This is a genomic window from Delftia sp. WSY_22, from assembly GCF_043104185.1.
GTDB classification, from domain to species: domain Bacteria; phylum Pseudomonadota; class Gammaproteobacteria; order Burkholderiales; family Burkholderiaceae_C; genus Comamonas; species Comamonas tsuruhatensis.
Window position 1 is genome coordinate 1 of record NZ_JBICKN010000040.1, and the last position, 108,652, is coordinate 108,652.

Sequence of the window (108,652 nt, forward strand, 5' to 3'; positions counted from 1 at the left end):
GGCCCCGCGCCGCTGCCCAAGGTCAACCACCGCTTCTACCATGTGCCCGCGTCCAATACGGCGGTGGGACACCTTATCCTGGAGAACGCTGCATGAGCCGGCCTTGCGTGGTACTTCTGCCGGGCCTGCTGTGCGACGAGACGGTCTGGCACGAGCAGCATGCGGCCCTGTCCTTTGCCGGTGTTGCCGAGTGCATTGTTCCGTCCTATGGCGCGGCGGCCACCATCGAAGACATGGCGCGCCTGGTGCTGGATGGCGTGGCGGCCGAGCGGTTTTCGCTGGCGGGCCATTCCATGGGCGGGCGCGTGGCCCTGGCCATTGCCGGCATGGCGCCCCAGCGTGTGGAGCGGCTGGCCTTGCTGGACACCGGCATGGACCCCATCGCCCCGGGCGAGGCCGGCGAGAGCGAACGCGCCAAGCGCATGGCGCTCTTGCAGATCGCCCGGCACAGCGGCATGCGCGAGATGGGCCTGCAATGGGCGCGCGGCATGGTGCATCCGGACCGGCTCGATACGCCGCTGTTCAGTGAGGTGCTCGACATGGTGGCGCGCTTCACGCCCGAGGTGTTCGCCGCGCAGATCAATGCCTTGCTGAACCGCCCCGATGCGGGCGATGTGCTCAGGCAGCTGCGCTGCCCGACCCTGCTGGCCTGCGGTCGCCAGGATGCCTGGAGCCCGCTGTCACGCCATGAGCGCATGCAGGCCCTGTGCCCGGGCGCCGAGCTGGTGGTGATCGAGGACAGCGGCCACATGAGCACCATGGAGCAGCCGCACCAGGTGTCGCGGGCACTGCTCGACTGGATGGGGCGCTGAGCGAGCGCTGCGCTCAGCCTAGGCCGGCGGATCGCCCACGGCCCGTCGGCAGGCCTGCATGAACAGCTCCAGGTCCTGCGATGCCGTGCTCAGCGCACGCGTGGCCAGCCCGATGCGCCTGCGTGTGGAAGGCAGGTCCACGGGCACGATGGACAACTGCCCGCCGTGGTCATCTTGCAGGGCCTGTCCGCGCGAGGCCAGGGCCAGCCGGCCCGTCTGCAGCACAAAGGCCAGCGTCATGGTCGGGCTGCTGGCGCGCAGGCTGGCGCGCGGCGGCTCCAGGCCCTGGCTGCGGAACAGCTGGACCATGGCGCGGTCGGCCGGCGTGCCGGGCAGGGGCGACACCCAGGGCCATTGCAGCAAGTCCTCCAGAACCAGCTGGCCGCAGCCCAGGCAGGCATGGCCGGCCGGTGCCACCACGACCAGGTCATCGTCGAACAGGTGCAGCTGGCGTACCTCATCGGAGGGCATGTCGGCGCGCAGGGCGCCGGCGATGGCGTCGATGTCGGCGCTCAGCAGGTGCTGCACCAGGCTCTCGTAGGTGCCGTCCACGATGCTGACCTCGATGTCCGGGTGGCTGGCGGCCAGGCTGTCGACCGCGCGCGGCATGAAGATTCCCACCGACAGCGGCAGCACGCCGACCACCACGCGCCCCCGGATCTCGCCGCGCCAGGCGGAAATATCGCTGTCCATGCCGCGCACCTCGGCCAGGGCCAGCTTGACACGGCGCAGCAGCGCTTCGCCTGACGGCGTCAGCCGCGTGCCGAAGGCCAGCTTGTAGAACAGCTGCATGCCCAGACTGGTTTCCAGCCCCTGCAGCGCCGCATGCACGGCGGGCTGCGTCAGGCCCAGCCACTGCGCGGCCAGGGATTCGCTGCCGCAGTCGGCAATGGCCATGAGGGCGCGCAGCTGGCCCGCAGGCACGGTCTCGGCAAAACGCTCGGGCAGGGGAGGGCGCCTGGCCGCCAGCGTGGCGGCGGCCTGGGCGTCGGCCGCGCCGCTGCCCAGATGCTGGAGCATGGCCTCGATGCGGGCGGCCAGCTGGCTGCCCAGCGGGGTCGGCATCATGCCGCGCGCACCGCGCATGAACAGCGGCACGCCGCAGGCCTCTTCCAGTTGCAGTACCGAACGCGCCACGGCCGGCTGAGAAAGATGCATAGCCTGGGCGGCCCGCGTGGTGCTGCCGTGGCGCACCACGCCCAGCATGGCGCGCATGGCTCGCAAATGGCCTGCCAACTCGGGAAAACGCGAGGGATTGCTGCTGGCCCAGGGGGCAAGAGAAAGGTTCATTGAAAGGTGCTTCGCGGTACGTTGGAAGAACGTGTTTTGATTGTCCCATAAGAAAAACGCATTGATGGCCGGGGCTCCGGCATTGGCCGGATCGATGCCAGCGTGGAATGCTTGGTGCCTGGATCAAGACAGCCCATCGCAGGCTGCGGATTCCGGGGAGACAAGAAACATGAACCATGAAATCGACCGGCTGCTGGCCCGCCAGGCCTGCATGGATCTGGTGCTGCGCGCTGCTGCCTTTGCGGATGCCGGTGATGCCCAGGCCCTGGCCCGGCTGTTTGACGAAGACGGCCAGCTGCAACGGCCCGGCGGCGAGGTACTGGGCGGGCGCACGGCCATCGCCGCTGCGTACTCCCGGCGTCCTGCGGGCCGCATGACCCGGCATCTGGTCACCAACACGCTGGTGGAACTGCAAGGCCCGGACCGCGCCAGCGCGCGCAGCCATGTGCTGCTGTGGTCCTGCGACGAGGCCGATACCATCACGCCGCACGGCCGCCCGGCGCAACCGCGCCAGCTCGTAGGCGAGTTCGATGACACCTTCGGCCGCAGTCCTGAAGGCCATTGGCTGATCACGCGCCGCGTGGCGCGCTTCGTCATGTACCGGGACCTCCCGGGCACCTGAAGAGCAGGGCGCCCAGCCGCTTTCTCCCATTTCCCCGTGCCCGCCACTCTCGCCTTTCCCAAGGCGCAGCGTTGCGGCGTGCCGATTCCGCAACGACAACGACAGGAGACACAAGCATGAACCGCACTCTCAAAAGCATTCCCCAACCCCCAGCCAGGCGCCCACTGCGGGTTTGTCTGGGCCGCCTCGCCCCGCTCGCCATGCTGGCAGCAGCAGGCGGCGCCCAGGCCCAGACCGCCTCATCGGTGACGCTGTACGGCCATCTGGACACCGGCATCGAGCACCTGACGAATGTGCAAGGCGGCGGATCGCTGACGCGCATGCCTGGCCTCACGGGAACGGCACCGTCGCGCTGGGGGCTGCGCGGCAGCGAGGATCTGGGCGGCGGCCTGAGCGCCGTCTTTGCGCTGGAGTCAGGCTTTGGCCCGGATGCCGGCACCTTCAACCAGGGCGGGCGGGGCTTCGGGCGCCAGGCCTGGGTGGGGCTGTCCGGAGGCTGGGGCAGTGTCTCGCTGGGGCGCAACTACACCATGCTGTACTGGGCATTGTTCGATGCCGACCTGCTCGGCCCCAACGCCTTCGGCCTGAGCAGCCTGGACAGCTACATCCCCAACACGCGCACCGACAACTCCCTGGCCTACCGGGGACGCTTCGGCGCCTGGAGCCTGGGCGCCGCCTACAGCCTGGGACGCGATGCCGTCAACGCCGGCCCCAGCCCGGCCGGCACCAACTGCGCCGGCGAATCGGCCACGGACAGGCAGGCCTGCCGCCAGTGGTCGGCCATGCTGAAGTACGACACCGCGCCCTGGGGCTTTGCCCTGGCCGTGGACGAGATGCGCGGCGGCGCCGGCGCATTTGCAGGGCTGACGCGCTCGGACCTGAAGGACCGCCGCATCATGCTCAACGGCTATGCCGCGCTGTCACCCACCATCAAGCTGGGCGCCGGCCTCATGCGCCGCGACAACGACGCGGCCCAGGCGGCCTCGGCCAGCAACGGCGCCACGCCGCGCAGCACCCTGGCATGGGGCGGCCTGTCCTGGTCCCCCAGCGCCGCCGTCGTGGTCGATGGCCAGCTGCAGCAACTGCGCTATGCCCAGGGTGGCGACCGCTCCACTTTGCTGGCCCTGCGCGCCACCTACAGGTTCTCCAAGCGCACGGCGGTCTATGCCCAGGCCGCGCGCATTGACAACGGACAGCGCCTGGCCATCTCGGTCAGCTCGGCCGCAGCCGGCGGCAGCCCGCTGGCGGGCGCATCGCAGACCGGCCTGATGCTGGGCCTGCGCCACTCGTTCTGAAACCGAGGGCAAATACAACAGGCCAGCTGGGCAAGTCGGCAATTTCCTGGCGCAGTTCGGCGAGCAGCCCGGCGTCGTCGCTGGGTGTGCGATGGCTGCGGCCATCGGCCCAGCCTCACCGCGCCCAGGCAGGTCGCGCACAGGCGAGCGCAATCCACTTTTTTCTGCGGCGTACCGCACGGCTTCCTTGAGGATTTCGTTCTCCAAGGTTGTCTTGCCGAGCACGCGCTGCAGCTTGGCTATTTCCGCGCAGACACCGACAGCGGACTCCTTGATATCCGTACATGCCGAGTTGTGGATCGGAGATGTGCTCACGCGCATAAGTAGCAATTTCCTCAAATTGATAGAAAAATTTAATTCATATTTGATTAAATTGATATCTATGATGCAGCCATCGGATCAATTTTGGCATTCAATGGCAGCATGTGGCTGCGCCGATCCGGCCAGTTCAGGGTGACGCGGGACAGCGCAGGGCAGGGGGCTGAAAAGTCGCAAGCCCCATGCTCTGCGCCAAGCCAGGTCAAGCCTGCATGGCGAACTCAACTCCATCGTCCTGGTCGAGGGCGAGAGCACAGTCGAAGGAACAACAATGAGACTCCAGATCAGACAAGCCTACAGTTTTGGTGCCGCTCTCCTGCTGGTTCTTGGCGCGGCCACCATTGGCGCAGCCATCATGAGCAACCGCAGCAGCGCTCTTGCCGACGAAACCGCCGCCAGGCGATACCAGTCCTACCTGCTGGCCGATGAGTTGCGGCAAAGCTCTGACGACCTCACCCGACTGGCGCGCACCTACGTGGCCACCGGTGACGCCAAGTGGGAGAAGCAATACATCGAGATTCTGGATATTCGCAATGGCAAGCTGCCACGGCCTCAGGCCTACGAGCGGATCTATTGGGACTTCCGGGCAGCCGATGCGCAAAACGTGCGTCCTGCAGGCGAAACGGTGCCGCTGCTTGATCTGATGAAGCGGGCCGGCTTTGCAGACAACGAACTCGCCAAGCTGGCCGAAGCCAAGGCCAACTCAGATGATCTGGTGCGCACTGAAACCATCGCCATGAACATGGTGAAGGGCCTCTATGACGACGGCAAAGGTGGGTTCACGCGCCAAGCTGAACCCGACAAGGCCAAGGCTCTGGGGATGATGCACGACTTGGCGTACCACCAGTACAAAGCCAAGATCATGAAACCCGTGGACGAGTTCCTGATCCTTCTCGATGAGCGCACGTCAGCACAGCTGGCCGCAGCCGTGGCGGCGCGGCAGCAATGGTCGAAACTTGCCATGGCCTCGACGGCATTGCTCATCGTGAGCCTGCTCGCCGGGCTACTTTATCTGCGTCGTCGCACCAGCGCCGTGCTTGGCGACGTCAGTCGTGTGGCATCGGGCATTGCGGCAGGGGAGCTTGATCAGTCGATCGATCTCGGAGTGAGGGGTGAAGAAGGTGACCTGCTGCGCACTATGGGCAGCATGCAGCAACAATTGTCTAGCGTGGTGGGCGCCATTCGCAGTGGTGCCGACAGCGTGGCGACAGCCAGCTCCGAGATTGCACAGGGCAACCAGGACCTGAGCCAGCGCACCGAAGAGCAAGCCAGTGCCCTGCAACAAACGGCCGCCACGATGGAGGAGCTGGGCACCACCACCCGCAACAACGCCGACAACGCCAAGCAGGCCAATCAACTCGCTCAGGGCGCCTCGGACGTCGCTGCGCAAGGTGGCGAGGTGGTCGGCAAGGTCGTCACCACGATGCAAGGCATCAGCGACAGCAGCCGCAAGATCGGCGACATCATCGGCGTGATCGACGGCATCGCCTTCCAGACCAACATCCTGGCGCTCAACGCAGCCGTTGAGGCGGCCCGCGCAGGGGAGCAGGGACGCGGCTTCGCTGTCGTGGCGTCTGAAGTGCGCAGCCTCGCGCAGCGCAGCGCTGAGGCTGCCAAGGAAATCAAGGCCCTGATCGGCCGTAGCGTCGAGCAGGTGGAGCAAGGCACCGTGCTGGTGGACGAGGCCGGCAAGACCATGGGCGAGATCGTCGCCTCGATCCAACGCGTGAGTGACATCGTGGCCGAGATTACCTCGGCCAGCGTCGAGCAGAGCTCCGGCATCGGGCAGGTCGGCGAGGCCGTCAGCCAGATGGACCAGGTGACGCAGCAGAACGCGGCGCTTGTGGAAGAGAGCGCTGCCGCCGCAGAGAGCCTGAAGGGCCAGGCCCAGAAACTGGTGCAGGCCGTGGCGGTGTTCAAGCTGTCGCATGAAGGACTTGGAGGCTCGACCCACGCTGCGGCCCCAGCGGCCAACGCTGCTGCCGTCGAGCGTCGCGGCCCGGACCGTGCCAAGAACATCGCCCGGCCGGCATTCAAGGCGAAGGCTGCTGCAGCCCCAGCATCGACCTCTGAGTCGAGCCGGCTCGCTATCGCACCTGCCAAGACCGGCACTGACGACTGGACGTCGTTCTGAGCGCGGCTCGCCGCGCCAGAACCCGCCCCCAATCTCCAAGGAGTCGAAGATGACCGCCATGATTGAAGAGCGCCCAACGGTAGCACCGGTTACAGCGCAGACGACAGCCGCCTCATCAACCCGGGCTGCCAAGGCAGTGGCCGCCATGCCCAACGAGTTCCTCAGCTTCCGCCTGGGTGGCGAGGAATACGGCATCGACATCCTGCGGGTACAGGAGATCCGCAGCTACGAGGCACCCACCCGCATTGCGAACGCACCGCATTTCATCAAGGGAGTGATCAACCTGCGTGGCGTGATCGTGCCCATCGTCGACCTGCGCCTGAAGCTCGGTTGCGAGTCGGCCGAGTACACCGATTTCACCGTCGTCATCGTGCTGAACGTGCGCGGACGGGTCATTGGCGTGGTGGTCGATTCGGTGTCGGACGTTCTGGCGCTGGGCGCGGACAACATCAAGCCGGCGCCCCAGATGAGTGCCTCGGTGGATGCCGGCTACATCATGGGTATGGGATGCTTCAAGAGCGGCGATGTCGAACGCATGCTGATTCTGACCGACATCGAAGCGCTCATGAGCAGCGCCGAGATGGGGTTGATGGAGGCTGCGATGCTTTGATTGATACGATGTATATTATGTTAAATCACAGTTGCGATTAACACTGTCCAAACCCAGGTAAGGCACTCTTCCTGCACCAGGCCTGCCTGTCTTCCGCCTCCTTTTTTCAGCTGTTCAACCCTCTTTCCAGGCTCTCCAGTTCCTGCCTCAACAACAACTCCGTCTCCTGCGGTTCGAACTGGCGTTGCAGCAGCGGGATGGTGAAGACGTAGCGTGCGTCGTGCACGCCGTGGGTTTCATCGCGGCGCAGGACGTAGGCCAGTTGCAGGCGGGCCAGGGATCGGCGCAAGGCCTGGGCCTGGCCGGTGGCGCCGTGGGCCTGGACCAGGGCGTCGAGCGCGGTCAGGCTGGTGTGACCTTGCTGGGCCGTGTGATACACGGCGATGCGGTCCAGGCGGCAGGCCTGTTCGTCGGTGCTCAGGCGGCCCCAGCCGACCAGGGCATCCTGTACGGGCTGGGATTCCAGCGCCTGGCGCAGGTGGCGCTCTTCGATCACGCGTTCGTCGGGCCCCAGGGCTTGCAGGCATTCCTGGCAGAGGATGGCGACCAGATTGGCCCGCCTGCCGCTGGCCTCGATCAGGCGTTCGGCCAGGGCGTCGTTGGCGTAGCCCACGCGCAGCCTGCGCAGCGGCTCGGTGGCCAGTGCCTGGCAGGCGGACGGCTCCAGGCCGCCGATGGCCAGGATGTCGCCGAAGTTGCGCAGCGGCGACTGGTAGTCGAGCAACGCTGCCGCATAGAGATCCCAGAATCCCGCCAGCATGAACCAGCAACGGCCCTCCTCGCTGAGCGCGCGCAAGGCGCTGAGCTGGGGATAGCCGTTGCGGGCCTCATCGCGGAAGAACAGGTCGGCCTCGTCGATCAGCAGGTACAGCCGCCTGCCCTGCGATGGCGACTGCAGGTGTTCGATGATGGCCTCCAGCGGTGTCTCCACGGGCAGGCCGAACTGGGTGGCCAGGCGCGGCGTAAGGCGGTGGTCGCGCAGCGAGAGGTAGTGGCAGGCAATGGACGGATGCTCCTGCAGGCGCCGTTGCACGGCCTTGAGCAGGCTGCTTTTGCCGAGCTGGCGCCCTCCCACGACCAGGTAGTTGGCCGGTTCGCGGTTGAGTATGCGCGCCAGCAGGCGCTCGCGGCCGAAGAACACGTCCTCGCGCGTCACGCCGCCGCGCGTCTGGTAGGGCGAGATGCGCGTGACCTGCAGCTGCGCGGCCAGCAGCCGCAGCAGCACCTGCGCGGGCTCGCCGCCCATCAGCCATTCGGTCTGACCGGGGCTGTCCAGCACTGCGTGCAGATTGGCGCGGTCCTCGGCATGGCGCTGCAGCAGCGGCATGGGCGACTGGGGATGCTGGGGGCTCACGATGAGCACCACGTCGCCGCCGGTCTGCAGCAGGCGCAGCTGGCGCACGAGTTCGCCCTCTTCCAGTTCTTCCAGCTGCTCTGGCAGCGCATAGACCAGGCAGCGGCCCAGGGCGATGGGCAGGTCCGGCGGCAGCGTCCATTCGAACATGCCACCGGGCACGGGCCATTCGCCCTCGGCGGTTTTGCAGGTGGCCGACAGTCGTTCGGCCAGGGCGCGCACGCGGGCGGCGGGGCTGGCGCTGGCAAGGCGCAGGGCACGCTGCCAGTCGGGCGGGCGTATGCCTGCGGCGCGCAGCACGGCGGACCGCCGGCCGGTGAGCCGCAGCAGCCGGTCCAGCTGGGGAAGATGCTGGTACGGCTTGCGGCGCAGGCGCCCGGGCTTGAGCTGCGCCGGGCCTATCAGCGGATGGCGGACCAGCCACAGCAGGGCCAGGCCGCCAAAGACCAGGGCGCAGGTCCAGATGATGTTGCGCAGCCAGCCAAAGGGTTCGTGCTCTGGCTGGCCTGGCGAGGGGCTGCAGTTCAGCGGCAGATAGCGTGGCGGGGTGGGTGGCTGGCCGCCCTGGCAGCTCCAGTCCTGGCTGGGCATGTTCAGCTGCAGCAGGACCTGGGTTCCTGAGAGCACGCCCATCTGGCTGTCGCGCACGATGTCCGCCTGCAGCACGAAGGGCCTGGGCGAACTCATGCGCACGCGGGGCTCGGCAATCTCCGGTGCCACGCTGGCGATGTCCTGCGGCCAGCTTTCATGCTGGCGCACATGCTCCATCAGGGCCAGGCGCCACAGGATGATTTCGTTCCAGACCCGCCCTGAACTTTCCGCGCCCTGCAGGCTGCCGCGGGTAACGGGGTTGTAGCGGGGCAAAAGTATGGCGGTGCCTATGAACAGCGTGAACAAGGCCAGCAGCGCGGCGCGCCAATAGGATCGGGGCAGCTGCAGAAGGCGGGCCGGGCCGCTCATGCCTGCAGCACTGCCATTGCGGCTTCGCGGGCGATGTCGCAGCGCCAGTGCAGGTGGGCGCCCTCGCCCGCTCCGCGCACCTGCAGCAGGTTGCCCCAGAACAGGCGCCGCAGCACGGCATCCTGCAGATAAGGCCGCGCACGGCCCAGCGATGCCGCATCCACCAGGCTTCGCAATTGATCGCGTGCGGCCGGCTCCTGCGCCAGGGGCAGCAGGGTCTGCCACAGGCGCGCACTGGCCACCAGATGGGCGCGCAGCAGTGGCGAGTGCACGGCAGCGATGCCCACACCCTGCTCCACCAGCCATTGCAGCGCTTCCTCGAAGAGCGCGGGATGCCCGCCCGTCAGGGCCTGCAGCGCCTCGATGACCTCGACCGGCCAGGCTGTTGCCGGCCAGCGCTGGCGCGCCATCAGGGCCAGGTCTTCCAGCGTGGGGTCGGGCCAGTGCGCCACCTGGCCGATGTTGAGCAGGGACAGGTCGCCGCTGCGGTACTTGAGGTCGGCCAGCGCCTCGCTGCCGCACAGCAGCAGGTGCAGGCGGCCGCTGTGCATTTCGCTGAGGCTGCGCAGGATGCCGGCCAGCGTCTCGCGCAGTGCGGCCGTGCCTTGCTCGAAACGGCTGACCAGGCAGAACAGGCGGCCGCCTGCCAGCAGGCGCTTTTCCAGCAGGGCCTCGAATTCATAGTCCGAGCCCACCTCGCCCAGCCCGCACTGCCGGCCCAGGGCCGCAAAGTAGTCGGCCGGGGCCGTGCTCACGCTGTACGGCGGCTGGATGTGCAGTACCGCCTCGGCGCCGTACTGGGCGCGGGCACGCAGCAGCAATTCCTGGCGGAACGGGGGCTGCCCCCAGTGCGCGGGAGACAGCAGCATGGTGATGGCATAGGGCGAGGCCTGGGCCAGCTGGGCAAAAAGCCGGTCCATGAAGCCGGCAAAAGGCTGGGCGCCAGCGGCTGGCGCCTGCAGCGGGAACTGCGTGGCAAAGCCGGCGGCGGAGAACAGGCGATTGGTCTCCGCCTCCGTCAGCCGCAGATACTGGGCGCAGGCGGCCAGCCGGTCGCGCGAGCGCGGATTGGGCAGGGAAACCCCATTCCTCCAGTTGTTGACGGCTTCCCGGCTCAGCCCGATCTCGGTGGCCACCCCCGAAGCGCTGGCACGGATGCGGCGCATGTACAGACCCAGAAGATGGCCGAAATCCTCGTGAACGCCTGCTGCCACGGCGGGGCCCTGCTCGATTGCGGTGGGCTGCATCAGCATTGGCCCTGCTCAAAAAGACGGCGCCTGATGGCGCATGTCCATCCTGCCGTGACGACGGTCGGTATCCACATCCTGTTCACCCTCTCCTGGGACTTTGCCGGATCTTGTGCAATTTGTTTCATTCTGCCGAGCGCGGATTGTCTCAGGATGCCGGGTCGCTGCCGCCCTGCCCCGCGAACTCCCGCCGCGCACTGGCCATCCGGTACAGCGGCAGTACGACCGCCAGTACCAATCCCAGGGCCAGCCAGAGCCACAGACCCTTGCCTCTGAAAGCCAGGGCGGCAACCACGGTGAACGCGACGGCCTCGCACAGTCCGCGAAAGCCTGCCCGCAGCATGAACAGGCCCGCGATGCCGTCCACCGGCGACACGCCGCTCTTGCGCAGGCTGGCCATGGTCTCCAGCAGGGCCTGCACGGACTCCTGGGCCTGGCGATCGCGCTCCTGGTCACGCTCGCGCAGTTGCCTGATGGCCATGGGCTGGGCGGGATTGCTGAGTGAGGTGCCATCGTTGCCCTCTTCCTGCCCCGGGCGCGGATAGACCTCTGCGTCGGGATCGACCAGCACCTGGCGCTCCGGGTAGCGGGCCAGCCAGGCATGGTGGCTGACCCATTGGCCGGCATCGAAGTGATAGCGCTCGCTCTCTCCCACCTGGTCATAGAAGACATGCAGCACCGCCGCCTGCAGGCCGTGCTGGAACAAGGTCTCCAGCAGCCGCCAGGGCATGCCGGCCGTGGTGCGGGTGTCAAAGCCCAGCTCCAGGTGCTGGGGATGGCCCAGGGCGCTGGCATTGGCCCAGTCGTCATCCCACAGCGCGGATCGGTCCAGGGCGGGGTCCAGCTCATGGATCCAGCGCTCGGCCTGCTCCCAGGACTGCCGGGCCAGGTACTGGCAGATCAGTTGCACGCGGCGCAGCTGCAGGGGCGTATCGAAGAACAGATAGAGGTGATGGACGTTGCTGGACATGGCGGGCCTGAGGCGTTTGCAGGAATGCCGCGATTGTTCAATTGCAGCTGCCAGCCGGCCCTCCCAGGCCTGTCCAGCACGCGGCTGGCAGGCGCTGCCGCCGGTTGACATTCTGTCCACTGCAAGAAGCGGGATGCAGGCGCTGCGGCGGCGCCCTAGACTGCGGCAATTGCCCCCAGCGCCCATGCCGCCAACCGCGCCCGCCATGCACAACCTCCGTCTTTTCGACAACGAAGCTTGCGAATCCGCCCCGCCCTGCCAATGGACGCAGATGGAGCACCAGCTCGACGAGCACGGCTGTGCCCGGTTGCCCGGCCTGCTGGACGCGCAGCAATGCCGTGACCTGGCGGCCCTCTACACCAGGGAAGACGGTTTTCGCTCCCGCATCGTCATGGCCCGCCACGGTTTCGGGCGTGGCGAATACCGGTATTTCGACTACCCCTTGCCACCTCTGCTGCAGCGGCTGCGCGAACAGCTGTATTCCCGCCTGGTGCTGGTGGCCAACCGCTGGAACCAGCGCATGGGGCTGGATGTGCGCTATCCGGACCGGCTGCAGGACTTCCTGGCGCGCTGCCACGCGCACGGCCAGTTGCGGCCCACGCCGCTGATCCTCCAATACGGCGAGGGCGACTACAACTGCCTGCACCAGGATGTCTATGGAGAGCATGTGTTTCCGCTGCAGGTGGTGTTGCTGCTGTCTCGGCCGGGGCAGGACTTTGCGGGCGGGGAATTCGTCATCACCCAGGCCGATGGCGACAGGCAACGGGCCGATGTGATGGCGTTGGACCAGGGCGATGCGCTGGTCCTGGCCGTGCGCCACCGGCCCGTGCCGGGGCGGCGCTCAGGCTACCGCCGCGCGGCCATGCGCCATGGCGTCAGCCGCGTCCGAAGCGGCCATCGCCATACCGTGGGGCTGATCTTTCATGACGCACTCTGATATGACGCACTTTGATGGACGGCCGGTATGAGCACGCTGGATCTTTTTGCCGATGAACCTCCCATGGGCATCGAACCCATTGGTCCCCAGTCCGTGGTGCTGCGCGGCCATGCCCTGCCCCATGCGGCGCCACTGCTGGCTGCGGTGGACGGCGTCATGGCCCAGGCGCCGCTGCGCCATCTGGTCACGCCGGGCGGCTTCACCATGTCGGTGGCCATGACCAACTGCGGCACGCTGGGCTGGACCAGCGACAGGCGCGGCTACCGCTACAGCGCCATCGACCCGGTCAGCGGCCAGCCCTGGCCCGCCATGCCGGCCGTGTTTGCGCAGCTGGCGGGCGAAGCGGCCGCCGCTGCGGGCTTCGAGGGCTTCGCGCCCGACGCCTGCCTGATCAACCAGTACCTGCCCGGCAGCCGCCTGTCCCTGCACCAGGACCGCGACGAGCGTGACCTTGTCGCGCCCATCGTCTCGGTGTCACTGGGCATGCCGGCCACATTTCTGTTTGGAGGGCTTGCGCGCGCGGACAAGACGGCCAGGGTGTTGTTGCAGCATGGCGACGTGGTGGTCTGGGGCGGCGTGGATCGGCTGCGCCACCACGGCGTGTTGCCGCTCAAGGACCAGCCTCACCCGCTGCTGGGCGGGCGGCGCATCAATCTCACTTTTCGCAAGGCGGGTTGAATGGAGGGGTCGAAATGGATGGGCTGAACAGCAGTGATCGCTTCGCCGGCCTGGACTGGGGCCGCATTGCCACCCAGCTCGATGCAGAGGGCCATTGCCTGCTGCCACGGCTGCTGAATGCGGATGAAAGCCGCGCCCTGGCCGGCGAGGCGGCCATGCGCAATGGCCTGCCGCCCTCCCTCTACACATGGCGCCCGGTGCTGTACCGGCACCTGCTTGCCATTGCCAATCGCTGGCGTGCCCAAATGGACATGCAGCCTGCCCTGCCCGCCTCGTTCGAGGCCTTCGGGCAGCTGGGCCGCCAGCGCGGCCAGATGCATCCGCAGTCGCACCTGCTGCATGTGGCGCAGGCGGGCCATGCCCCGCTGCGCTCATACAGCGAAGGAGCGGCGGTGTTCCCGCTGCAGCTGGTGCTGCTGCTGTCCCGGCCGGGCCAGGATTTCGAGGGCGGCGAATTCGTGATGACCGAGCAGCGCCCGCGCATGCAATCGCGCCCCATGGTGCTGCCGCTGGGCCTGGGGGATGCGGCCATCATCGCCACGGGGCCGCGCCCGGTGCGCGGTGCGGCAGGCTTTTACCGCGTGCACCTGCGCCATGCCATCAGCCGCGTTCACCGGGGCGGGCGCCTGGGGCTGGAACTGCTGCTGCACGACGCGCCGCAGGCTACCGACGCGGGCCGCTGGCTATAATGCCGCGCCTGCAAAGGCATCCGTGCATCAGGTGTCCACATGCCAGCCATGGGGATGAAACGGGAACAAGGTGACTGCCAGCAAATGCTTTTTGCGCTGCCGGCACAGGCCTTGGCTGCCCCCGCAACGGTAAACAAGTCAAGGCGTTCCATGCCTGTACCGCCAGACTCCGCAACCCTGCGGAGGGGCGATGACAGGCTGTCACTGGTTCATGGCGTGGTCTGCAACATGCAGCTTTTCGCGGGTGGATTGGGAAGACGGGGCGCTGGGCGCAAGGCATGTCCTTGCGCCGCTTGTGAGCCCGGAGACCGGCCTGCTGCGTTTCGCGCCCGCTGAGCGGGCGCTTTCTTGACTGTCTGCGGGGTGCGGATGGCAATGTCCTGCACCCTATCCTTGCACGCTGGCTGGAGAGGCGGCAGTGCCTTGCTTTCGCATCAGGCGGTCGAAGACCGATGTTCGAAATGCATTCCTCCCTTTCCTGCGTTCCCAGCACCCGTGCTGCCGATTCCCTTTGCCTTCGGCTGAGCCCGCTGGCCCTGGCCTGCGCCTTCCTGTCCGTTCCTGTGCAGGCACAGACTGTCCTGCCCGAAGTGCAGGTCACCGGCCAGGCCGAACGCATCGGCCAGCAACTGGCCCAGCCTGCGCGCTCGGCCAGCCATACCGGCGTCTCCAACCAGGAAGTGCCTGCCAGCGTGGATGGTGTTTCTGCCGAGCAGATGCAGGAGCGCGGCGACTACGCCCTGGTGGACGCCGTCACGCGCACCGTGGGCCTGACCTCCAGCAGCACGCCGGGCAACGGCGGCCTGTCCTTCAGCAGCCGTGGCTTTGCGGGCGTGAACTCCGTGGGCGTGGCCGAAGACGGCATGGTGCTGGGCGTGGCCGCCGGCACCACGGCCTATCCCGGGGACAGCTGGGGCTACGAGCGCATCGACGTGCTGCGCGGCCCGGCCTCGCTGATGTATGGCAGCGGCACCATGGGCGCCACGGTCAACGCCATCCGCAAGCAGCCCAGCCGCACCAGCTCGGCCGAGGTGCTGCTGGGCGCTGGCACGGACGACACGCTGCGCGTGGGCCTGGGCGTGACCGGCGCCCTGGGCGCCTATGCCAGCTACCGCATCGACAGCTACACCGCGCGCAGCGCGGGCGAGCGCGACTTGGACCAGTCGCGCAACGGCAAGTTCATGAGCACGCTGCGCTTGGAGCCCACGAGCGACCTGCAGATCGACCTGATTGCCGACCGCAGCGTGCAAAAGCCCAGCCGCTACTGGGGCACGCCGGGCCTGGACGGCAAGGTGGTGGAGTCGCTGCGCGACCGCAACTACAACGCCGAAGACAGCGTGCTGCGCTATGCCGACGAGCGCCTGCGCGCCAAGGTGCAATGGAAGGCCAATGACTGGTTGACGGTGCGCAACGAGCTGTACCACGTGCAGTCGGACCGCCACTGGCGCAACATCGAGGCCTACGCGCTCAACCCCGCCACTTGGACCGTGGGCCGCTCCGACTACCTGGAAATCCTGCACGACCTGGAGCAGACCGGCAATCGCCTGGGCCTGAACGTGGACCGGGGATCGCACAAGATCGCCATGGGATGGGAGGCCGCACGCATCAACCTGCGGCTGTCCAACAACTCGCCCTATGGCGGCTCGTCCACGGTCTCGGCCTGGGACCCCGTGCATGGCAGCTGGGCCAGCCCCGATGTCACCAAGGCCAAGACCGAAACCGGCGTGACCCAGCATGCGCTGTACCTGGAAGATGCCTGGCGCATCAGCAACCGCTGGCTGGCCATGGCCGGCCTGCGCCGCGATGTCTACGACTTTGCCAGCCACTCGCTGGTGGGCGGCACGGATTTCAACAAGACGCTGGCCGCCACCTCCTGGCGCCTGGGCCTGACCTATGAGCTGGCCCGCGACACCCATGTCTATGGGCAGATCAGCTCGGGCCATGATCCCGTCAACAGCCTGGTCTCGCTGAACCTGGCCAACACGGCTTACAAGCTGAGCAAGGGCCGCCAGGCCGAGATCGGCATCAAGCAGCAGGTGGCAGGCGGGCGCGGCGAATGGACGCTGGCCGTGTTCGACATCAAGAAGGACAACATCATCACGCGCGACCCCGACCGCCCGGCCATCTCCATCCAGGGCGGCAGCCAGTCCTCGCGCGGCGCCGAGGTCACCGCCGCCTTCCAGGCCACGCCCGCCCTGCGCCTGGAGGGCAACCTGTCCTATGTGGATGCCCAGTTCGACAAGCTCCTCGAGGCCGGCGGCAACCGCGCCGGCAACCGCCCGCAGAACGTGGCCAAGACCACGGCCAACCTCTGGGGCCACTACCGCGTGGGCGCCTGGCAGGCCTCGCTGGGCCTGCGCTACGTGGGTGACCGCTTTGGCAACAACGCCAATACCGTGAACCTGCCCGCCTACACCGTGGCCGACGCCGCGCTGAGCTGGCAGGTGGACCCTCGCACCACCCTGAGCCTGATCGGCCGCAACCTGGCCGACAGGGTCTATGTGGGATCGAGCTACGGCAGCCAGTTCCTGGTCGGGCAAGGCCGCCGCTTCGAGATCGCGGCGCATATCCGGTTCTGATGGCCATGGCGCGCTCCAAAAGCCTCCACGGCCTGTGCGCTGGCGCCCTGGCGGCCACCCTGCTGCTGGCCGGCTGCTCGCGCAGCGATTCCGGCACCACCAGTGAACTGCCGGCACCGGCTGCCGCACCGCAGGCGGCCGTGACCGTCAATGTCTGCGGCAGCCCCGTGACCTATGCCAGCGCACCGCTGCGCGCCGTGACCCATGACGTGAACATCACCGAGATGTTTCTCTTTCTGGGCCTGGGCGACCGGCTGGTGGGCTACAGCGGTATCACGCAGGCCAAGCAGATCGACCCGGCCTTCCAGGCCCAGCTGGCCCGCGTGCCGCGGCTGGCCGAGCGCGAGATGAACCTGGAGGCCATCCTGGGCGCCTCGGCAGATTTCGTCTTCGGCGGCTGGAGCTACGGTTTTCGCCAGGGCCAGGTCACGCCCGAGGTGCTGCAGCGCCACGGCATTGCCTCATATGTGCTGTCCGAATCGTGCATCCGCGTGGGGCCGCGCAGCCAGGTGGCGCTCGAAGACGGCCTGACCGACCTGCGCAACCTGGGCCGCATCTTCCGCATCGACGCCCATGCCGAGCAACTGGCGCAGGGGCTGGAGCGCGACCTGAAGGACCTGCGCGAGCGCATGCAGGGCGTGCGGCAGCGGCCTGCGGTCTTCGTCTACGACAGCGGCCAGGACATCCCCGTGACCGTGGGCCGCTACGGCATGCCGCAGGCCATGATCGAGGAAGCGGGCGGGCGCAACATCTTCGACGACATTCCCAGCAACTGGCCCGCAGGCAACTGGGAGGACGTGGTGCAGCGCAACCCGCAGTGGATCGTCATCATCGACTACGGCCAGCCCCATGCCCAGGGCAAGATCGACTTCCTGCTGGCCAAGCCCGAGCTGGCCGGCGTCGATGCCATTCGCGAAAAGCGGTTTTTCGTCATGACCTATGCCGAGGCCACGCCCGGCCCGCGCAATATTGCGCGGACCCGCGCCCTGGCGCAGGCCCTGCACCCCGACCGCATGCCGGCGCCCAGCCATGCGGCCAACTGACTCCCGCTGGCCCAGGCGCCCGGGCGCCGCCCGCCTCTGGTGCCTGCTGCTGTTCGCGGCCCTGTTGCTGGTGATGACGCTGGCCATCACTTGGGGACCAGTGGACATGCCTGCCGGCACGGTCTGGCGCATTGCCTGGAGCCGGCTGCTGCAGGTGCTGGGCATGCAATCGCCGCCGCTGGAGGGCATCACGCCGCAGCACCAGCAGATCGTCTGGCTGATCCGCATGCCGCGCGTGCTGCTGGCGGCCCTGGTGGGCGCGGGGCTTGCCGTGGTGGGCACCATCATGCAGGCCATGGTGCGCAATCCGCTGGCCGATCCCTATCTGCTGGGCGTGTCCTCGGGTGCGTCGGTGGGCGCCGTGGCCGTGCTGGCCTTCGGTGCGCTGGCCTCGGCCGGCATGTACGCCCTCACGGCCGGGGCCTTTGCAGGGGCGCTGGCGGCCACCGTCGCCGTCTACCTGCTGGCGCGCTCCCAGGGCCGCATCCATGCCACGCGGCTGATCCTGGGTGGCGTGGCCATCGGCTATGTGCTGGCGGGCGTGACCAGTCTGATCACCCTGTCATCGGGCCAGCGTGACCTGGCCAATGCCCTGCTGACCTGGACGCTGGGCAGCCTGGCCGGCACGCAGTGGGAGGAACTGGGCATTCCCGCCGCCGTGCTGGCTGCGGGAATGCTCTGGCTGGGGCTGCAGACGCGCCCGCTCAACGCCCTGCTGGCCGGTGATGAGGCCGCCGCCACGCTGGGCGTGGACACGGCACGGCTGCGGCGCGCACTGTTCCTGGCGGTGTCGCTGCTCACGGGCACCATGGTGGCGGTCAGCGGCGCCATCGGCTTTGTGGGGCTGATCGTGCCGCACGCCGCGCGCATGCTGGTGGGCACGGACCACCGGCGCGTGCTGCCCGTGGCCGCCCTGGCCGGCGCCCTGCTGCTGGTGCTGGTGGATCTTGTCGCGCGCACGGCCTTTGCGCCCATGGAACTGCCCGTGGGCGTGATCACCTCGCTGATCGGCGGGCCCTTCTTCGTCTGGATGCTGGTGCGCCAGCCAGTGCAGGGAGGGAGCGGCCCATGAAGCTGCAAGCCCAGGACCTGTGCTGGAGTGCCGATGCCCGGCGTGCCGACGCCCGGCGCATCGTGGACCAGGCCAGCCTTGCCCTGCACAGCGGCGAATGCGTGGGGCTCATCGGCCCCAACGGCAGCGGCAAATCCACCCTGCTGCGCATGCTCTACCGCGTGCTGCGGCCCGACGCAGGCTGCGTGCTGCTGGACCAGCGCGACATCCGGGACATGACGGCGCGCGAGTTCGCGGCCCAGGTCTCGGTCCTGGCGCAGGAGGCACCGCAGAGCTTTGACTTCACCGTGCGCGAGGCGGTGATGATGGGCCGCATCCCCCACCAGTCCCCCTGGGCGGGCGACAGCGCCGAGGACCTCGCCTGCATGCGCCAGGCGCTGGCCCAGGTGAATGCCCTGGCGCTGGAGGAGCGGCGTTTTTCCAGCCTGTCCGGCGGCGAAAAGCAACGCGTGCTCGTGGCCCGCGCGCTGGCCCAGCAACCAAGGCTGATGCTGCTGGACGAGCCCACCAACCACCTGGACATACGCCATCAGCTGGAGTTGATGGGCCTGGTGCGCAGGCTGCAGATCAGCAGCATCGTCGCCCTGCACGACCTCAACATCGCCGCCCACTACTGCGACCGTCTCTATCTCATGGAACAAGGCCGCATCGTTGCCCATGGCACACCGGCCCAGGTACTGACGCCGGCCACCATCGGCCAGGTCTACGGCGTGGCTGCCGAGGTGGACATCCATGCCGCCACCGGCCGGCTGCGCATCAGCTTCATTCCCGATGAACTCCTCTGAAACTTCCATCCCGCCCAGGCCCGACGCCGTGATCGTGCTGGGCCGCGGCGGCACGGGCGCCGCCTCGCGCCAAAGCCTGATCGAACTGGCCGATGCCTTGCGCCAGACGCTGGAGCCGGCCTGCAAGGTCGTCACATCCTTCGTGGACAAGGCCGCACCCTCGCTGCCCGAGGCGCTGCAGCAATGCCTGCCGGCGCGCTCCATCGTCGTGCTGCCCCTGTTCTCGCCCGACGAGCCTGCCCTGCTGCGCTGGCTGCACAAGCTGGCCATGCGCTGGCGCTCGCAGTTGCCGGACCAGGGCGTGCAGGTGCGGTTTGCCGACCATCTGCTGGGCGCTGCCGCCATGCCCGCGCTGCTGCTGTCGCAGATGGCCCAGGCCCTTCAGGCACCAGACATTGCCGAGACCGCAGGCGACCAATGGCAGCACGATCCCCAGGCCTGGTCCCAGGTGCCGGACCACCAGCACCATGCCCTGGTCTGCACGGGACCGCGCTGCACGGCCCTGGGCGCCGTGGCCGTCTGGCAAAGCCTGGGCGATGCCGTGCAGGCCAGCAGCGAACTGCGTGCCAGGCTGCGCCTGCTGCAGACCAGCTGCCAGTACCCCTGCAACCATGGCCCGCTGGCCATCGTCTATCCGGACGGCGTCTGGTACGGGCGGCTCACGGCCGAGAATGCCGCCGAAGTGATCGAAACCCATGTGCTCTCGCGGCAGGTCTGCGCGGAGCACCACGTGCACGGGCCAGTGGAGCTGGGGACGCAGGCTTCGTGATGTCTCAGGGCTGGGCCGCCTCCAGCTCGGCCAGCCTCACCGCCACAAAATCCCGCAACGCACGCACCAGCGGCGTGAACTGCCTGCGACTGGGTGCGACCAGGAACAGCGGCACGCACTCGGTCGCCCAGTCGGTGCACAGCGCAAGAAGGCGGCCCCGGGCCAGGTCCTCGGCCACGTCGAAATACGACTTGTAGGCAATCCCCCGCCCGGCCACGGCCCAGCGCCGCACGGCATCTCCGTCATTGGCCACATTGCGGCCGCGCACCCGCACATGGACGGGCTCAGGTACGGCAGCCCCCTGCCCTGCCGGCCAGAAGCTCCAGCGGTCGTGCACTTCCTCGCCCAGCATGAAGCACAGGCAGTCATGTCCGGCCAGGTCGTGGGGGGTGGCGGGGGCGCCACGCTGCTGCAGATAGGAGGGCGCGGCGCAGAGCACGCGGCGGTGCGTGTCCGACAGCGGCAAGGCCACCAGGCTGGAATCCTGCGGCCTGCCATAGCGAAATGCCGCGTCCACAGGCTCGCTGTAGACATTGGCCGCGCGGTCGGACAGGTGCAGGCGCAGATCCACGCCTGCGTGCTGGCTCTGGAACTCGTCCAGCCAGGGCATGAGCACATTGCGGCCCAGGTCGGAGGGGGCGGCCAGTTGCAGCGTGCCGCGCAAAGCGGCCTGGCCGCCAGCCAACTGGTCGCGCACCTGGCGCAGGCCGGCCAGCGCGGGGCGGCAGTGCTCCAGAAACAGCTCGCCCTCCTGCGTGAGCCGCAGGCTGCGCGTGGAGCGCACGAACAGGGTCACGCCCAGCTCTGCCTCCAGCCGCTTGAGCGCTGCGCTGGCCGCAGCCGGGGTCAGGTCCAGGGCGCGCGCCGTGGCCGAAAGGCTGCCGCTGTCTGCGGTGCGCACGAAGATATCCAGGTCTTGCAGGCTTTTCATGGGCGTTCGCCAGGCTTTGATTTTCAAAAACTATTTGAAGCTTAGTCCAACGAGAAGGCCATTTGTCGCGCTTGCGCCAACTGGGCGCACGGCCTGGGATGGAAGCCGGCTTCCATCCTTTGGCAGGGGGATCTTGGCGCCGCGGCAACCGTAGTATGGTTGCCGCCATGCAGCTCAAACATTTCGCCGGTGCCCTGGCTGGCAGCCTTGTGTTCGCCACAGCCACGGCAGGGGTCACCGCAGCCAAGACCCCCTCCTATCCCGATGCCGATGCCAGCGACCCCGCAAAGCTGGGCTGGATGGTGGGCTCGCCGCCACCGCCGGACCGGATGCTGCGCTTCGACGACGGCTCCTATTTCCAGTTTCCCGCCATGCGCTGGAGCGTCTCGCACTTTCGCCAGCTCATGCCCACGGTGAATGTGTCGCGCGGCCTGGCGCCTGCGGCGCCGCTGGCCCAGGCGCTGCGCGAAGACATTGACGAGTTGCGCTTCACGCCATTGGGTGCCAGCCAGCCCATGACCTGGCGCGATTCGCTCAAGGCCAACTACACCGACGGCATCGTGGTGCTGCACAAGGGCCGCGTGATCTATGAGCGCTACTTCGGCGTGCTCAAACCCGAAGGCCAGCACGGCGCCATGTCGGTGACCAAGTCCTTCGTCGGAACACTGGCGGCCATGCTGGCTGCCGAGGGGCAGCTCGACCCCTCGCGCCGCGTGTCGGAATACGTGCCCGAGTTGGCGGCCTCGGCCTTCGGCAACGCCACGGTGCGCCAACTCATGGACATGACCACGGGCATACGCTTCAGCGAAGACTATGCGGACCCCCAGGCCGAGGTCTGGGCGCACGCGGCAGCGGGCAACCCGCTGCCCAAGGCCAAGGACTACACCGGGCCGCGCAGCTACTACGAATTCCTGCAGACCGTGAAGCCCGAAGGCGTGCACGGCAAGGCCTTCGGCTACCGCACGGCCAACACCGATGCGCTGGGCTGGGTGCTGGCGCGCGTGAGCGGCCAATCGGTGGCCGATCTGCTGTCCGAGCGCATCTGGAGCCGCCTGGGCGCCGAGCAGGATGCCTACATGTCGGTGGACTCCACGGGCACGCCCTTTGCAGGCGGCGGCCTGAACCTGGGCCTGCGGGACCTGGCGCGCTTTGGCGAGATGCTGCGCAACCGGGGCCAGTTCAACGGCCAGCAGATCGTTCCCGCAGCCGCCGTGGACGACATCCGCCGTGGCGGCGATGCGGCGGCCTTTGCCAAGGCCGGCTACAAGCTGCTGCCGGGCTGGACCTACCGCAACATGTGGTGGGTCACGCACAACGCCCATGGCGCCTTCGCAGCGCGCGGCGTGCATGGCCAGACCGTCTACATCGATCCCAAGGCACAGATGGTGATTGCGCGCTTTGCCTCCCATCCGGTGGCTGGCAATGCGGCCAATGACCCGACCTCGCTGCCGGCCTACGAGGCGCTGGGCAGGCTGCTGGCGGGGGAGCGCTGAAGGGGAGCGAATTTCCCGCATAGGCTTCGGCGGCCAGGGGGCACCGCCTGCAAGAACGCGTATTGTCAAGAAAATTTGCTAACGTATGTAGCATCTTCTTGCAATAAGTAATTCTTCTATGTTCCAGTCCCTGCGTGCGCGACTCATCGCGCTCAGCGTGGCCATCGTCACCGTGGCCATGCTGGCCCTGGCCATTGCCAACTTCCTCACGGTTCAGCGCCATGTGCTGTCCACCCTCGACGACCAGAGCCGCCAGCTCGTGAACGCCCAGGCCCAGGTGCTGGGCGAATGGGTGGCGACCAAGCGCCTGCTGACGCATACGCTGGCCCAGGCCGTCGATACGCCGGACCCGCGTGCCGTGGTCCAGGCGCTGCGCGACGGCGGCGGCTTCTCGGATGCCTACTTCGGCTACACCGACAAGCGCATGTTCTTCCTCAACGAGATGGCTGCCGACTACGACGTGACGGCCCGCCCCTGGTTCAGGCAGGCGCTCAAGGAAGGCCGCCCCATCGTGACGGCGCCCTATCTGTTTGTCTCTCCACCCGAAGTGGGCGTGACCTTTGCCGAGCCCGTGGGCCCGGCCGGCAATCCCGTCGCCGTGGTCGGCACCGACGTGCTGCTGACCACGGTGGTGCGCACCGTGGGCGCCATCCGGCCCACGCCGGGCAGCTTTGCCTTCTTGGTGGATGAGGCCGGTGCCATCGTCACCCATCCCGATCCGGCACTCACGCTCAAGCCCGTCTCCGCGCTCTCGCCCCAGTTGGGTGCCGACGCCATCCAGGCCCTGCCCAAGGCGGACTCCGGCATGCGCACGGCCATCGGCGGCAAGGACTTCCTGTTCTACGGCCAGGGCGTGCCCGGCACGGACTGGCAACTGGTGGTGGCCGTGCAGCGCGACGAGGCGCTGTCCGCGCTGGGTTCGCTGCTCAAGGTGTCGGGCGCCATCGTTGCCTTTTCGCTGATCCTGGCGATTGCGCTGCTGGGCGCCGTCATTGCCCGCGTCACGCGCCGGCTGGCCGTGGTGCGCGATGCGCTGGAAGACATCGCCTCGGGTGACGGCGATCTCACGCGCCGCCTGTCGGTGCAAGGCAATGACGAACTGACGCAGATCGCACGTGCGTTCAACCACTTCACCGACAAGATCGCCTCGGTGCTGGTGCGCATCCGGGAATCGTCCGAGACCGTGCGCCATGCCTCCACCGAAATCGCCAGCGGCAACCAGGACCTGTCGGCACGCACCGAGCAGCAGGCCAGCTCGCTGGAGGAAACGGCTGCCGCCATGGAGCAGCTCACGGCCACCGTGCAGCACAACGCCGAGAATGCGCGCCAGGCGCGGCAACTGGCCAGCAGCGCCTCCGACATCGCCACGCATGGCGGCACGGTCGTGGACCAGGTGGTGCGTACCATGGGCGGCATCGAACAATCCTCGCACCGCATTGCCGACATCATTGGCGTGATCGACTCCATCGCGTTCCAGACCAATATCCTGGCGCTGAACGCCGCTGTGGAAGCAGCCCGTGCCGGTGAGCAGGGCCGCGGCTTTGCCGTGGTGGCCTCTGAAGTGCGCACGTTGGCCCAGCGCAGCGCCACGGCCGCCAAGGAAATCAAGGCGCTGATCGATGACTCCGTGGGCCAGGTCGATGCCGGCAGCCGGCTGGTGCAGGACGCAGGCGCCACCATGGGCAAGGTGGTGGAAAGCGTGCAGCGCGTGACCGCCATCGTCACCGAGATCAGCAATGCCAGCCAGGAACAGAGCACGGGCATTGCCGAGATCGGGACCGCCGTCAGCCAGATGGACCAGTCCACCCAGCAGAACGCGGCCCTGGTCGAAGAGGCCACGGCCGCCGCCCAGTCGCTGCAGCAGCAGGCCGCGCAGCTGGCGGATGTGGTGGCGGGGTTCCGGCTCCAGTCCTGACCGGGCCCAGCCAGGGGCGCAGGCCCTGACTGCTAGCCCCGCCTGTCCTTGAGGCGCGTCATGGAGCGGCGCGCCGCAGACAGGCTTGCGCGCCGGCCCATGGGCAGTCCAGCACCCGCCTCGGGCACGGCCGCACCGGCCAATCGCTGCTGCGCCTGCAGCAGGCTGCGAAGGTCCGCTGCCCGCTCCTGCGCCAGGGCGGCCGCATTCTGGGCGGTCTGCAGCTGGGAATGCAGGCTCAGCTGCTCCTCCTCGCTCTTTTCATAGCGGCTTTGCAGCTCTGCAAGGCGGGTCGCTGCCTTGCGCTCCTGCTCGGTGGCGGCCTTGCGCGCAGCCGCCAGTTCCTGGCGTGCGCGGTCCACCTCATTGAGCATGTGGCGCTCATTGCCCGCGTACTGCTCGGCCATGCGCTGGCGCTCGAGCGCGGCGGACTGCATTTCCTCGCCATGCTTTTGCTGCAACGCCTCGCGCTGGCGGGCGGCTTCGGCCAGCGCATCGCGCATTTCTTCCAGGCGTTCGTCGCGGTCCTGCAGCTGCTGCTGCATTTCATCCAGCCGGCGCGACAAGTCCTGCGACTGGGCCTGGGCCACTTGCAGGGCCTGGTCCATGGCCTCTTTCTGCGCTTGCATGGACGCCTCGCGCCGCGCCATTTGCTCCTGCTGCTCCTGCAGCTCGGCCTGCGTGGCCTGTGCCGCTTCCTCCCGGGATTGCAGGGCGGCGCGGGCGGCCTCCATGGCCTCTTCCTGGGCAGCGTCCCACAGCTGCTGCGCCAGGCGCTGAACGGGATCGGGCACCGACGACGGCAGCAGCTCGTCCTGCCCTGCCGCCACGCCCAGGCGCTGGCCCAGCGTGGCAAACCAGGTCTCCAGCATGGGGCTGACGGTATTCGGCGAGCCCCGGCCAATGTGCTGGCGCACGCGCTCGATGGTCGGCCGCAGGCCCTGGGCGATCAGGGCGTCTGCCGCGGCCCAGACATCGGCTTCCTGCACGCCACGGGTGGATGTTTTCTGCATATCGTGAACTATTTCCAAGATTACCAACGATAAGAGGTTGTTATCGTGAGTTATTTTAAATTCATGTAATACATCATATGTTAGATGTATTAAATATTACATATGAAATTTTCATACAGTATGGATGCGCACATTACACGGATTTGTGGCGCAAAAAGGCTGCTCCTGGTCGCTGGAAAGTGAACTTTGCGTCGTGCCGATCGCTGCAGGCCCGCAAGGTATTGCCCGGGCGGCGTCGGGCGACAATCCATGGATGCGCACCGGCCCTTTTTCGCTGACCTCCCGACCTCAGCCCCTGGACGACATCCAGGAAGGCAACGCCCTGCCGTCCGCCGGCCTGGAGCCTGCCGCCCGGCAGGCCGTGCGCGAGCTGATGCACGAGGGCGAATCCGCCAACACCAGAAACAGCTACCAAAGCGCCATGCGCTACTGGTCCGCCTGGCATGCGCTGCGGTTTGACCGGCAGATGCAGCTGCCGCTGGATGTGGCCTGCGTGCTGCAATTCATCATTGACCATGCCCAGCGGCAGACCGGCGCGGGCCTGGCCAGTGAAATGCCGATGCACATCGACCGCGCCCTGGTCGAGGCCGGATACAAGGCCCGCGAAGGCCCCCTGTCGCACAACACGCTGGTGCACCGCATGGCGGTGCTGTCCAAGGCCCATCAGGTGCATGGACTGGCCAACCCCTGCCAGGACGGTGCGGTGCGCGAGCTGATGTCGCGCACGCGAAAGGCCTATGCGCGGCGCGGTGAAGGCCCCGCCAAGAAGGATGCGCTGACGCGCGACTTGCTGGAGCAATTGCTGCAGACCTGCGATGACAGCCTGCGCGGCCGCCGCGACCGTGCCCTGCTGCTGTTCGCCTGGTCCAGCGGCGGGCGCCGCCGCTCGGAGGTGGCCGGGGCCGACATGCGCCACCTGCGGGCCGTGGGGCCGCAGGAATTCATCTACACGCTGGCCCACTCCAAGACCAACCAGTCCGGACGGGACGCGCCCGAGAACCACAAGCCCGTGACCGGGCGCGCGGCCCAGGCGCTGGCCGATTGGCTGCGTGCCGCCGCCATACAGGAAGGGCCGATCTTCCGGCGCATCCGCAAGGGCGGCCATGTGGGCGAGCCCCTGTCACCGGCCGCCGTGCGCGACATCGTGAAGCAGCGCTGTGCGCTGGCGGGCGTAGAGGGAGATTTCTCGGCGCATTCCCTGCGCTCGGGCTTTGTGACCGAGGCCGGGCGCCAGAACGTGCCCCTGCCCGACACCATGGCGCTGACGGGGCACAGCAGCGTCAATACGGTGCTGGGCTATTTCCGTGCGGATTCCGCGTTGAGCAACCGTGCGGCTAGGCTGCTCGATGCCGGCGACGACGATGCGGCCGCCGCCGCGCAAGGCAGCGGCCGGCCGCAGCGCTGAGCTGCCGGCTCAAAAGAGCTCAAAAGCCCCAAAAAGCCCCAAGGCTCACTCCTGTACCGAGGTCCGCGTGCCGCTCAGGCCCAGCTTGCGCAGCAGCGTGGTGTCGGCCTCCACATCGGGGTTGCCGGTCACCAGCAGCTTGTCCCCGTAGAAGATGGAATTGGCGCCGGCCATGAAGCACAGGGCCTGCACGGCGTCGCCCAGTTGCTGCCGGCCTGCCGACAGGCGTACGCGCGCCGTGGGCATGGTGATGCGCGCCACCGCGATCACGCGCACGAAGTCCAGCGGATCGACAGGCTCGCTGTCCGCCAGCGGCGTGCCGGGCACGCGCACCAGGCTGTTGATGGGCACGGATTCGGGATGGGGGTTGAGATTGGCCAGCTGGGCGATCAGGCCCGCGCGGTGCACGGGCGCCTCGCCCATGCCGATGATGCCGCCGCAGCACACGCTGATGCCTGCGCCGCGCACGGCCTTGAGCGTGTCCAGGCGGTCCTGGTACTGGCGCGTGCTGACGACGTCCTGGTAGTACTCGGGCGCGGTGTCCAGGTTGTGGTTGTAGTAGTCCAGGCCCGCTTCGCGCAGCGACTGCGCCTGGTGGGGCTGGAGCATGCCCAGCGTGGCGCAGGTCTGCATGCCCAGGCCCTTCACGGCGCCGATCAGCTCGTTCATCTTCTCGATGTCGCGGTCCTTGGGCGCGCGCCAGGCCGCGCCCATGCAAAAGCGCGTGGCGCCGGCATCCTTGGCCGCCTGGGCGGCGCGCGTGACTTCGTCCACGCTCATGAGCTTTTCTGCCTTGACGCCGGTGTCGAACTCGGCCGCCTGCGGGCAGTAGCCGCAGTTCTCGGGGCAGCCTCCGGTCTTGACCGACAGCAGCGTGGCCAGTTCGATATCGCCCGCAGGCCAGTGCTCGCGGTGCACGCTCTGGGCCTGGAACATCAGGTCCATGAAGGGCTTGTCCAGCAGTTCCTGGATGGCCTGCACGCTCCAGGCGCCTTCAAACGGCAGCGTGTCGCTTTTGGAGGGGCGTGCATGCCATTGCAGGGGGCTGCCGGCCGCAGGCTGTGCGGAGGTGGCGGAAGTCGTCGGGGTGGTGCTGCAGGCGGTCATCAAAAACTCCTCTGTGGGTCTGCTTTTTTCATTCTGATGAGCAAAAAAAGCCTTGGGAATGAAAAAGCCGGCTCCTTGGCAAAAATAGTTGCCCCGTTTTCATGGCCTGCAAAAAAAGCGAACTTCGCTTATTTTTGAGCGATGTTGGGGATGTTTTGGCAGAAGTTCTTCTCGGTGACTTCTTCTTGCCGCAAGCACGCGGCCATTGGCGGTCAACATCGCTCAATTGTCCGATGAGCGCTTCAAAAGATGCGTGGACAGGCGCGGCAACGGATTCCCAATACCTGCCAGATGCCTCTCCAAAACGACCACAATGGATGCCCGCCGTCGTCGCCACGGCGGCTTTCAGCCCTGCCGGCCTGCGGCTGAACCCGCTTCCCTCTGCTTTCGCCGCTTTTGCTCAGATTTCCCTCACATGTCCCTGCGCTCCCTGGAATTTCCTACCGATCACGGCAAACCGCTGCTGCTCTCGCGCGAACAGCAGGCCATCCTGGCGCATGAGGGGCGTTCGGCCATCGTGGCTGCGCTGGCGGGAGTGGGCAAGACCACGACGCTGGCCTGCAAGGTGGTCCAGGCCTGCCGCAGCGGCCAGGCCCAGCGCATCCTGGTGCTGGCCTATTCGCGCTCCGGCGTGGCGGCCTTTCACCACCGGCTCAAGCAACTGGTGCGCGAAGTGCCGCCCCAGGTACAGATCACCACGGTGGAGCGCTGGGCGGCCCAGCAGATCCGCCGCCGCGACCCTGCGGCCCGCTTTCTGGCCGACCGCGTGGCACTGCAGGCCCGTGTGCGCGAGGCCCATGATGCGCTGCGCGAGCGACTGGCCTGGCAGCCCGACCCTTTGTTCGAGCAGCCCGGCGATCTGGATCTGGACGCCTTCTGGGACTTCAACCTCAGCGCCAAGAAGTCGTTGCTGCCCCAGCGCCTGGCCGAGGAAGGCATGGGACTGGCGAGTTTCTGCGAGGAGTATTTGCTCGACTATCGCCTGGCCTGCCTGTTCTTCGAGTACGAGCGCCGCCGCATCGATCACTGCGGCGACCCGCTGTACTACGCCGAAGGCGACTGCAGCCATGCACTGGCCAGCGACGCCCTGCAGGGCCAGGCGCTGGACCTGCCGCGCTACGACCTGGTGGTGTTCGACGAGATGCATGACCTGGACCCGGCCTCGCTGCAGGTGCTGCGAGCCCTGGTCGGAACCAGCGGCTGCGCATTCCTGGGCGCAGGCGACTTCAACCAGCACATCGAGGCACAGGCCTGGTCCGTGTTCCGCGACAAGCTCCACCAGCTCGATGATTTCCTGCCCCAGGCCACGGCCACGCTGGCGCTGACCCAGTCGCGCCGCTTCGGCCCGCAAGTGGCCAAGGCCGTCAATGCGCTTTTCAATGTGGGCCTGACAGCGGCGCCCACGCGCTTCAGCACCGTGCACCAGCTGCAGCACTCCGACGACAGCGAGTGCATTGACCAGCTGCTGCAGATCCAGGCCAGCCTGGCACGTGCCACCGAACCCGCTGCGCCGGGCGAGCCGCCTTCTGGCAGCGCGCGCAATCCCTCGCTGACCGTGATCCTGCGCCACGAGCAGGACGCCTGCGCGCTGGAATGGGCCATCCACCGCGCCGGCAAGTCCGCCAGCTTCTACGGCTTCAAGCGTTTTTACCTGCAGCGCGAGATTGCCCTGCTGCTGGGCCTTTGCTATGCACATGGCATGCAGGCGCTGTCCTGGAAGGCCGAGACCAGCGTGCTGGGCAGCGAGATCCTGGCGGCCTTCGTGGAAGGTGCGCTGTTCTACGGCAAGGGCAGCGTGGATGGTGCCGACATGGCCGATCCGTCAAGCCGCCATACGCTGGCCCAGCGCATGGCAGGCGAGATGCTGCACAACCCGCAGATCATCTGGCGCTTCCTGAGCGACCAATCGAGCCTGCAGGGCGGACAACGCAACTTCCAGGCCTTCGGCAGCTTTCTGCAGCTGCCGCTGGCCCTGCAGTCCGATGCGCGGGGCCTGCTGGAGCAGGCCGATGTCTGGGGGCTGTTTGCCGGCGTGGCCCTGTCTCAGGCCCAGTCGGCGGCCTTGCGTCAGCGCGTGGAGGCTTTCATGGATTCGGTGGCGGGCATGACCGTGCCCGACATGCTGGCCCAGGTGGCGGCCATGGCCACGCGCTTCGAGCGTGCCGTGCGGGCCGAGCGCGGATTCGACTTCCATCTGAGCACCATCGAGGAAGCCAAGGGCAAGGAGTACGACCACGTCGCCCTGCCCTTCATGGAGCCTGGCCGATTTCCGGCGACGGCCCCGCACGTGCTGGCCTTTCTGGAGCGCAACCGCCTGTACGTGGCCATGACGCGCGCCAGAAAAAAGCTGTGGCTGCTGGAACATGTCCAGCGGCGCGTACAGCCTTTTGCCTGAGGCGCCTCAGCCCAGCGCGGCGATCACCTCGGCCGGCGCCTGCACCAGCTCGATCAGCACGCCCTCGCCGGCAATCGGGAACTCGTCATTGCTCTTGGGGTGCAGAAAACAGATGTCGTAGCCGGCCGCGCCCTTGCGAATGCCGCCGGGCGCAAAGCGCACGCCCTGCTCCGTCAGCCACTGCACGGCCAGCGGCAGGTCGTCGATCCACAGGCCGATATGGTTCAGCGGCGTGGTGTGGACGGCAGGCTTCTTGTCGATGTCCAGCGGCTGCATGATGTCCACCTCCACCTTGTGCGCGCCTTGGCCCATGGCCAGGATGTCTTCGTCCACGTTCTCGCGCTCGCTCTGGAAGGTGCCGGTCTGGGTCAGCCCCAGCATGTCCACCCACAGGCGCTTCATGCGCTGCTTGTCGGTGCCGCCGATGGCCACCTGCTGTATGCCCAGAACCCGGAAAGGACGCTGTTCGCTTGCCACTGTCTCGCTCCTGTTGATGTATGAAGAATCACATTGTGGAGGCAAACCGGGGCACGCAAGGCGCAGCGGGCAATGCCGCCATGGGGCTCAGAACTCCCCCAGCACCCAGCCGCTGATCACCGCAAAGTACTCGCGCAGCCAGGCGTTGGCGCGGATCGTCGCCGGCGTGGGCGCGCCCACGGTGAAGGCCTGGCCGTAGCCGCTGCGCTCGGCGATCCAGCCCGCGCGCAGCGTATGGAAATCGCTGGTGACGATGGCAATCGCCGCGTCCGGGGCCACGCCGCGCTCCTGCAGCAGGGGCAGGCTCCACGCCAGGTTCAGCGCCGTGCTGGTACTGCGCTGCTCCATCAGCAGGCGTTCTGGCGCAATGCCGTGGCGTTGCTGCAGATAGCGCGCCATGACGGCGCCCTCGCTCTCGCTTTCCCCAAAGTCCACGCCGCCGCTGGTGACCACCAGCGCCTTGGGCTGGCTTGCAGCCAGTTCGGCGGCGCGGTCCAGCCGCTGGGCCAGCGTCAGCGACGGTTGTCCCTCACGCGTGGCGCTGCCCAGCACCACGATGGCCTGCACCGGCTGGTCAGGGGCCAGCCGGGAAGAAGCAGACAGCAGATGTGCCCAGAACAGCAGCAGGCTGGCCAGCCACATCGCCAACGCCGCCCAGCCCAGCCACCAGGCGCGCCGCAGCCAGGCACTGGCACGCAGCCTGCGCGCAATGGCCGCGCGCCAGAAGCTGCACGCCATGAACAGCAGGCCTAGCACCGCTGGCAGCGTCACGCCCAGATTGAACATGCCGCGCGCCATCAGCACCACGGCATCGCCCAGCAGCACGGCGCCAGTGATCAGGCCCAGCCACTGCAAGGCCCCCAGCCGCCGAATGCCCGCGACGGCGTTGCGGCCGGGCACTGGCCCGGGCGCGGCAGAGAGCTTGTGCAACAAGCGTCCTCAGTTCCAGCGCTGGTTGGGGCCGCCGGCGCAGGACCACACGATGACGGGCTGGCCCGGCCGGGCATTGCCGCCTTCGATGTCCAGGCACTTGTTGGCAAAGCGGCTGCGGATCTGTCCACGGCTCCAGTCCCATTTCTGGTTGGGCTGGTTGCGGCATTGCCAGGCGATCACGCGCGCGCCATTGCGCGTGCTTCCGTCGGCGACGTCCAGGCACAGGTCGCCCACGCGCATCTCGCCATCACGCGTCAGCGTGAAGCGCTGGTTTTCACCGCCGCTGCAGTGGTACACGATAAGGCCGTTGCCCGGGCGCAGGCCACCCGACACATCCAGGCACAGGCCGTTCTGGCCCCGCACCTCCCGTCCTCCCCACGACGGGTAGCCGGGCTGCTGGCCCGGGTAGCCCGGATAGTGGTCATCGTTCCATTGCTCGTCGCGTTCACGTTCGCGGTCCTTGTCGCGCTTGTTCGCCAAAATGGCGGCGCCGGCAATGGCTGCCACGGCGGCACCGGCGATCCATGCGCCCGTGTTGTCGCTTCCGCCTTCCTGGCCCTGCGCGCCCTGGGGCAGGCCGGTCAGGATGCGGAAACGCCCGCCGCAGCCACCCTTGACCCACATCTCCCGGCGGCCCAGGTCATAGCCCCAGTTCTGGTTGTAGCTGCAGTTGCCCGCCAAGGTCTCGACCAGTTGGACCTGCTGCGCGTCGTCGGGCAGGCTGTAGGTCTGATAACGACCGTTGGACATGAGCTGCACCGTCTCTTCGCCTGCATGCGCAGGCAAAACCGGCAGGATGAAGCTGCTGGCCAGCAGGACGGAAATGCATTTATTGATTTGCATGGGATTTCTCGGGCTGCGTTTATCTGAGGGGCGGCTACGCGCAGCAACCGGCCTTTTCTTTCAGGCCAAGAATGCAGCCACCGCCTCTTTCCAGGCTGTGGAGTTTAGCCAAGCAATTTGTAGGATTGCGCCAGATTCTGGCAAGGCTGGCTCAAATCATTGCCTGTTGAATCCCGCCACCCCCGCCCGAAACTCCCCACTCCCATACACCGCAGAAACCAGATCCTCATCATCCAGCCGCTGCTCCACGACGATGCGCCGCAGGCTTTCCTTGACTGCTGACTGGGTGGTTGCCGACAAGGCCATGAGCTGCTCGGCCAGCGCCTGTGCCTGGGCTTGCAATTGATCTGCCGGCACCACCGTATGCACGAACCCGCAGGCCTCGGCCTGCTCGGCTGACAGGTAGTCCGCCAGCAGCAGCATGCGCTTGACGCGTGGCACGCCCAGGCTGGCCACCAGGCGGGCGATGTTGCGTGACGACAGCGTGTTGGACAGCGTCTTGGCAATCGGCGCACCGAAGCGCGAGCCGGTGCTGCAGATGCGAAAGTCGCATGCCGTGGCCAGGGCCAGGCCGCCGCCCACGGCCCAGCCGTCGATGACGGCGATAGTGGGCACGGCGATGCGCTCCACGGCGTCGATCACGCGCTCCACGAAGGCTTCATAGGCAATGCCTTGCTGGCCGTCATGGAAGTCCTTGAAGTAGGCGATGTCTGTGCCCGAGATGAAGGATTTGCCGCCCGCACCGCGCAGCATCACGCAGCGGATGGCCGAGTCGGCCTGGCAGCGCTCCAGGGCCGTGAGCAATGCCTCGTACATGGGCATGCTCATGGCGTTGTGGCGTTCGGGGCGGTCGATGAGGATCTCGGCCGCGCCCCCGGCGTGAACGGTCAGCGCCACGGATTCATGCAGGGCGGTGCTCATGCGGCGGCCTTCAGTGCCTGGAGTTCGGCCATGATTTCCGCGTTGTGCTCGCCCAGCAGCGGCGGATGGCGGCGCACCTGCTGGGGCGTGCCGAGCATCTTGACGGGAAAGCCGATGTTCTTGACCTTGCCCTCGATGGGGTGGTCGATCTCCATGCACATGCCGCGGTGCCGGCCATGCTCGCCCTCGAAGGCTTGCGGATAGGTGAGCAGCGGGCCGGCGGGAATTCCGGCCTCCAGCATGCGGTCCACCCAGTCGGCGCTGTCGTGGTGGGCCAATTCCGCTTCCAGCTCGCCTATCAGTGCCTCGCGGTGCTTCAGGCGCAGCGCCACGGTGGCGTAGTCGGGGTGCTCGAGCAGATCGGGGCGCTCGATCAGCGCGCACAGCCTGGCCCAGAGTTTCTGGTTGGTGGCGCCCATGACGAAGTAGCCGTCGCGCGCCTTCACGGCCTGGTAGGGGGCGCTCATCTTGTTGCTGGTGCCCAGCGGCGCGGGCGGCACGCCGGTGCCCCAGTATTCGGACATGTCCCAGATCGAGAAAGCCATGGCCGAGTCGAACAGCGAGGCGTCTATGTGCTGGCCCTGCCCTGTCTTCTGCGCGCCGATGTAGGCGGCCAGCAGTCCGTAGGTGGCGAACAGTGCGCAACCGATGTCGGCCACGGGCACGCCGGCCTTGACGGGTTTCTCTCCCTTGTAGCCGGTGACGCTCATCACGCCCGACATGGCCTGGGCCATGAGGTCGAACCCCGGCCGCTGGGCCCAGGGCCCGCTCTGGCCGAAGCCCGAGATGCTGGCGTAGACGATGCGCGGATTGATGCGGCGAATGCTTTCATAGTCGATCTTCAGGCGCTGGACCACGCCGGGCCGGTAGTTCTCGACGATGACATCGGCTGTCGTGGCCAATTGGTAGAAGGCCTCACGCCCCTCCTCGCTCTTGAGGTCCAGCGTCAGCGACCGCTTGTTGCGGTTCATGTTCAGAAAGCCCATGCTGTCCGGGCCCTTCATCTTGAAGCCCATGGCGCCGCGCGTCTGGTCGCCGGTGCCCGGAGGCTCGACCTTGATGACATCGGCGCCCAGGTCGGCCAGCAGCATGCAGGCAAAGGGCCCGGCCATGACCTGGCTGACGTCAAGCACGCGTATGCCTTGCAGGGGCAGTTGTTGCGGGTTGGATTGGGGATTGCTCATGCCGGGTCCTCAGCTTTCTTCGGTCACTTTTGCGGCGCGAACGACGTCGCCCCACTTCTTGTATTCGGCAGCCATGAAGGCCGCGAACTTGTCCACGGAGCCGCCGCCGTCCTCCACGCCGTATCCGTCGAAGCGGCTGACCACGTCGGGCATGGCCAGCACGCGGTTGATGTCGGCATTGATGCGCTGGGCCAGTTCCCTGGACATGTCGCGCGGGCCGACGACGCCGTACCAGCTCGATGCGTCAAAGCCCTTGAAGCCTTGCTCGTCCATGGTGGGCATGGCCGGGAATCCCTTGGCACGGTTTACGCGGGTCTGGGCGATGCCCAGCATTTTTCCGGCGCGCACCTGGGCGGTGGCGGCCGTCATGGTGTCGAAGCTGAAGTCGATCTGGCCGCCGATGAGGTCGGTCTGCATGGGGCCGGAGCCCTTGTAGGGCACGTGGATGCTCTTGACGCCGGCCGCCATGTTGAACATTTCGGCCGCCAGGTGCTGTACCGAGCCCGTGCCCGACGAGCCGAAGCTGATCTTGCCGGGGCTTTTGCGGCACAGCTCCACCACCTCCTGCACCGAGCCATGGCTGTTCCTGCTGCTGGTCACCAGGATGTGGGGCGTGGCGCCGATGAGGGCGATGGGCGCGTAGTCCTTGAGCGGGTCATAGGTGATGGACCTGAAGATCTGCGGCGAGATGGCATGGGTGTTCACATGGGCCATCAGCAGGTTGATGCCTTCGGTGAAGCGCGTCCTGGCGAAGTACTCGGCCGCCAGCGAGCCGGTGGCGCCGGGCTTGTTCTCCACGACCACGGGCCTGCCCCAGACCTCGGACAATTTCTGGCCCACGATGCGCGCGAACACATCGGTGCCGCCACCGGGCGCCCAGCCCACCAGGATCTTGACGGGGCCCTTGGGCAGGTCGGAGCCCGGGGGCGAGGCCCCTGCCCAGGGAGCGGCCAGCGCGGCGGCGCCGGCCGCGATGAAGTCGCGGCGTCTCATGTCTGTCTCCTGCACATCGTTGTAGTGCAGCCACTGTCGCCGCGCGCCGGATTCGCCGCAAGCCTGTGGAACGCATGCCTGGTTTCGCCATATGCGAAACCGTGACGCTCTCAGTTCGCCTCGGAGGCGGGATGCAGCAGCGCCGCCACCACGTTGTGCAATGCCTGTTGCTGGGCCTGCCCTTCGATGAAGGACAGCACATAGCTGCGCTCGTGCCAGTCGCCTTCCAGCGCGGCCCAGCCCAGCTCCGGCCCGGGGTGGAAGCTGCGCAGCACGCCTGGCGGCATCAGGCCCACGCCCAGGCCTTCGCGCACCAGGGCCAGCATGGTGTCGAAGCCGCTGACCGTGAAATCATTGCGGAACACCCTGCCCCGGCTGTGATGGGCACGGCGCAGGGCATTCAGGATGGCCGAGCCCCGGCCCAGGCTGACGATGCGGCACTCCAGCAGCCGGTCCAGCTCCACGGGCTGGTCGCCGAAGCTGAAATGCCTGCGGCTGTAGACCAGCACCAGGCTGTCGCGCCGGTAGTCGGCGCGCGGCAGGTCCACGAATCCGCTGGTTTTCTCGAAGATGCCGATGTCGATGACCTTGTCGCGCAGCAGTTGCTGGACGATGCGGCTGTTTTCTTCCATCACCTGCAGCGTGATGTGGGGATAGCGGCGCTGGGTGGCCGCGATGTCGGCGGCCAGGAACTGCAGGATGGCCGACTTGGGCGCGCCGATGATGATGCGGCCGTCACGGCCGCGGCCCAGGGCCTGGGCATCGCCCTCCAGGCGATCGACCAGGTTGCCGATCTGACGGATATGGGCCAGCAGCTTGAGGCCGGGCTCGGTGGCCTGCACGCCATGGGGCTGTCGCTTGAACAGGCGCGTGCCGAGCTGGGCCTCCAGATCACTGAGCCGCCGCGAGGCCGCCGCCACCGCCAGCTGCAGCCGGTCGGCAGCGCGCGAGATGCTGCCCTCCTCGGCAATGGCCAGCACGAGCTGCACGGTAGTGGAGTCGATCTTCATCATGGCGGCGGCCCTCTCGTCTGGCTTCTCGTCTGGCTGGAGGGCGACGATTGTGCCGCAGCGCCCCGCTGCGTCCCACCGGCCCTTTCGTCAGGCTTTGCGCAGAGCCTTGGCCTGGCGGGCCAGCGCCGTGATGCGGCTCCAGTCGCCCTGCTCCAGAGCATCCGTGGGCACCAGCCAGGAGCCGCCCACGCAGACCACATTCTTCAGGGCCAGGAACTCCTGGGCATTGGCCGGCGACACGCCGCCCGTGGGGCAAAAGCGCACATCGCCGAACGGACCCTGCCAGGCCTTGAGCATGGCCGTGCCGCCCGCCTGCACGGCTGGGAAGAATTTCAGCTCGTTGAAGCCGTCGGCCTGGGCGGCCATGATCTCGCCGCTGGTGGCCACGCCGGGCAGCAGCGGCAACTGCAGGTCCTGGCAGGCCTGGCCCAGTGCGCTGGTGTAGCCGGGGCTCACGGCAAAGCGCGCGCCAGCATGGGCACAGGCGCGCGCATCGGCTGCGCTGCGCACGGTGCCGGCGCCGACGATGGCCTCGGGCACGGCGCGTGCAATGGCCTCGATGCTGGCCAGGCCCTGGGGCGTGCGCAGCGTGACTTCCAGCACGCGGATGCCGCCCGCGACCAGGGCCTGGGCCATGGGAACGGCATGCGCGAGGTCGTTGAGAACGATGACCGGGATGACCGGCGCGTCCTGCATGAGCTCCAAGGCCGTCAGTCGTTGATCCATGTGCAAGCTCCCTCTTCTGCGCTGAGCGCGTGGCGCCGGAATCCGGCAAACAGTTCGCGGCCGAAACCCCGGCCATTGGCTTGGCGCAGCGTCCGGGGCATGGTGGCCACCAGGCGTTGCTGCCATTCGGATTCATCGACCAGCACGGCCAGGGTGCCGGCCACGGCGTCCAGGCGCACCAGGTCGCCATCGCGCAGGCGCGCCAGCGGCCCGCCCACGCAGGCCTCGGGCGAGACGTGGATGGCGGCAGGCACCTTGCCCGAGGCGCCGCTCATGCGGCCGTCCGTGACCAGGGCCACCTTGTAGCCCTTGCCCTGCAGCACGGCCAGGGGCGGAGTGAGCTTGTGCAGCTCGGGCATGCCATTGGCGCGCGGCCCCTGCCAGCGCACTACGCAGATGACATCGCGGTCCAGTTCGCCGGCCTTGAAGGCCTGCTGCAGCGCTTCCTGAGAGTCGAAGACGCGTGCGGGCGCCTCGACCACATGGCGGTCCTCGGGCACGGCGCTGACCTTGATCACGCTGCGCCCCAGGTTGCCGGACAGCAGCTTGAGCCCACCCGTGGCGCTGAAGGGCGCATCGGCCGGGCGCAGCACGGACAGGTCGCCGGAGACTTCGGCCGCATGCCAGGCCAACTGGCCGTTGTCCACGGCCGGAATGCGCGCGAACTCCTGCAGGCCATCGGGCCGCACGGTGAGCACATCGCCATGCATGAGGCCGGCCTTGAGCAACTGGCCGATCACATAGCCCGGACCGCCTGCGGCCTGGAACTGGTTCACGTCGGCGCTGCCATTGGGATAGACGCGGGCCAGCAGCGGCACCACGCCCGAGAGCTCGGAAAAATCGTTCCAGTCGATGGTGATGCCCGCAGCGCGCGCCACCGCCACCCAGTGGATCAGGTGGTTGGTGGAGCCGCCCGTGGCCAGCAGGGCCACCATGGCGTTGACGATGCAGCGCTCGTCCACCACGCGGCCGATGGGGGCGAAGCGCTTGTTCCTGGTGATGGCCAGCACGCTGCGCATGGCCTCGCGCGTGAGCAGTTCGCGCTCGCCGTCGGCCGGGTTGATGAAGGCCGTGCCCGGCACGTGCAGGCCCATGGCCTCCAGCAGCATCTGGTTGCTGTTGGCTGTGCCGTAGAAGGTGCAGGTGCCTTCGCCATGGTAGGCAGCCGATTCGGCGGCCAGCAGCTCCTTGCGGCCCACCAGGCCCTGCGCGGCCTGTTCGCGCACCTTGGCCTTGTCGCCGTTGGACAGGCCCGAGGTCATGGGTCCCGCCGGCACGAAGACCGTGGGCAGGTGCCCGAAATGCAGGGCGCCGATCAAGAGGCCCGGCACGATCTTGTCGCAGATGCCCAGCATCAGCGCAGCGTCGAATACGTCGTGCGAGAGCGCGATGGCCGTGCCCATGGCAATGGCATCCCGGCTGAACAGGCTCAGCTCCATGCCGGGCGCGCCCTGGGTCACGCCGTCGCACATGGCGGGTACGCCGCCGGCGACCTGCGCCGTGGCGCCCAGCCTGCGCGCCTCGTCCTTGAGGATGTCGGGATAGCGGGCCAGCGGTGCGTGGGCCGAAAGCACGTCGTTGTATGCGGTGACGATGGCGACGTTGGGCGCCTTCTCCTCCACGATGCGTATCCTGTCGCCGCCTGGAATGCCCGCAAAGGCATGCGCCACGTTGGCACAGCCCATGGACTGCGCGCCGGGCGGGCGCGCGGCCATGGCGTCCACCTGTTCCAGGTAGGCGGCACGTGATTCGGCACTGCGCTCGCGGATGCGGCGCGTGACCTGGTCGACGATGAGGTGGATGGTGCTCATGGGGTGTCCTGCGGATGCGCTGATGCGCGTTTTCTCTGTGTCGCGTTGTCTTTTTGGTGGATGTCGGCCGGGGCATCCCTCCCAGGTGCGTCCGGCCCTGAATCGAAGCTTACTTCACTGCGCGCGCCTGCTTGACGGCGGCCTGTACCTCATCCCAGGTACCCTGGCCCACGGTCTTGGCAATGCCGGCATTGACCGTGGCGAGCTTGTCGCGCATGCGTCCCACCTCGGCGGCGGGCAGCTCGTTGACCTGCATGCCCTTGGTCTTGATATCGGCCAGGGCCTTGGCCGCTTCCTCGCGCGTGTCCTTGCGCTCGAACTCGCGGCTCTTGACGGCGGCGTCCTGCAGCACCTTCTTCTCGGCCGGTGTCAGCGTGTCCCACCACTTCTTGCTGACGGTGACGATCCAGGGGCTGTAGACGTGGTTGGAGATGGTCAGGTACTTCTGCACCTCGTAGAACTTGCTGGACAGCACGGTGTTGAACGGGTTTTCCTGGCCATCGACGGCGCGGGTTTCCAGCGCGGTGAACAGTTCGGAGAACGGCAGCGGCACGGCGTTGGCGCCCAGGGCCTTGAAGCTGTCGAGGAAGACGTTGTTCTGCATCACGCGCAGCTTCACGTCAGCCAGGTCTTCCAGCTTGGCGATGGGGCGCTTGTTGTTGGTGAGGTTGCGGAAACCGTTCTCCCAGTAGACCAGGCCCACCATGCCCTTGGGCTCCAGCGTGGCCTTGACCTTCTCGCCCACGGGGCCGTCGAGCACGGCGTCGGCCTCCTTGGTGCTGCTGAACAGGAACGGCGTGTCCCAGACCGCCATCTCGGGCGACAGGCCGACCAGGGTGGCGGTGGAGCCGACCATCATCTCCTGGGCACCGCCGATCAGCGCCTGCTGCATCTGCGTGTCCGATCCCAGCGAGGCATTGCCGATGGCGCGCACCTTCATCTTGCCGCCCGTGGCCTTTTCGACCTCCTTGGCAAAGAAGCGCGCCGCGCGGCCCTGGTTGGAGTCATCGACCAGGCCGTAGCCGAAGCGCACGATGCGCGGCTTGAAGTCCTGGGCCATGGCCTGGCCCGTGGCGGCCAGCGTGGTGATGGCGGCCATCAGGCCGGCGAGTGCAAAGGGAATACGCATGTTCATCTCCTTGGGTTGTAGTGGGGGGTCAGTGCATCCAGCGCAGAGGGGCCAGGATGATTTGCGGAAAAATCACGAAAAGCACGGCAAGCAGCACATAGACCATCAGGAACGGGTTCGTGCCCTTGATCACGGTCTCCATGCGCAGCCGGCCCACGCCGGCAATCACGTTCTGCACCGTTCCCACGGGCGGCGTGATCAGGCCGATGCAGCCCACGTAGATGAACATGAAGCCGAAGTAGATGGGGTCGATGCCCGCCTTGACGGCCAGCGGCGCGCACACGGGGCCGAAGATCAGGATGGTCGGCGTCAGGTCCATGGCCGTGCCCACCACCAGCAGGAACAGCATCATCGTGGCCATGAACAGCATGGGGTTGCCCAGCAGGCCGGAGAAGCTGTCGGCCAGCATGTTGGGCAGGTCGGCCAGGGTGATCATGTAGGCCGTCACCGTGGCGGCGCCACACAGCAGCATGACCACGGCCGTGGTCTTGGCGGCGGCCAGGAACACGGCGTACAGACGGCTCCATGTCATCTCGCGGTAGATCACCATGGACACGAACAGCGCGTAGACGGCTGCGACCACGGCCGCCTCGGTGGGCGTGAACACGCCGCCCTTGAGGCCACCCAGGATGATGACCGGCATCATCATCGCCCAGAAGCTCTTGGCCAGTGCCTTCAGACGCGGGCCCCAGGCCATGCGTTCGCCGCGCGACAGGTCGAACTTGCGGGCGATGGACCACCAGGCAAAGATCAGGAAGACGCCCATGATCAGGCCCGGCACCACGCCCGACAGGAACAGCTTGCTGATCGAGGTGTTGGTCGTCACGCCGTAGATCACGAAGGGCATGGACGGCGGAATGATGGGCGCAATGATGCCGCCCGAGGCCAGCAGGCCCGCGCTGTAGCTGTCGGGGTACTTTTGCTCGCGCATCATGGGCAGCAAGATGGTGGCCAGGGCGGCGGTGTCGGCAATGGCCGAGCCGCTCATCGAGGCCAGCAGCACGGCGGCGCCAATGGCCACGTAGCCCAGGCCGCCACGGATATGGCCCACATAGGCGCGCGCCAGGTCAATGATGCGGCGCGACAGGCCGCCCGCGTTCATCAGCTCACCCGCCAGGATGAAGAAAGGCACGGCCAGCAGCGGGAAGTTGTCGAAGCCGGCCTGCAGGTTCTGCGCAAGCAGCTGCGAGTCGAAGAAGTCCAGATGCCACATCAGCGCCACGCCGGTCAACACCAGCGCCTGGGCAATGGGCATGCCGATCACCATGCCGCCGATCAGCACGGCCAGAAAGATCAGGGTCACAACCATGGTGCCTGCTCCTTACTCGACCGAAGTCTCGCCATGGTTTTCTGCCGGCGCGCCGCGGCGCAGGTCGCGCAGCGACACCAACAGCAGGCCCACGGCCAGCACCAGGGTGGCCGCAGCGCCCAGGGCCAGCGGGTAGCCCAGCACGGTGCTGTAGCTGTTCAGCCCGGCCTGCACCTGGGCCCATGAGCCCCACAGCAGCAGGCCCATGCAGACCAGGACCAGCGCCTGCGACACCCAGAACAACACCTTGCGCGCGCCAGGGCCCACGCGGGATGTCACAAGGTCGAAGCCCAGGTGGCTGCCCTCGAAAGCGGCCACGATGGCCCCAATGGCCACCAGCCAGACGAAGAGCAGGCGCGAGATTTCCTCATAGGACACGATGCTGGTATGAAACACATAGCGCAGCACCACGTTGACGAACACGGCAATGACCATGCCGGCCAGGGCCAGCACCATCAGCACCTCGGCAAAGTGCTGCAGGCGCGGCTTGGGCCGGACTGCGGGGGAATCGGATTGCATGGTTTTTGTCTCCTGGCGTTATGGGTTCTGGGAGAGAGGGGCGGCCTGCGGCGCCGGATGGACGAGCCAGTCCTGTGCGCGGTGCACGATGTCGGCCAGCGGCAGCGTGGCGTCCACGGACAGCACGGCGCGCTCGCCTGCCGGGCTTTCCAGCGTGGCGAACTGGTTGGCCACCAGCTCGGGCGAGAAGAAGTGGCCGGCGCGCTCCTGCACGCGCTGCAGCGCCGTGCCGTAGTCCAGGTCCAGAAAAACGAAGCCCACGGCGCCGGCCGGGCCGGCGGCACGCAGGCGGTCGCGGTACTTGCGCTTGAGGGCCGAGCAGGTCAGCACCACGCCCTGCCCCGGCATGGCCTGGGCCAGCAGCCGTGCCAGCCGGTCCAGCCAGCCGCTGCGGTCGTCGTCGGTCAGGGGGATGCCCGCCTGCATCTTGCGGATGCTTTCCTCGGCATGGTGGGCATCGCCCTCGTGCAGGGTCCAGCCCAGGGCATCGGCCAGGGCCTGCCCCACGCTCGACTTGCCGCAGCCGGAAACGCCCATGACGACCAGCGCCCGTGGGCGGCTGCCTGCGGCGGTGGCGTCGGTTGTTATTGGGATAGCGCTATCCATGTTCTTGCAAAAATTGGCAGACCAGGGTCTGCCTTGGATTTCGGTGTGCTTCAGAGGCCTTCGTCCGGGTTTACACGCAGGACTGCGGGCCTTCGAATGATTGGGATAGCGCTATCATAATCTCCAACCCTCTCGCCACCGACCTAGGACATTCCCTTGGCCCGCCAGATTCCGCCTGCATCTCCAGAATCGTCCTGCGCCGATCCTTCCGACCCGGCCCTGCCCGCCACGGGCCGCGCCCGTTCGTCGCGGGCCAGCGGACGCATAACGCTCAGCGATGTGGCACAGGCGGCCGGCGTCAGCCCCATGACGGTCTCACGCGCCCTGCGCGGCGAGCGGCGCGTGGACCCGGCCCTGGTCGAGAAAATCCGCGCCGCCGCCGCGCGCATGGGCTACGTGCCCGACCCTGCCGCGCGCGCTTTGGCCTCCCAGAAAAGTGCCCAGGTGCTGGTGCTGGTGCCCATGCTGTCCAACACCTTGTTCGTGGACCTGATCGAGTCTGTGCACAAGGTGCTGTTCGCCGCCGGCTACCACGCGCTGATCGGCGTGACCCACTATGACCGGGCCGAAGAGGAGCAACTGCTGCGCACCTACCTGCCCATGCGCCCTGCCGGCCTGCTGCTCACCGGCTTTGACCGCAGCCCCGCTGCGCGCGAACTCGTGCAGGCCAGCAAGGTGCCCTGCGTGCACCTGATGGAGCTGGGCGGCGAGCCGGGCACACCTAGCGTGGGGTTTTCGCAGGCCGAAGCCGGAGCCGCCATCACGCGGCATCTGATGGAGCGCGGGCACAAGCGCATTGCCTTTTGCGCAGGCCAGCTCGATGCCCGCGTGATGCAGCGCGCCTCTGGCTACCGCCAGGCCCTGCAGGACGCGGGCCTGCACGACCCGGCCCTGGAACTGCTGTGGCCCCGCCCCACTTCGATGGCGCTGGGCGCCGAGCTGCTGGACGCCGCCCTGCGGCTGGATCCATCCGTCGATGCCCTCTTCTTCTGCAACGATGACATCGCCCAGGGCGCCCTGCTCGAAGCCCTGCGCCGCGGCATCCGCGTGCCGCAGCAGATCGCCATCGCCGGCTTCAACGACCTGCCCGGCAGCGACCAGATGGTGCCGCCACTGACCACCATCCGCACGCCGCGCGGCCATATCGGAACCGAAGGCGCGCGCATGCTGCTGCAATTGATGCGCGGCGAGGCCTTGCCATTGCACAGCCTGGATCTGGGATATGAGCTGGTGGTGCGGCAAAGCAGTTGAAGCGACAGTGGAAATGAAAAGGCCGGGTCTGCTGCCCGGCCTTTTCTCTGGTCGACGCCTGCTGCGCAGGAATCACGCGGATATCACTCGAATTCCAGGATCACATCATCCACGGCCAGCGAGTCGCCCTTGCCGGCGCTGATCTTGCTGACCACGCCGTCCTGCGACGCGAACAGGATGTTTTCCATCTTCATGGCCTCGATCACGGCCAGCTTTTCGCCGGCCTGCACCTTCTGGCCCGGCTGCACGGCCACGTCCACCAGCAGGCCCGGCATGGGCGACAGCAGGAACCTGGACAGGTCCGGCGGTGCCTTGTAGGGCATGAGCCGGTGCAGTTCGCCGCCGCGCGGCGACAGCACCAGGGCGTCGATCTGCGTGCCGTTGTGGATGACGCGCAGGGCCAGCGGGTTCCTGGCCGTGCCGCGCTCGACCTGCGCCGTGAAGGGCTTGCCGTTGCAGCTGCCCTGCACGCACATGGCGCGCATCGGCGTCTCGCTGCGGAAGGTGTAGGGCTTGCCGTCCACGGTGACGGTGCTGGCGCGGCTTTCCGCGTCGAAGTCGGAAACCTGCACCTCGCGGTACTGGTGCTTGCCATCGGCCCCCAGCACGACCACGCAGTAGTCGGCCGAGACCTTGAGCTCATGGCCGCGCATCTGGCCGCTGATGGTGGCGGCGCGCGCGCGGTAGCGGCGGTTCATGTGGCCTGCCAGGGCGACCAGGAAGTCGGGGTCGCCGTGCGGCACATCCTCGGCGTGGAAGCCGTGGGCGTAATGCTCGGCAATGAATCCGGTGTTGAACTCGCCGCTCTTGAACTTGGGATGGGCCAGCAGCGCGGCCTGGAACGGGATGTTGGAGCTGATGCCCCGGATCACGAAGGCGTTGAGCGCCTCGCGCATCTTGGCGATGGCGTCGTTGCGGTCGCTGCCGTGCACGATGAGCTTGGCGATCATCGAGTCGTAGAACATCGGGATTTCGCCGCCTTCATACACGCCCGTATCCACGCGCACGCCATGCAGGTGGCCGGTGTCGGCCTGCCACATGGTCTGCTCGGGCGGCGAAAAGCGCACCAGGCGGCCGGTGGACGGCAGGAAGTTGCGGAACGGGTCCTCGGCGTTGATGCGGCACTCGATGGCCCAGCCATCGCGCTTGACGTCTTCCTGCGCGATGGCCAGCTTCTCGCCAGCGGCCACGCGGATCATCTGCTCGACCAGATCCAGGCCGGTGATGCACTCGGTCACCGGATGCTCCACCTGCAGGCGGGTGTTCATTTCCAGGAAGTAGAAATCCTGGTCCTTGCCCACCACGAACTCCACCGTGCCCGCGCTCTGGTAGCCCACGGCCTTGGCCAGGGCCACGGCCTGCTCTCCCATGGCGCGGCGCGTGGCATCGCTGATGAAGGGGGACGGCGCCTCTTCGATCACCTTCTGGTGCCGGCGCTGGATGGAGCATTCGCGCTCGTTCAGGTAGATCACGTTGCCGTGGCCGTCGCCCAGCACCTGGATCTCGATGTGGCGCGGCTCCTGCACGAACTTCTCGATGAAGATGCGGTCGTCGCCGAAGCTGTTGCGTGCCTCGTTCTGGCAGCTGGCAAAGCCCTCGAAGGCTTCCTTGTCGTTGTAGGCCACGCGCAGGCCCTTGCCGCCGCCGCCGGCGCTGGCCTTGATCATCACGGGGTAGCCAATGCCCTTGGCGATTTCCACGGCGGCCTCGGGGCCGGCGATGGGATCGTTGTAGCCGGGGATGGTGCTCACGCCCGCCTTGTCGGCCAGCTTCTTGGAGGCGATCTTGTCGCCCATGGCCGCGATGGCCGCGTGCTTGGGGCCGATGAAGGCGATGCCCTCTTCCTCCACGCGCCGGGCGAAGGCCTCGTTCTCGGACAGGAAGCCATAGCCCGGGTGCACGGCCTGCGCGCCGGTCTGCTTGCAGGCGGCAATGATGCGGTCGGCCTGCAGGTAGGACTCGCGGCTGGGAGCGGCGCCGATGTGCACGGCCTCGTCGGCCAGCTTGACGTGGCGTGCCTCGCGGTCCGCATCGGAGTACACCGCCACGGTCTGTATGCCCATCTTGCGGGCGGTGGCGATGACGCGGCAGGCAATCTCGCCGCGGTTGGCAATCAGGATCTTCTTGAACATCTTCTTAGCCCATTCTTGGAACTAAATCATGGGAACCGGAGCTGTCGTCAGCTTCGCTGTCCCTGTTTTGCGCTTCGCCAGCACTGTCAGTAACCGGCGCGACCAACGCGAGGGACACCGAGGAAGGGCCGCCCCGCACCGAGGGTGTCGTCCCCCTCCCTCGCGAAGCGAGTTAGAGAGGGGGAAGCGGCGGAGCCGCTCAGGGGGTGCTTCACAAGGGGATGTTTCCATGCTTGCGCCACGGATTTTCCAGCTGCTTGTTCTTGAGCATCTGCAGCGAGCGGCAGATGCGCTTGCGCGTCTCATGCGGCTGGATCACATCGTCGATGAAGCCGCGCGCTCCTGCCACGAAGGGGTTGGCGAAGCGGGCCTTGTACTCGGCCTCGCGCGCGGCCAGCTTGGCGGGGTCGTTCTTGTCCTCGCGGAAGATGATCTCCACGGCGCCCTTGGCACCCATCACGGCGATCTCGGCATGGGGCCAGGCCAGGTTGACGTCGCCGCGCAGGTGCTTGGAGGCCATCACGTCATAGGCGCCGCCGTAGGCCTTGCGAGTGATGACGGTGATCTTGGGCACCGTGGCCTCGGCATAGGCGTACAGCAGCTTGGCGCCGTGCTTGATGATGCCGCCGTACTCCTGGCTGGTGCCGGGCATGAAGCCGGGCACGTCCACGAAGGTGACCACGGGGATGTTGAAGGCATCGCAGAAACGCACGAAGCGCGCGGCCTTGATGGAGCTCTTGATGTCCAGGCAGCCGGCCAGCACCAGGGGCTGGTTGGCGACGATGCCCACGGTCTGCCCGTCCATGCGCGCAAAGCCCGTGAGGATGTTCTTGGCGTAGTCGGGCTGCAACTCGAAGAAGTCGCCGTCGTCCACGGTCTTGAGGATCAGCTCCTTCATGTCGTAGGGCTTGTTGGCGTTGTCGGGCACCAGGGTATCCAGCGACTTGTCGGCGCGGTCCACGGGGTCCGAGGTGTAGCGCACGGGCGCCTTCTCGCGGTTGTTCAGCGGCAGGTAGTTGTAGAGGCGGCGCAGCATCATCAGCGCCTCCACGTCGTTGTCGAAGGCCATGTCGGCCACGCCGCTGCGCGTGGTGTGGGTGATGGCGCCGCCCAGCTCCTCGGCCGTGACCTCCTCGTGCGTCACGGTCTTCACCACTTCGGGGCCGGTGACGAACATGTAGCTGCTGTCCTTGACCATGAAGATGAAGTCGGTCATGGCCGGCGAGTACACGGCGCCGCCCGCGCAGGGGCCCATGATCATGGAGATCTGCGGCACCACGCCGCTGGCCAGCACGTTCTTCTGGAACACGTCGGCATAGCCGCCCAGCGAGGCCACGCCTTCCTGGATGCGGGCGCCGCCCGAGTCGTTGAGGCCGATCACGGGGGCGCCGACCTTCATGGCCTGGTCCATGACCTTGCAGATCTTCTCGGCATGGGTCTCGGACAGCGCACCGCCGAAGACGGTGAAGTCCTGGCTGAAGACGAAGACCAGGCGGCCGTTGATCATGCCGTAGCCGGTGACCACGCCGTCGCCGGGGATCTTGCTGTCTTCCATGCCGAAGTCGGTGCAGCGGTGCTCGACGAACATGTCCCATTCCTCGAAGGTGCCGTCGTCCAGCAGCAGCTCGATGCGCTCTCGCGCCGTGAGCTTGCCCTTCTTGTGCTGTGCATCTATGCGCTTTTGGCCGCCACCCAGGCGGGCCTGTTCGCGCTTTGTCTCCAGTTGATCCAGGATGTCTTGCATGCTGCGATTCCTCTAACGTCTAACGGTAAGGTTTGTCTGGTCTTGTCTTGTCGGCCGTCACTGCGGCGCCGCCACGGGGCCGGCCTGCGCCTGCAGCAGATTTCTGGCGGCCGTGCTGGCCGCGATGCGCCCTGCTGCCACGTCGGCCTGCAGCTGGGGCAGCAGCGCCCGCACCTGCGGATGCTGCCGGAAGGCCTGCTTGAGGCCGGAGTCGATGCGCTCCCACATCCAGGACAGCGCCTGGCGTTCGCGGCGCAGCGCCAGGCGCCCGTTGGCCTGCTGCAGGCGGCGGAATTCCTCCACCGCACCCCAGAAACCTTCAACGCCCTCCTTCTTGAGCGCGCTGATGGTGATGACCTGGGGCTGCCAAAGGCGCTCGTCGTGGTGGGCATGCTCGGGGTTGCCGTGCATGCCCAGCAGGCGCAGGCTGGAGGTGATCTGCGCCTGCGCGCGCGTGGCGGCATGCGGGTCGATGTCGGCCTTGTTGATGACCACCAGGTCGGCCAGCTCCATCACGCCCTTCTTGATGGCCTGCAGGTCGTCGCCCGCATTGGGCAGTTGCAGCAGGCAGAACATGTCGCACATGCCCTGCACGGCGATCTCGCTCTGGCCCACGCCCACGGTCTCGACGATGACCACATCGTAGCCAGCCGCCTCGCAGACCAGCATGGCCTCGCGGGTTTTCTCGGCCACGCCGCCCAGTGTGCCGCTGCTGGGGCTGGGGCGGATGTAGGCATCCGGATGAATGGACAACTGCTCCATGCGCGTCTTGTCGCCCAGGATGGAGCCGCCCGACACGGTGGACGATGGGTCGATGGCCAGCACCGCCACCCGTAGGCCGCGCCCAATCAGGAACAGGCCCAGCGTCTCGATGAAGGTGCTCTTGCCCACGCCCGGCACGCCGCTGATGCCCAGGCGGAAAGATCCTCCCGTATGCGGCAGCAGGGCCGTGAGCAGCCCATCGGCCGCAGCGCGGTGATCCGTGCGCGTGGATTCCAAAAGGGTGATGGCCTTGGCCATCGCCCGGCGCTGAACGGCAGGGTTGCCGTTCAGGATGCCGTCTTGCATTTGCTCGGGAGTCACTGCGGCGGGCTCAGAGGCTGTTGGCCTGGCGGATCTGCTCGAGCACGTCCTTGGCGCTGGCCGGGATGGGTGTGCCCGGGCCATAGACGCCCTTGACGCCGGCGTTGTAGAGGAAGTCGTAGTCCTGCGCGGGAATCACGCCGCCCACGAAGACGATGATGTCGTCCGCGCCCTGGCGGCGCAGTTCCTCGATGATGGCCGGCACCAGGGTCTTGTGGCCTGCCGCCAGCGTGGACACGCCCACGGCGTGCACGTCGTTCTCGATGGCCTGGCGCGCGCATTCCTCGGGCGTCTGGAACAGCGGGCCCATGTCCACGTCGAAGCCCAGGTCGGCAAAGGCCGTGGCCACCACCTTGGCGCCGCGGTCATGGCCGTCCTGGCCCAGCTTGGCGATCATCACGCGCGGGCGGCGGCCCAATTGCTCGGACGATGCGTCGATTTCGCCCTTGAGCTTTTCCCAGCCCTCGGCCGAGTCGTAGGCTGCTGCATACACGCCGGTCACCTTTTGCGTATCGGCGCGGTGGCGCCCGAAAACCTTCTCCAGTGCATCCGAGACCTCGCCCACCGTGGCGCGCAGGCGCACGGCCTGGATGGACAGGTCCAGCAGGTTGCCCTCGCCGCTTTCGGCGGCCTGGGTCAGGGCCTGAAGGGCGGCCTCGACCTTGGCGGCATCGCGGCTGGCCTTGATCTGGTTCAGGCGCGCGATCTGGCTGTCGCGCACCTTGACGTTGTCCACCTCGAGGATGTCGATGGCGTCTTCCTTGGCCAGCTTGTACTTGTTGACGCCGACGATGACGTCCTTGCCCGAGTCGATGCGCGCCTGCTTCTCGGCGGCGGCGGCCTCGATCTTGAGCTTGGCCCAGCCCGAGTCCACGGCGGCCGTCATGCCGCCCATGGCCTCGACCTCCTCGATGATCTTCCAGGCGGCGTCGGCCATGTCCTGGGTCAGCTTTTCCATCATGTAGCTGCCGGCCCAGGGGTCAATCACATTGGTGATGTGGGTCTCTTCCTGGATGATCAGCTGCGTGTTGCGCGCGATGCGGGCCGAGAACTCGGTGGGCAGCGCGATGGCTTCGTCAAAGCTGTTGGTGTGCAGGCTCTGCGTGCCGCCGAAGACGGCGGCCATGGCCTCGATGGTCGTGCGCACCACGTTGTTGTAGGGGTCCTGCTCGGTCAGCGACCAGCCCGAAGTCTGGCAGTGCGTGCGCAGCATCAGGCTCTTGGCCTTCTTGGCGCCGAAGCCCTTCATGATGCGGCACCACAGCAGGCGGGCCGCGCGCATCTTGGCGATTTCCAGGTAGAAATTCATGCCGATGGCCCAGAAGAAGGACAGCCGGCCCGCGAAATCGTCCACATCCATGCCCTTGGCCGTGGCGGTCTTGACGTACTCCTTGCCGTCGGCCAGCGTGAAGGCCAGTTCCAGCGCCTGGTTGGCGCCCGCCTCCTGCATGTGATAGCCCGAGATCGAGATCGAGTTGAACTTGGGCATGTTCTTGCTCGTGTACTCGATGATGTCGCCGATGATGCGCATCGACGGCTGGGGCGGGTAGATATACGTGTTGCGGACCATGAACTCCTTGAGGATGTCGTTCTGTATGGTCCCCGACAACTGGTCCTGGGCCACGCCCTGCTCCTCGGCCGCCACCACGTAGCCGGCCAGCACGGGCAGCACGGCGCCGTTCATGGTCATGGACACGCTGATCTTGTCCAGCGGGATCTGGTCGAACAGCACCTTCATGTCCTCGACCGAATCGATGGCCACGCCGGCCTTGCCCACGTCGCCCGTGACACGCGGATGGTCGCTGTCGTAGCCCCGGTGCGTGGCCAGGTCGAAAGCCACCGACACGCCCTGCCCGCCGGCGGCCAGCGCCTTGCGGTAGAAGGCGTTGGACTCCTCGGCCGTGGAAAAGCCCGCGTACTGGCGAATGGTCCAGGGCCGGCCCGCGTACATGGTGGCCTGGGGGCCGCGGATGTAGGGCTCGAAGCCTGGCAGGCTATCCGTATGGGGCAGATCCGCCGTGTCTGCCGCCGTGTACAGCGGCTTGACGTCGATGCCGTCGGGCGTGGTCCAGTGCAGTGCCTGGATGTCGCCCCCTGGAGCGGCCTTGGCGGCCGCCTGGGCCCATTTCTGCAGGTCGGCAGTTGCGAATTCCTGGCCGTTCTGCGCTGTCGGATGGTCTTGTCTCATGTTCTCAGGCTCGTGAATGACAGGTGCCCTTGAGGGCATGCCCCAGAGCTGCCGCAGTTTACATCATTCATAATTATTCATTCAAAATATCTTTGCCGATACAATCCGGGCCACATGTCGACAAACACCCTCACTCCCCGCGCGCTCTACGAACAGGTGGCAGAGAAGCTGCGCCTGCGCATCTTCGCGCACGAACTGGCGCCTGGTGACTGGATCGACGAACTGAAGATTGCCGAGGAATACGGCATCAGCCGTACCCCGCTGCGCGAGGCCCTGAAGGTGCTGGCCGCCGAGGGCCTGGTGACCATGAAGGTGCGCCGTGGCGCCTATGTGACCGAGGTGTCGTCCAAGGACATTGCCGATGTCTATCACCTGCTGAGCCTGCTGGAATCCGATGCCGTGCAGGTCGTGGCCGAATCGGGCAGCGATGAGGAACTTGCCGCCCTGCAGCAGACCCATGAGGAACTCAAGGCGCAGATGCGCGATGCAGACCGCTTCTTCGAGCTCAACGAGAGCTTTCACATGCAGCTGCTGCAGATCGCCGACAACCGCTGGCGCAACCAGCTGGTGGCCGACCTGCGCAAGGTCATGAAGCTCAACCGCCACAAGTCGCTGTTCAAGCAGGGCCGCATCGAGGACTCGCTGGCCGAGCACGAGACCGTCATGCAGGCCCTGTTGCGCCGCGATGGCGCGGCCGCCGCGCAGGCCATGCGTCAGCACTTCAGGAACGGTCTGGCTGCAGCGTCCTGAACTCGGGTTCATCTGAACCCTGGCTGGCTGGGCAACAGTGGCGACGTAGGCGGGCATGCGGCTCCTGGTTCGCTTCAGGCGCATCGCCCGAGAACGCTGCAGTGCAGCATAAACCTCGCCGCCAACTCCGCACATGTCCGAAGCTGACGCCGGGGCCTGCGGTAACCGGCAGCTATCATCAGCGGCACCATCCACTTCGGTCCGCACCTCTTCGCATGAGCATCCAAGATCCAGCCCGCGCCCTTTCCCTGGCCATGAGCCTGCCTGCCGATGCCAGCATGGCCACGGCCGCCACCCTGGTGGAAATGCTGGCCCTGCGCGTGCAGCAGACGCCCGCAGGCGAGGCCTATCGGGCCTATGACGAGGATGCGCGCAGCTGGAAGTCCCTGAACTGGGCGCAGACCGGCGAGCGCGTGGCCCTGTGGGCGCAGGCCCTGGCCGTACAGGAGCTGGCACCGGGCTCGCGCATTGCCATTCTTTTGCCCAACGGGCTGGATGCCATGTCCATCGACCTGGCCAGCCTGCGCTGCGGCCATGTGCCGGTGCCCCTGCATTCCATAGACAACGCAGGCAGCATTGCCTACATCCTGGCCAATGCCCAGGTGTCCATGCTGTTCGTGGCACAGCAATCCACCTGGGACAAGATCTGCGCCACGGGCCAGGCCCTGCCCGCGCTGCGCAAGGTGGTCGTGGCATCGGCCAAGCCGGCTTCCCGGGCCGCAGAGCCTGAAACCGAAGGCGATGCCGCCGTCCTGGAGGCCCTGCGGCAGATCCCCGTGCAACCGCTGGCCCAATGGCTGGCTGAGGGCGGCGCAGTCCCCCTGCCCCCGCCTCCCTCTGCCGAGGACCTGGCCGCCGTCGTCTACACCTCGGGCACCACGGGCAAGCCCAAGGGCGTGATGCTCACGCACCGCAACGTGGTCTCCAACGTACAGGCCGTGATGCAGCGGCTGCTGCCGCGCAGCGATGATGTTTTCCTGTCCTTCCTGCCGCTGTCGCACACCTTCGAGCGCACGGCAGGCTACTACCTGGCGATGGCCGTGGGCGCCTGCGTGGCCTATGCGCGCTCCGTGGCCCAGCTGGCCGAGGATCTCAAGACCCAGCGTCCCACGGTGCTGGTCTCCGTGCCGCGCATCTACGAGCGCGTGCACGCCAAGGTCATGGAGGCGCTGGCCCGTGCCCCGCTCAAGGCCCAGCTGTTCGAACTGGCCCAGGCCAGGGGCTGGCAACGCTTTTGTGAAACACAAGGCATTGCCGATGCGCAGGCGCCCCAGCCCGACGTGCCGGGCTGGATGCAATGGCTGCCCTGGCCCGTGCTCAACCATCTGGTGGCCAAGCCGCTGCTGGCCCAGTTTGGCGGGCGTGTGCGCGTGGCCGTGAGCGGTGGCGCACCGCTGTCGCCCACGATTGCGCGCTGTTTTCTCGGCCTGGGCCTGCCGCTGATCCAGGGCTACGGAATGACCGAGACCTCGCCCGTGGTCTGTGCCAACACGCTGGAGGACAACCACCCGGCCACCGTGGGCCGCGCCCTGCCGGGCGTGGAAGTGCGCATTGGCGAGAATCGGGAACTGCAGGTGCGCGGGCCCTGCGTGATGCGGGGCTACTGGCAACGCCCCGAAGACACGGCCAAGACCTTCACAGACGACGGCTGGCTGCGCACCGGCGACCAGGCCGTGATCGAGGATGGGCGCGTGCGCATCCAGGGCCGCATCAAGGAAATCATCGTCACCTCCACCGGCGAGAAGATTCCACCGGCCGACCTGGAGCTGGCCATCACCGGCGACCCGTTCTTCACCCAGGTCTTTGTCGTGGGCGAAGACCGCCCCTTCATCGCCGCCGTGGCCGTCATCGAGCGTGGTGAATGGCAGGCCATGGCCCAGCGCCTGGGCCTGGATCCCGAAGATCCCAAGAGCCTGAACCACGCCGCCGCCGAGCGTGAAGCGCTGGCCCGCATCGAGAAACAGGTGGCCAGCTTTGCCCGCTATGCGGTCCCCCGTGCCGTGCACCTGGAACTGGAGCCCTGGACCATTGAGAACGGGCTGATGACGCCCACCCTCAAGCTCAAGCGCAACAACCTCATGGCGCGGTTTGAATCGCAGATTGCCGCCATGTACACCAAGCCCGCCGAGCGCTGGCAAGGCCGCAACAGCGCGGGGTGACCCCCAGCCCTTGACAAGCCGCCGCCGGAAAACGGCGGCTTTCCTTATTTCTGATCTGAAAATGAAATTATGTAAGTTACATTGACTTGATCAGAAAGAAGGCAAGAGCGCCCTGTCCGCGCCCTTGCCTTGCCCGCTTCAGGCAACGGCCAATGCCCTGCCGGCGGGCGCCATGCCGATCTCCTTGAACTCGCTGATCCTGAACGTGGCCACCGCCTGGGCCAGCACGCGGGCCTGTCGCTCCAGGCTGGCAGCTGCGGCGGCAGACTCTTCCACCAGGGCAGCGTTTTGCTGCGTGACCTGGTCCATCTGGGAGACCGCCTCGCTGATCTGTCCCAGGCCGCCGCTTTGCTCCACGCTGGCGGCCGAGATGGCCTCGATCAACGACGCCACCTCGCGCACCTGGGATTCGATGGCGTCCATGGCCTTGCCGGCTTCCCGGACCTGGTTGCCGCCCATTCGCACCGTCTCGGTGGAGGCCGTGATCAGCGCCTTGATTTCACGCGCCGCTGCGGCGCTGCGCTGGGCCAGGGAGCGCACTTCCCCGGCCACCACGGCAAACCCCCTGCCCTGCTCGCCCGCCCGCGCGGCCTCGACCGCTGCGTTGAGCGCCAGGATGTTCGTCTGGAAGGCGATGGAATCGATGACGCCCGTGATCTCGGCAATCTTTCCGCTGCTGGCCGAGATTTCGTCCATGGTGCCCACGACCCTGGCGACAGCGCCACCGCCCACGCCCGCCACCTCCTTGGCACGCACGGCCAGGGCGCTGGCCTGCCGCGCATTCTCCGAACTCTGGCCCACATTGCCTGCCAGCTGCTCCATGGAGGCCGCCGTCTCCTGCAGGCTGGAGGCCTGGTGTTCGGTGCGGCTGCTCAGGTCCTGGTTGCCTGCCGCGATCTGGCTGGATGCCGTGGTCACCGACTCCACCCCGCGCCGCACATCGCCAACGATGCTGGCCAGCGATTCGCGCATGGCACTCATGGAGCGCAGCAGGTCGCCGACTTCGTCGCGCCCCGTGGCCTGGATCTCGGAAGCCAGATCGCCCTGCTCGATGTGCCTGGCCACCTCCACGGCGGACTTCAGGGGAACGGTGATGGAGCGCGTGACCACATAGCCCAGCGCCACGGCGAGGATGACAGCGGCCGCGACAAAGCCGTAGATCAGCATCTGCGACTGCGCCAGGACCTGGCGGGAGTCCGCATACACATCCTCGGATGCCTTGAGCTGCAGCTCCACCAGTTCGCCGATCTTGGCGCTGATGGGGTCTACGCTGGCATACAGCGCGCCATCGAACTCGTCCAGGCTGCCGGCCCTTTTTCCATCCAGCGTCTTGAGCCGCTGCAGCAGCCGGTCGATGCTCTGGTTGGCAGGTGCGAACAGCGCCTGCGCCTGGCTGGCCAGCACGGCCTCCTGCGAGGTCAGCTGTGTGGACGAATAGCTGCGCCAGGCCGCGTCGATCGCGGGCAGCGTGCCGGAAATGCTCGCCGCTGCCTCCTGCGCCGTGATCAGGCCGGCATTCGCCTTGTTGACCGTATCTATGACGTTGACGGCGTAGGCGTCCGCAATCTGCTTGAGCTGCTTGAGCGGAACCACGCGGTCCTGGTACATGGTCTGCGTGCCCGAGAACACATGGCCCAGCGCCCTTGCGCCGACGGCGCCCACGGCCATCAGGCAGATCAGCAGAACAAGAAAAACACCGGTAAGCCGGGTACCGATACGCACATCGCCGAGTTTTTTCATCGCAGATCCCTCTGTCCCCGTGACGCCATCGGTATAGGCCATCGCTATCGCATCCCGGCAGTCACATTGCTTGCCTTATCGGTAGCAACCGCCGGTTTCTTGAGAGTCAAAAATCAATAAGTTCCATAGGAGTTGCGACGCTCGCGGCTATCACCCCGCAGGCAAGCCCCCTTCCCCCATCCGTGTTGCAGAGCCAACCCTCTCAAAGTTCGAACAGCATTTTCATGTAAGTTACATTGAATGTCTTGAAAAACGGCCCGTGAAAACACGGGCCATCTCACTGGATCAGACGTAGACGTCGACCACACCGCCCAGCCCGGGCGCCTTGCCGCCCTTCGATGGGGATTGCGATGGCGCCTCGGCGGCCTGCTGCTGCTCGCGCTGCTTGTCGAGCTGGGCCTGCTGCCTGGCGCGCATCAGCGCCTCGATCTGGTTTTGCACCATCATGATCTGCGTCTGCAGCAGCTTGGACTTCTGTTGCTTGGCCTTGGCGTCGATGTTCTCGGAGGCCACTTCCTTGAGCGCCTGCTGCAGCTCCTTGAGCTTGCGCTGCAACGCAGCGATGTCATTGCCGCCGGAGGATGAAGCGGCTCCCGAGGCGGAAGCCGAGGTGGAGGATGAGACTTGCATGCCCCATACATCGACCACTGGCGGGCGAACTGAAGGCCCAAAACGCCCCGCCCCACCCGCCATCACCCCAGCCAGTGCCGCAGCGCACCCGCCGACGCAATGCCGATCAGCACCGTCGGCAGAATGGGCAGCCGGCTGGCCGCCACCAGCGTCACCCCCAGGGCCAGCAGATCGGCCGGACGCTCGGACACAAACGCCGGGGCAATCACCGAGATCAGCACGCAGCCCGGCAGGCTTTCCATCACGTACTGCATGCGCGGGCTCAGCGTGCGCCCGCGCAGCAGCAGGTAGCCGATCACCCGCGTGAAATACGTGCTGCACGCCATGAGCACCAGCGTCAGCAAGGTTGTGGCTTCCATCGCTCAGCTCCTGGGCGCCAGCAAGGCCGCGCAGATCAGGCCCGAAACGGCGCCGGCCGCCACATACCAGGCGCCAGGCACCAGCTTGTAGACCAGGGCCGCCGTCAGCAGGCTCACCAGCCAGGGCCGGCAAGGCCTGACGCCCTTCCACATGCCGCGCAGCAGCACCAGAAACACGGCGGTGAACGCCATGTCGAAGCCGTACTGCTCCAGGTCGCCAATGCGTGGCCCCAGAAAGGCACCGGCCGCCGTGCACGACACCCATGCCATGTACAGGCCCGCCGACACGCCCATGTAGTAAGGCAGGCTCACGCGCCGGGCAGCACTGCGCTGCGCGTCTGCCAGGGCCAGCGCCCAGCTTTCGTCGCACATGAAGAACAGGGCAGGCAAGGCACGGCGCCTGGGCAGATGGCGCAGATAGGGCGCCAGCGCCGCACCCATCAGGATGTGCCGGCAATTGACCAGGAAGGACATGGCGACGATCAGCAGCACATGCGGCGGCGAGGTCCACAGCCGTATGGCCGTGAACTCCGAGCCGCCGCCGAAGTTCATCCCGGTCATGAGAGGAACTTCCAGCGGTGCAAGCCCCTTTTGCACGGCCTGGGCGCCCAGCACCAGGGCAAAGGGCACGAAACCCAGCATCACGGGAATCGCATCCCTGAAGCCGCGAAAGGCCTCGGAACTGCGGGAGACGGAATCTGCCGAAACGGCAGCGGGGGAAAGTGGAATGGATGAAGACATGGAGAGCGGCGATTGTCGGCCTGTGCCGCTGGAATTTGCTGCCGATTCATGCTTTAACCAGCCATTTGACAGATGTTTATGCCGACTTATTGGAGCAACTGGAAATAATCTGCCGCACACAGGCTGATCAACCCATTTCCATGGCTGGCGGCGCTCCTCGGATGGCCGCGCCTGCCCTCCAGGCATTTCACGAAACCCAACGGCCATTGGCTCCCGCCATGCTGCAGTGCGTCGCAAACGGCTGTGCCGGCCAGGGCGGCGGCGGGACCATGAAGCCCTCATCACTTCGCTTCACCTGAAAGGTTCCCCATGCGCACTTCCGACTTCACCCGCTTCATCGCCCTCGCCGCCCTCAGCCTGGGCCTGGCCGGCACCACCCTCGCCCAGGACGCAGCGCCCTCCTCCACTGCTGCCCCCACCGACCTCAGCCGCGCCCAGGTGCTGGCCGACCTGGAAATGTGGCACCGCGCCGGACTCACCTATGTCTCGGACCGCGAGATCGATGTCCGCTCCACCGAATACCAGCGCGGCCTGGAGCGTTACCAGCAACTGCGCGCCAGCCCCGCCTACCGCGAGGCCGTGGCTAGGCTGGAGAAAGGGCGTGCGGTGGCCCAGGACAAGTGAGCGTTGTCGGTGTGGCCGGTGGTCGAACAGGGGTCAGGAAGCCACCGGCCCGATGGAAAACCCTTGCCTCGTCCCCGGCACCCGCGAGCCATGCGGCCATTCGGTGTTTCTGCAATAATTGCCGCAACAATCATTGCGCAGTCAATCATTTCACTTGCAAGACACCATGACCCAGCCACCCCTGCCCAACGGCCTGCAGCCCTCGGACTTCTACAGCCCCGGCAGCTACACGCCCTTCGAGAGCGTGGGGTTCCTCATGCGCAAGGTGCTCAGCTCCATCCTCCAGCAGGCCGATGCGCAGTTGGCCGAGCATGAGCTGACCTATGTGCAGTGGCTGCCGCTGTACAAGCTGCTGCTGTGCAGCGACGCCACGAATGCCGGCATGGCGCGTGACCTGGGGCTGGATCCGGCCTCCATCACGCGGGCGCTGGACCGGCTCGAATCCAAGGGCATGCTGCGGCGCGAGCGCTCCACGGTGGACCGGCGCGTGGTCAAGCTGGTGCTGACCGATGAAGGCCGCGCCATGGCGGCCAAGGTGCCGCAGGTGCTGTCCAGCGTGATGAATGCCCATATGGCCGGCTTCAGCCATGACGAGTCGCGCCAGCTGCTGGACATGCTGCGCCGCCTGCTGGCCAATGGCGATGCGATGCGCGCGCCGGAAGCTGCGCCGCCAGCCCCTGCGCCTGCCACGCCCGCGGCCTGACAGCGCCAGCCCCTTTTTCCGCCCCGGTTTCCGATTTCCTGATTCTTGACCCCCAACAGGCAGACCACCATGCCCAATTCCTTTGTTTCCGTGTCCGCCGCGCCCCGCCGCGTGGCCGCCGCAGCGGCCACCCTGTGCGCCGCGCTGGCCCTGGCCGGTTGTGCTTCCCAGGGCCCGGCCCATGAGCCGCTGGCCCGGCTGGGCGCCTCCGACCTGGGTCTGACGGCCCAGTCCGAGACAGGCGCCAATACCAGCCTGCCCGCCGCCGATTGGTGGAAGTCCCTGGGCGATGCCCAGCTGGACGGCCTGATCGCCCAGGCGCTGCAGGGCAGCCCCAGCCTGGCCATGAGCCGCGCCCGCTTCGACAAGGCCGCCGCCCTGGCCACGGCCACCAGCACGGCCACCGATGTGCGCGGCACGCTCGGCGTCGACGCCACGCGCCAGCACTACAGCGCCAACGGCCTGGTGCCTGCTCCCATTGCCGGCCATACCTACAACACCGGCAACCTGCAGGCCGGGCTGAGCTGGACGCCGGATTTCTTTGGCCGCCATGCCGCCGACCTGCAGGCCGCCCTGGGCCAGGCCCGTGCCGCCCAGGCCGACAGCGCCGCGGCCGCCAACCAGCTGGCCGCCCAGGTGGCGCGCAGCTATGTGGCGCTGGCCCGGCTGATTGCCCAGAAGGAGGTGGCCGGCCGCACGCTGACCCAGCGCCAGTCTCTGCTGGAGCTGAGCCAGCAGCGCACGCGCGCCGGGCTGGACAGCCAGGTGGAGCTGACCCAGGCCCAGGCCGGCTTGCCCGATGCCGGCACGCAGATCGAGATGCTGGACGAGCAGATCACGCTGGCGCGCCGCACCGTCGCCGTGCTCTGCGGCCAGGCGCCCGAGGCGCAGCTGCAGCTGGCGCCCCGTCTGGCCGCGCTGCAGATCCAGGCCATGCCCGGCCAGTTGGGCGCAGACCTGCTGGGCCGCCGCCCCGATGTGGTGGCCGCGCGCTGGCGCGTGGAGTCGGCAACGCAGGGCATAGAGAGCGCGCGGGCGGATTTCTATCCCGATATCAACCTGACGGCCTTCATCGGCCTCAATGCCGTCGGGCTGGACAACCTGTTCAAGGGCAGCTCGCGCCAGATGGGCGTGACGCCCGCGCTGCGCCTGCCCCTGTTCGACGGCAAGCGCCTGCGCGCCCAATTGCGCGGCACGCAGGCCGACCTGGACACCGCCATTGCCCAGTACAACGGCGTGGTGCTCGATGCGGTCAAGGAAGCGGGCGACGCCATCACTTCCGTGCAATCGCTGGTGCGCCAACAGCAGCTGCAGGCCGAGTCGCTGGAGAAGGCCGAACGCGCCTACGACTTTGCCGTGCAGCGCTACAAGGCCGGCCTGGCCAGCCAGGTGACGGTGCTGAACACCGAAACCCAGGTGATCACCCAGCGCCGCCTGGACGTGGACCTGCGCGCCCGCGCGCTGGACACGCGCGTGTCGCTGATGAAGGCCCTGGGAGGCGGCTGGACCGATGGCACGGCTGCCGTGCAGGTCAGCCAGCACTGAGATCGCAACCCGCACAGGAACCCACCTCACTCTTGACATTCCACCGGGCAGACCGCCAGCCAGCGTGACAGACCGCCAGCCCCCTGCCCCGGCCGCACAACCACATTCACAGATAACAAAGCGCCGAACACCATGACCGATACCAACAAGCAAGCATCCAATGCACCCGCTGCCGCAGCCTCGCCCGTGGCCAACCCGCAGGGCCGCCGCAAGGGCCTGACCATCGTGGCCGCCGCCGTCGCGGTGGCCGCCGTCGCCTGGGGCGGCTGGCACTGGATGGTGGCCCGCAACTACCAGACCACGGACAACGCCTATGTGGCGGGCAACGTGGTGCAGATCACGCCGCAGGTCGGCGGCACGGTGATCAGCATCGGCGCCGACGACACCGACTACGTCAAGCCCGGCCAGCTGCTGGTGCAGCTGGACTCGGCCGATGCCCTGGTCGCCCTGTCCCAGGCCGAGTCGCAGCTGGCCCAGACCGTGCGCCAGGTGCGCACGCTGTACGCCAACAATGCCCCCCTGGTCGCCCAGGTGGCCCAGCGCGAGGCCGATCTGGCCCGCCTGCAGGCCGATGCCGCCCGCGCCCGCGAGGATGTGGAGCGCCGCCGCCCGCTGCTGGCCACGGGCGCCGTGGGCAAGGAGGAGTTCGACCACGCCCAGTCCCTGGCCCGCACGGCCGGCAATGCCGCCTCGGCAGCCGAAGCCGCCGTGCGCGCCGCCAAGGCGCAGCTGACGGCTGCCGAAGCCCAGACCAAGGGCAGCAGCGCCGAAGAGCACCCCAGCGTGATCGCCGCCTCCGCCAAGGTGCGCGAAGCCTATCTGGCGCTGCAGCGCACGCGCCTGGTCTCGCCCGTGGAAGGCTATGTGGCCAAGCGCGGCGTGCAGCTGGGCCAGCGCGTGGCCTCGGGCGCGCCGCTGATGACGGTGGTGGGCCTGCACAACCTCTGGGTGGATGCCAACTTCAAGGAAAGCCAGCTGGCCCAGCTGCGCATAGGCCAGAAGACCGAGCTGACGGCCGATGTCTACGGCGACAAGATCAGCTACCACGGCACCGTGGTGGGCATGGGCGCAGGAACCGGCGCGGCCTTCTCGCTGCTGCCCGCGCAGAACGCCACCGGCAACTGGATCAAGGTGGTGCAGCGCGTGCCCGTGCGCATTGCGCTGGCGCCGGAAGACCTGGCACAGCACCCGCTGCGCGTGGGCCTGTCCATGGAAGTCAAGGTGGACGTGCGAGACCAGCAGGGCGAGGTGCTGGCAACGACCACGCGCAACGCACCCGTGGCCCAGACCTCCGTCTACGACATGGCGCTGCCGCAGGCCGAGGAGCGCATTGCCCACATCGTGGCGGGCCAGAACGTGGCACCGCTCAAGCAGTTGCCCGAGCTGCCGCCCGTGGCCATGGCCGAGGTGCAGGACAGGGCACAGGGCAAGGCGCCAGCCGCCGTGGCCTCCGCGCCGGTTGACGCGCAGGCCATGCAGACCAGGTAAGCAGGCATCGCTCCCCCGCCTTCCCAGAACCTACGCGGACTGCCTATGACTTCCTCTACCACCGCCGTGCCGGAGCCGGCGCCGCCGGTCGCCCCCTCGGCGCCGCCGGCCATGCCTGCACGGCCGGTCCCGCTCAAGGGCGCCCAGCTGGCCCTGGGTACGCTGGCCCTGTCGCTGGCCACCTTCATGAACGTGCTGGACTCGTCCATCGCCAACGTCGCCATTCCGGCGATTTCCGGCGACGTGGGCGTCAGCCCCAGCCAGGGCACCTGGGTGATCACCAGCTTTGGCGTGGCCAACGCCATCTCGGTGCCGCTCACGGGCTGGCTCACCCAGCGCTTCGGCGCCGTGCGCCTGTTCACCATGAGCGTGCTGCTGTTCGTGCTGACGTCCTGGCTGTGCGGCTTTGCCTCGTCGCTGGAGACGCTGGTGCTGTTCCGCGTGCTCCAGGGCCTGGTTGCCGGCCCCATGATCCCGCTGTCGCAGACGCTGCTGCTGTCCAGCTATCCCCCGGCCAAGGCCGGGGTGGCCCTGGCGCTGTGGGGGATGACCACCCTGGTGGCCCCCGTGGTCGGCCCGCTGCTGGGCGGCTGGATCACGGACAACATCTCCTGGCCCTGGATCTTCTATATCAACGTGCCGGTGGGCCTGCTGTCGGCCCTGATGACCTGGAGCATCTACCGCAGCCGCGAGACCCCCACGCGCAAGCTGCCCATCGACTCCGTGGGCCTGGCCCTGCTGGTGCTGTGGGTGGGCGCGCTGCAGCTGATGCTGGACAAGGGCAAGGAGCTGGATTGGTTCGCCTCGGGCGAGATCATCACGCTGTGCGTGCTGGCCATCGTGAGCTTCGTGGTCTTCCTGGTCTGGGAGCTGACCGATGCCCACCCCGTGGTGGACCTGCGCCTGTTCATGCGCCGCAATTTCGCGGCCGGCACGGTGGCGCTGTCGATTGCCTACGGCCTGTTCTTCGGCAACGTGGTGCTGCTGCCCCTGTGGCTGCAGCAGTGGATGGGCTACACCTCCACCACGGCCGGCATGGCACTGGCGCCGGTAGGCATCTTCGCCATCATCCTGACACCGCTGGTGGGCCGCAAGGTCACGCAGTGGGACCCGCGCAGGATGGCCACGGGCGCCTTCATCGTGTTCGCCCTGGTGCTGTGGATGCGCTCGCGCTTCACGGTGGAGACCGACTTCATGCACATCCTGGTGCCCACGCTGATCCAGGGCGCGGCCATGGCCTTCTTCTTCATTCCGCTGACTACGATCACGTTGTCGGGCATTTCGCCGGACCGTATCCCGGCCGCCGCCGGCCTGAGCAACTTCGTGCGGATCACGGCGGGCGCCATGGGCACCTCCATCGCCACCACGCTGTGGGAAAACCGCGCCGCGCTGCACCACGCCCATCTGACCGAAGGGCTGATCCAGGGCCAGGGCGTGTTCGGCGTCACCCTGCAGGGGCTGCAGGCCGCAGGCCTGAGCCAGGCGCAGGCGCTGGCCCAGATCAACCGGCTGGTGGACCAGCAGGCCTACACGCGCGCCGCCGACGACATCTTCCTGGCGTCGTCCGTGCTGTTCCTGGTGCTGATCGTGCTGATCTGGATGACCAGGCGCCCCGCGGGCCATGCCGGCGGTGCCGAGGCGGCCGGCGCCCATTGATGACCAGCCTCCGGGCCATCACCACAAGGAGCTGCCTGCAGGGGCAGCTCCTTTTTTGTTTACATGACGACACGCAAGGCGCCTTGAACGGGGCCGCCAAGACCACCATCTCGACAGGGCTGCGCCATCGGTTCCATGATGGCGGCGGCCTGAACACCGACGGAGCACCGTGAAAACAACCCGCATCTTCCGCGCCCCGATTGCCGACTACTCCCAATCGCCCCAATCGTCGGCCGGGCGCTTTCGCAACATCCATCCCCGCCCGGCCAATGCCCCCCAGCCCGACGCCAAGGTGATGTGGGACTTCTTCTTCAACAAGCCCAAGGACACCGAGCCTGCGGCGCCCCTGCCCGTGCAGCGGCTCACCCCGGCCGACCTGGCCGCCGCGCCCGAGCGCAGCCTGTACCGCCTGGGCCACTCCACGCTGCTGATGAAACTGCGCGGCGGCTGGTGGATCACCGACCCGGTGTTTGCCGAGCGCGCCTCGCCCTTTTCCTTCATCGGCCCCAAGCGCTTTCATGCGCCGCCCATCGCCCTGCATGAACTGCCCGCGCTGCGCGGCGTGGTGCTCTCGCACGACCACTACGACCATCTGGACCGTGCCACCATCCGCGCCCTGGCGCCCCGGGTCGACTTCTTCCTGTGCACGCTGGGCGTGGGCGACCGGCTCATGGCCTGGGGCGTGGCCCCCGAGAAGGTGCGCCAGTTCGACTGGTGGCAGGACGTGCAGGTGGACGGCCTGCGCTTCACGGCCACGCCGGCCCAGCATTTCTCGGGCCGGGGCCTGCGCGACGGCAACCGCACGCTGTGGGCGTCCTGGGTCATCGAGGACCTGGCAAGCGCCGACACGCTGCGTGTCTTCTTCAGCGGTGACGGCGGCTATTTCGACGGCTTTGCGGAAATCGGCCGGCGCTTCGGGCCCTTCGACCTCACGCTGATGGAGACCGGCGCCTACGACCCGCACTGGCCCTATGTCCACATGCACCCGGCCCAGACCGTGCAGGCCCACCGCGACCTGGGCGGACGCTGGCTGCTGCCCATTCACAACGGCACCTTCAGCCTGGCCATGCATGCCTGGTGGGACCCCTTCGAGCGCGTGCTGGCCCTGGGCGCCGAGCACGGCATTGCCGTGGCCACGCCCATGATGGGCGAGCGCGTGGACCTGGCCGCCCCCCATGCAGGCGAGCGCTGGTGGCGCGCCCTGGTATCTGAGGTCACGCAGGACGGAGCCGCGCCGGCACCCCGGCCCCAGCCGCGATAAGCGCGTTTTTGCTGCATTGCGTCATCGGCCTACGCGGACCGGCATGCATCTGGCTAAAGTGGAACCGGCAAGTGGATCTGGCAGGTAGATCCGGCAAATGGATCCAGAGCTTCAGGAGCGCACATGGCAAACCGCAAATCTTCCAAGGCCGCTTCGGTGGCCCGTCAGGCCACCGATCTGGCCATTGCCGCGCCGCAGGTGGTGGCGCACAGGCTCACCCGCATGGCGCTGGCCGGGGCCAATCCCTCCGCACGGGACCGGCGCGAATTCACGCGCATGGTGTCCGAGAAACAGACAGCCTTCCACCAATCCTGGGCCGCCATGGGCCTGCAGTCCATGGTCGCCAGCCAGGCCCTGATGCAGGCCTGGATGCGCATGTGGTGGATGCCCTGGAGCGCCTCCACCTGGAATGGGGGCGCACTGGCATCGCAGGCCTCGCAATGGAGCAACGCCATGTGGGGCGTGGTGGGCAAGGGCATGGCCCCCGTGCACCGCACCGCAGTGGCCAACGCCCGGCGCCTGGCGCGCGGCTGATCCACCCATATCAAACCCGCGTCATTGACTGGAGCGGCACGGCGCGGCAGGGCTGATGCGGGGGCGAGGTTCGGGTATCCTCGCGGCCTTCGTTCCGTTTTGCTGCGCTGCCGCATTTCCAGGCATGGACTCCATGCAGAGACTGAAAACACGGCCGCGGCAGGCGGATTTCCCCCTTTCTGCCATCGCTTTGCCAGTCTTCCCCGGAGTTCTCTGATGACACACAAGGCCCCGCCAACCGGCCAGGGCCTGCACGGTCAAGACGACCTGCAGCGCAATCTCACCAACCGCCACATCCAGCTCATCGCCATCGGCGGTGCCATCGGCACGGGCCTGTTCATGGGCTCGGGCAAGACCATCAGCCTGGCGGGTCCGTCCATCGTCTTCGTCTACGCCATCATCGGCGTGATGCTGTTCTTCGTGATGCGGGCCATGGGCGAGCTGCTGCTGTCCAACCTGCAGTACCGATCCTTCATCGATTTCTCGGCCGATCTGCTGGGGCCCTGGGCGGGCTTCTTCACGGGCTGGACGTACTGGTTCTGCTGGATCGTCACGGGCATTGCCGACGTGATCGCCATCTCGGCCTACTCGCAGTTCTGGTTCCCCGGCCTGCCCCAGTGGGCCCCGGCCATTGCCTGCGTGGGCCTGCTGCTGGGCCTGAACCTGCTGACGGTGAAGCTGTTCGGCGAGATTGAGTTCTGGTTCGCCATGATCAAGATCGTGGCCATCGTGGCCCTGGTGGCAACGGGGCTGTACATGGTGGGTGCCGCCTTCGTCTCGCCTGCGGGGCGTGCGGCCAGCCTGTCCAACCTCTGGAACGACGGCGGCATGTTCCCCAACGGGATGATGGGCTTTTTCGCGGGCTTCCAGATCGCCGTGTTCGCCTTCGTGGGCATCGAGCTGGTGGGCACCACGGCCGCCGAGGCCAAGGACCCCGAGCGCACGCTGCCGCGCGCCATCAATTCGATTCCCGTGCGCATCATCGTGTTCTACGTGCTGGCCCTGATCGCCATCATGGCCGTCACCCCCTGGCGCGACGTGGTGCCGGGCAAGAGCCCGTTCGTGGAGCTGTTCGTGCTCGCAGGCCTGCCGGCCGCTGCGGGCGTGATCAATTTCGTGGTGCTGACCTCGGCCGCCTCGTCGGCCAACAGCGGCGTGTTCTCCACCAGCCGCATGCTCTACGGCCTGGCGCTCAAGGGCGATGCGCCCAAGTCCTTCCACCGGCTGTCGCGCAGCAGCGTGCCCTCGCGCGGGCTGCTGTTTTCCTGCACCTGCCTGCTGGCCGGCGCCTTCCTGATGTGGGTGGTGCCCGATCTGGTGGAGGCCTTCACGCTGGTGACCACGGTATCGGCCATCCTGTTCATGTTCGTGTGGTCGCTGATCCTGCTGTCCTATATCGCCTACCGGCGCCAGCGCGCGGCCCTTCATGAGGCTTCGCGCTACAAGATGCCGGGCGGCCTGGCCATGTGCTGGGCCTGCCTGGCGTTCTTTGCGGCCATCCTGGGCCTGCTCACCCTGCAGGCCGACACGCGCCAGGCGCTGGTGGTGACGCCGGCCTGGTTTGCCCTGCTGGCCATTGCCTACCAGTTCGTGCGCCGCCGGGCATCGAGCCAACCCTCGGGCAGCTGCGCTGAGCCTTCCAGCGCCCTGCCGGGCGCCGTGGCCAAGCCGCGCTGACCTGGTTTCTGGCCGCCCCCTGCGCTCCGGGGCGGCCTTTGCACGGAGGCGCCGCACCCCGTGCTCCCTCTCAGCGCCCTGCCGACCCCCGTCATTTTGTGCACCAGACCTGTGCACAACGCCTCAGGCGTGTCCAGCGATTAGATAACGCGTGAACAAAAAACAACTGTCTTTACGTGAAGAGAAAGATGTAGATACAAATCGTTATCATTCGCACCTTGATTTTTAACCCATACGGAACTTTACAAAGATGGTCAGAATCTCGGTGCTCCGCCCTCTTCCACTTTGCGCTGCCCTGGCATGCACAGCCATGGCCCATGCCCAGTCAGCCGACAGCAAGGCCGACACGTCCTTGTCCACGGTGGTGGTGACCGCCTCGGGCACGGCCGTGGACATCAAGGAGGCGCCGGCCAGCATCAGCGTGATCACGCGGGAAGACATCGAGCGCAAGCCCGTCACCAGCATCGGCGAGCTGCTGTCCACCATTCCCGGCGTGACCGGCGGTCTGTCGGGCACGGGCGCCCAGTCCAAGATCAAGCTGCGCGGCCTGCCCGAGAAGTACACGCTGATCCTGGTGGACGGCAAGCGCCAGGGCAACTCGGCCGGCATCAACTACCGTGACGACCTGGGCTCGCAGGATCTGGACTGGATCTCGCCCGAGATGATCGAGCGCATCGAGGTGGTGCGCGGCCCCATGTCCTCGCTCTACGGCTCGGACGCCATGGGCGGCGTGATCAACATCATCACGCGCAAGATCGGCAAGCGCTGGAGCGGCTCGACCACGCTGAACTACAGCAAGCCCTCCGACAGCGACCGCGGCGACACGCGCCAGCTGGGCTTCAACATCAGCGGCCCGCTGTCCGACAAGTTCGGCCTGCGCCTGGGCGGCAACTACACGGACCGCGCTGCCGACGAGGGCACGGGCGGCTTCCCGGGCACCTACCAGTCCACGGCCGGCTCGCGCAAGCAAAACCTCAACGCCCTGCTCAACTGGCAGCTCACGCCCGACCAGGTGATCGGCATCGAGGCCGCGCAAGGCATCCAGCGCGCCACGGGCTCCGATCGGTTGGTGAATGGACGCCCCGTGGTATCGCAATGGGGCCTGAGCAAGCTGGAGCAGACCAAGTTCGGCCTCAGCCACGATGGCCGCTGGGGCGACATGACCTCCAAGCTCAACCTCGTGCACAACAAGTACGAGGACAAGGGCGACACCATCGGCAACAACTCCAAGGAAACCACTCTGGACGGCCGCATCGACAAGCCGTTGAAGCTGTGGGGACTGGACCAGGCCATGACGCTGGGCATGCAGTGGCGCCGCGAGTCGCTGGACAACCGCGACACCATCGGCCTGGCGCCCATCGACTACGCGGGGCGCCCGGTCTCGGGCTCGGGCCTGAGCGCCACCACCTGGGCGCTGTTCGGCGAGGACCAGATCTTCCTGCGAGAGAACCTGGCGCTGACGCTGGGCCTGCGCATGGACCACCACCAGAAATACGGCAACAACTGGAGCCCGCGCGCCTACCTGGTCTACCACCCGGCCTCGGAGTGGACGGTGCGCGGCGGCGTCTCGCGCGGCTTCCGTGCGCCCAACCTGAAGGAAAACTCGGCCAGCGCCGCCACGCAATCCGGGGGCAACGGCTGCCGCAGCCTGGCCGGCATGGGCTGGACCAGCACCAGCGTGAATGCCGACGGCACGCGCGGCTGCTACATGGCCGGCAACCCCGACCTGCAGCCCGAGACCAGCACCAACTTCGAGCTGGGCACCAGCTGGGACCGCAATGGCTGGGCGCTGGGCGCCACGTACTTCCACACCAACTTCAAGAACAAGATCGACTACCAGCCGCTGGGCTTCTACAACGGCTTCTGGTGGACCCGCATGGCCAACGCCCAGCGTGCCCGCACGCGCGGCCTGGAAGGCTTCGTGAACGTTCCCCTGGCCAAGGGCCTGACCTGGAACACCAACATCACCAAGATGTTCGAGTCCAAGAACCTGAGCACCGGCGCCTCGCTGCTGGCCGTGCCCGAGCTGTCCATCTACTCGTCGCTGCAGTGGCAGATCCGCCAGGGCTGGTCCGCCATGTTCAGCGCCCGCCACGTGGGCAAGGAAGTCGTGACCACGGGCACGGCCACCACCTTCGCCAAGGCCTACACGACGTTCGACGTGTCCATGAACTACAACGTCACCGACTCGATGACCCTGCGCGCCGGCATCATCAACCTGACCGACAAGGAAACCCGGACCATCGGCGCCAACTACGACAACGGCGGCCGTACCTACTTCGTGGGGATGACGGCCAGGTTCTGATGGCGCGGTTCTGATAGCGCGTTATCGGCCCTTGCGCTGACCCAGACAAAGCGCCCGTTGTGACGGGCGCTTTTTTCATGGCGAGGAACAGGGCCTCACTCCCAGATGCCGCCCTGCGCAGGGGGCTTGCGCGCCAGCAATTCCTCGTCTGTCAAGGGCCGGCCTGTCCAGACATTCACCTTCGAGGCCCCGGCCGCGCTGCCCAGCTCGCGCAAGGCCCTCAGCTCCACCTGGGTGAACCCGCCCTCGGGGTCGCCCAGCGGATGGATGACGATGTGCGGGGAGGCCGCCAGCCAGGCACGCCGATGCATGCGCCTGAGCTGGTACTTCAGAAGCTGCTCGGCCAGGATGAAGTCCGATATCAGCGAACGCGGGTGGGCGAAGGGATTGACGACTTCGGCAGGCTCCGATGCGGCCGCGAGCCTGGCCTGCGGGCCGGCCGCGAGAATCCGGCGCCGGGGCGGCGGACTCAGGGCCAGCTCGGGAACCTCCGACAGGGTCTGGCCCGTTTTCGGATTTGTCAGCGTCAGGCGCTCGGGAGAAATCTGTACGTAGATGAGTGGTAGGAAGGCAGAGAGCATGGACATCCATCAATCGATTTTCTGAACCACGGTCTGGCCCGGCAGCAAGGCCCGGCCATCACCGCCACGCGGCAGCATGGGCGCGACAGGCTGACCTGTCTGGCGGTCCAGCAGCAGCGAATGTGCCTCGCCGGGCGCAAACAAATGGCCTTCGCCCCATTGCCGCAAGGCCACGATGACGGGGAACAGGTCCAGCCCCCGGGCCGTCAGCACATATTCCAGGTAGGCCGAGCCTTCGGCGGCCGGTCGAGTTTCGAGGATGCCGGCCTCCACCAGCCGGCGCAGCCGGTCGGCCAGGATATTGCGGGCCGCGCCCAGGCTGCGCTGGAAATCGCCAAAGCGGCTGATGCCATCGAAGGCATCGCGCACGATGAGCAGCGACCAGCGGTCGCCGATCACATCCAGGGAGCGGGCCACCGGACAGGGCTGCGGTGTGTCAGGACGGGTGTCTTCTTTCATGACGTCATTGTGGTTGCATTTCAAAACTGGTTCAACTAGCATCCAACCAGTTTTGTTTTGCAACTGGATTCAATTCATGAAAGCCTTCCCAGCCTCGGACACGGTCCGCATGCCGCGCAGCCTGGTGCTGCTGTTCGCCGCTGCCAGCGGCCTGAGCGTGGCCAATGTCTACTACGCCCAGCCGCTGCTGGAGGCGCTGGCGGCCGACTTCGGCATCAGCCATGCAGCCGTGGGCGGGGTGGTCACGGCCACGCAGGCCGGCTGCGCGCTGGCACTGCTGCTGCTGGTGCCGCTGGGCGACCGGCTGGAACGGCGGCGACTCATGCTTTTGCAGTTGCTGGGCCTGGTGCTGGCCCTGGCGGCCGTCAGCACCGCGCGTTCGGCCGTTCTGCTGCTGGCGGGCATGCTGGCCGTGGGCCTGCTGGGCACGGCCATGACGCAGGGGCTGATCGCCTATGCGGCCAGCGCCAGCCAGGCAAATGAGCGCGGGCGCGTGGTGGGCGCGGCCCAGGGCGGGGTTTTCATCGGCCTGCTTTTGGCGCGCGTGTTTGCCGGCGCCGTGGGTGACGTGGCTGGCTGGCGTGGCGTCTATGCCTGCTCGGCCCTGCTGATGCTGGCCCTGGCCTGGCCCCTGTGGCGGCAACTGCCCCGGCTGGCGGTGCCCTCCCCCGTACCCGGCTACACGCAATTGCTGTCATCCATGCTCCAGCTGCTGCGCCAGGACCGCATGCTGCGCACACGCGGCATGCTGGCCCTGCTGATGTTTGCCACCTTCAACATCTTCTGGAGCGCCCTGGTCCTGCCGCTGAGCGCGCCGCCCTACAGCCTGTCGCTCACGGCCATCGGCGCTTTCGGCCTGGCCGGCGTGGTGGGCGCACTGGCAGCAGCCCGTGCCGGGCACTGGGCCGACCAGGGTTTCGCGCAGCGCACCAGCCTGGGCGCGCTGGTGATCCTGCTGCTGGCCTGGGTGCCGATTGCGCTGCTGGAGCAGTCGCTGTGCGCGTTGGTCGCCGGTATCGTGCTGCTGGACCTGGGCGGCCAGGCCCTGCATGTGACCAACCAGAGCCTGATCTTTCGCAGCAACCCGCAGGCCCACAGCCGGCTGGTGGGGCTGTACATGCTGTTCTATGCCGTGGGCAGCGGGCTGGGGGCGCTGATTGCCACCAACGCCTACGCGCGGTTTGGCTGGCACGGCGTCTGCGTTGCGGGGGCGGCGTTCAGCTTGGCGGCCCTGGTGTTCTGGACCATGACGCGGGAAACGGCTGCCCAGGCCAGCGTTCCCGCCTAGACCCGGCTCACCAGCTCCGAAGGCACCCGGCCCAGCGCCTTGCGGAACATGGTGGAAAAAGCGCTGGGGCTGTCATAGCCCAGGTCCAGCGCCACCTGCGTGACCGATGCGCCCGCAGACAGCCGCGACACCGCCGCCAGCAGGCAGGCCTGCTGGCGCCAGGCGCCAAAGGCCATGCCTGTGTGCTGCTGGAAAAACCGGCTGAAGGTGCGCAGGCTCTTGTTCAGCGCCTGTGCCCAGTCCTGCGGCGTGGCGCGAATGCTGGGCTGGGCCAGGAACTGCTTGCACAGGGCGGCCAGCTTTTCATCGCGGGGAATGGGCGCGAACAGCGGCAGGCTGCGGGCCGAGGCCAACTCATGCAGCACCAGCGTGACCAGGGCGCCGTCACGGCCCGCTTCGTCGTACAGCGCCGGCAGGTCGGCGCAGGACAGCAGCAGCTGGTGCAGTAGCGGGGTGACGACCAGGGCCTCGCAGTGCACACCCGGGCGAGGCGCAGCAGCCGGTTCGATGTACAGGCTGCGCGTGCTCACGCCCTGCATGCGCACGCTGTGCGGCTTGCTGGCCGGAATCCACACGCCGCTATAGGGCGGGATGGTCCAGGCGCCGTCGTCGGTTTCCACTTCCATCAGCCCGCTCATCCCGTAGAGAAACTGGGCACGCCGGTGGCTGTGCGTGGGCAGCAGCGTGCCAGGCGTGTAGTCGGTGCCGATGGCCAGCACATCGCGCGCCACGGCGTCCACGGAATGCAGCGGGATGTTGAGCATGGGGATGTCCGGAAAACAGCCAACAGGCTTTGGCAGGAATTCGAGGATTATTGACCTATCCGCGAAAGCAGGCCAAACCGCGGCATCCTAAGGTTCAGTCCTTGCTCGTTTTTTCCAAAGGACTGTCTGTGTTCCCTCTCCTGCTGCTGGCTTTCGGTGTGCTTGCCGGCGTGACCACCGTGCTCTTCGGCTTTGGCGGCGGCTTCGTGGCCGTTCCGCTGCTTTATGCGCTGCTGACCTCCATCCACGGCGCGGACTCCGCCGTGGGCCAGGCTGCCATGCACATTGCCGTGGCCACCTCCACCTGCGTGATGATTTTCGGCGCCTCCATGGCCACGCTGCGCCAGCACCGCGCGGGCGCCCTGCCCTGGGATCAGGTACGGCCACTGGCCGGCTTCATCGCGGCCGGCGCCGTGGCGGGCGCGGCGGCCGCCACCTGGATCAGCGGGGAATGGGTGCGCTGGGCCTTCATCGCCTACCTGGCCCTGACCATCGCCGACGCGCTGCTGCGCCCGGGCTTCGTGCACGGCACCGCCGCCCAATTGCAGCCCATGGGCCGCAGGCCCGCCGCCATCGCAGGCTTGGCGATTGGCGCGATTGCAGCCTTCCTGGGTGTGGGCGGCAGCGTGATGACCGTGCCGCTGATGCGCCGACGCGGCGCCAGCATGGCGGCCGCCACGGCCATGGCCAGCCCGCTGTCCCTGCCCATGGCCGTGGCGGGCACCGCTGCCTACATGCTGGCATCCCATAGCGCGGGGCTGGGCCCCTGGCATGTGGGCTATGTGGACCTGCAGGCCTTTGCCCTGCTGACGGCCGGATCGTGGACCGGCATCAGGCTGGCGGCCCCGCTGATCGGCCGCATTCCCGATGCCCTGCATGCCAAGGCCTACCTGACCCTGCTGGGCCTGGTGCTGCTGGTCATGATCGTGGCCTGAGCGCTGCGCTCAACCCTCCTGGAAGATCGCCTCGATCCGGGTCTCGAACACCCGGGCAATGGCGAATGCCAGCGGCAGGCTGGGGTCGTAGCGGCCCGTCTCTATGGCATTGACGGTCTGGCGCGACACGCCCAGCAGGTCAGCCAGCGCAGCCTGGCTCCAGCCGCGCTCGGCGCGCAGTTCACGGATGGTGTTTTTCATCGCCGGGCCGCCTCTGCAGCGCGGCTCATCGGCTGCGCAGCCAGTGGGCCACCGAGGCAGCCACCCAGAGCGCACCCATCAAGGGCCACACCATGAACATGCTGAGCTTGGGAAAACCTGCCATTTCCAGGAATCCGTAGGTGAAGGTGAGGCCCGCCGTGCCCGCCGCCGCAATCGCCAGCTGCTCCAGCATGGACTTGCGCAGGAACTCATCGGTATCCCGCACCAGGCGCACGATGGCCCGCACGGCCAGCGCAAACGCCAGCATGGGGCTGAGCAGCACGGCCGTGCGCGGGGCCCCGGCCCGCATGTCTGCGCTGAGCAAAAGCGCCCCCACAAGCAGCGCCATGTAGAGCAGCAGCGCAAATCCCAGCTCCTTCTGGTAGCGGCGGTTGGTGACCGTTGTTTGATTCATGGAAGTCTCTCGCAATGTGTAAAGGATGCTTGACATTGTGCGATGCCACCCGCGAGCATGTCAAGCAAGCTTTACATCGGCACTGAACGCCCCGCCGTACAATCGCCGCCGTTGGTGCCAGCAGCCCCAGGGGCTGCGGTTAAACGGGAAACATGGGGCGGCCAGATAAAGCCGCCCGCATGTACTGCCCCCGCAACAGTGAGTGAAACGCCGCGTGCATGGCACCGGCCCCCGCCAAACCCGTGCCACTGGGCGTACAGCCCGGGAAGGCCTTGGCGAGTGCGTCACCAGTCTGGATACCGGCCAACAGGCGGCCGGCCGCGCATGCAGCGCAGCCGGTCTTTGTGGTTTCCGTGCCGGCGGGGTCGCTGGCGCGCAACTGGCTCGCATCCATGCACACCCTCGCCCTCGCGCGCGCCCCTGGCGCCGCTCTTCGCTCGCCCTCGGCGTTCCCCGTACTGTGCACCTTGTCCGCCCTGGCTGCGGCCTCACTGCTGGCCTGCCAGGCCCAAGCACAACAGGCACAACAGGCACAACAGGCGCAGCGGGCACAGACCTCCCAGCTCGATACCGTGGTCGTCACCGCCTCGCGCAGCGAGCAGTCCCTGCGCACCGTCACGGCCGACATGACCGTGATCGACGCCGAGACCATTGCCCGCAGCGGCGCCACGGGCGTGGCCGACCTGCTGGTCCAGGTGCCGGGCGTGCAGATCAACCGCAATGGCGGGCCGGGCCAGGTCACCTCGGTCTACCTGCGCGGCACCAGCAACCAGCACACTGCCGTATTCATCGACGGCGTGCGCTACAGCTCGCAGGAGCTGCAGGGCGGCGCGGTCTGGTCCACCCTGCCGCTGGCGCAGATCGAGCGCATCGAAGTGCTGCGCGGCCCAGCCGCCGCCATCTATGGCTCAGACGCCATGGGCGGCGTGATCCAGATCTTCACCAAGCGGGCGGACGGCCAGACCCGCGCCTATGCCGAGGCCGGCATAGGCAACCAGGGCACCAGCAAGCTGGCCACAGGATTCCAGGGCGGAGCCAACGGCTTCACCTATGGCTTGAACCTGGCTGACGAGCGCAGCGACGGCTTCGACGTCTACCCCGGCAACACCTTCTCGCCCAACCCGGACAAGGATGGCTACAGCAACACCTCGCTGGGCCTGAACGCGGGCTACAAAACGGGCATCCACCAGATCGATGCCAGCCTGCTGCACAGCCGCCTGCGCACGCACTACGACCAGAGCCCGCCGCCGTTCGACGACTACGACGTGGTCAAGAACACCACCGGCAGCCTGCGCTGGCAGGCCGGCTGGAACGCCATGTACAAAAGCGTGGTCCAGATCTCCCATACCGACAGCCAAAGCGACCGCCACACCCAGTCGCCCGAACGCGCCGACGGCAGCTCCACCAACTACCTGCTGCAGAACCTGTTCACGCTGGGCCAGCACCGTTTCAACATCGACCTGGAGCGCCGCGAGGACAAGCTGGACACGCAATACGCCTGGACGCAGAACACCGACAGCCGGCGCGTGCAGAACTCCCTGTCGGCCGGCTGGCGCCTGACCGAGGGCCGCCACCAGTTCGACGCCAACCTGCGCCACGACCAGGTGCGCGACCAGCAGAACAAGACCACGGGCGGCCTGGGCTACGGCCTGCAGATCGACGAGCGCTGGCGCTGGGTGGCATCGGCCGGCACGGCCTTCAGAACTCCCACGCTGTACGAGCGCTTCACGGGCCAGGCGGCGGCCGACCTCAAGCCCGAAAGCAGCACCAACGTGGAAACCGGCCTGCACTATGCGGCCGGTGCCAACCGCCTCTCGGCCGTGGTCTACCGCAACAAGTTCAAGAACCTCATCACCTACGACTGGAACAGCGCCGTTCCCTGCAACTGCTACCGTAACTGGCAAAGCGTGGAGATCACCGGCCTGACGCTGTCTGGCGGCACGCGCCTGGGCAGCGCCAATCTGGGCGCCTCGCTGGACTTCATGAACCCCGAGAACCTGGAGACCGGCAAGCTGCTGCCCTACCGCTCCAAGCGCATGCTCAAGCTCAATGCCGACACCCAGGCTGCCGGCTGGACGCTGGGCGGCGAAGCGCAGCTGTACAGCGGCCGCTATGCCGACGAGGCCAACACCTTCAAGCTGGGCGGATACGGCGTGGCCAACCTTTACGCCCAGCGCCAGCTGACAAGGCAATGGACGCTGCTGGCCCGGGTCAACAACATCGCCGACCGCGACTACGCACCCACGCGCGGCTATGCGAACGCAGGCCGCACCGTGTTCGTCAGCGTGCGCTGGACTCCCCTGCCCTGACCCCATGCATCTGCTTCTGCGCCTGCTTTCGCGCCTGCCCCGCATCCTGCTGCTGACCGCCGCCCTGGCCTGCGCAGGCGGCGCGGGCAACGCCTTTGCGCAAAAGGCGGCGGATGCGGGATCGGGCGGGGCAACCACCACCTACACCGTCACCGACATGCGTGGCCGTCAGGTGCGCCTGGAGCGCGTGCCGCAGCGCATCGTCTCGCTGCTGCCCTCGCTGACCGAATCGCTGTGCGCGCTGGACGCCTGTGAGCGCATCGTGGGCGTGGACGAATTCTCCAACCACCCGGCCCGTGTGGCCGCCCTGCCCAAGCTGGGCCACACTTTTGCCCCGCTGGTCGAGGCCACCGTGCGGCTCAGGCCCGACGTGGTGCTGATGGCGTATTCCGCACCCGTCATCGCGCAGCTGGAGCGCTTCGGCATTCCCGTGCTGGCACTGGACGCCAACGACATGGCGCAGCTGGAGCAGGTACTGCACAAGCTCGACCAGCTGCTGCAGGTGCAGCGCGCCAACGCCCTGCTGGCGCGCATGCAGGCCGAGGTGGACCAGCAGGCCAAGGCGCTGGCGGCGCTCACGCCCGCCGGGCAGAAGGTGTATTTCGAGGTGGACGCCACGCCTTATGCGGCGGGGCCGGACTCCTTCATAGGCCAGCTGCTGCAGCGCCTGGGCGCGCGCAATGTGCTGCCGCCCAACCTGGGGCCCTTCCCCCGCATCACGCCCGAATACGTGCTGCGCCAGCAGCCCGAACTCATCATCCACACGCCGCAGACGCCATCGGCCAGCTTTGCCACCCGCCCCGGCTGGAGCCGCATGCCCGCCGTGCGCTCGGGCCGCATCTGCGCGCTGGACCTGGTCGAGACGGACGTGGTCTCCCGCCCCGGCCCGCGCCTGGGCGAGGCGGCGCGGGCGCTGGCCCGCTGCCTGGAGATGCGGGGCGCAGCGCCGCGTTGACTTCGCTGGCCTGCTTGGCCCGCTTGGCCGATGGCCCTGCCTACTCCAGCACCACGGCCGTGCCGCTGGCAGACACCATCAACATGCCGTTGCCCTGGCCCAGCACTTCGTAATCCAGGTCCACCCCCACCACGGCATTCGCGCCCAGTTCCTGGGCGCGTTCCTCCAGCTCCTTGAGCGCAATCTCGCGCGCCCGCTGCAGCTCGCGCTCATAGGTGGCCGACCGCCCGCCCACGATGTCGCGCAGCCCGGCAAACAAGTCCTTGAACACATTGGCGCCCAAAATCGCCTCGCCCGCGACCACGCCGCAGTAGCGGGTGATGCGGCGGCCTTCGATCTGGGGGGTGGTGGTGATGATCATGAGAAATCCTCGGTGAAGATGTTGAAGATGGATTTTGGCCGCCCAGCCTGCGCGAGCCCAACGCAAGGCAGGCCTGCAAGCTGCAGTCTGACATAGGCCTGCGCTATCATCTTTCGCCTTCAGATCTCGGAAGGTGGTTTCAAAAAATTCAATCGCGTGCAGGAGCCATTGGGACTCATCTCCATCTAGGTAGCGAAAAAATCAATGCGAGACCCACCTATTCGGCTCCACCCGCGTCGCAGCGCCCCATGGCATTGCAAGGCGCCGCAAGCCGCAACATCTTCCCCGCGCCCCAGGCTTGCACGATCGATCCGGCACGATAGGTTCGGCAAGCGCGCGCCCCATCAGCCCCATAATCTGGCTTCAAAAATTTCGCACCCCCTATGACACAGTCCCTCAAAGAACTCCTTGCGGCCAAGGCCGCGCTGGACATGGAAATTGCCAAGGCCCGCACCTCGGCGGCCGACGCTGCCCTGTCCAAGGTCCAGAAGCTGGTGACCGATTTCGGGTTCACCCAGCAGCAAGTGTTCCCCTACATCCCAGCAAAAACCAGCGCACCGGCGAAGTATCGCGATCCGTCTACAGGAGCAACGTGGACAGGTCGCGGCAAGCCTCCGAACTGGATCAAGGACCAGGATCGCGACGACTTCCTCATCGAACGCAAACCCGAGGCGGCCCAAGGCCCGTTCCTCGCAGAAATGGCGGCAGCGGCAGCTCGCAACTGAAGGCGCTGCACAAGGCGGCACGCAGGATGCCGTGCGGTGCGGTGGAGTTCCGATGCGAAGGATCTGTGCCTTCCGAAAAAAAGCCCTCTGAGCATTCAGCGGGCTTTTTTTCCGGCCTGGTGCCGGCAGCGTAGTCACTGCCGGCATCTTTCGATGGCGTGCATCGCGCTCCGGCAGGGGTACCAGCCGGGCCTTTGCGGCACCGCCAGCCCTCAGGCGTGGCTGACGGGGCAGCTGCCTGCCTTGCCCATGATGCTGTCGGCAGGCGCCTGCGCGCGGTCAGTCAGGCCGTAGTCGCGCAGCACCTGGGTGACGCGCACGCGGTAGTCCTTGAAGATCTTGTCGCGGCCGGCGCGCTGGGCGCTGAGGTGGGCTTCCACGTTGCGCCACTGGACGACGGCTTCCTCGTCGCGCCAGGTGGTGACGGACATGACTTTCTCGGGGTTGAGCGTGCTCTGGAAGCACTCCACGGAGATGAATCCCTCCATGGGCTTGAGCATGGGGGTGAGCTTGTTGACCAGGTCCACATAGGTCTGGTTCTGGCCGGGCAAGGCCTGCAGTTCGAACAGTACGACAACCATCTTCAACTCTCCTTTTTTCGGGAACAGAGATTCCGGCGCCGCGCAGCGGCGGCTCCGGCGTGGGGGAAACGGGTGAATGGGCGCCGCCGCAGGTTCAGCGGCTGCGCTCCAGGTGGGCCAGCCAGGCGGCCAGCACATCGCGCGCGGCCAGGGCCAGCAGGCCGCCGTATTTCTGGGCATCGGCGCGCAGGGTGCGCGGGTCCACCTGGGCCATGCCGAGCTCACAGGCATGGCCGACCAGCCAGCGCTCCAGCCGGGCCGCGTCGGCCTCCAGATGGAATTGCAGGCCCAGCACCTGCGGTCCGACTGCGAAGGCCTGGTTGGCGCCGATGGCGGTGCCGGCCAGGTGCACGGCGCCTTCGGGAATGTCGAACTGGTCGCCATGCCAATGGAGCACGGGCACGCCGTCCAGCCTGGACAGGGGCGAGGCCAGGCCGGCGTCGGTGAGCGTGAGCGGCGAGAAGCCGATTTCCTTGACGCCCAGCGGGTAGACCCTGGCGCCCAGCGCGCGCGCAATGAGCTGGGCGCCCAGGCAGATGCCCAGCAGCGGCTTGCCGCTGTCCAGCCAGCGGCGTACGGCCGCCAGCTCCTGGGCGACGAAGGGATAAAGCGCCTCGTCATAGGCACCTATGGGGCCGCCCAGCACGACGAGCAGGTCGGCACGGCCCAGGTCCAGGGTGTCAAGCTCGCCGATGCTGGGATCGACGTACTGCACTTCGTAGCCGCGGCTGGCGAACTCGGCATGCAGGGTACCCAGGTCTTCGAAGTGGATGTGGCGCAGCGCGATGGCTTTTTTCATGGGAGGAACTCAGGTGGATACAGGAGGGTGGCTTGGAACGTGCGGAGCCCGTCAGGCGCCGGGCTTGAGATCGACGTGGATATGGCCTGCCGAGGGGAAGGTGCAGCAGGCCAAGGCATAGCCGGCTTCCTTTTCCCTGTCGCTGAGGCAAAAGTCCGCCTCCAGCCGTGAACTGCCTCCCGTGATGCGGATGCGGCAACTGCCGCAGATGCCGGCCCGGCACTGGCTGCGGATGGCAATGCCCACGCCTTCCAGGATTTCCAGCAGGCTTTTGCCGGACGCGGCTTCGACAATCTGCCCGCTGTGCGTGATCTGCAGCTGGCATGCCTGCGCGGTCTCGCCTGGCTGGGCGGTGGATGCGGCAGGCGGCGTGAAGGCCTCGATGTGCTGTATGGCACCGGGAAAGCAGGCCCGCGCATGCTCGCGAAAGGTCTGCGCAAAGGCGTGGCCACCACAGATGACCACCGCCTGGGGCTGGCCCAGCGCCAGCAGGGACTGCTGCGAGGGGCGGCCCGGCACGAAGGGGCCGTGGGCGGCAATGTCTTCGCGCGTGATGTGGATACGCAGGTCGAACCAGGGGGCCGTTTCGCACAGCTGCTGCAGCTCCTGCAGGAACGGAATGTCGGCCATGCGTGCAAAGCACAGCAGCAGCGTGGTGCGGGGCACGCGCTGGCCCTGCTGGCGCAGCCGGTCCAGTTCGCGCAGCAGCGCCAGCGGCAGGGTCAGGCCGATGCCGCCGGCCAGCATGACCAGGGAGTCCAGGCCCAGCACCAGGTCGGCCGTGATGTCGCCGGCCACGCCGCCCAGCGGCAGCGTGGAGCCTGCGCGCAGCACTGCATGCATGTGGTCGGAGACGCTGCCCCGGCCCGAGCTTTTGACGGCAATGTCGAACTGGCCGGCGCCGTCGTGCTCGCTGCAGGGCTCGTAGCGGGTGATGGAGTACAGCCGCTGCTGCACGGCGCCACTGGCGTCGGCATGCTCGATGGCCACATGCCGGCCGGGCCGCAGGCCGCCGAGGAACTGCGCCGAGGCGCCCTGCACGCGCAGGGTGTAGACCATGACGCCGCCCGCCTCTGCCCGTGCAGCGGCGCAGCGCGCGAGCATGCTGCCTGCCTGGAGGGCGGCGCTCATGCCTGCATCTCCTCGAGGACCGAGGACACCAGCGCCACGCTGCCGCCCAGGTTGCGGCCCGCCAGGCCGATGCGGTCGATCAGGCTTTGCACCGAGTCGGTGTAGACGCCGATCTCGTTGCTGTCGCCCACGTCGTGCAGGATGTCGCGCGCATGCGGCATGCCGACCATGGTGAAGACGGTGGACCAGGCGCCCAGTTCGTTGTTGGCGAACATCTGCACGGTCTTGAGGATGATGGAGCGCAGGTAGCTGCGCTCGCGGTTGCTCAGGCCCTGGACGATGTCGGTGGCCACCGAGCTGAAGACGCTGGAGTGGCTCCATTCGTCCACGGCGTGGGTGCGCGTGACCTCGTGGCAGATGGGCTGGATGGAGCGGTCCTCGGCCATGGTCTTGAGGTAGTCGGTGATCAGGGTCTCGCTGGCGCAGGCAATGGCGAAGCGGGCCAGGCGGCGCTCCCATTCCGCGCCGCACTGCGCCAGCACGCCGTTGCGCCAGCCGACGAGGTTGAAGTCCGCGTAGTCCAGCGGCGCCAGGCCGCGCATCTCGTAGATGTAGTTGCAGGCCATGATGGACATGCGGGTGTGCAGGGCCTCGTCCAGCAGGGCCTGGGACATGACGTCCTGCAGCAGCGCACGGTTGGCGCTGGGCGGCGGGGTCTTGATGATGTCCTCGCAGGCCGGCGTGACCACGTTGCACTCGATGTAGATGGTCTTGAGGTTGTAGATGCCCCAGGCGTAGGACAGGCATTGGTCGCGCAGGTGCTGTGGTGCCTCCACCCATGCCTGGTGATCGCGAAACGGCAGCAGCGAGGCGGTGAAGTCCTGCCGGGCGGGGTCGAACGCCAAGCCGCAGTAATCAGGCAGGTCCTGATTCACGGCCGCTCTTGACTTCCAGAGCAGGGACAGCTTTTTGAGCGCATCGCGCACGGCGTCATCTGTCCGAGAGATATCGAGATTCATTTTTCAACTCCGTGTGATTGAACTTGATTGATCTGAGTCAAATCGCCTATTCCCTCCCCCCGCTTTCTCCATCTGCCGCAATCACCAATGGCGCCGCAAATGGCACTGCAATTGACGCTGCAGATGGCAGATACGTTGTCATGGATTTCTTCACTCTGTCATATTCCACCTTGAATCAATCTCCCCGACTGCAGATTGCGGATGATTCCTGGCGGTATTGGATCTCATGACTTTCAACGTCTGGCGGCGAATTCTATGGAGAGAGCGTGGATTCAAACAGACCTATTTTCGCCAATGAACCAGACCGCTTTTTTCAACGGCTTACATTGGCATGCCACCTTAATTGGTCTGCTCACCCGCTGAAACATGGTCGGAATCAAGGCCGCTGCACTTTGTAGACTGCCCATTACCGATGCGCCCTGGTTTCCAAATCCTTCCATAATCCGGGCGCTGCCGATTCCCGTGCTTCAGCGCCTCCAAGACAGCCAATGCGACATGGACGATTTATCGCTCCCCAGAATCAATTCCCTGGAACTCCAACACGCGGACAGCGAGGCCTGGGACGCCATAGCGGCCGAGCGGACACGGCAGGCGCGTTCGATTGAATTGATTGCCTCTGAAAACTTCGTGAGCCGCGCGGTGATGGAGGCGCAGGGCTCGGTGCTGACCAACAAATACGCCGAGGGCTATCCCGGCGTGCGCTACTACGGCGGCTGCGCCAATGCCGATGCCGTGGAGAACCTGGCCATTGCGCGTGCCAAGGCGCTGTTCGGCTGCGCGCACGCCAACGTGCAGCCGCACTCGGGCAGCCAGGCCAACCAGGGCGTGTACCTGGCGTTCCTGGAGCCCGGCGACAAGATCATGGGGCTGGACCTGCGCTCGGGCGGGCACCTGACGCATGGCTCCAGCGTGAGCGTGTCGGGCAAGTGGTTCCAGTCCATCAGCTACGAGGTGGACGCCCGCTCCCAACTCATCGACATGGACCAGGTGCGGCGCATTGCGCTGAAGGAGCGGCCCAGGCTCATCATTGCCGGAGGCTCGGCCTATTCACGGCAGATGGACTGGGCCGAGTTCCGGCGCATTGCCGACCGGGTGGGCGCCATCTTCATGGCCGACATCGCGCACGTGGCGGGGCTGGTGGCCGCGGGCGTGTTCCCCTCGCCCGTGGAGCACGCCCATGTGACCACGACCACCACGCACAAGACGCTGCGCGGGCCGCGCGGCGGCATGATCCTCTCGGCCGACGCCGAGATCGCCAGGCGCATAGACGCCGCCGTGTTTCCGGGCCTGCAGTCCGGGCCGCTGATGCATGTGGTGGCGGCCAAGGCGGTGGCGCTGGGCGAGGCGCTCAAGCCCGCCTTCCGTACCTATGCGCGGGCCGTGGTGGACAACGCCCGCGTGCTGTGCGACCGGCTGTCGCAGGGCGGGCTGTCCGTGGTGTCCGCAGGCACGGACTGCCATCTGGGCGTGATCGACCTGCGCCCCTGGGAGCTGACGGGCAAGGCCGCCGAAACGGCGCTGGAGCAGATCGGCATCACGGTCAACAAGAACGCCGTGCCCGGCGATGGCGCGCGGCCGCTGGTGACCTCGGGCATCCGCGTGGGCAGCGCGGCCTGCACCACGCGCGGCATGGGCGCCGACGAGTTCCGCGAGATCGGCGACATGATTCTTGCCACGCTGGGCGGCATACGCAGCGGCACCATGAACGCGCGCACGCTCAAGTCCATCCACGAAGGCGTGTCCGACCTGACCGGGCGCTTTCCCCTGCCCTACTGAGGCATGCAGCGTCCGGCGTCTCCCAACCTGTCAGGGTTTTCGCAGCGCGTTGGCCAGGCGCAGCACGGCGGCCTCGATCTCGTAGGCCGTGAGCGAGGCATAGCCCAGCAGCCAGCCCGGCTGCCGCTGCTCGCCCGCGTACAGGCGGCTGAGCCCCTGCAGCAGCACGCCGGCCGCGGCGGCGCGGCGGATGGTGTCTTCCTCGGACCAGCCGGGCTCCAGCAGACAGGGCACCTGCATGCCGCCCTGGGGCCGTGGCGCGGTGACGATGCCGGCCAGGTGCCTGCCTATGGATTCGAGGATGACCTCGCGCCGCCCCGCATACAGCTTGCGCATGGCCCGCACATGGGAGTTGTAGTGGCCGTCCTCCATGAAGCGCGCCAGCGTCAGCTGCTGGATCTGGGGCGTGTGCCCGTCCATGATGCTGCGCGCCTGGACAAAGGCGCGCACCAGCTCCTGCGGCAAGGCCATGTAGCCCATGCGCAGGCCCGGGTACAGGGTCTTGCCGAAGGTGCCGATGTAGATGGTGCGCGCGTGCTTGTCCAGGCCTTGCACGCAGGCGGTGGGCATGCCGTCGTAGTGGAATTCGCTGTCGTAGTCGTCCTCGATGATCCAGCGCCCGCGCTCGAATGCCCAGCGGATCAGGTCCAGCCGCCGCTCCAGTTGCATGGTGACGCCCGTGGGGTACTGGTGCGATGGCGTGACATAGACGCAGGTGGCGCCGCTGCGGTCGGCGTGCAGCAGGTCGGTGCGAATGCCTTGCGCGTCCACGTCGATGGGCAGGACCTTGGCCTCGGCCGACTCGAAGGCCTTGCGGGCGCCGAAGTAGCCCGGGTTCTCCAGCAGGATGGGCCGGCCCGCATCCACCAGCAGCTGCGCGCACAGGAACAGCGCCTGCCGCGTGCTGCTGAGCACCAAGATCTGCCCGGCCTCCACCTTGGCGCCGCGCTCCAGGTTGAGATAGGTGGCAATGGCCTTGCGCAGCGGCTCTGCGCCCTGCGGGTCGCCGTGCAGCAGGACGCTGGCCCGGTAGTCCTTGAGAGCCTGCCGCTGCAGCCGCTCCCAGACATCGGTGGGAAAAGTGCGCGTCTCGGGCAGGCCAGTGGCAAAGGCCCGAATGGTCTGCTGGTCGGCGATGCCGCCGCCGTCAACAATGGCCTGGCCGCGCCGGCTCAGGCCGGCACCGGCCCTTATGGCACCGGCAGCACCGGCCGCATGGGCGCTGCGCTCGTGCTCGGGCAAGCGGCCGCGCCGCGCCGCCCGGCCCCGCAGCTCGGTGCCGATGGTCTCGGAGACATAGCTGCCCGATCCCTGGCGCCGCACGATGAAGCCGTCTCGGTGCAGCTGGGTGTAGGCGTTCTCCACCGTGTCGCGGGCAATGCCCAGCGAGTCGGCCAGCGAGCGCGTGGCCGGCAGCTTCAGGCCCGGCAGCAGCGCCCCATCCAGGATCAGCGCACGCATGGCGCGCTGCACCCGCTGGTGCAGGTCCAGCTGGCGCAGGTCGGCATCTCCCATGCGGATCTTCAGGGTCTCAAGCTCGAAGGTCTTGCTCATGCGGTCTGCCGCCTTTCATCTCATTGCACCTCTTTGGCAGGCCATTGTACTGACGCAAATGCTGCGCGCCCATTGCAAAGTGGTCTGCAACAAGAGAGCGAAGTGTATGGATCATTCAGTCCACTTCGGCGCTCAAATACCCCTTTCACCAGACAGCCAGGAATCCAACCCCCAAGGAAAACGAGAAGACCATGCCTTCATCAGACACACACTCACCCCTTCGCTTCAGCGACCTCATCCACCCCGTGGTGGCCGGGCTGATCTCGGTCATCGTCAACTACGGCGGCACCTTCATCCTGGTGTTCCAGGCCGCCAAGGTGGCCGGCCTGAGCCCGGAACTCACGGCTTCGTGGGTGTGGTCTATTTCGATTGGCGTGGGCGTCACCGGGCTGGTGCTCAGCTGGCTCTCGCGCGAGCCCATCATCACGGCCTGGTCCACGCCGGCCGCCGCCTTCCTGGTGACGGCCCTGGCCACCACGCCGTATGCCGAGGCCGTGGGCGCCTATGTGGTGTCGGCCGCGGCCTTCGTGGTGCTGGGACTGTCGGGCTGGTTCGAGCGCGTGATCCGGCTGATTCCGCCCGGCGTGGCCTCGGGCCTGCTGGCGGGCATCCTGCTGCAGTTCGGCATCAAGGCCTTTGGCGGCATGAGCGTGGACCCGGTGCTGGCCGGCCTGCTGATCGTGGCCTACGTTCTGCTCAAGCGGCTCACGGCGCGCTATGCGGTGGTCGGCATCCTGGCGCTGGGCCTGGCGTTCCTGCTGGCGCAGGACCGTGTGGACCTGTCCGGGCTGCAGCTGCAATTCGCGGCGCCCGTGTTCACGCGGCCCGAGTTCACGCTCAACGCCCTGCTCAGCGTGGCCCTGCCGCTGTTCCTGATCACGCTGACCGGCCAGTACATGCCCGGCATGCTGGTGCTGCGCAACGACGGCTTCAGGACCAGCGCCAACCCCATCGTCACGCTGACGGGCCTGGGCTCGCTGCTGATGGCGCCGTTCGGCTCGCACGCCTTCAACATCGCCGCCATCACAGCCGCCATCTGCACGGGCAAGGAGGCGCATGAAGAGCCGTCCAGGCGCTGGATCGCAGGTATCGCTGCGGGCGTGTTCTACATCCTGGTGGGTGTGTTCGGCGTCACGCTGGCGGCCGTGTTCATGGCGTTCCCGGCCACCTTCATCACCACGCTGGCGGGCCTGGCGCTGCTGGGCACCATCGGCGGCAGCCTGGCCAATGCGCTGGCCGACGCCAAAACCCGCGAGGCCTCGCTGATCACCTTCCTGGCCGCCGCCGCCAACATTTCCATGCTGGGCATAGGCGGCGCCTTCTGGGGCCTGGTCATCGGCCTGGTGGCCCATGCCGTGCTCAACGGCCAGTGGCCGCGCCGGGCCGCCCGCAGCGGGGAGGGCACCGGCAACGTGCCGGCTGCCGATGCCGCCATCAAAAGGAGCTGAAACCATGCTTGCGACACAAGACACCACCGGCGGCACCGCCCAAGCCGCCGACACCCTGACCCGCCACGACCAGCACGGCCGCTACCCCCAGGCCGAGACGGTGGACGATTTCCGGCACAACCTGGCTACCGTGCACGCGCGCATGACCGCTGCCTGCCGCCGCGCAGGGCGCGACCCGGCCAGCGTGCGCCTGCTGCCCGTGAGCAAGACCAAGCCCGAATCCAGCCTGCGCCTGGCACACGCGGCGGGCTGCCGCATGCTGGGCGAGAACAAGGTGCAGGAAGCCTTCGGCAAATGGGAGGCCATGCAGGACCTGGCCGATCTGCAGTGGTCCGTCATCGGCCACCTGCAGACCAACAAGGCAAAGCTCGTGGCACGCTTTGCCAGCGAGTTCCAGGCGCTGGACAACCTGCGCGTGGCCGAGGCGCTGGACCGCCGCCTGCAGGCCGAAGGCCGGGCGCTGGACGTGTTCGTGCAGGTCAACACCTCGGGCGAGGCCAGCAAGTACGGCCTGCCGCCCGACGAGGTGCAGGGATTCCTCCAGGCCCTGCCCGCCTTCAGTGCGCTGCGCGTGCGCGGCCTGATGACGCTGGCCCTGTTCTCCAGCGAGGCCGAGCGCGTGCGCCAGTGCTTCGTGCTGCTGCGCAGCCTGCGCGACCAGCTGCGCCAGGGCGCGCCGGCGGGCATCTCGCTGGATGAGCTGTCCATGGGCATGTCCGGCGACTTCGAGATCGCCATAGAGGAAGGCGCCACCGTGGTGCGCGTGGGCCAGGCCATCTTCGGCGCCCGCGCCCAGCCGGACAGCTTCTACTGGCCCGCAGGCGGCCCTGATCCCGCCGCCCTGACGCTGCCATGAACGCGCCCCCTCGCCACCCTTTTCGATTCAACCCTGACCCCGCTTGAGGACCTTGACATGCAAAAAGCCATGCAACCCCTTGATTCCCGCCTGATGAAGGCCTATGCCCGCCAGCCCGTGTCCTTCATTCGTGGCCGTGGGGCCCGGCTATGGGACGAGCACGGCACCGAATACCTGGACGCCATTGCCGGCGTGGCCGTGACCGCCCTGGGCCACGCGCACCCGGAGATTGCCACCGTGATCGCCGAGCAGGCCGGCCTGCTGCTGCACACCTCCAACGTGTTCCGCATCGACTGGCAGGAACGCCTGGGCCAGCGCCTGTGCGCCCTGGCCGGCATGGAGACGGCATTTTTCTGCAACTCGGGCGCCGAGGCCAACGAGGCCGCGCTCAAGCTGGCGCGCCTGCACGGCCACCGCAGGCAGGTGGCGCGGCCGCAGATCCTGGTGATGGACAACGGCTTTCACGGCCGCACGCTGGCCACGCTGTCGGCCACGGGCAACCCGGCCAAGCAGCGCGGCTTCGAGCCGCTGATGCCGGGCTTCGTGCGCGTGCCCTATGACGACATCGCGGCCGTGCACCACGCCGCCGCCCAGCATGGGGACATCGTGGCCGTGCTGATCGAGCCCGTGCAGGGCGAAGGCGGCATCCGCCTGGCCAGCCCCGACTACCTGCGCCAGCTGCGCAGCCTGTGCGACCGGCACGGCTGGCTGCTGATGCTGGACGAGATCCAGACCGGCCTGGGACGCACCGGCGCCTGGTTCGGCCACCAGCATGCGGGCATCGCCCCCGATGTCATGACCCTGGCCAAGGCCCTGGGCAACGGCATTCCGATCGGTGCCTGCCTGGCGCGCGGGCCTGCGGCCGACCTGATCTCGCCCGGCCAGCATGGCTCCACCTTTGGCGGCAACCCGCTGGCCTGCCGCGTGGGTTGCACGGTGCTGGACATCATGGAGAGCGAGGACATCCCCGGCCGCGCCAAGCAACTGGGCCGGCGCCTGCTCAACGGCCTGCAGCAGGCGCTGCACGGCCACCCCGACGTGCTGGCCGTGCGCGGCCAGGGCCTGATGGTGGGCATCGAGCTGAACCGCAACTGCCAGGACCTGGTGGGCCGCGCGCTGGCCCAGCAGCGCCTGCTGATCACGGTGACGCGCGAATCCACCATCCGCCTGCTGCCGCCGCTGATATGCGACGAGCGCCAGATCGACGACATCGTCGCCCGCGTGGCCTGCCTGCTGGAGCCGGCCAGCGCCGCGCAGGCAGGCGCGCCCGCCGCAGGCCAGCTGGCGGCTGCATGACCATCGCTCCCTACAGCCCTTGCCCCAATACAGGAACCATTCACCCATGTACGACGCATCCCTGACCCTGGCCGACTTCGACCTGCAGCTGGCCAAGGCCATCCAGAGCGAGAAACGCCGCCAGGAAGACCATGTGGAACTCATCGCCTCCGAAAACTACGCCAGCCCGCTGGTGATGGCGGTGCAGAACTCGGTCTTCACCAACAAGTACGCCGAGGGCTACCCCGGCAAGCGCTACTACAGCGGCTGCGAGAACGTGGACGTGGCCGAGCGCCTGGCCGTGGAACGCGCCATGGCGCTGTTCGACTGCGACTACGCCAACGTGCAGCCCCATGCCGGCGCCCAGGCCAATGCCGCCGTGTTCCTGGCGCTGGCCCAGCCCGGCGACACCGTCATGGGCATGAACCTGGCCCAGGGCGGCCACCTGACGCATGGCAACCCGTCCAACTTCTCGGGCCGCCACTACCGCATCGTCCCCTACGGCCTGGACCCCGCCACGGGCCTGATCGACTACGACGAGATGGAGCGCATCGCCCTGGAGCACCGGCCCCGCATGCTCATCGGCGGCTTCTCTGCCTACTCGCGCCACAAGGACTGGGCCCGCATGCGCGCCATTGCCGACAAGGTGGGGGCCGTGTTCTGGGTGGACATGGCCCATGTCGCAGGCCTGGTGGCTGCGGGCGAATACCCCAGCCCACTGCCCCACGCGCATGTGGTCACCAGCACCACGCACAAGACGCTGCGCGGCCCGCGCGGCGGCCTGATCCTGTCCAAGGGACAGGACGAAACCTTCAACCGCCGCCTGAGCTCGGCCGTGTTCCCCGGCGTGCAGGGTGGGCCGCTGATGCATGTGATCGCCGCCAAGGCCGTCGCCTTCAAGGAGGCGCTGCAGCCCGGCTTCCAGGCCTACCAGCGCCAGGTGCTGGCCAACGCCCGCGCCATGGCCGCCGTGATCCAGCAGCGCGGCTACCGCATCGTCTCGGGCGGCACGGACAACCACCTGATGCTGATCGACCTGTCCGACCGCAGCTACACCGGCAAGGACGCCGACGCCGCGCTCAGCGAGGCGCACATCACCACCAACAAGAACACCGTGCCCAACGACCCGCGCTCGCCCTTCGTGACCTCGGGCCTGCGCATAGGCACGCCCGCCGTCACCACGCGCGGCTTCGGCGAGGCGCAGTGCAAGCAGTTGGCCGGCTGGCTGTGCGATGTGCTCGATGCGCTGGACGCGCAGGAAGGCGCCCGCTTTGCCAAGGTGGCGGCGCAGGTGCGCGATCAGGTGACGGAGCTGTGCCGTCGGTATCCGGTGTATGAATGAACGACGGACATGAATCGCTCTCGGCACTGACAACAGCGCAGGGCCTCCAAGCTACGTCCAGGCAAGAGGTAGAACCGCAGCAAGGACAGCAACTACCGGGAAAGGCGGTTTTTGATTCTGTCCACGCCTGCTTTACCCAGCGCAAGTGATCGTCTTGCCGCCTCCTTCAGTTGCGCGGGCTCTGGCAAAACCTGGCTCGCCAACGTACCCACTCGCAGGGCAGATTGCCGGACCTGGTTAACTGTCGAGTCGGCAGCATCGCGCAACTCTTCCATGCTGGGCAAATTCTTGCTGGCTTCCCTCAGCGTACCGCCGACGCCGTCGGCAACTTGTCCGGCCCGGAGGTGGGCCTGAGCCCAAGCCTTGGACATCCCCCCCTCCGGAACTTGCGAAAGCGTGGCAATGCAGGCATTCAGCAACGTGTGTTCAGACTCTGAAAGTGGTTTGCCCGTCTCCAGCAGAGACCTTAGAAAGTCACCCAGATCGGCAGCGATCGCCAAATGATTGCAGTCCGGGTTGGCGTGGAGGAAGGTGGCAAGCTCTTGGGCAACGTCCTGCGGCTGACCCTGTCCAAGTTGGCTTTCCAGCAGCGGGACCGCCTGACCGACGAAATTCGGGTCAAACCCCCACTCTTCCACCAAATGCTCCACCAGCACGCTGCGCTGTTCTTGGTCGATTTTTCCGCCCATAGCGGCAATTCGTAGGGCAAGCGGTGCAATCAGGTCGAACAACGACAAGGCAAGCACATCGAGAGGCGTATTCAGGAATTTGGGGATCTCAATGACCCGAGATCCACGGCTGTTGGAAAACATGCGATAGAGCCCATAGCAAGCGCCTCCCGAGGCCAATGCAGCAAAAGCGACCCACCCAAGCGGTGTGGCAGCGGTTCCAATACCGATTGCGCCCAATAGCCCAGATGGCGCAAAGAATGTTGAAGCCACCAGACTCGACTTGGCGACTGCCGCGCCAGTTCCAGCAGCCCCCAGAACATCCCACAGCTCACGGCCCCGGTTGACCATTCGCAAAGAGCGATAGGCGTTCTCTCCAATCGCCAACTTTGCCTTGAACCGCAGCGGCTCGGCAACAACCTGCTCCACACCGTCCAGAGTGAAATTTTCGCTGGAAATTTCATGGATTTGCTTCATGCCAGCGCCGCTTGGAATTGCGCAACAAACAGGCGGATCCTGTCTTGCAGATCTGGAAAATCCATCTCTTTCTTGGCTCCGTAGGCAATGCCCAATGCAATCGCCAGCGGGCTCAACAACGCTCCAAGCAATGTTCCTATCAGCGGTACTGCGCTCAACAATGCACCGACCACCAAGGCAACCGCTGTGGCGAATGCCAAGGTGGGGAACTGGTCTAGCGTAAGAAAGATGAGATCAAGAATCTTCCGCCCGATGCGCACCAGTCGGCGTCCGACCTGCGATGACAAGCGCAGCAGATTGGCCAGGATGGCCTTCGCATCAGCGGAAACATTCAAACCCTCGATTTTTTGAAGCAAGGCGCGTTCAGTACGTTTGGTGTTCTGAAAGAATTTCGCCTCATTGGGTATTGAACCCTTGTCGTGATCATCAGGCTCGCTGTTCGACTGGCTCGCTTGCGGCACTATTTCCATGGCGGCGGCTTGTATCAGTGAAGAAAGGACACGGAACGGAAGCCTGCATTATGTCGTTACACATGCCCGCGATCCGCATGGCTTCACCAGTCGAAGCCCGTTCTTTTCATTCGTCATGACACCGGCATGATTCGCCCTGCCTTGAACCCCGTCAAGGACTGGCGCAGGCGCCGTCCATCCCCGCCATCTCCGCCAGCTTCTGCATGCGCGAGCGCTGGTCCAGGCAGGCCTGGTGCTGGGCTTCGGCCGCCTTTTGCTGCGCCAGCTTCGCGGCCTTGGCGCGCTCGGCCTGCAGCTGGGCGATGCGCTCGCGGATCTGGGGCATGGCGGCCACGGCGGCCTTTTCGCCTTCAAGAATGGCGCTGGCGCGCTGGGTGAAGTCGGCCGGGCCGATGTCCAGCACCTTGGGGCGGATGGTGATGTCGGCGCGGGCCAGCTCTGCCTGGCCCAGCTTCTGGCCCATGATGGCAATGGACTGGCCCAGGGCGCCCAGCATGTTCTCGGGCGCCTTGCCACGGGCCTTGTTGGAGATGTCCACGGCGATCACCAGATCGGCGCCCAGCTGGCGCGCGGCGTCCACGGGCACGGGGCTGGTGATGCCGCCATCGACGAAGTGGAACTTGCCGATGGCCACGGGCTGGAACACACCCGGAATGCTGCTGGAGGCACGCACCGCCTGCCCCGTATTGCCGCGCGCGAACACGGTGCGCTCGCCGTCTTCCAGCCGCGTGGACACCGCCACGAAGGGCTTGGCCAGTTGCTCCAGCGGCTTGCGGCCCACCTGTTCGTTCACATAGTCTTCCAGCTTCTGGCCCACCAGCAGGCCGCCCGAGGACAGCTGCAGGTCGCGGATCCTGGTCTCATCCAGCGCCACGGCCTTTTCCTGCAGATCGAAGGCGTTCATGCCGCCCGCATACAACGCCCCCACCACGCTGCCCGCGCTGGTGCCGGACACCACCGCAGGCGCAAGGCCATTGGCTTCCAGCATCTTGATGACGCCGATGTGGGCAAAGCCCTTCACGGCCCCGCCGCCCAGGGCCAGACCGATCCTGATGGGGGCCACGGGTGTGCCCGGCACGGTGGGCGTGGACTCGGGCGTGGCCGCCGAGGGGCTGGGCGGGTTGCTGCCGCAAGCGGCCAGCCCCGCCAGGCTCAGGTACACCAGTGGACGCAAAAGGGCTTGGAGGCGCATGCCGGAAGATCCTGCTGTCGGATGACGAGATTCGGGGCGGGCAGTATAGCGGCAGGGGCAAACCACCGCCGGAGACGCATCATGCTGCGGACGGCAGAGGGCGTCCTGAGGTCGCTCAGGGATGCGTGGGCTCAAACCGCTGGATTCGCGCCAGCACGTCCGCCATGGCATCGCGGGCTTCGGCAAGGTCGTAGTCGGACTGCAGGTTGAGCCAGCTTTGCGCGTCCGTGCCAAAGAAGACCGCAAGGCGCAGCGCCGTATCCGCCGTGATGCCGCGCATGCCCTTCACGATCTCGTTGATGCGCCGAGGCGGCACATCGATGGCCTTTGCCAACGCGTACTGGCTCAGGCCCATGGGTTCGAGCCACTCCTGCATCAGGATTTCTCCTGGGTGCGGCCATTTGACTTCGCGGGTCATGTTGTAGTCCTTTCAGTGGTAATCCACGATCTCGACCTGGCTGGCATGGCCATCTGCCCAGACGAAGCAAAGGCGCCATTGCTCATTGATCCGAATGCTGTACTGGCCCCTGCGGCTTCCTTGAAGAGCCTCCAGTCTGTTGCCTGGCGGAATGCGCAGGAACTCCAGGGAGGTCGCTGCGTTCAGCTGCACAAGCTTGCGCATGGCAGCGACCTCCAGGTTGGCGAACCGCGCAACGCGCTTGCCAAGCATCAATGCCTGGGTGTCTGCACATCTGAAATCGAGGATCATGGATCAATAATAACGACTCCCGTTATTAGCTGATGCTTACCCCGCCTGCAGTTAGGCCCTCTTGCATCAACTCCGGGGACTGAGCAGTTCCCGCATCCCCTGCACAGCCTCCCTCAGAAACCCCCAGACCGCCTCGATGCGCTGAACCTGCCGGGCATCCGAGGGCATGCTCATCCAGAAGGTGCGGGTGAAGCAGGCCTCGGCGGGCAGCACGCGGCTGAGCACGGGGTCGCGGTCGGCGATGAAGGCGGGCAGCACGGCCAGGCCGGCGCCGGCGCGCACGGCCTCGTACTGGGCGGTGATGCTGGTGCTGCGAAAGGCAAATCGCTCGGGCTGGAACAGGGTGGACAGCAGCTGCAGCTCGCGCGTGAACAGCAGGTCGTCCACGTAGTGGATGAAGCTGTGGTGGCGCAGGTCCTCGGTGCGCGCCACCAGCGGACGGCGCGCAAGGTATTCGCGCTGGCCGTAGAGGAACAGCCGGTAGTCCGTGAGCTTGGTGACCACGGCCGAGCCGCGCGTGGGGCGCTCCAGAGAGATGACGATGTCGGCCTCGCGCCGCGACAGGTGCAGCAGGCGCGGCAGGGCCAGCAGGTCGATGCTCAGCAGCGGATGGCGCTGCGTCAGCGCGGCCAGCTGCGGGGCCAGCAGCTGGGTGCCGAAGCCCTCCGTGGCGCCCACGCGCACCAGGCCGGACGGGCCCTGGCTGGCGGATTCGGCCGCCAGCGGCATGCGCTCCAGCCCGGCTGCGGCGCGCTGCATGGCGTCTGCCACGCCCAGCAACTGTCGGCCGGCCTCCGTGGGCCGCCATTGGCCCGCTTCGCGTTCGAAGAGCACGGCCCCCAGCTGCTTTTCCAGGGCCTGGATGCGGCGCGACACCGTGGTGTGCTCCACGCCCAGTTGCCGCGCGGCGGCGGCCATGCTGCCGCTGCGCGCCAGCTCGCCAAAGAATCTCAGATGGTCCCAGTCCATGGGTCGAGGCCGCCTCAGTCGGCAGCGGCGCGGCGCGCGGCCAGCGTGCTGGGCGCACGCGCCAGCTCGTCGTTTTGCCGCACCAGGACGGCCATCATGTCCATGAACAGGCCCCGCTGCTCCTGCGGCAGCGGCTCCAGCATGCGCTGCTGGGCCCGCAGCACCGAGGGCTCGGCAGCGGCCAGCAGCGCGGCGCCTTCTGCGGTGACCGACAGCAGGCGCACGCGCCGGTCGGCCGGGCTGGTGTTGCGCACCATGAGGCCGCGCGCCTCCAGACGGTCGATGACGCTGCCAATGGTCGAGGTATCGAAGCCGATCATCCGCGCCAGCGTGCGCTGGTCCACGCCGGGCTGGCGCAGCACGGCAGACAGCGCCGCGTACTGCACGGGGGTCACGCCGAATTCCTGGGTCTCTTCCATGAAGACGGCTACCGCGATCTGCTGCAGGCGGCGGATGTGGTAGCCGGGGTAGTTTTCTAGTTCTGCGGGTTGGTAGTCCATGGCCATTGCGCTCTTTTCCGGGTCCCTGCGGGCAAGCGCAGATGTTCGCATGAACCGCGCCCTCCGTTGGCGTTGGCTCGCGGACAGGTGATTCACCCGGACACGCTGTCCACCACCGTTTGGCCTGCATCCAGGGAAACCCCAGGCTGGCCTGATGCAAATCAACACTACACTCATAATCAGCATACTGTTTAATTAGTCGCGACGCAGCTGACCCGCAGGCTGGCGACACGCACCACGAAACACAGGACATCTATGAACACCAGCATTTCTTCCCGGGCGCTGCCCGTTCTTGTGGCAGGCGGCGGCATTGGCGGCGTGGCGGCCGCGCTGGCCCTGGCGCGCCAGGGATTCGCCGTCAAGGTGCTGGAGCAGGCGCCGCAGCTGGGCGAGATCGGCGCCGGCATACAACTGGGGCCCAACGCATTCGCGGCCTTCGACGCGCTGGGCATTGGCGAGCTGGCCCGTGGCCGCGCGGTCTATACCGACGAGATGGTGATGCACGACGCGCTCGATGAGCGGCTGGTCGGCCGCATTCCCACGGGCGAGGCGTTTCGCGCCCGCTTCGGCAACCCGTATGCGGTGATCCACCGCGCCGACATCCACACCTCGCTGCTCGAAGGCGCGCGCACCCACGGCCAAATCGAGACGCTAACGGGCACCCGCATCGAAGCCGTGCAGCAGGAGGGCGACACCGTCACCGTGCGCGACCAGCACGGCCAGGTCCATGTGGGCCAGGCCCTGATCGGCGCCGATGGCGTGAAGTCCGTGGTGCGCCAGCAGTACGTGGGCGATGCGGCGCGTGTCTCCGGCCACGTGGTGTACCGCGCCGTGGTGGAGAAGAACGACTTCCCCGAAGACCTGCGCTGGAACGCGGCCAGCATCTGGGTCGGCCCCAACTACCACCTGGTGCACTACCCGCTGCGCGGCGGCGAGCAGTACAACGTGGTCGTCACCTTCCACAGCCGCGAGCAGGAGGAATGGGGCGTGCGCGAAGGCAGCCGCCAAGAGGTGCAAAGCTACTACAGCGACTGCTGCCCGCGCGCCCGCCAGCTCATAGACCTGCCCAAAAGCTGGAAGCGCTGGGCCACGGCCGACCGCGAGCCCATTGGCCAGTGGAGCTTCGGCCGCGCCACGCTGCTGGGCGATGCCGCACACCCCACCCTGCAGTACATCGCCCAGGGCGCCTGCATGGCGCTGGAAGACGCGGTGACGCTGGGCCAGGCGCTCAAGCACTGCGGCAACGACTGGCCGCAGGCGCTGCGGCTGTACGAGCGCTCGCGCATTGCCCGCACGGCGCGCGTGGTGCTGTCCGCGCGCGAGATGGGCCGCATCTTCCACGCCAGCGGCGTGGAGCGCCTGGTGCGCAACGACCTCTGGAAGGGCCGCACGCCCCAGCGTTTCTACGACGCCATGGAATGGCTCTACGGCTGGAAGGCCGAAACCTGCCTCGCCGAAGACTGAACACAAGGAGACCGCCATGCAAGAACTTGGCCGCCTGGAAGACCTGCCCCAGGACTACCGCGACGAACTCGCGCGCAACAACCTGGTGCCGCTGTGGCCCAGCCTGCGCAACGTGATGCCGCCGCACACGCCGCGCCCGCGCACCCAGCCGATTGCCTGGCCGTACCAGTCCATCCGCCCGCTGCTCATGCAGGCGGGCGAGCTGACGCCCATCGAAAAGGCCGAGCGCCGCGTGCTGGTGCTGGCCAACCCCGGCCATGGGCTGGAGAAGATGCAGGCCAGCTCCTCCATCTACCTGGGCATGCAGCTGCTGCTGCCCGGCGAGTGGGCGCCCTCGCACCGCCACACGCCCAATGCCGTGCGCATGGTGGTGGAAGGCCAGGGCGCCTGGAGCCTGGTCGACGGCGAGAAATGCCCCATGGAGCGCGGCGACCTGATCCTCACGCCCACGGGCCTGTGGCACGAGCATGGCCATGACGGCGACGAGCCCGTGGTCTGGCTCGATGTGCTGGACCTGCCCCTGGCCTACTACCTGGAAGTCACCTACCACGTGGACGGCCCGCGCCAGCCCGCCCTGCCCGGCCGTGGCGACCGGGCGTATGCGCGCGGCGGCCTGGCACCCACGCAGGTGTTCGCCCGCAGCGCCAAGGCCTACCCCATGCTGCGCTACCCATGGAAGGATGCGCGTGCCGCCCTGCTGGAGCTGGCCGCCGACAGGCCGGACCTGGACTGCGTGCAGCTGGCCTACACCAACCCCGAGACCGGGGCCGACTGCGAAAACATCCTGGGCTTTTACGCGCTGATGCTGCGCCCGGGCCAGACGCTGCAGTTGCCCGCGCGCTCGCCGGCCTGCGTGTTCCATGTCATCGAGGGCGGCGCCAGCGTGGCCGCCGTGGACCGCCACTTCGACCTGGCCCCGGCCGACACCTGCTGCGTGCCCGGCTGGGCGCCCGCCACGCTGGCCAATGCCAGCGCCAGCGAGCCCGCCTTCCTCTTCCTGGCCGACGAGGCGCCTTTGCACCGAAAGCTGGGCCTCTACGAAGTCCGGCCTTGAATCATCCGATGTCTCTTTACTCCCCCATCGCCAATACCATGACCGCCCCCCAATACCTCTGGACCCCGCCCCCCGTCCAATCCCTGCCCGTGCGCGGCAGCACGCAGCGCCTGCCCGTGAACCGCCTGTTCTTCGTGGGCCGCAACTACCACGCCCATGCCGTCGAGATGGGCCGCCCGGTGGACAAGAGCGTGGAGCGGCCCTTCTACTTCACCAAGGCGCCGTCCACGCTGACCGAATCGGGAGCCACCGTGGCCTACCCGCCCGAGACGAACAACTACCACTTCGAGATGGAACTGGTGGTGGCCATCGGCAAGGCGGGTTTTCGCATTGCGGCGGACCAGGCGCATGAACACATCTACGGCTACGCCTGCGGGCTGGACATGACGCGCCGCGACCTGCAGCTGGTGGCGCGCGACAAGGGCCGGCCCTGGGACCTGGGCAAGGATGTGGAGCAGTCCTCGGTAGCCAGCGAGATCGTGCCCATGCCGGGCCAGGTGATCGAATCCGGCGCCATTGCACTGGCCGTCAATGGCGAGACCAGGCAGCAGTCCGACGTGGACAAGCTGATCTGGAACATCCGCGAAATCATTGCCGACCTCTCGCTGTTCTATCACCTGCAGCCCGGCGACCTGATCTACACGGGCACGCCCGAAGGCGTTGGCGCCGTGCTGCCGGGCGACCGCATCACCGGCCATGTGCAGGGCGTGGGCGAGATCGCGCTCACCGTGGGCCAGCCTGAATAAGACCGGGGAGACCACCACCATGAAGCTCTACAGCTTTTTCCGCAGCGGCACCTCGCACCGCCTGCGCATCGCGCTCAACCTCAAGGGCCTGCGCCCTGACTACTTCCCCGTGGACCTGCGCGTGGACGAGCAGGCCCAGGCGCCGTTCAAGAAGGTCAACCCGCAGGGCCTGGTGCCGGCGCTGACGCTGGACGATGGCCGCACGCTGATCCAGTCGCCGGCCATCATCGAATGGCTGGAAGAGCGCCACCCCGAGCCGCCGCTGCTGCCCGCCGACCCCGAGGACCGCGCCCAGGTGCGCGCGCTGGCCGCCATCGTGGGCTGCGACGTGCATCCCATCAACAACCGCCGCATCCTGCAGACCCTGCGCCGCCAGTTCGGTGCGGACGAAGCCGCCATCAATGCCTGGTGCGCCACCTGGATTGCCGACGGCTTCGACGCCATCGAAGCCCTGCTGGCCCGCGACACGCGGCGCGGCGACTTCTGCTTCGGCCACGCACCCACGCTGGCCGATGTCTACCTGGTTCCCCAGATCGAAAGCGCACGCCGCTTTGGCGTGGACCTGGACCGCTGGCCGCTGATCAGCGCAGTGGACAGGGCCTGCGCGGCCCTGCCCGCCTTTGCGCAGGCCGCGCCCCTGGCCCAGCCTGACGCCGGCTGAACCTCGCCTGAACCCCGCCGCACCTTTGCCGGCAGCCCTAACCCGCCCCGAGTCCTCGCCAGAAGGACCGGGGCATTGCAAGCAGTGAGAAAAGCAGATCCAACAGGAGACAGACTGTGAAAGCATCCCCATCCAGCCGCCTCGGCACCGCCACCTCCCGCCGCAAGGCCCTCGCAGGCGCCGCCCTGCTGCTGGCCTCCATCGCCCCGCTGCATTGCGCCTGGGCGCAGGCAGGCTCCAGCAGCGCCGCCAGCTTTCCCACGCGCCCCGTCACCGTGATCACGGCCTTTGCCGTGGGCAGCGGCCCTGACGCCGTGCTGCGCATCGTGGGAGAAAAGCTTTCCGCGCGCTGGAAGCAGGGTGTGACCGTGGACAACCGCCCAGGCGGCGGCGGCTTTGTCGCCATCGAAGCCGCACGCCGCGCCAAGCCCGACGGCTACACCCTGCTGCAGCTCGACAGCGAACATGTATCCGCCCTGCCCTACCTCTACAAGCAGCGCAACTTCCATCCGCTGCAGCACTTCGACCCCGTGGCGCCGCTGTTCCTCACGCCCTTCTTCGTCGCCGTGCCCACGAACTCGCACTGGAAGAGCATGGGCGACCTGATCAAGGCGGCCAAGTCCGAGCCCGGCAAGGTCAGCTACGGCTCCTGGGGCGTGGGCAGCCCCGGCCACCTGGGCGGCGAATGGCTGGACTTCCTGACCGGCAGCAAGATGACCCATGTGCCCTACCGCGAGGTCAGCCAGCTCTACACCTCGGTGGCCAATGGCGATCCGGCCTGGAGCTTTGCCAGCCTTCCTTCCAGCCAGGGCATCTACAAATCCGGCAAGATCCGCTACCTGGCCGTGGCCGCGCCCCAGCGCATCGCCCAGATGCCCGACGTGCCCACCGTGGCCGAATCGGGCGGCCCCGCCGAACTGATCGTGAACTCCTTCGTCTCCCTGCTGGCGCCCAAGGGCGTGGACGCCACCCTGCGCGACAAGATCCACGCCGACGTGGTCGCCGTGCTGCAGGACCCGCAGGTGCGCGAGAAATTCGCCACCTTCGCCTTCCAGCCCATCACCTGGGAAGTGCCGGAGATGGAGAAATTCGCCAGGACCAAGGCGGACCAGTACAAGCTGCTGATCCAGAAGGCGAATATCAGCCTGGATTGAGCCCGCCGCCTGCCTCAGCCCTGCGACTGCGGATTCGCAAATCCCGCCACCTGCTCGTAATGGCGGGCAATGGCGCGCAGCTCGTCCTGGCTGATCAGCTCGTCGATATGGCCGAAGGGCTGGCCGCCACTGAGTTCGTCGGCCTTCATGATGATGAAGTCGGGCGGCGTGGAGCGGTTGGTCAGCACCACCTGGCTGGTGGCGGGCAGGCGGCTGGCCTCGTAGGCGGCCAGCAGCGCCAGCGGGTCGCCCTGCGGATCGGCGGCCAGCAGGTCGGCCAGCACGCGCGCATCGCGCATGGCCTGGGCAGAGCCGTTGGAGCCGCGCGGATACATGGGGTGGGCGGCATCGCCCAGCAGGGTCACGCGGCCGAAGCTCCACTGGTCCACGGGGTCCTTGTCCACCATGGGGTACTCGAAGATGGTCTCGGCCGAGCGGATCAGGGCCGGCACATCCAGCCAGTCGAAGCTCCAGCCGCCAAAAATCTCCAGCACATCCTCCATGCGCCCGGCGCGATTCCAGTCGTTCATGCGCATCTGCGGGTCGCGGATCTCGGCCACCCAGTTGATGCGCTGCATGCCCTGGCCATCGACGTTGTCCTCGATGGGATAGATCACCATCTTGCCGGTATCGACCGAGCCGATGCGCAGATAGCTCTTGCCCGTGAGGATGGGCTTGAAGCGCGAGACGCCGCGCCAGGTGTTGATGCCTCCGAAGGCCAGCTCCTCCTGCGGATAGAACTGGCGCCGCACGGCGGAGTTGACGCCATCGCAGGCCACGACGATGTCGGCCATGGCCGACGGCGGCACATGGCCCTGGGCATCCGGCGCGAAATGCACGGTGGCGCCATGGGCCGACTGGTCCACACGCACGCAGCGGTGGCCCGTGTGCACGGCACCCGGGCCCAGGCGCTGCACGGCGGCCTCGAAGAGAACGCGGTGCAGGCGGCCACGGTGGATGCCCAGCTCGGGTAGCTCATAGCCGGCATGGCGGCCGCGCGGCTCGCGGTAGACGAACTGGCCATAGCGGTTGAAGAACACGCTTTCCAGGTTCTCGATCGCCAGGGCCTCCAGCTGCGGCTGCAGGCCCAGGTCGCTGAGTTCGCGCATGGCATGCGGCAGCAGGGTAATGCCCGCGCCGATCTCGCGGACCTCAGGCACGGCCTCGAAGACTTCGCAGGCAATGCCTCTTTGATGCAGGGCCAATGCCAGGCACAGGCCTGCGATGCCGCCCCCCACGATCGCTACTTTCATCCGCTGACTCTCCATGCTTTCTCCAGGGGCGCTGTTGGCGCCCGCCCCGCCTACTCGGCGGTAATCCCCCGCGCCTTGACCAGATCGGCCCAGCGCCGGGCGTCCTTTTGCACCAGGGCCTTGAACTCGGCCGGCGTGCTGCCGGCCGGATCCATGCCCTGGGGCGCGAAGGCATGCCGGACTTCCTCCGACGCCAAAATCGCGCGGATCTCGCGATTGAGGGCATCGACCTGGTCCGCCGGCATGCCGGCCGGCGCAAACACGCCGTACCACATATCCACGTTCACATCGCCCGCCTTGGCCTCCTTGAGCGTGGGCACATCGGGCAGCAGCGGGTGGCGCCGCTGGCTGCCAATGCCCAGCGCGCGCAGCTTGTCGGCCTTCACATGCGTCAATGCCACATGAATGGGCAGGAACATGCATTCCACCTGGCCGCCCAGCAGGTCCGTCAGCGCCGGCCCTGTTCCGCGATAAGGGATGTGCGTGATCGATACGCCCGCCGTGCTCTTGAAAAGCTCCATCGCCATATGGTGCGGAGTGCCCACTCCCGGCGATGCGTAATTGATGCGGCCCGGCGAGGCCTTGGCCGCCTTCACCAGATCGGCCGCCGTCTGATAGGCGGAGGCCGTGGGCGTCACCAAAATCAGCTGCCCCCAGCTGGTCAGCGTTACAGGCTCGAGGTCCGTCAGCGGATTGAATGGCAATTTGGGATACAGCGATGCGTTCATCACCAGGGTATTCACTGTCACCAAAAGCGTCTGGCCATTGGCAGGCGAGCGCACAACGGCCTCGGTTCCGATATTTCCAGAGGCGCCCGGCTTGTTCTCCACCACCACGGGCCGGCCCTGGCGCTTGGCCAGCAAAGGCCCGATCGTTCGCGCAATCGTGTCGATTCCAGTCCCCGGAGTGAAAGGCACAATCAATTTCAGAGGCACACTCTCGGTGCTGGCGATGGCACCTGCTACGGGTAAACCCAATACTCCCAATCCGCTTGTCTTCAAAAATTGCCGTCTGCCAACAAAATTTCGCATGTAGACCTCTTTTGTAGTTAGCATGCAAACGCATGGTAATCATGCACCAGAATGGGCACAATTGGTGGAAATCGAATGAATACTGGACATCTCTGCAAGAATACTAGACGCATATGGACACGATGACGCCTGCACCACTGCCGCTATATCAGCGCCCTGGCTTTTTGCTGCGGCGCGCCCACCAGATTTCGGTCGGCATTTTTGAAGAGCAATGCCGCCCCCTGGGACTGACGCCGCCCCAGTACGGCGCCCTGGTGCTAATCGACGCCTCCCCCGGCTCCGACCAAAGCTCCCTGGCGCGCGCCATGGGCTTCGACAAGGTGACCACGCTGCGCCTGGTGCGCGGGCTGGAAGAGCGCGAGTACGTGCACCGCGCGCTGAGCACGCGTGACCGCCGCCAGCACCAGCTCACGCTCACCGAAAAGGGCCGGGCCCTGCTGGCCGCCAGCGTGCCGCTGGTGGACCAGGCCTACCACCGCCTGGTCTCTCCGCTGGAAGACGAGGAACTGCAGGAGCTTTTGCGCCTGCTGACCAAGCTGGAGTCCGGCCTGGGTGCCAGCGCCCGCGTGAAGCTGGAGCCGCTGCTCAAGCCCGCCGCCCGCGCCGTACACCACTCCAGCCCCGCTGCAGACGACCGCCTGCCAGCCACCGGTACGGACTGAGCCTTCAAGCCCTGAACCCGAATGGCCTGCGAACACCGCAGGCCATGTTTTTTGGCGTGGCCGAGTTGGCATGCCGATGTGCAAAAACGCACATGCATACTGCAAACATCTCCATTGCTTGCGAAAAACCGCACAGCTACCATGCGATGAACGCCCGGCGCACGGCATGCCGGGCCGACACCACCGCAACAGGAGACAAGCCATGAATGCATCCACGTCCGCCAAGGTTTTGGCGCCCACGGTCAAGCTGCTGATCAACGGCAAGCTGGTCGAATCCCAAAGCACCCAATGGCGCGATGTGGTCAACCCGGCCACGCAGGAAGTGCTGGCCCGCGTGCCCTTTGCCACGCCCGACGAGGTCAACGCCGCCGTCGCCAATGCCAAGGAAGCCTTCAAGACCTGGCGCAAGACGCCCATCGGCCAGCGCGCCCGCATCTTCCTGAAGCTGCAGCAGCTGATCCGCGAGAACATGAAGGAGCTGGCCGCGCTGCTGACCGCCGAACAGGGCAAGACCCTGCCTGACGCGGAGGGCGATGTCTTCCGCGGCCTGGAAGTGGTGGAGCATGCGGCCAACATCGGCTCGCTGCAGCTGGGCGAGCTGGCCAACAACGTGGCCAACGGCGTGGACACCTATTCCGTGCTGCAGCCCCTGGGCGTGTGCGCGGGCATCACCCCCTTCAACTTCCCGGCCATGATTCCGCTGTGGATGTTCCCCATGGCCATTGCCACGGGCAACACCTTCGTGCTCAAGCCCTCCGAGCAGGACCCCATGGTCACCATGCGCCTGTGCGAACTGGCCCTGGAAGCCGGCATTCCGCCCGGCGTGCTGAACGTGGTGCACGGCGGCGAGGACGTGGTCAACGCCATCTGCGACCACCCCGACATCAAGGCCATCAGCTTCGTGGGTTCCACCAAGGTCGGCACCCATGTCTACAACCGCGCCAGCCTGGCCGGCAAGCGCGTGCAATGCATGATGGGCGCCAAGAACCACGCCATCGTCATGCCCGACGCCAACAAGGAGCAAACGCTCAACGCCCTGCTGGGCGCAGCTTTCGGTGCGGCAGGCCAGCGCTGCATGGCGCTGTCGGTGGCCGTGCTGGTGGGCGATGCGCAGAAGTGGATTCCCGAGCTGGTGGAAAAGTCCAAGACCCTCAAGGTCAGCGGCGGTACCGAGCCCGGCACCGACGTGGGCCCGCTGGTGTCCTGCGCGGCGCTGTCGCGCGTGGAAAGCCTGATCGAACGCGGACTGGCCGACGGCGCCAAGCTGGAACTGGACGGCCGCAAGCCCCAGGTGGCCGGCTACGACAAGGGCAACTTCGTCGGCCCCACCGTGTTCAGCGGCGTCAAGCCCGGCATGAGCGTCTATGACCAGGAAATCTTCGGCCCCGTGCTGTGCCTGGCGGCTGCCGACAGCCTGGACGAGGCCATCGAGTTCATCAACGCCAACCCCAACGGCAACGGCACGGCCATCTTCACGCAGTCGGGCGCTGCGGCGCGCAAGTTCCAGGAAGACATCGACGTGGGCCAGGTCGGCATCAACGTGCCGATTCCCGTGCCGGTTCCGCTGTTCTCCTTCACGGGCAGCCGCGCCTCCAAGCTGGGCGACCTGGGCCCCTACGGCAAGCAGGTTGTGCTGTTCTATACGCAGACCAAGACCGTCACGGCGCGCTGGTTCGACGACAGCACCACCAGCCAGGGCGTGAACACCACCATCAGCCTGCGCTGATGCACGGGTCGGCGGGCCTGGATTGATCCGGGGCAGGCCCTGGCTCTGGGATGATGGCGGTATGCGTTTTCCAATGACCGCCCCCCTCTCCCGGGGCCTGGGTGCCGCCTTGCTGACCATCCTGGCCGCCCCCCTGCCCCTGACCCTACACGCGCAGGCCGGTGCAGCCTGCGACCCGGCCTCCACCGCCGCCGCCAGCCGCAATGCCTGCGCGGTCCAGGCCTTCCAGGAGGCCGACACCGCGCTCAACATCCGCTACCTGGACGTCATGCAGCAACTGCCCCAGGGCAAGCGAACGGGCCTGCGCCACGACCAGAACGGCTGGATCAAGGGCCGCACGGCACGCTGCAAGGCCGCCACGCGCGACAGCGAAACCCAGCCTGAAGGCCCGCGCCTGTACCACGAATGCCTCACGGCCGCGACACAGGAGCGCATGCAGGTGCTGGAGCGTTGGCTGCAGCACTGACCGCCGCACGCACCGACAGGTATCGACAGGCCCCCGCAGGCCCCGAAAGCCACCCCCAGAACAACAAGGGCCCCAGAGCCCAACGCAGGAGACAAGCCAGCCATGGACTTCGAACTCAACGACGACCAGCGCGCCTTTGCCGAATCGGCCCGCGCCTTTGCCCAGGCCGAACTCGCGCCCCATGCCGCGCACTGGGACCGTGAATCCATCTTCCCGCGCGAGGCCATCGCCAAGGCGGGCGAACTGGGCTTTTGCGGCCTGTACGCGCCCGAGAACGCAGGCGGCCTGCAACTGCCGCGCCTGGATGCCACCATGGTCTTCGAGGAACTGGCCGCCGTCGATCCCTCCACCACCGCCTTCATCACCATCCACAACATGGCCACCTGGATGCTGGGCACCTGGGCCACCGACGCCGTGCGCGCCGAATGGGGCGAGGCCCTGACCAGCGGCCGCAAGCTGGCCAGCTACTGCCTGACCGAGCCCGGCGCGGGCTCGGACGCCGGCTCGCTCAAGACCCGGGCCGAACTGGCGGGCCATGAATACATCATCAACGGCGCCAAGGCCTTCATCAGCGGCGCGGGCAGCACCGACATGCTGGTGCTGATGGCCAGAACGGGCGACGCCGGCTCGGGCGCCAGCGGCATCTCCGCCTTTGCCGTGCCCGCCGACCTGCCCGGCATCAGCTACGGCAAGAAGGAAGAAAAAATGGGCTGGAACAGCCAGCCCACGCGCGTCATCAGCTTCGACAACGTGCGCATTCCCGCCCAGAACCTGCTGGGCCGCGAGGGCGAAGGCTTCAAGATCGCCATGAAGGGCCTGGACGGAGGGCGCATCAACATCGCCACCTGCTCCGTGGGCGCCGCCCAGGGCGCGCTGACCCAGGCCCAGCAGTACATGCACGAGCGCAAGCAGTTCGGCAAGCCGATTGCCAGCTTCCAGGCCCTGCAGTTCAAGCTGGCCGACATGGCCACCGAACTCGTGGCCGCGCGCCAGATGGTGCGCCTGGCCGCCTCCAAGCTCGATGCCGGCGCGCGCGACGCCTCCACCTACTGCGCCATGGCCAAGCGCTTTGCCACCGATGCCGGCTTCATGGTCTGCAACGAAGCCCTGCAACTGCACGGTGGATACGGCTACATCCGCGAATACCCGCTGGAGCGCCTCATGCGCGATGCCCGCGTGCACCAGATCCTCGAAGGCACGAACGAAATCATGCGCGTCATCATCGCGCGGCGCATGCTGGAAGGCGATGCGCCGGACATGATCCGCTGACTCATCCACATCCAGCCCGCGCCATGCCCGCCCGCCCGCTCTCCGACACCACGCTGCATCTCATAGACGCCGTGCGCGAAGCCTTGGCCGGCTGCGACGACGTGCAGGAAAAGCGCATGTTCGGCTGCCATGTCTTCATGGTCAACGGCAAGCTGTGCCTGGGCGTGGAAGACGACGAACTGCTGGTGCGCCTGCCGCCTTCGCAGCACGCCGCCGTGGCCGAGACGCCGGGGCTGCGCCCGCTATCGTCCAAGGGCCAGATGGACGGCTACTTCTTCATCGGCCCCGCCGCCTACGCCACGCGCCAGCAGTGGCAGCACTGGATTGCCCAGGCCCTGGCCTTCAACCCCCACGCCAAGGCCACGCCCCCGAAAAAGCGCAAGGCCCAAGCCAGCGAACCCGCGCCCGCCGACGCAAAGACCCCGCCAGCGGCGCCCGCCCCGGCCGGGCGCCGCACACGCAAGCACCCCATCTTCGGCGACGAATAAGCCCCCTTTGCAGGAGAGCCCCATGCCCATCCGCATCGTCCAGCTAGGCAGCCCCCGCCACGCCGATGAAGGCCTGCGCATAGGCACCGTGCGCCGCCCGCCGCGCGGCGTGCCCAAGGCCGAATTCGCCAGCCGCGACTACTACGACGTCTGGTACCCCGAACTCTCGCCCCAGCCCGACACCATGCACACCGCGCTCGAATCGCACCGCCTGCAGGACCACGGCCAGCAGGCCGAGGCCGACAAGCTCTGGCAGCAATTCGTGCGCAAATTCCGCAAGGAAATGGCCGAGCCCGCCGCCAGCCGCACCCTGGACCTGCTGGCCGCCCTCTCGCAGCACAGCGCCTTTGCCATCGGCTGCTACTGCGAGCAGGAGGCGCGCTGCCACCGCGGCATCCTGCGCTCCCTGCTCAAGGAACGCGGCGCCGACATTGCGAACGGTGACAAGGACACCGGCGACATGGACCCCGGCGAAAACTATACCGACGACACGGTCCACTGAGACACACCACAAGCTTCACAACACAGGAGACAAGCACATGCAGATCGCATTCATCGGACTCGGCAACATGGGCGGCCCCATGGCCATCAACCTGCACAAGGCCGGCCACACGGTCAAGGCCTTCGACCTCTCCAAGGACGCCTGCGCCAAGGTCGCTGCAGAGGGCGTGAGCATTGCCGCCAGCGCCGAAGACGCCGTGCAGGGAGCAGAAGCCGTGGTCTCCATGCTGCCCGCCAGCCAGCATGTGGAAGGCCTCTTCCTCGGCCGTGACGGCGCAGCCGGCCTGCTGCAGCGCATTGCCAAGGGCGCGCTCATCATCGACAGCTCCACCATCGCCGCCGCCACCAGCCAAAAGGTCGCCAAGGCCGCACAGGCCGCAGGCATCGCCTTCATCGACGCACCCGTCTCCGGCGGCACGGGCGGCGCCATTGCTGGCACCCTCACCTTCATGGTCGGCGGCAGCGACGCCGACCTGGAGCGCGCCCGCCCCCTGCTCGAAAAAATGGGCGCCAACATCTTCCACGCCGGCGCCGTGGGCGCGGGCCAGACCGCCAAGATCTGCAACAACATGCTGCTGGGCATCCTCATGATCGGCACCAGCGAAGCCATCGCCCTGGGCGTGGCCAACGGCCTGGACCCCAAGGTCCTCAGCGAAATCATGCGCCGCAGCTCGGGCGGCAACTGGGCCCTGGAAAAATACAACCCCTTCCCCGGCGTCCACGAAAACGCCCCCGCCTCCAAGAACTACGCAGGCGGCTTCGGCACCGACCTCATGCTCAAGGACCTGGGCCTGGCCCAGGAAAACGCCATGGCCGTCAAAGCCTCCACGCCCCTGGGCGGCATGGCCCGCGCCATGTACGCCATGCACTCCATCGCCGGCAACGGCGCCCTGGACTTCTCCAGCGTCATCCGCTCCCTGCAAAAGAACGGCTGACGCCCCCGGCCCCGCCCCATCTCCCCGCCCCCAATCCCGTATGCCCGCGCCTGCGTCGGGCCGTCTGCGGGGTTGCAGTCCTGCCG

100 protein-coding genes, 2 pseudogenes and 2 riboswitches are annotated in these 108,652 nt (G+C 67.1%); of the genes and pseudogenes, 53 read left to right on the forward strand and 49 right to left on the reverse strand.

The genetic code is table 11. The features are described 5' to 3' along the window. Positions 1–96: pseudogene (locus tag ACF8NF_RS19850) on the forward strand (protocatechuate 3,4-dioxygenase); the annotation flags it as partial. After that, positions 93–812: an alpha/beta hydrolase gene (locus ACF8NF_RS19855; RefSeq protein ID WP_343740992.1), complete on the forward strand. Its 720-nt coding sequence runs from the start codon at positions 93–95 to the stop codon at positions 810–812. The pseudogene ACF8NF_RS19850 and the gene ACF8NF_RS19855, both read left to right, overlap by 4 nt. A gap of 18 nt (positions 813–830) precedes the next feature. Here ACF8NF_RS19855 and ACF8NF_RS19860 read toward each other — a convergent pair whose 3' ends face one another. After that, positions 831–2,102 (reverse strand): LysR family transcriptional regulator, encoded by a 1,272-nt coding sequence (locus ACF8NF_RS19860; protein WP_343740993.1) that lies wholly within the window; start codon positions 2,100–2,102, stop codon positions 831–833. Positions 2,103–2,271: 169 nt separating this feature from the next. Between ACF8NF_RS19860 and ACF8NF_RS19865 the strand changes: the two genes are divergently transcribed. Continuing rightward, positions 2,272–2,724 (forward strand): nuclear transport factor 2 family protein, encoded by a 453-nt coding sequence (locus ACF8NF_RS19865; protein ID WP_343740994.1) that lies wholly within the window; start codon positions 2,272–2,274, stop codon positions 2,722–2,724. A gap of 116 nt (positions 2,725–2,840) precedes the next feature. Continuing rightward, positions 2,841–4,019, forward strand: coding sequence for a porin (locus tag ACF8NF_RS19870; RefSeq protein WP_016446134.1), 1,179 nt, complete (start codon positions 2,841–2,843; stop codon positions 4,017–4,019). Positions 4,020–4,041: 22 nt separating this feature from the next. Here the strand turns inward: ACF8NF_RS19870 and ACF8NF_RS19875 are convergent. Next, positions 4,042–4,268 (reverse strand): annotated as a pseudogene (locus tag ACF8NF_RS19875) (IS3 family transposase); the annotation flags it as partial. A 340-nt stretch (positions 4,269–4,608) separates the two neighbouring features. On the opposite strand from ACF8NF_RS19875, the gene ACF8NF_RS19880 reads away from it, so the two are divergent. Together ACF8NF_RS19880 and ACF8NF_RS19885 are read left to right on the forward strand one after the other, a co-directional pair. Continuing rightward, positions 4,609–6,471, forward strand: coding sequence for a methyl-accepting chemotaxis protein (locus ACF8NF_RS19880; RefSeq protein ID WP_392419310.1), 1,863 nt, complete (start codon positions 4,609–4,611; stop codon positions 6,469–6,471). A 49-nt stretch (positions 6,472–6,520) separates the two neighbouring features. Beyond that, positions 6,521–7,081 (forward strand): chemotaxis protein CheW, encoded by a 561-nt coding sequence (locus ACF8NF_RS19885; protein WP_043792903.1) that lies wholly within the window; start codon positions 6,521–6,523, stop codon positions 7,079–7,081. A 106-nt stretch (positions 7,082–7,187) separates the two neighbouring features. On the opposite strand, the gene ACF8NF_RS19890 is transcribed toward ACF8NF_RS19885, so the two are convergent. From ACF8NF_RS19890 to ACF8NF_RS19900, 3 genes are all read right to left on the reverse strand, one after another. Next, complete coding sequence (locus ACF8NF_RS19890; RefSeq protein WP_392451109.1) at positions 7,188–9,395, reverse strand: AAA family ATPase; 2,208 nt, start codon at positions 9,393–9,395, stop codon at positions 7,188–7,190. Then, positions 9,392–10,642, reverse strand: a complete 1,251-nt coding sequence (locus ACF8NF_RS19895; protein ID WP_016446084.1) for a hypothetical protein — start codon at positions 10,640–10,642, stop codon at positions 9,392–9,394. Before ACF8NF_RS19895 ends, ACF8NF_RS19890 begins: the two co-directional genes overlap by 4 nt. Positions 10,643–10,790: 148 nt before the next feature. After that, entirely contained in the window at positions 10,791–11,612 is an 822-nt protein-coding gene (locus ACF8NF_RS19900; RefSeq protein ID WP_016446083.1) for a hypothetical protein, read from the reverse strand. 205 nt (positions 11,613–11,817) lie between these two features. On the opposite strand from ACF8NF_RS19900, the gene ACF8NF_RS19905 reads away from it, so the two are divergent. From ACF8NF_RS19905 to ACF8NF_RS19940, 8 genes are all read left to right on the forward strand, one after another. Next, positions 11,818–12,549 carry a 2OG-Fe(II) oxygenase gene (locus tag ACF8NF_RS19905; protein WP_034366991.1) on the forward strand — a complete coding sequence of 244 codons (732 nt, stop codon included), beginning with the start codon at positions 11,818–11,820 and terminating at the stop codon, positions 12,547–12,549. Positions 12,550–12,576: 27 nt separating this feature from the next. Then, positions 12,577–13,227 (forward strand): DNA oxidative demethylase AlkB, encoded by a 651-nt coding sequence (alkB, locus tag ACF8NF_RS19910; protein WP_392414109.1) that lies wholly within the window; start codon positions 12,577–12,579, stop codon positions 13,225–13,227. A 14-nt stretch (positions 13,228–13,241) separates the two neighbouring features. Next, on the forward strand, positions 13,242–13,916 hold the full coding sequence (locus ACF8NF_RS19915) for a 2OG-Fe(II) oxygenase (protein WP_392451110.1): 675 nt from the start codon (positions 13,242–13,244) through the stop codon (positions 13,914–13,916). A gap of 12 nt (positions 13,917–13,928) precedes the next feature. Further along, positions 13,929–14,248: riboswitch (cobalamin riboswitch) on the forward strand. Positions 14,249–14,368: 120 nt separating this feature from the next. Next, the gene (locus ACF8NF_RS19920) at positions 14,369–16,495 is read left to right on the forward strand and encodes a TonB-dependent receptor (protein ID WP_392451111.1); all 2,127 of its coding nucleotides are present in this window, start codon (positions 14,369–14,371) and stop codon (positions 16,493–16,495) included. Beyond that, entirely contained in the window at positions 16,495–17,538 is a 1,044-nt protein-coding gene (locus ACF8NF_RS19925; protein WP_392451112.1) for an ABC transporter substrate-binding protein, read from the forward strand. Before ACF8NF_RS19920 ends, ACF8NF_RS19925 begins: the two co-directional genes overlap by 1 nt. Continuing rightward, a complete protein-coding gene (locus ACF8NF_RS19930) occupies positions 17,525–18,610 on the forward strand; it encodes a FecCD family ABC transporter permease (protein WP_392451114.1) in 1,086 nt (361 codons plus the stop codon). The genes ACF8NF_RS19925 and ACF8NF_RS19930 overlap by 14 nt, the downstream gene beginning before the upstream one ends. Next, positions 18,607–19,395 carry an ABC transporter ATP-binding protein gene (locus tag ACF8NF_RS19935; RefSeq protein WP_312840520.1) on the forward strand — a complete coding sequence of 263 codons (789 nt, stop codon included), beginning with the start codon at positions 18,607–18,609 and terminating at the stop codon, positions 19,393–19,395. The genes ACF8NF_RS19930 and ACF8NF_RS19935 overlap by 4 nt, the downstream gene beginning before the upstream one ends. Beyond that, positions 19,382–20,164, forward strand: a complete 783-nt coding sequence (locus ACF8NF_RS19940) for a CbiX/SirB N-terminal domain-containing protein (protein WP_392451115.1) — start codon at positions 19,382–19,384, stop codon at positions 20,162–20,164. Before ACF8NF_RS19935 ends, ACF8NF_RS19940 begins: the two co-directional genes overlap by 14 nt. Positions 20,165–20,168: 4 nt before the next feature. Here the strand turns inward: ACF8NF_RS19940 and ACF8NF_RS19945 are convergent, their stop codons facing one another. Next, positions 20,169–21,095 (reverse strand): LysR substrate-binding domain-containing protein, encoded by a 927-nt coding sequence (locus tag ACF8NF_RS19945; RefSeq protein WP_392451116.1) that lies wholly within the window; start codon positions 21,093–21,095, stop codon positions 20,169–20,171. 167 nt (positions 21,096–21,262) lie between these two features. Here ACF8NF_RS19945 and ACF8NF_RS19950 point away from each other — a divergent pair, with 167 nt between their 5' ends. Continuing rightward, the gene (locus ACF8NF_RS19950) at positions 21,263–22,588 is read left to right on the forward strand and encodes a serine hydrolase (protein ID WP_185070594.1); all 1,326 of its coding nucleotides are present in this window, start codon (positions 21,263–21,265) and stop codon (positions 22,586–22,588) included. Positions 22,589–22,706: 118 nt separating this feature from the next. Next, positions 22,707–24,503 carry a methyl-accepting chemotaxis protein gene (locus ACF8NF_RS19955; RefSeq protein WP_392451117.1) on the forward strand — a complete coding sequence of 599 codons (1,797 nt, stop codon included), beginning with the start codon at positions 22,707–22,709 and terminating at the stop codon, positions 24,501–24,503. Positions 24,504–24,535: 32 nt separating this feature from the next. Here ACF8NF_RS19955 and ACF8NF_RS19960 read toward each other — a convergent pair whose 3' ends face one another. Next, positions 24,536–25,516, reverse strand: coding sequence for a DNA-binding protein (locus ACF8NF_RS19960; RefSeq protein ID WP_392451118.1), 981 nt, complete (start codon positions 25,514–25,516; stop codon positions 24,536–24,538). A 253-nt stretch (positions 25,517–25,769) separates the two neighbouring features. On the opposite strand from ACF8NF_RS19960, the gene ACF8NF_RS19965 reads away from it, so the two are divergent. Further along, the gene (locus tag ACF8NF_RS19965) at positions 25,770–26,921 is read left to right on the forward strand and encodes a site-specific integrase (RefSeq protein ID WP_392451119.1); all 1,152 of its coding nucleotides are present in this window, start codon (positions 25,770–25,772) and stop codon (positions 26,919–26,921) included. 45 nt (positions 26,922–26,966) lie between these two features. Here ACF8NF_RS19965 and bioB read toward each other — a convergent pair whose 3' ends face one another. Further along, complete coding sequence (gene bioB / locus ACF8NF_RS19970; RefSeq protein WP_012205605.1) at positions 26,967–28,028, reverse strand: biotin synthase BioB; 1,062 nt, start codon at positions 28,026–28,028, stop codon at positions 26,967–26,969. Between the two features lie 415 nt (positions 28,029–28,443). Here bioB and ACF8NF_RS19975 point away from each other — a divergent pair, with 415 nt between their 5' ends. Then, positions 28,444–30,423 carry a UvrD-helicase domain-containing protein gene (locus ACF8NF_RS19975; RefSeq protein ID WP_392451121.1) on the forward strand — a complete coding sequence of 660 codons (1,980 nt, stop codon included), beginning with the start codon at positions 28,444–28,446 and terminating at the stop codon, positions 30,421–30,423. A 6-nt stretch (positions 30,424–30,429) separates the two neighbouring features. Here ACF8NF_RS19975 and ACF8NF_RS19980 read toward each other — a convergent pair whose 3' ends face one another. The 13 genes from ACF8NF_RS19980 to ACF8NF_RS20040 all read right to left on the reverse strand — a co-directional run bounded on the left by ACF8NF_RS19980 (position 30,430) and on the right by ACF8NF_RS20040 (position 42,887). Continuing rightward, entirely contained in the window at positions 30,430–30,900 is a 471-nt protein-coding gene (locus tag ACF8NF_RS19980; protein ID WP_013802423.1) for a VOC family protein, read from the reverse strand. A gap of 87 nt (positions 30,901–30,987) precedes the next feature. Then, the gene (locus ACF8NF_RS19985; protein WP_392451122.1) at positions 30,988–31,830 is read right to left on the reverse strand and encodes a YdcF family protein; all 843 of its coding nucleotides are present in this window, start codon (positions 31,828–31,830) and stop codon (positions 30,988–30,990) included. Between the two features lie 9 nt (positions 31,831–31,839). Next, positions 31,840–32,676, reverse strand: coding sequence for a lectin (locus tag ACF8NF_RS19990; RefSeq protein ID WP_047474826.1), 837 nt, complete (start codon positions 32,674–32,676; stop codon positions 31,840–31,842). A gap of 156 nt (positions 32,677–32,832) precedes the next feature. Beyond that, positions 32,833–33,597 carry an enoyl-CoA hydratase gene (locus ACF8NF_RS19995; protein ID WP_034366961.1) on the reverse strand — a complete coding sequence of 255 codons (765 nt, stop codon included), beginning with the start codon at positions 33,595–33,597 and terminating at the stop codon, positions 32,833–32,835. Next, entirely contained in the window at positions 33,594–34,781 is a 1,188-nt protein-coding gene (locus tag ACF8NF_RS20000) for a CaiB/BaiF CoA transferase family protein (RefSeq protein ID WP_392451123.1), read from the reverse strand. Before ACF8NF_RS20000 ends, ACF8NF_RS19995 begins: the two co-directional genes overlap by 4 nt. Positions 34,782–34,790: 9 nt before the next feature. Further along, a complete protein-coding gene (locus ACF8NF_RS20005; RefSeq protein ID WP_016453427.1) occupies positions 34,791–35,774 on the reverse strand; it encodes a tripartite tricarboxylate transporter substrate binding protein in 984 nt (327 codons plus the stop codon). 110 nt (positions 35,775–35,884) lie between these two features. Continuing rightward, positions 35,885–36,787 (reverse strand): LysR family transcriptional regulator, encoded by a 903-nt coding sequence (locus ACF8NF_RS20010; RefSeq protein WP_209801704.1) that lies wholly within the window; start codon positions 36,785–36,787, stop codon positions 35,885–35,887. 87 nt (positions 36,788–36,874) lie between these two features. Continuing rightward, the gene (locus tag ACF8NF_RS20015) at positions 36,875–37,513 is read right to left on the reverse strand and encodes a bifunctional 4-hydroxy-2-oxoglutarate aldolase/2-dehydro-3-deoxy-phosphogluconate aldolase (RefSeq protein ID WP_016446061.1); all 639 of its coding nucleotides are present in this window, start codon (positions 37,511–37,513) and stop codon (positions 36,875–36,877) included. Further along, on the reverse strand, positions 37,498–39,324 hold the full coding sequence (gene edd / locus ACF8NF_RS20020) for a phosphogluconate dehydratase (protein WP_016446060.1): 1,827 nt from the start codon (positions 39,322–39,324) through the stop codon (positions 37,498–37,500). The genes ACF8NF_RS20015 and edd overlap by 16 nt, the downstream gene beginning before the upstream one ends. Positions 39,325–39,433: 109 nt before the next feature. Then, complete coding sequence (locus ACF8NF_RS20025; protein WP_016453430.1) at positions 39,434–40,453, reverse strand: TRAP transporter substrate-binding protein; 1,020 nt, start codon at positions 40,451–40,453, stop codon at positions 39,434–39,436. 28 nt (positions 40,454–40,481) lie between these two features. Beyond that, positions 40,482–41,762, reverse strand: coding sequence for a TRAP transporter large permease (locus ACF8NF_RS20030; RefSeq protein ID WP_016446058.1), 1,281 nt, complete (start codon positions 41,760–41,762; stop codon positions 40,482–40,484). Between the two features lie 12 nt (positions 41,763–41,774). Beyond that, positions 41,775–42,281, reverse strand: coding sequence for a TRAP transporter small permease (locus ACF8NF_RS20035; RefSeq protein WP_016446057.1), 507 nt, complete (start codon positions 42,279–42,281; stop codon positions 41,775–41,777). Positions 42,282–42,299: 18 nt separating this feature from the next. Beyond that, positions 42,300–42,887 (reverse strand): gluconokinase, encoded by a 588-nt coding sequence (locus ACF8NF_RS20040; RefSeq protein WP_392451124.1) that lies wholly within the window; start codon positions 42,885–42,887, stop codon positions 42,300–42,302. Positions 42,888–43,043: 156 nt separating this feature from the next. Between ACF8NF_RS20040 and ACF8NF_RS20045 the strand changes: the two genes are divergently transcribed. Continuing rightward, the gene (locus tag ACF8NF_RS20045) at positions 43,044–44,138 is read left to right on the forward strand and encodes a LacI family DNA-binding transcriptional regulator (RefSeq protein WP_016446055.1); all 1,095 of its coding nucleotides are present in this window, start codon (positions 43,044–43,046) and stop codon (positions 44,136–44,138) included. A gap of 83 nt (positions 44,139–44,221) precedes the next feature. Here ACF8NF_RS20045 and ACF8NF_RS20050 read toward each other — a convergent pair whose 3' ends face one another. From ACF8NF_RS20050 to scpA, 4 genes are all read right to left on the reverse strand, one after another. Next, positions 44,222–46,270, reverse strand: coding sequence for an acetyl/propionyl/methylcrotonyl-CoA carboxylase subunit alpha (locus ACF8NF_RS20050; protein WP_016446054.1), 2,049 nt, complete (start codon positions 46,268–46,270; stop codon positions 44,222–44,224). Between the two features lie 211 nt (positions 46,271–46,481). Continuing rightward, complete coding sequence (locus ACF8NF_RS20055) at positions 46,482–48,014, reverse strand: acyl-CoA carboxylase subunit beta (RefSeq protein WP_016446053.1); 1,533 nt, start codon at positions 48,012–48,014, stop codon at positions 46,482–46,484. 57 nt (positions 48,015–48,071) lie between these two features. Next, on the reverse strand, positions 48,072–49,082 hold the full coding sequence (gene meaB, locus ACF8NF_RS20060; RefSeq protein WP_392451126.1) for a methylmalonyl Co-A mutase-associated GTPase MeaB: 1,011 nt from the start codon (positions 49,080–49,082) through the stop codon (positions 48,072–48,074). Positions 49,083–49,107: 25 nt separating this feature from the next. Next, positions 49,108–51,285 carry a methylmalonyl-CoA mutase gene (gene scpA / locus ACF8NF_RS20065; protein WP_016446051.1) on the reverse strand — a complete coding sequence of 726 codons (2,178 nt, stop codon included), beginning with the start codon at positions 51,283–51,285 and terminating at the stop codon, positions 49,108–49,110. 114 nt (positions 51,286–51,399) lie between these two features. Between scpA and ACF8NF_RS20070 the strand changes: the two genes are divergently transcribed. Together ACF8NF_RS20070 and ACF8NF_RS20075 are read left to right on the forward strand one after the other, a co-directional pair. Then, positions 51,400–52,035 carry a GntR family transcriptional regulator gene (locus ACF8NF_RS20070; RefSeq protein WP_016446050.1) on the forward strand — a complete coding sequence of 212 codons (636 nt, stop codon included), beginning with the start codon at positions 51,400–51,402 and terminating at the stop codon, positions 52,033–52,035. A gap of 215 nt (positions 52,036–52,250) precedes the next feature. Next, positions 52,251–54,194 carry an AMP-dependent synthetase/ligase gene (locus ACF8NF_RS20075; protein ID WP_392451127.1) on the forward strand — a complete coding sequence of 648 codons (1,944 nt, stop codon included), beginning with the start codon at positions 52,251–52,253 and terminating at the stop codon, positions 54,192–54,194. Positions 54,195–54,332: 138 nt separating this feature from the next. Here the strand turns inward: ACF8NF_RS20075 and ACF8NF_RS20080 are convergent, their stop codons facing one another. The 4 genes from ACF8NF_RS20080 to ACF8NF_RS20095 all read right to left on the reverse strand — a co-directional run bounded on the left by ACF8NF_RS20080 (position 54,333) and on the right by ACF8NF_RS20095 (position 57,664). After that, on the reverse strand, positions 54,333–55,934 hold the full coding sequence (locus tag ACF8NF_RS20080; protein WP_016446048.1) for a methyl-accepting chemotaxis protein: 1,602 nt from the start codon (positions 55,932–55,934) through the stop codon (positions 54,333–54,335). 285 nt (positions 55,935–56,219) lie between these two features. Further along, positions 56,220–56,564 carry a FlxA-like family protein gene (locus ACF8NF_RS20085; RefSeq protein ID WP_016446047.1) on the reverse strand — a complete coding sequence of 115 codons (345 nt, stop codon included), beginning with the start codon at positions 56,562–56,564 and terminating at the stop codon, positions 56,220–56,222. A gap of 62 nt (positions 56,565–56,626) precedes the next feature. Continuing rightward, a complete protein-coding gene (locus ACF8NF_RS20090) occupies positions 56,627–56,923 on the reverse strand; it encodes an AzlD family protein (protein ID WP_034366948.1) in 297 nt (98 codons plus the stop codon). Positions 56,924–56,926: 3 nt separating this feature from the next. Then, positions 56,927–57,664 (reverse strand): AzlC family ABC transporter permease, encoded by a 738-nt coding sequence (locus ACF8NF_RS20095; RefSeq protein WP_016446045.1) that lies wholly within the window; start codon positions 57,662–57,664, stop codon positions 56,927–56,929. Between ACF8NF_RS20095 and ACF8NF_RS20100 the strand changes: the two genes are divergently transcribed. The 10 genes from ACF8NF_RS20100 to ACF8NF_RS20145 all read left to right on the forward strand — a co-directional run bounded on the left by ACF8NF_RS20100 (position 57,655) and on the right by ACF8NF_RS20145 (position 69,457). Then, positions 57,655–57,963, forward strand: coding sequence for a hypothetical protein (locus tag ACF8NF_RS20100; protein WP_392451128.1), 309 nt, complete (start codon positions 57,655–57,657; stop codon positions 57,961–57,963). The two genes, ACF8NF_RS20095 and ACF8NF_RS20100, sit on opposite strands and share 10 nt — an antisense overlap. A gap of 10 nt (positions 57,964–57,973) precedes the next feature. Continuing rightward, positions 57,974–58,288, forward strand: coding sequence for a DUF4148 domain-containing protein (locus ACF8NF_RS20105; protein WP_310044297.1), 315 nt, complete (start codon positions 57,974–57,976; stop codon positions 58,286–58,288). Positions 58,289–58,454: 166 nt separating this feature from the next. Further along, positions 58,455–58,991 carry a MarR family winged helix-turn-helix transcriptional regulator gene (locus ACF8NF_RS20110; protein ID WP_013802445.1) on the forward strand — a complete coding sequence of 179 codons (537 nt, stop codon included), beginning with the start codon at positions 58,455–58,457 and terminating at the stop codon, positions 58,989–58,991. Positions 58,992–59,060: 69 nt separating this feature from the next. Next, positions 59,061–60,536 (forward strand): efflux transporter outer membrane subunit, encoded by a 1,476-nt coding sequence (locus ACF8NF_RS20115; protein WP_392451129.1) that lies wholly within the window; start codon positions 59,061–59,063, stop codon positions 60,534–60,536. A 132-nt stretch (positions 60,537–60,668) separates the two neighbouring features. Beyond that, on the forward strand, positions 60,669–62,024 hold the full coding sequence (locus ACF8NF_RS20120) for an efflux RND transporter periplasmic adaptor subunit (RefSeq protein WP_244451657.1): 1,356 nt from the start codon (positions 60,669–60,671) through the stop codon (positions 62,022–62,024). Positions 62,025–62,069: 45 nt separating this feature from the next. After that, positions 62,070–63,680: a DHA2 family efflux MFS transporter permease subunit gene (locus ACF8NF_RS20125; RefSeq protein WP_016446040.1), complete on the forward strand. Its 1,611-nt coding sequence runs from the start codon at positions 62,070–62,072 to the stop codon at positions 63,678–63,680. Positions 63,681–63,849: 169 nt separating this feature from the next. Beyond that, on the forward strand, positions 63,850–64,941 hold the full coding sequence (locus tag ACF8NF_RS20130) for an MBL fold metallo-hydrolase (RefSeq protein ID WP_016446038.1): 1,092 nt from the start codon (positions 63,850–63,852) through the stop codon (positions 64,939–64,941). A 123-nt stretch (positions 64,942–65,064) separates the two neighbouring features. Beyond that, positions 65,065–65,475 carry a polyhydroxyalkanoate granule-associated phasin gene (locus ACF8NF_RS20135; RefSeq protein WP_016453442.1) on the forward strand — a complete coding sequence of 137 codons (411 nt, stop codon included), beginning with the start codon at positions 65,065–65,067 and terminating at the stop codon, positions 65,473–65,475. Positions 65,476–65,691: 216 nt separating this feature from the next. Further along, positions 65,692–67,152, forward strand: a complete 1,461-nt coding sequence (cycA, locus tag ACF8NF_RS20140) for a D-serine/D-alanine/glycine transporter (protein WP_203399389.1) — start codon at positions 65,692–65,694, stop codon at positions 67,150–67,152. Positions 67,153–67,462: 310 nt separating this feature from the next. After that, complete coding sequence (locus tag ACF8NF_RS20145) at positions 67,463–69,457, forward strand: TonB-dependent receptor domain-containing protein (protein WP_392451130.1); 1,995 nt, start codon at positions 67,463–67,465, stop codon at positions 69,455–69,457. Between the two features lie 95 nt (positions 69,458–69,552). Here ACF8NF_RS20145 and ACF8NF_RS20150 read toward each other — a convergent pair whose 3' ends face one another. Both ACF8NF_RS20150 and ACF8NF_RS20155 read right to left on the reverse strand, forming a co-directional pair. Next, positions 69,553–70,044, reverse strand: a complete 492-nt coding sequence (locus tag ACF8NF_RS20150) for a rod shape-determining protein (RefSeq protein ID WP_227741015.1) — start codon at positions 70,042–70,044, stop codon at positions 69,553–69,555. Positions 70,045–70,047: 3 nt separating this feature from the next. Continuing rightward, a complete protein-coding gene (locus ACF8NF_RS20155) occupies positions 70,048–70,497 on the reverse strand; it encodes a winged helix-turn-helix transcriptional regulator (protein ID WP_392451131.1) in 450 nt (149 codons plus the stop codon). Between the two features lie 76 nt (positions 70,498–70,573). Between ACF8NF_RS20155 and ACF8NF_RS20160 the strand changes: the two genes are divergently transcribed. Beyond that, positions 70,574–71,785 (forward strand): MFS transporter, encoded by a 1,212-nt coding sequence (locus ACF8NF_RS20160; protein ID WP_392451133.1) that lies wholly within the window; start codon positions 70,574–70,576, stop codon positions 71,783–71,785. Here the strand turns inward: ACF8NF_RS20160 and ACF8NF_RS20165 are convergent. After that, positions 71,782–72,549 (reverse strand): helix-turn-helix domain-containing protein, encoded by a 768-nt coding sequence (locus ACF8NF_RS20165; protein WP_013802455.1) that lies wholly within the window; start codon positions 72,547–72,549, stop codon positions 71,782–71,784. The genes ACF8NF_RS20160 and ACF8NF_RS20165 overlap by 4 nt on opposite strands. Before the next feature lie 128 nt (positions 72,550–72,677). On the opposite strand from ACF8NF_RS20165, the gene ACF8NF_RS20170 reads away from it, so the two are divergent. Further along, positions 72,678–73,484, forward strand: coding sequence for a sulfite exporter TauE/SafE family protein (locus tag ACF8NF_RS20170; protein WP_392451134.1), 807 nt, complete (start codon positions 72,678–72,680; stop codon positions 73,482–73,484). Between the two features lie 9 nt (positions 73,485–73,493). On the opposite strand, the gene ACF8NF_RS20175 is transcribed toward ACF8NF_RS20170, so the two are convergent. Then, positions 73,494–73,685 carry a helix-turn-helix transcriptional regulator gene (locus tag ACF8NF_RS20175; RefSeq protein ID WP_013802457.1) on the reverse strand — a complete coding sequence of 64 codons (192 nt, stop codon included), beginning with the start codon at positions 73,683–73,685 and terminating at the stop codon, positions 73,494–73,496. 25 nt (positions 73,686–73,710) lie between these two features. Then, positions 73,711–74,100 (reverse strand): hypothetical protein, encoded by a 390-nt coding sequence (locus tag ACF8NF_RS20180; protein ID WP_392451135.1) that lies wholly within the window; start codon positions 74,098–74,100, stop codon positions 73,711–73,713. A 95-nt stretch (positions 74,101–74,195) separates the two neighbouring features. Next, a riboswitch (cobalamin riboswitch) is annotated at positions 74,196–74,423 on the forward strand. A gap of 69 nt (positions 74,424–74,492) precedes the next feature. On the opposite strand from ACF8NF_RS20180, the gene ACF8NF_RS20185 reads away from it, so the two are divergent. Both ACF8NF_RS20185 and ACF8NF_RS20190 read left to right on the forward strand, forming a co-directional pair. After that, positions 74,493–76,409, forward strand: coding sequence for a TonB-dependent receptor domain-containing protein (locus ACF8NF_RS20185; RefSeq protein WP_392451137.1), 1,917 nt, complete (start codon positions 74,493–74,495; stop codon positions 76,407–76,409). Between the two features lie 4 nt (positions 76,410–76,413). Next, positions 76,414–77,364: an ABC transporter substrate-binding protein gene (locus ACF8NF_RS20190; RefSeq protein WP_392451138.1), complete on the forward strand. Its 951-nt coding sequence runs from the start codon at positions 76,414–76,416 to the stop codon at positions 77,362–77,364. A gap of 40 nt (positions 77,365–77,404) precedes the next feature. On the opposite strand, the gene ACF8NF_RS20195 is transcribed toward ACF8NF_RS20190, so the two are convergent. After that, positions 77,405–77,725 (reverse strand): heavy metal-binding domain-containing protein, encoded by a 321-nt coding sequence (locus ACF8NF_RS20195; protein ID WP_012205554.1) that lies wholly within the window; start codon positions 77,723–77,725, stop codon positions 77,405–77,407. Between the two features lie 383 nt (positions 77,726–78,108). Between ACF8NF_RS20195 and ACF8NF_RS20200 the strand changes: the two genes are divergently transcribed. Further along, positions 78,109–78,450, forward strand: a complete 342-nt coding sequence (locus ACF8NF_RS20200; RefSeq protein ID WP_016446025.1) for an H-NS family nucleoid-associated regulatory protein — start codon at positions 78,109–78,111, stop codon at positions 78,448–78,450. A gap of 212 nt (positions 78,451–78,662) precedes the next feature. Here ACF8NF_RS20200 and ACF8NF_RS20205 read toward each other — a convergent pair whose 3' ends face one another. From ACF8NF_RS20205 to ACF8NF_RS20220, 4 genes are all read right to left on the reverse strand, one after another. Next, positions 78,663–79,031 carry an antibiotic biosynthesis monooxygenase gene (locus tag ACF8NF_RS20205; RefSeq protein ID WP_016453456.1) on the reverse strand — a complete coding sequence of 123 codons (369 nt, stop codon included), beginning with the start codon at positions 79,029–79,031 and terminating at the stop codon, positions 78,663–78,665. A 94-nt stretch (positions 79,032–79,125) separates the two neighbouring features. Further along, entirely contained in the window at positions 79,126–79,830 is a 705-nt protein-coding gene (locus ACF8NF_RS20210; protein WP_392451139.1) for a glutamine amidotransferase, read from the reverse strand. Positions 79,831–79,881: 51 nt separating this feature from the next. Continuing rightward, positions 79,882–80,961, reverse strand: a complete 1,080-nt coding sequence (locus tag ACF8NF_RS20215) for a 2Fe-2S iron-sulfur cluster-binding protein (protein ID WP_392451140.1) — start codon at positions 80,959–80,961, stop codon at positions 79,882–79,884. Beyond that, positions 80,958–81,920 carry a diiron oxygenase gene (locus ACF8NF_RS20220; protein WP_012205541.1) on the reverse strand — a complete coding sequence of 321 codons (963 nt, stop codon included), beginning with the start codon at positions 81,918–81,920 and terminating at the stop codon, positions 80,958–80,960. Before ACF8NF_RS20220 ends, ACF8NF_RS20215 begins: the two co-directional genes overlap by 4 nt. 495 nt (positions 81,921–82,415) lie before the next feature. On the opposite strand from ACF8NF_RS20220, the gene ACF8NF_RS20225 reads away from it, so the two are divergent. Then, positions 82,416–83,696, forward strand: a complete 1,281-nt coding sequence (locus tag ACF8NF_RS20225) for a serine hydroxymethyltransferase (RefSeq protein WP_174538920.1) — start codon at positions 82,416–82,418, stop codon at positions 83,694–83,696. Between the two features lie 30 nt (positions 83,697–83,726). On the opposite strand, the gene ACF8NF_RS20230 is transcribed toward ACF8NF_RS20225, so the two are convergent. Continuing rightward, positions 83,727–85,250, reverse strand: coding sequence for a PLP-dependent aminotransferase family protein (locus tag ACF8NF_RS20230; protein WP_392451141.1), 1,524 nt, complete (start codon positions 85,248–85,250; stop codon positions 83,727–83,729). Between the two features lie 191 nt (positions 85,251–85,441). Here ACF8NF_RS20230 and ACF8NF_RS20235 point away from each other — a divergent pair, with 191 nt between their 5' ends. From ACF8NF_RS20235 to glyA, 4 genes are all read left to right on the forward strand, one after another. Further along, complete coding sequence (locus ACF8NF_RS20235; RefSeq protein WP_392451142.1) at positions 85,442–86,698, forward strand: benzoate/H(+) symporter BenE family transporter; 1,257 nt, start codon at positions 85,442–85,444, stop codon at positions 86,696–86,698. A gap of 4 nt (positions 86,699–86,702) precedes the next feature. Then, on the forward strand, positions 86,703–87,554 hold the full coding sequence (locus ACF8NF_RS20240) for a YggS family pyridoxal phosphate-dependent enzyme (protein WP_392451143.1): 852 nt from the start codon (positions 86,703–86,705) through the stop codon (positions 87,552–87,554). A gap of 69 nt (positions 87,555–87,623) precedes the next feature. Then, positions 87,624–88,850, forward strand: coding sequence for an aspartate aminotransferase family protein (locus ACF8NF_RS20245; RefSeq protein WP_392451144.1), 1,227 nt, complete (start codon positions 87,624–87,626; stop codon positions 88,848–88,850). Between the two features lie 46 nt (positions 88,851–88,896). Then, complete coding sequence (gene glyA, locus ACF8NF_RS20250; RefSeq protein WP_392451145.1) at positions 88,897–90,171, forward strand: serine hydroxymethyltransferase; 1,275 nt, start codon at positions 88,897–88,899, stop codon at positions 90,169–90,171. 92 nt (positions 90,172–90,263) lie between these two features. On the opposite strand, the gene ACF8NF_RS20255 is transcribed toward glyA, so the two are convergent. The 7 genes from ACF8NF_RS20255 to ACF8NF_RS20285 form a co-directional block, all read right to left on the reverse strand. Continuing rightward, the gene (locus tag ACF8NF_RS20255; RefSeq protein ID WP_203399398.1) at positions 90,264–91,316 is read right to left on the reverse strand and encodes a hypothetical protein; all 1,053 of its coding nucleotides are present in this window, start codon (positions 91,314–91,316) and stop codon (positions 90,264–90,266) included. Beyond that, positions 91,313–91,786, reverse strand: a complete 474-nt coding sequence (locus ACF8NF_RS20260) for a hypothetical protein (protein ID WP_133073333.1) — start codon at positions 91,784–91,786, stop codon at positions 91,313–91,315. The genes ACF8NF_RS20255 and ACF8NF_RS20260 overlap by 4 nt, the downstream gene beginning before the upstream one ends. A 151-nt stretch (positions 91,787–91,937) precedes the next feature. Then, positions 91,938–92,978, reverse strand: coding sequence for a patatin-like phospholipase family protein (locus ACF8NF_RS20265; protein ID WP_392451146.1), 1,041 nt, complete (start codon positions 92,976–92,978; stop codon positions 91,938–91,940). Positions 92,979–93,093: 115 nt separating this feature from the next. Then, the gene (locus tag ACF8NF_RS20270) at positions 93,094–93,396 is read right to left on the reverse strand and encodes a HigA family addiction module antitoxin (RefSeq protein ID WP_043791964.1); all 303 of its coding nucleotides are present in this window, start codon (positions 93,394–93,396) and stop codon (positions 93,094–93,096) included. A gap of 12 nt (positions 93,397–93,408) precedes the next feature. Further along, the gene (locus ACF8NF_RS20275; protein ID WP_047218636.1) at positions 93,409–93,687 is read right to left on the reverse strand and encodes a type II toxin-antitoxin system RelE/ParE family toxin; all 279 of its coding nucleotides are present in this window, start codon (positions 93,685–93,687) and stop codon (positions 93,409–93,411) included. Positions 93,688–93,753: 66 nt separating this feature from the next. Then, on the reverse strand, positions 93,754–94,656 hold the full coding sequence (locus tag ACF8NF_RS20280; protein WP_063326189.1) for a LysR family transcriptional regulator: 903 nt from the start codon (positions 94,654–94,656) through the stop codon (positions 93,754–93,756). A gap of 14 nt (positions 94,657–94,670) precedes the next feature. Next, on the reverse strand, positions 94,671–95,207 hold the full coding sequence (locus ACF8NF_RS20285; RefSeq protein WP_012205532.1) for a MarR family winged helix-turn-helix transcriptional regulator: 537 nt from the start codon (positions 95,205–95,207) through the stop codon (positions 94,671–94,673). A gap of 204 nt (positions 95,208–95,411) precedes the next feature. Here ACF8NF_RS20285 and ACF8NF_RS20290 point away from each other — a divergent pair, with 204 nt between their 5' ends. The 5 genes from ACF8NF_RS20290 to ACF8NF_RS20310 all read left to right on the forward strand — a co-directional run bounded on the left by ACF8NF_RS20290 (position 95,412) and on the right by ACF8NF_RS20310 (position 100,235). Continuing rightward, positions 95,412–96,620, forward strand: coding sequence for a 3-hydroxybenzoate 6-monooxygenase (locus tag ACF8NF_RS20290; protein ID WP_392451147.1), 1,209 nt, complete (start codon positions 95,412–95,414; stop codon positions 96,618–96,620). Between the two features lie 16 nt (positions 96,621–96,636). Beyond that, the gene (locus ACF8NF_RS20295) at positions 96,637–97,674 is read left to right on the forward strand and encodes a cupin domain-containing protein (RefSeq protein WP_047218633.1); all 1,038 of its coding nucleotides are present in this window, start codon (positions 96,637–96,639) and stop codon (positions 97,672–97,674) included. Positions 97,675–97,712: 38 nt separating this feature from the next. After that, the gene (locus ACF8NF_RS20300; RefSeq protein WP_034393430.1) at positions 97,713–98,420 is read left to right on the forward strand and encodes a fumarylacetoacetate hydrolase family protein; all 708 of its coding nucleotides are present in this window, start codon (positions 97,713–97,715) and stop codon (positions 98,418–98,420) included. A gap of 19 nt (positions 98,421–98,439) precedes the next feature. After that, the gene (gene maiA, locus ACF8NF_RS20305) at positions 98,440–99,081 is read left to right on the forward strand and encodes a maleylacetoacetate isomerase (protein WP_392451148.1); all 642 of its coding nucleotides are present in this window, start codon (positions 98,440–98,442) and stop codon (positions 99,079–99,081) included. A gap of 116 nt (positions 99,082–99,197) precedes the next feature. Beyond that, positions 99,198–100,235: a Bug family tripartite tricarboxylate transporter substrate binding protein gene (locus tag ACF8NF_RS20310; protein ID WP_392451149.1), complete on the forward strand. Its 1,038-nt coding sequence runs from the start codon at positions 99,198–99,200 to the stop codon at positions 100,233–100,235. Positions 100,236–100,249: 14 nt separating this feature from the next. Here ACF8NF_RS20310 and ACF8NF_RS20315 read toward each other — a convergent pair whose 3' ends face one another. Next, positions 100,250–101,488 (reverse strand): flavin-dependent oxidoreductase, encoded by a 1,239-nt coding sequence (locus ACF8NF_RS20315; protein ID WP_392451150.1) that lies wholly within the window; start codon positions 101,486–101,488, stop codon positions 100,250–100,252. A gap of 50 nt (positions 101,489–101,538) precedes the next feature. Continuing rightward, the gene (locus ACF8NF_RS20320; RefSeq protein WP_392451151.1) at positions 101,539–102,519 is read right to left on the reverse strand and encodes a tripartite tricarboxylate transporter substrate binding protein; all 981 of its coding nucleotides are present in this window, start codon (positions 102,517–102,519) and stop codon (positions 101,539–101,541) included. Positions 102,520–102,641: 122 nt separating this feature from the next. On the opposite strand from ACF8NF_RS20320, the gene ACF8NF_RS20325 reads away from it, so the two are divergent. The 7 genes from ACF8NF_RS20325 to mmsB all read left to right on the forward strand — a co-directional run bounded on the left by ACF8NF_RS20325 (position 102,642) and on the right by mmsB (position 108,566). Continuing rightward, positions 102,642–103,181 (forward strand): MarR family winged helix-turn-helix transcriptional regulator, encoded by a 540-nt coding sequence (locus tag ACF8NF_RS20325; RefSeq protein WP_227468525.1) that lies wholly within the window; start codon positions 102,642–102,644, stop codon positions 103,179–103,181. A 202-nt stretch (positions 103,182–103,383) separates the two neighbouring features. Beyond that, positions 103,384–104,907 (forward strand): CoA-acylating methylmalonate-semialdehyde dehydrogenase, encoded by a 1,524-nt coding sequence (locus ACF8NF_RS20330; protein WP_012205523.1) that lies wholly within the window; start codon positions 103,384–103,386, stop codon positions 104,905–104,907. A 61-nt stretch (positions 104,908–104,968) separates the two neighbouring features. Then, on the forward strand, positions 104,969–105,373 hold the full coding sequence (locus ACF8NF_RS20335; RefSeq protein ID WP_392451152.1) for a lysozyme inhibitor LprI family protein: 405 nt from the start codon (positions 104,969–104,971) through the stop codon (positions 105,371–105,373). Between the two features lie 102 nt (positions 105,374–105,475). After that, positions 105,476–106,642 carry an acyl-CoA dehydrogenase family protein gene (locus ACF8NF_RS20340; protein WP_016446004.1) on the forward strand — a complete coding sequence of 389 codons (1,167 nt, stop codon included), beginning with the start codon at positions 105,476–105,478 and terminating at the stop codon, positions 106,640–106,642. Between the two features lie 23 nt (positions 106,643–106,665). Further along, on the forward strand, positions 106,666–107,130 hold the full coding sequence (locus ACF8NF_RS20345) for a TfoX/Sxy family protein (protein WP_016446003.1): 465 nt from the start codon (positions 106,666–106,668) through the stop codon (positions 107,128–107,130). A 22-nt stretch (positions 107,131–107,152) separates the two neighbouring features. Then, positions 107,153–107,632 (forward strand): DUF488 domain-containing protein, encoded by a 480-nt coding sequence (locus ACF8NF_RS20350; protein WP_016446002.1) that lies wholly within the window; start codon positions 107,153–107,155, stop codon positions 107,630–107,632. Between the two features lie 37 nt (positions 107,633–107,669). Beyond that, positions 107,670–108,566 carry a 3-hydroxyisobutyrate dehydrogenase gene (mmsB, locus tag ACF8NF_RS20355; RefSeq protein WP_047219002.1) on the forward strand — a complete coding sequence of 299 codons (897 nt, stop codon included), beginning with the start codon at positions 107,670–107,672 and terminating at the stop codon, positions 108,564–108,566. Positions 108,567–108,652 lie beyond the last annotated feature (86 nt).

Bases quoted from the DNA above. Each gene is read 5' to 3' on its own strand.
- ACF8NF_RS20320 (WP_392451151.1), bottom strand. From the start codon at position 102,519: ATGCGAAATTTTGTTGGCAGACGGCAATTTTTGAAGACAAGCGGATTG.
- ACF8NF_RS19915 (WP_392451110.1), top strand. From the start codon at position 13,242: ATGGATGGGCTGAACAGCAGTGATCGCTTCGCCGGCCTGGACTGGGGC.
- ACF8NF_RS20190 (WP_392451138.1), top strand. From the start codon at position 76,414: ATGCATCTGCTTCTGCGCCTGCTTTCGCGCCTGCCCCGCATCCTGCTG.
- ACF8NF_RS20260 (WP_133073333.1), bottom strand. From the start codon at position 91,786: ATGGAAATAGTGCCGCAAGCGAGCCAGTCGAACAGCGAGCCTGATGAT.
- ACF8NF_RS19965 (WP_392451119.1), top strand. From the start codon at position 25,770: ATGCGCACCGGCCCTTTTTCGCTGACCTCCCGACCTCAGCCCCTGGAC.
- ACF8NF_RS20225 (WP_174538920.1), top strand. From the start codon at position 82,416: ATGGACGATTTATCGCTCCCCAGAATCAATTCCCTGGAACTCCAACAC.
- ACF8NF_RS19870 (WP_016446134.1), top strand. From the start codon at position 2,841: ATGAACCGCACTCTCAAAAGCATTCCCCAACCCCCAGCCAGGCGCCCA.
- ACF8NF_RS20010 (WP_209801704.1), bottom strand. From the start codon at position 36,787: ATGATGAAGATCGACTCCACTACCGTGCAGCTCGTGCTGGCCATTGCC.
- ACF8NF_RS20300 (WP_034393430.1), top strand. From the start codon at position 97,713: ATGACCGCCCCCCAATACCTCTGGACCCCGCCCCCCGTCCAATCCCTG.
- ACF8NF_RS19950 (WP_185070594.1), top strand. From the start codon at position 21,263: ATGCAGCTCAAACATTTCGCCGGTGCCCTGGCTGGCAGCCTTGTGTTC.
- scpA (WP_016446051.1), bottom strand. From the start codon at position 51,285: ATGAGACAAGACCATCCGACAGCGCAGAACGGCCAGGAATTCGCAACT.
- ACF8NF_RS20015 (WP_016446061.1), bottom strand. From the start codon at position 37,513: ATGGATCAACGACTGACGGCCTTGGAGCTCATGCAGGACGCGCCGGTC.
- ACF8NF_RS20195 (WP_012205554.1), bottom strand. From the start codon at position 77,725: ATGATCATCACCACCACCCCCCAGATCGAAGGCCGCCGCATCACCCGC.
- ACF8NF_RS20210 (WP_392451139.1), bottom strand. From the start codon at position 79,830: ATGAAAAAAGCCATCGCGCTGCGCCACATCCACTTCGAAGACCTGGGT.
- ACF8NF_RS19925 (WP_392451112.1), top strand. From the start codon at position 16,495: ATGGCCATGGCGCGCTCCAAAAGCCTCCACGGCCTGTGCGCTGGCGCC.
- ACF8NF_RS20220 (WP_012205541.1), bottom strand. From the start codon at position 81,920: ATGAATCTCGATATCTCTCGGACAGATGACGCCGTGCGCGATGCGCTC.
- ACF8NF_RS20155 (WP_392451131.1), bottom strand. From the start codon at position 70,497: ATGAAAGAAGACACCCGTCCTGACACACCGCAGCCCTGTCCGGTGGCC.
- ACF8NF_RS20345 (WP_016446003.1), top strand. From the start codon at position 106,666: ATGCCCGCCCGCCCGCTCTCCGACACCACGCTGCATCTCATAGACGCC.
- ACF8NF_RS19900 (WP_016446083.1), bottom strand. From the start codon at position 11,612: ATGTCCAGCAACGTCCATCACCTCTATCTGTTCTTCGATACGCCCCTG.
- ACF8NF_RS20240 (WP_392451143.1), top strand. From the start codon at position 86,703: ATGCTTGCGACACAAGACACCACCGGCGGCACCGCCCAAGCCGCCGAC.
- ACF8NF_RS19860 (WP_343740993.1), bottom strand. From the start codon at position 2,102: ATGAACCTTTCTCTTGCCCCCTGGGCCAGCAGCAATCCCTCGCGTTTT.
- bioB (WP_012205605.1), bottom strand. From the start codon at position 28,028: ATGACCGCCTGCAGCACCACCCCGACGACTTCCGCCACCTCCGCACAG.
- ACF8NF_RS20180 (WP_392451135.1), bottom strand. From the start codon at position 74,100: ATGAATCAAACAACGGTCACCAACCGCCGCTACCAGAAGGAGCTGGGA.
- ACF8NF_RS20340 (WP_016446004.1), top strand. From the start codon at position 105,476: ATGGACTTCGAACTCAACGACGACCAGCGCGCCTTTGCCGAATCGGCC.
- ACF8NF_RS20105 (WP_310044297.1), top strand. From the start codon at position 57,974: ATGCGCACTTCCGACTTCACCCGCTTCATCGCCCTCGCCGCCCTCAGC.
- ACF8NF_RS19995 (WP_034366961.1), bottom strand. From the start codon at position 33,597: ATGAGCACCGCCCTGCATGAATCCGTGGCGCTGACCGTTCACGCCGGG.
- ACF8NF_RS20295 (WP_047218633.1), top strand. From the start codon at position 96,637: ATGCAAGAACTTGGCCGCCTGGAAGACCTGCCCCAGGACTACCGCGAC.
- ACF8NF_RS19895 (WP_016446084.1), bottom strand. From the start codon at position 10,642: ATGCAGCCCACCGCAATCGAGCAGGGCCCCGCCGTGGCAGCAGGCGTT.
- ACF8NF_RS19975 (WP_392451121.1), top strand. From the start codon at position 28,444: ATGTCCCTGCGCTCCCTGGAATTTCCTACCGATCACGGCAAACCGCTG.
- ACF8NF_RS20315 (WP_392451150.1), bottom strand. From the start codon at position 101,488: ATGAAAGTAGCGATCGTGGGGGGCGGCATCGCAGGCCTGTGCCTGGCA.
- ACF8NF_RS20050 (WP_016446054.1), bottom strand. From the start codon at position 46,270: ATGTTCAAGAAGATCCTGATTGCCAACCGCGGCGAGATTGCCTGCCGC.
- ACF8NF_RS20185 (WP_392451137.1), top strand. From the start codon at position 74,493: ATGCACACCCTCGCCCTCGCGCGCGCCCCTGGCGCCGCTCTTCGCTCG.
- ACF8NF_RS19905 (WP_034366991.1), top strand. From the start codon at position 11,818: ATGCACAACCTCCGTCTTTTCGACAACGAAGCTTGCGAATCCGCCCCG.
- cycA (WP_203399389.1), top strand. From the start codon at position 65,692: ATGACACACAAGGCCCCGCCAACCGGCCAGGGCCTGCACGGTCAAGAC.
- ACF8NF_RS19890 (WP_392451109.1), bottom strand. From the start codon at position 9,395: ATGAGCGGCCCGGCCCGCCTTCTGCAGCTGCCCCGATCCTATTGGCGC.
- meaB (WP_392451126.1), bottom strand. From the start codon at position 49,082: ATGCAAGACGGCATCCTGAACGGCAACCCTGCCGTTCAGCGCCGGGCG.
- ACF8NF_RS20055 (WP_016446053.1), bottom strand. From the start codon at position 48,014: ATGCAAGACATCCTGGATCAACTGGAGACAAAGCGCGAACAGGCCCGC.
- ACF8NF_RS20255 (WP_203399398.1), bottom strand. From the start codon at position 91,316: ATGAAGCAAATCCATGAAATTTCCAGCGAAAATTTCACTCTGGACGGT.
- alkB (WP_392414109.1), top strand. From the start codon at position 12,577: ATGAGCACGCTGGATCTTTTTGCCGATGAACCTCCCATGGGCATCGAA.
- ACF8NF_RS20115 (WP_392451129.1), top strand. From the start codon at position 59,061: ATGCCCAATTCCTTTGTTTCCGTGTCCGCCGCGCCCCGCCGCGTGGCC.
- glyA (WP_392451145.1), top strand. From the start codon at position 88,897: ATGTACGACGCATCCCTGACCCTGGCCGACTTCGACCTGCAGCTGGCC.
- ACF8NF_RS20330 (WP_012205523.1), top strand. From the start codon at position 103,384: ATGAATGCATCCACGTCCGCCAAGGTTTTGGCGCCCACGGTCAAGCTG.
- ACF8NF_RS20290 (WP_392451147.1), top strand. From the start codon at position 95,412: ATGAACACCAGCATTTCTTCCCGGGCGCTGCCCGTTCTTGTGGCAGGC.
- ACF8NF_RS20070 (WP_016446050.1), top strand. From the start codon at position 51,400: ATGTCGACAAACACCCTCACTCCCCGCGCGCTCTACGAACAGGTGGCA.
- ACF8NF_RS19855 (WP_343740992.1), top strand. From the start codon at position 93: ATGAGCCGGCCTTGCGTGGTACTTCTGCCGGGCCTGCTGTGCGACGAG.
- mmsB (WP_047219002.1), top strand. From the start codon at position 107,670: ATGCAGATCGCATTCATCGGACTCGGCAACATGGGCGGCCCCATGGCC.
- ACF8NF_RS20235 (WP_392451142.1), top strand. From the start codon at position 85,442: ATGCCTTCATCAGACACACACTCACCCCTTCGCTTCAGCGACCTCATC.
- ACF8NF_RS20080 (WP_016446048.1), bottom strand. From the start codon at position 55,934: ATGAAAAAACTCGGCGATGTGCGTATCGGTACCCGGCTTACCGGTGTT.
- ACF8NF_RS20285 (WP_012205532.1), bottom strand. From the start codon at position 95,207: ATGCGAACATCTGCGCTTGCCCGCAGGGACCCGGAAAAGAGCGCAATG.
- ACF8NF_RS20205 (WP_016453456.1), bottom strand. From the start codon at position 79,031: ATGGTTGTCGTACTGTTCGAACTGCAGGCCTTGCCCGGCCAGAACCAG.
- edd (WP_016446060.1), bottom strand. From the start codon at position 39,324: ATGAGCACCATCCACCTCATCGTCGACCAGGTCACGCGCCGCATCCGC.
- ACF8NF_RS20150 (WP_227741015.1), bottom strand. From the start codon at position 70,044: ATGTCCATGCTCTCTGCCTTCCTACCACTCATCTACGTACAGATTTCT.
- ACF8NF_RS20100 (WP_392451128.1), top strand. From the start codon at position 57,655: ATGAAGACATGGAGAGCGGCGATTGTCGGCCTGTGCCGCTGGAATTTG.
- ACF8NF_RS20110 (WP_013802445.1), top strand. From the start codon at position 58,455: ATGACCCAGCCACCCCTGCCCAACGGCCTGCAGCCCTCGGACTTCTAC.
- ACF8NF_RS20245 (WP_392451144.1), top strand. From the start codon at position 87,624: ATGCAACCCCTTGATTCCCGCCTGATGAAGGCCTATGCCCGCCAGCCC.
- ACF8NF_RS20335 (WP_392451152.1), top strand. From the start codon at position 104,969: ATGCGTTTTCCAATGACCGCCCCCCTCTCCCGGGGCCTGGGTGCCGCC.
- ACF8NF_RS20120 (WP_244451657.1), top strand. From the start codon at position 60,669: ATGACCGATACCAACAAGCAAGCATCCAATGCACCCGCTGCCGCAGCC.
- ACF8NF_RS20125 (WP_016446040.1), top strand. From the start codon at position 62,070: ATGACTTCCTCTACCACCGCCGTGCCGGAGCCGGCGCCGCCGGTCGCC.
- ACF8NF_RS19865 (WP_343740994.1), top strand. From the start codon at position 2,272: ATGAACCATGAAATCGACCGGCTGCTGGCCCGCCAGGCCTGCATGGAT.
- ACF8NF_RS20145 (WP_392451130.1), top strand. From the start codon at position 67,463: ATGGCCCATGCCCAGTCAGCCGACAGCAAGGCCGACACGTCCTTGTCC.
- ACF8NF_RS19990 (WP_047474826.1), bottom strand. From the start codon at position 32,676: ATGCAAATCAATAAATGCATTTCCGTCCTGCTGGCCAGCAGCTTCATC.
- ACF8NF_RS19885 (WP_043792903.1), top strand. From the start codon at position 6,521: ATGACCGCCATGATTGAAGAGCGCCCAACGGTAGCACCGGTTACAGCG.
- ACF8NF_RS19940 (WP_392451115.1), top strand. From the start codon at position 19,382: ATGAACTCCTCTGAAACTTCCATCCCGCCCAGGCCCGACGCCGTGATC.
- maiA (WP_392451148.1), top strand. From the start codon at position 98,440: ATGAAGCTCTACAGCTTTTTCCGCAGCGGCACCTCGCACCGCCTGCGC.
- ACF8NF_RS19945 (WP_392451116.1), bottom strand. From the start codon at position 21,095: ATGAAAAGCCTGCAAGACCTGGATATCTTCGTGCGCACCGCAGACAGC.
- ACF8NF_RS20350 (WP_016446002.1), top strand. From the start codon at position 107,153: ATGCCCATCCGCATCGTCCAGCTAGGCAGCCCCCGCCACGCCGATGAA.
- ACF8NF_RS20200 (WP_016446025.1), top strand. From the start codon at position 78,109: ATGACACAGTCCCTCAAAGAACTCCTTGCGGCCAAGGCCGCGCTGGAC.
- ACF8NF_RS20035 (WP_016446057.1), bottom strand. From the start codon at position 42,281: ATGCAATCCGATTCCCCCGCAGTCCGGCCCAAGCCGCGCCTGCAGCAC.
- ACF8NF_RS20325 (WP_227468525.1), top strand. From the start codon at position 102,642: ATGACGCCTGCACCACTGCCGCTATATCAGCGCCCTGGCTTTTTGCTG.
- ACF8NF_RS20005 (WP_016453427.1), bottom strand. From the start codon at position 35,774: ATGAGACGCCGCGACTTCATCGCGGCCGGCGCCGCCGCGCTGGCCGCT.
- ACF8NF_RS20265 (WP_392451146.1), bottom strand. From the start codon at position 92,978: ATGCGCCTCCAAGCCCTTTTGCGTCCACTGGTGTACCTGAGCCTGGCG.
- ACF8NF_RS20000 (WP_392451123.1), bottom strand. From the start codon at position 34,781: ATGAGCAATCCCCAATCCAACCCGCAACAACTGCCCCTGCAAGGCATA.
- ACF8NF_RS20040 (WP_392451124.1), bottom strand. From the start codon at position 42,887: ATGGATAGCGCTATCCCAATAACAACCGACGCCACCGCCGCAGGCAGC.
- ACF8NF_RS20085 (WP_016446047.1), bottom strand. From the start codon at position 56,564: ATGCAAGTCTCATCCTCCACCTCGGCTTCCGCCTCGGGAGCCGCTTCA.
- ACF8NF_RS20230 (WP_392451141.1), bottom strand. From the start codon at position 85,250: ATGAGCAAGACCTTCGAGCTTGAGACCCTGAAGATCCGCATGGGAGAT.
- ACF8NF_RS20275 (WP_047218636.1), bottom strand. From the start codon at position 93,687: ATGATCCTCGATTTCAGATGTGCAGACACCCAGGCATTGATGCTTGGC.
- ACF8NF_RS19920 (WP_392451111.1), top strand. From the start codon at position 14,369: ATGTTCGAAATGCATTCCTCCCTTTCCTGCGTTCCCAGCACCCGTGCT.
- ACF8NF_RS20175 (WP_013802457.1), bottom strand. From the start codon at position 73,685: ATGAAAAACACCATCCGTGAACTGCGCGCCGAGCGCGGCTGGAGCCAG.
- ACF8NF_RS20165 (WP_013802455.1), bottom strand. From the start codon at position 72,549: ATGCTCAACATCCCGCTGCATTCCGTGGACGCCGTGGCGCGCGATGTG.
- ACF8NF_RS19955 (WP_392451117.1), top strand. From the start codon at position 22,707: ATGTTCCAGTCCCTGCGTGCGCGACTCATCGCGCTCAGCGTGGCCATC.
- ACF8NF_RS20160 (WP_392451133.1), top strand. From the start codon at position 70,574: ATGAAAGCCTTCCCAGCCTCGGACACGGTCCGCATGCCGCGCAGCCTG.
- ACF8NF_RS19880 (WP_392419310.1), top strand. From the start codon at position 4,609: ATGAGACTCCAGATCAGACAAGCCTACAGTTTTGGTGCCGCTCTCCTG.
- ACF8NF_RS20095 (WP_016446045.1), bottom strand. From the start codon at position 57,664: ATGTCTTCATCCATTCCACTTTCCCCCGCTGCCGTTTCGGCAGATTCC.
- ACF8NF_RS19960 (WP_392451118.1), bottom strand. From the start codon at position 25,516: ATGCAGAAAACATCCACCCGTGGCGTGCAGGAAGCCGATGTCTGGGCC.
- ACF8NF_RS20030 (WP_016446058.1), bottom strand. From the start codon at position 41,762: ATGGTTGTGACCCTGATCTTTCTGGCCGTGCTGATCGGCGGCATGGTG.
- ACF8NF_RS20025 (WP_016453430.1), bottom strand. From the start codon at position 40,453: ATGCGTATTCCCTTTGCACTCGCCGGCCTGATGGCCGCCATCACCACG.
- ACF8NF_RS20270 (WP_043791964.1), bottom strand. From the start codon at position 93,396: ATGACCCGCGAAGTCAAATGGCCGCACCCAGGAGAAATCCTGATGCAG.
- ACF8NF_RS20215 (WP_392451140.1), bottom strand. From the start codon at position 80,961: ATGAGCGCCGCCCTCCAGGCAGGCAGCATGCTCGCGCGCTGCGCCGCT.
- ACF8NF_RS20135 (WP_016453442.1), top strand. From the start codon at position 65,065: ATGGCAAACCGCAAATCTTCCAAGGCCGCTTCGGTGGCCCGTCAGGCC.
- ACF8NF_RS20090 (WP_034366948.1), bottom strand. From the start codon at position 56,923: ATGGAAGCCACAACCTTGCTGACGCTGGTGCTCATGGCGTGCAGCACG.
- ACF8NF_RS19930 (WP_392451114.1), top strand. From the start codon at position 17,525: ATGCGGCCAACTGACTCCCGCTGGCCCAGGCGCCCGGGCGCCGCCCGC.
- ACF8NF_RS20280 (WP_063326189.1), bottom strand. From the start codon at position 94,656: ATGGACTGGGACCATCTGAGATTCTTTGGCGAGCTGGCGCGCAGCGGC.
- ACF8NF_RS20075 (WP_392451127.1), top strand. From the start codon at position 52,251: ATGAGCATCCAAGATCCAGCCCGCGCCCTTTCCCTGGCCATGAGCCTG.
- ACF8NF_RS19935 (WP_312840520.1), top strand. From the start codon at position 18,607: ATGAAGCTGCAAGCCCAGGACCTGTGCTGGAGTGCCGATGCCCGGCGT.